This window comes from Pollutimonas subterranea, assembly GCF_002849655.1.
Lineage (GTDB): Bacteria > Pseudomonadota > Gammaproteobacteria > Burkholderiales > Burkholderiaceae_B > Pollutimonas > Pollutimonas subterranea.
On the sequence record NZ_PDNW01000003.1, the window covers coordinates 112,346 to 227,688 of the forward strand.

The window sequence follows — 115,343 nt, forward strand, 5'->3', positions numbered from 1 at the left end:
GATCAATGCGCGCTTCGACCAGATCAGCGCATCGGGGCTGGCTGGGGGGTTGCCGACTCTTATCGTCCTGCGTTCGCGTGGTGGCCAGACCTTGAAAGGTCGCGTGCTGCGGGTGGAACCCAAGGCCGACGCGGTAACCGAGGAAACGCTTGCCAAGGTGACATTCGATAACAAACCAGAACCTTTGCCACCGGTGGGTGAACTGGCCGAAGTCACGGTTGACTTGCCGGCGCTCCCGGCCGCTCCACTGATCCCCAACGCTGCCGTCCAGCGTGAGGGCGACAAAGTTGGTGTCTGGCAAATCGTGGATGGTGATCTGCATTTCTCCCCGGTCAAGCTCGGCACTTCCGACCTCAATGGTTACGTGCAGGTGCGCGAAGGGCTCAAGAATGGGGACCAGGTTGTGACCTATAGCGAAAAGGCACTGACGGCGCGCAGCCGCATCCATGTGGTCGACCATATCCCAGGAGTGTCACGATGATCAGCCTGGCCGGCCGCGACATTCTCCATGCCTGGGGAAAATTCGTCTTCACCGGCATCGGTCTGGGTCTGCTGATCGGCGTCACCCTGGTCATGGCTGGGGTGTACCGAGGCATGGTGGACGACGGCAAGGCGTTGCTCGACAACAGTGGCGCTGACCTTTGGGTGGTGCAAAAGGATACTCTGGGTCCTTATGCGGAGTCGTCCAGCCTCAACGATGACGTGTATCGCGCCATTCTCGCCATGCCGGGAGTCTCACAGGCAGCGAACGTGACCTACCTGACCATGCAGGTACGCAAGGGCGAGAGTGATGTACGCACCATGGTGGTCGGCATCGCGCCCGGTGCGTTGGGGGCTACACCCGGATGGCCTCCTTATCTCGTCGCTGGACGCCAGATCACGCGCGGTCACTACGAGGCGGTAGCCGACATCGCCACCGGCTTCAAACTGGGAGATCGTCTTGCCATTCGCCGAAATCATTACACCGTCGTGGGGCTGACACGGCGCATGGTGTCGTCCAGCGGCGACCCGATGGTATTCATTCCGCTCAAGGATGCCCAAGAGGCTCAGTTCCTCAAGGACAACGACGCCATTTGGCAAAGCCGGCGTCGCACCGAAGCCAACCCGGCCTTCAATCGACCCGGTGTTCCTGGTTTGCTGGATGCCGTGATTGCTTCACAGAGCACCAACGCGTTCGTCAATGCAGTGCTGGTCACTCTGAAACCTGGTCATGCGCCGGACGAGGTTGCCGAATCCATCCGACGCTGGAAGCGTTTGACGGTCTACACACGGGCACAGATGGAAGACATCCTCGTCGGCAAGTTGATCGCCACGTCGGCCAAACAGATAGGCATGTTCTTGGTGATTCTGGCCATCGTTAGCGCGGCCATCGTCGCTTTCATCATCTACTCGCTGACGATGGACAAAATCCGCGAGATCGCGGTATTGAAGCTCATCGGCACACGCAACCGAACTATCGCCGCGATGATCATGCAGCAGGCGCTCGCCTTGGGGGTGATTGGCTTCGTGGTCGGCAAGATCACCGCCACTTTCTCAGCCCCCCTGTTCCCCAAATATGTGCTGCTCACGCCAATGGATTCCGTGACCGGTTTTTTTGCCGTGCTCGTGATTTGCGTGCTGGCCAGCATCGTCGCCATTCGCATGGCACTCAAGGTCGATCCGGCCGAAGCGATAGGGTGACCCCATGATTGGAAAAGGAATCCGCATCGAAGGCCTAAGCAAACGCTTTGGCAAAGGTGACACGGCTGTCTACGCGTTGAAGGACGTGAATATGCAGGTTGCACCAGGTGAGGTGGTCGGATTGGTCGGCCCTTCCGGCTCGGGCAAGAGCACGCTGCTTAAATGCCTGGGTGCGGTGATCGATCCGAGCGACGGCCGCATGACGCTGGGTAATGAAGTGATATACGACGGCGGTTGGCAAGTTCGTGATCTGCGCGCCTTGCGGCGCGACAAAATTGGTTTTGTCTTCCAATCGCCGTACCTGATTCCGTTTCTCGATGTCACCGACAACGTGGCCCTGCTGCCGATGCTTGCAGGCGTCGCGAATGCAGAGGCGCGAGCGAAGGCATTGGAATTGCTTACGGCGCTTGATGTGCAACACCGAGTTCACGCCATGCCATCGCAACTCTCCGGTGGCGAGCAGCAACGGGTTGCCATCGCGCGCGGATTGGTTAACCGCCCACCGGTGATCCTGGCGGATGAACCCACCGCACCTCTCGACAGCGTGCGTGCCATGGCGGTGATTCGCATCCTCAACGACATGGCTCGGAAGTTCGAGACCGCCATCATCGTCGTCACCCATGACGAAAAGATCATCCCCACTTTCAAGCGCATCTACCACATCCGCGACGGTGTGACCCATGAGGAAGCTGGTGAAGGGCGGGAGTTCGAATGAGAGAACGATTGAATTACAGGAGAATTTCATGACCCACCGCAAACACAGCCACGCATTTGGAACTATCACCCTGACCGTTACGGCCTGCCTGCTTTTATGGGGTTTTCAGTTGCCAGCTTGGGCTGGTGACGCTACCCAGGTTGAGCCACTGGCGCTACGCAAGATCATGCAGGAACTCGGGCGCAACATGCAGGCTATTACCGGTGCGATTTCGCAGGAGGAATGGGTTCAGGTCGTTCAGCTCGCCCCAAAAGTTGCTGCACACCCCGAGCCACCGCTTACTGAAAAAATGCGCATCCTTGCTTACCTCGGCGCTGATGCGACCAAGTTCAGAAACTTTGACGCGCAGACTCACGAGGCGGCGCTGGCCATGAAGCTGGCTGCTGCGAGCAGCGACGGCAAGGCGGTGATCCAATCATTCGCCCACGTGCAGGAAAGCTGCTTGGGCTGCCACCAAGCTTTCCGTAAACCTTTCGTGGAGCATTTTTATGGAGCACGCTAAAACATGCCAGCGCCCCATCAGCCTCAAAAGACGGCTTGCGGCAACTTACCTGGTAGCTGGTCTGGTCACCGCCGGTCTGGCCGGCTGCGCCGCCGGCCCTGATTTTCAGCGTCCCACCGCACCCGATGTGGCTCGCTACACTGCAACACCGGTGGCTGATAGAACCGCGTCCGCTCCCACGCAGTTCGGCGAAACACAACGTCTAGTCGAAGGGCTTCCGATCGAAACGCAATGGTGGCAAAGCTTGGGTTCATCCGCACTCGACGGACTGATCAACGAAGCTTTCCATGTCAGCCCGACGCTGGCGAGCATCAGCGCCAATTTGCGACAGGCGCAGGAGCTTCTTGCCGCACAGGCGGGCTCGACGCAATATCCACAGGTAGATGTCGCACTGGGATCTCAGCGCCAGCAAATGAGTCCCAGTAGCCAAGGGTTGAGCGGAGACGCACGTCAATTCAGCCTCTACAACGCCAGCGTTGGCGTGCATTACAACCTCGATCTGGCTGGCGGCAACCGGCGCGCACTCGAAGCCTTGGCTGCTCGCGCCGACTACCGTCGCTTCGAACTGAATGCTGCGCGCCTGGCCCTTGCCGGCAACATGGCAACCGCTGCCATTACCCGAGCACGCCTCGCCGCGCAACTAGAAGCCACTACTGCCATTTTGCGCGTGCAGGATGAGCAACTGCGCCTAGCCCATGAACGCGTGCGTATCGGTCAGGCCTCACCTGATGAAGCGTTGAGCCTACAAGCTCAGGCGGAGCAAACGCGGGCAGAACTGCCTGCGCTGCGTAAACAACTGCAACAAACCGAACATCTACTGGCGGTGCTAGCCGGTCGTGCCCCAGGCACGGGTGGCATCCCGGCCTTCACTCTGGCCGATTTCACTCTGCCCGTCGAGATGCCGCTCGTCGTGCCCTCAGAACTGGTGCGCCGCCGACCGGATATCCAGGCGTCAGAGGCGCTGTTGCATGCGGCCAATGCAGACTATGGTGTGGCTGTCGCCAAGCTCTACCCACAGATCAACCTGAGCGCCAACCTTGGCTCTCAAGCGCTGACCACCGGTGCCCTGTTCGGTGGTGGCTCGGCAGTGTGGGGCCTGGTTGCGCAGCTCACCCAGCCTCTTTTTAATCCAGGGCTACCCGCTGAAAAAAGAGCGGCGCTCGCCGCTTTTGATGCCGCCGCAGCCAATTACCAGAGCGTCGTATTGGAGTCTTTGCGTAACGTCGCCGACACCCTGCGCGCGGTGGAAAGCGATGCACAAACTTTGACTGCCCTCGCTGCCGCTGATATGGCTGCACAGGCCTCCTTGCAGTCGGTCGAGCGGCAATACCGGCTGGGCGCGGCCAGCTACCTGCAACTGCTCATCGCGCAGCAACAGGCACAGTCAATCCGGATCAATATGATTGCGGCCCAGGCACAACGCCTAGTCGATAGTGTTGCTTTATATCAGGCCCTGGGAGGTGGTGTCAGTTAAGGCTATGCCCTAACCTGATGTCAGATGTTGAGCACAAACAACGTCAGAGTAGAGTGTGAATTTATATTTATTGACACATTCAGCCAAGGGTAATAGATTTCATCCTGACATTTTTACCTTTGGAGGCATCTTGCAAGGTCAACGTATCGGCTACGTCCGCGTCAGCAGCTTCGACCAGAATCCTGATCGACAACTGGAACAAATAGAAGTCGGCAAGGTATTCACCGATAAGGCTTCAGGCAAGGACACACAACGTCCCGAACTTGAAAGGCTGCTGGCCTTCGTCCGCGAGGGCGACACCGTGGTGGTGCATAGCATGGACAGGTTGGCACGCAACCTTGATGACCTGCGCCGCATCGTCCAAGGGCTGACACAACGGGGCGTGCGCATGGAGTTCGTCAAAGAAGGGCTGACGTTCACCGGCGAGGACTCACCGATGGCCAATCTGATGCTGTCGGTCATGGGAGCCTTTGCTGAGTTCGAGCGCGCCCTGATCCGCGAACGTCAGCGCGAGGGAATCGTGCTGGCCAAGCAGCGCGGTGCCTACCGGGGACGAAAGAAATCGCTGAACAGCGAACAAATTGCCGAGTTGAAACGGCGAGTTGCGGCAGGCGACCAAAAAACCTTGGTGGCCCGTGACTTCGGCATCAGCCGCGAAACCTTGTACCAGTACCTGCGGGAAGACTGACCATGCCACGCCGCTCAATCCTGTCCGCCACCGAGCGCGAAAGTCTGCTGGCACTGCCAGATGTCAAAGACGAACTGATACGGCACTACACGTTCAACGAAACCGACCTGTCGGTGATCCGTCAGCGTCGCGGCGCCGCGAATCGATTGGGCTTCGCCGTGCAGCTTTGCTACTTGCGATTCCCTGGCATCTTCTTGGGCGTCGATGAACCTCCATTTCCGCCCCTGCTGCGCATGGTGGCCGCACAACTCAAGGTGCCGGTGGAAAGCTGGAACGATTACGGCCAGCGCGAGCAGACACGGCGGGAGCACTTGGTCGAGCTGCAAACGGTGTTTGGATTCAAGCCCTTCACCATGAGTCACTACCGGCAAGCCGTGCATACATTGACCGAACTGGCCTTGCAAACAGACAAAGGCATTGTGCTGGCCAGCACCCTTGTTGAAAACCTGCGGCGGCAGAGCATCATCCTACCCGCCATGAATGCCATCGAGCGCGCAAGCGCCGAGGCCATTACCCGTGCCAACCGGAGCATCCATGCGGCATTGGCCGATTCCTTGATACCTGTCCATCGCCACCGCCTGGACGAACTGCTCAAGCGCAAGGATGGTAGCAAAATGACGTGGCTAGCGTGGCTGCGCCAATCGCCCGCCAAGCCGAACTCGCGCCACATGCTTGAACACATCGAACGCCTCAAAGCCTGGCAGGCGCTTGACCTACCTGCTGGCATCGAACGGCAGGTACACCAAAACCGCTTGCTCAAGATCGCCCGCGAGGGCGGCCAGATGACGCCCGCCGACCTGGCCAAGTTCGAGTCGCAGCGGCGTTACGCCACCTTGGTAGCACTGGCCATCGAGGGCATGGCCACCGTCACTGATGAAATCATCGACCTTCACGACCGCATCATCGGCAAGCTGTTCAATGCGGCCAAGAACAAGCATCAACAGCAGTTCCAGGCTTCCGGCAAGGCGATCAACGACAAGGTGCGGATGTATGGGCGCATCGGTCAGGCGCTGATTGAAGCCAAACAAAGCGGCGGCGATCCGTTCGCCGCCATCGAAGCGGTCATGCCGTGGGACACCTTCGCCGCCAGCGTCACCGAGGCGCAAACGCTGGCGCGGCCTGCCGATTTTGATTTCCTGCACCATATCGGCGAGAGTTACGCCACGCTGCGCCGCTATGCGCCGCAGTTCCTGGACGTGCTCAAACTGCGCGCCGCGCCCACCGCCAAGGGTGTGCTCGATGCCATCGACGTGCTGCGCGGCATGAACAGCGACAGCGCGCGCAAGGTGCCCGCCGATGCGCCAACCGCATTCATCAAGCCGCGCTGGGCAAAGCTGGTTCTGACCGACGAGGGTATTGACCGGCGTTACTACGAGTTATGCGCCCTGTCGGAGCTGAAGAACGCACTGCGCTCTGGTGATGTTTGGGTGCAGGGTTCGCGCCAGTTCAAGGACTTCGACGAATACCTGGTGCCGATCGAGAAGTTCGCCACCCTGAAGCTGGCCAGCGAATTGCCACTGGCCGTGGCCACCGACTGCGACCAATATCTGCATGACCGACTGGAATTATTGGAGGCGCAACTCGCCACAGTCAACCGCATGGCGGCGACCAACGACTTACCGGACGCCATCATCACCACTGCATCGGGCCTGAAGATCACGCCGCTGGACGCAGCGGTGCCAGACGCCGCGCAAGCCTTGATTGACCAGTCGGCGATGTTGCTGCCGCACCTCAAGATCACCGAGTTGCTGATGGAGGTCGATGAATGGACGGGCTTCACGCGCCACTTCACACACCTGAAGACCGGCGACACGGCCAAGGACAAAACCTTGCTGATGACGACGATTCTGGCTGATGGTATCAATCTTGGGCTCACCAAGATGGCCGAATCCTGCCCTGGCACCACCTACGCCAAGCTGTCTTGGCTGCAAGCCTGGCACGTTCGCGACGAAACCTATTCGACGGCGCTGGCCGAGCTGGTGAACGCACAGTTTCGACAACCCTTCGCCGGAAACTGGGGCGACGGCACCACGTCATCGTCGGACGGCCAGAACTTCCGAACCGGCAGCAAGGCAGAGAGCACCGGGCATATCAATCCGAAGTATGGAAGTAGCCCTGGGCGGACGTTCTATACCCATATCTCCGACCAATACGCGCCCTTCAGCGCCAAGGTGGTCAACGTCGGCTTGCGCGACTCGACCTATGTGCTCGATGGCCTGCTGTACCACGAGTCTGACTTGCGTATCGAGGAACACTACACCGACACGGCGGGCTTCACCGATCATGTGTTCGGCCTGATGCACTTTCTGGGATTCCGGTTCGCGCCGCGCATCCGCGACCTGGGCGACACCAAGCTGTTCATTCCCAAGGGCGATACTGCCTACGATGCACTCAAGCCGATGATTAGCAGCGACAGGCTGAACATCAAGGCTATTCGCGCTCATTGGGATGAAATCCTACGGCTGGCCACTTCGATCAAGCAGGGCACGGTGACGGCCTCGCTGATGCTGCGCAAGCTCGGCAGCTATCCGCGCCAAAACGGCTTGGCCGTCGCCCTGCGCGAGCTGGGGCGCATCGAGCGCACGCTGTTCATTCTGGATTGGCTGCAAAGCGTGGAGCTGCGCCGCCGCGTCCATGCGGGGCTGAATAAGGGCGAGGCGCGCAACGCGCTGGCCAGGGCGGTCTTCTTCTACCGATTGGGTGAAATCCGCGACCGCAGTTTTGAGCAGCAGCGCTACCGGGCCAGCGGCCTCAATCTGGTGACGGCGGCCATCGTGTTGTGGAACACGGTCTATCTGGAGCGTGCCACCAGTGCTTTGCGTGCCCACGGCAAGGCGCTGGACGACACGTTGCTGCAATATCTGTCACCGCTGGGGTGGGAGCATATCAACCTGACCGGCGATTACCTATGGCGCAGCAGTGCCAAGGTCGGTGCGGGGAAGTTCAGGCCATTGCGACCGCTGCCACCGGCTTAGCGTGCTTTATTTTCCGTTTTCTGAGACGACCCCTTATTGGCGGTGCTGCGTGGGACGGCGTCAAAGCCGTATGCCAGTCAAGGTATTTGATGGGCATTGCCGCCTACGTTGTGATCCTGGCGATAATGGCCACCTTTCTTTACTTTACGCGATTGCAGATGGTGGCTGCCTTGGGCGATGAGATCGACGCACGCACCACGCTCTTCGCCCAAATCGATCTGATCACGCAAATTGCCACGCTGGTGATCCAGGTCCTTGTATCAGGTCATTTGATGAAGCGGCTGGGTGTGCCTATCACCCTGGCCTTGCTTCCAGTCACGGCGCTGCTGGGTTTTGTCGGGCTTGCGTTGGCAGGTTCGTTGGCAGCGCTGATCGTATTCGAGTCGGCGTTCAGGGCGGTTCAGCGTGGGATCATGCGGCCAGCCAGGGAGACCCTGTTCACCGTAGTGAGCGCAGAGGAAAAGTACAAGGCCAAAGCGTTCATTGACACCTTTGTCTATCGGGCGGGCGACGTGGCGGGCGCTCAACTCGAAGGCGCTCTGGGTCGCCTGGGCATGGGACTGGCTGCTGTGGCCAGCGTTGCAGTGCCCATGGCGATCGTTTGGGCAGCGCTCGCGCTCTGGTTGGGTCGCACCCAGCAAAGGATCGCCGCTTCCGACAGGTCCCGGCACACCAATACAGCTGCGCCTTCCCCTCAAACGATTAACAAAGGATCTCCGACATGATTTCTCGTCGCGACTATTTGAGACTGTGTGTGGCGGTTGGCGCAGGCTCCGTGCTTGCGCCAAGCCGGCTTTGGGCAAATGAAAAATCCACTGCCTTGATCACCCGTCCTATCCCTTCGTCCGGGGAGCCGCTGCCCGTTGTGGGCCTGGGCAGCTCGGCAACTTTTTCCAGCGTCGCGGGGAGTGATGACGTTCAAGCGTTGAAGCAGGTGTTTACCGCGATGGTTGATCGTGGCGGCTCGGTTTTCGATACGGCACCCAGTTACGGTGCGTCGGAAGCTGTGGCGGGAAAAATCGTCAGCGACCTCGGCATCCGCGACAAGGTATTCTGGGCGACCAAGCTCAATGTCGCCGGATACGGGGGAGGGGCAGCGGATGTTGCCCGCGCCAAGGCCCAGATCGAAGCGTCGTTCAAGGCTATCGACAAACCGGTCATCGACCTGATCCAGGTGCATAATCTTGGTGATTTACCCACCCAGCTGCCGCTATTGAAAGCGTTGCGCGACGAAAAGCGCATTCGCTATATGGGCGTCACCACGACGTTTCCACGACAGTACGAATACCTCGAAAAGGTAATGCGTAATGAGCCGCTCGATTTTATCGGTGTTGATTACGCAATCGATAACCGCGTCATGGAAGAACGCATATTGCCGCTGGCGGCAGACCGCGGCATTGCGGTGCTGGTGTATGCGCCGTTCGGCCGCACGCGATTATGGAGCCTGGTCAAAGGACACGACGTGCCCGATTGGGCCGGCGAGTTGGATATCCGTTCGTGGGGCCAGTTTTTCTTGAAGTTTGTGCTTTCCCATCCGGCCGTCACGTGTGCAACCCCGGCCACCAGCCGCCCCAAGAACATGGTGGACAACATGGGCGCTGCCTTTGGCGAGTTGCCGGATGCGGCCATGCGCAAACGCATGGCGGAATACATACAGTCGCTCTGATTCCCCCCACATTACTTGAGCTGTTCCGGCCTGTCGCTCTAGAACATCACGGCGAAAAGTAATGTTATATTGCGAACGATAATAAATCTTGTTCGCAATATTTTGGGGAATCAAAGCAATGTCATCAGTAAGGGTTTTCAAGGCGCATCCACCGGACATGAAGAAAAGCGGCGCATGGCTGTTCGCATCGGTGTGTGCGCTTGGGGTGGGCGGCGCCGTATCGCCTTTGCACGCGCAATCAACAAGCGATGCCTCGGTCAGCACCTTGAATACCGTTGTGGTGACTGCATCGGGTTTCGAGCAGGATATTATCGACGCGCCCGCGTCGATCTCGGTGATTCCGCGCGAAAAACTTGAGAAAGGCGCCTATCGCGACCTGACCGATGCACTTCGGGACGTGCCCGGCGTCATCATGACCCCGTCCGATAACAATACGTCCGACATCAGCTTGCGTGGAATGGGCGCCAACTACACGCTGATCCTGGTTGATGGCAAACGCATGAGTACGCGGGAAACACAGACCAACGGCAGCACGGGTACCGATCAGAGCTGGGTGCCGCCGCTTGAGGCCATAGAGCGCATCGAGGTCGTACGCGGTCCGATGTCTTCACTGTATGGATCGGATGCCATGGGCGGAGTCATCAATATCATCACGCGCAAGGTGCCCAAGGAGTGGGGCGGTTCGATACGCCTGGATTCAACGCTGCAAAGCCATTCGCGCTCGGGCAACCTGTATCAGGGTAACTTCTACCTGGCGGGTCCCATCAAGGAAGACTTGTTGGGATTGAGCCTTTACGGCGTTTACTCTCACCGTGGCGAAGACGAGATCGAGCAGGGCTATAACCGCCATACCAATCGTGGTGTGACAGCACGTCTATCGCTCACGCCGACCCGTGACCATGACATCATCCTTGAAGCGGGTGCTTCCGAACAAAACTACCGCTCCACACCGGGCAAGACCTTGCCCCTGGCCGAGCCCGAGAGCGACCGGGATTTCGAACGCCAGAATTATTCTTTGACGCACAATGGCCGGTGGTCGTTCGGTACATCGGATTCGTATGTGCTGCGGGACGAGACAAAGAACGTAGTGCGCGACATGACGATCGAGAACACGATACTCAGCACCAGCTGGAGCATGCCAGTTCTTGACAGCCATATGGCAACGGTCGGTGCCTACTACAGCAACGAGAGCCTCAACGATACGACGACCAACGCAATGTCGGACCGGTCCGATGTCGAGCGATGGCAGTATGCCTTCTTCGCCGAGGATGAGTGGCAGGTGACTGATTCTTTCGCATTGACAGGCGGCATCCGCATGGATCGCGACAAGACGGCGGGCGATCACTGGAGCCCCCGTCTGTATGGCGTATGGCACATGACAGACCGATGGACATTGAAGGGTGGCGTATCGACGGGGTTCCGCGCTCCGTCCATGCGTCAGACGCTGCCCGATTGGGGCGCGACCAGCCGCGGCGGCAATATGTACGGCAATCCTGATCTGAAGCCCGAGAAGACGCTGACCAAGGAAATCGGCCTTCTATATAGCGGCGATAACGGGATGCTTGCCACGGTAACCCTGTTTGATAACGAGTTCACCGACAAGATCACTCGAGTGCCATGCCCCGAATGCGGCCCGGCCAATTCCTTTGGGCGCTCGGCAACCACCTACACCAACGTGGACGACGCGATTACGCGTGGTGTCGAAGCATCGCTTTCGACGCCATTGACCGACACCCTGGACCTGACGTCGAGCTACACCTTTACCAAGTCCGAGCAAAAGAGCGGCCAGTATGCCGGTCAGCCGCTCAATCAGCTTCCCAAGCACATGTTCAATGTGGGTTTGAACTGGCAGGCGACCTCAAGAATCGATAGCTGGCTGAAGGTTACGTATCGCGGCAAGGAAAGCGACCCGACGCAAGGAATATCGGCCAGCACGACCATGGCGCCATCCTCGACGCTGATAGACTTCGGTGGCTCGTATAACGTCAACAAACAGGTGACCATGTATGCGGGGGTATATAACGTGCTCGACAAACGGGTGACCTACGACGATTATGGCTACGTTGAAGATGGCCGCCGTTACTGGCTGGGCATGAACGTGAAGTTCTAGTTCGGTTCGGCGGGTACAGAAGCCGTCGTGGGGTAGACAAGGGCCGGGAGACGTTTTCGTTTCCCGGCCCTTTGTTCGCTTCCTATGCGATCAACTGCGCTTCATAAAGGTCGATGCTGCCCATGAGGCTGATCTGGAAATCGGCGGTGCCGTCTCCATTGATATCGCCCTCGACCAAGGTCAGGTCGCGCCCGTCGCCGTCGGTTTCCCAACGCATTTGCAGCTGGCCCGCCGATCCGTTGAACGTATCGCCCGCTGACAAAAGCCGGAACGCCTGATTTCCTGCCATGCCGGTGTTGGCGTCGATGGCCCCCAGGTCCAGGGTGTCGCCTGCTTCAAACCCAAGAATCAGATCGCCATCAGCCGCCATGGTGGACTTGAAGACGAACGTATCCGCGCCTTCGCCGCCGTCCATTACGTTGGCAACTTCGCTGGCGATGATGATATCGGCACCCGACCCTGTTCGAACGTTCTCGATGCTGAAAAGCATGTCTGTACCGCTGAGCGCGCTCTTTGCCGACCCGGAGCCGTTGGCGCTAAGCACCACAAGGCTATCGGAACTGATCGCCGACATGTCCAGGGTGTCGGAACCTGCATCGCCAAAATAGAGATCGTCTCCGTCGTTCAGTTCGGCCACGATGGTATCGTTTCCCGAACCGCCGAAGACGTTGTCCCTGCCTTGGCCACCGGAGATCAGATCGTCGCCGGCACCCGCAAGGATATGATCGTTTCCGTCCTCGCCGAAAAGGATGTCATTGCCGCTGCCGCCCAGGATGATGTCATTGCCACTGCCTCCGTGGATGAGATCGTCGCCCGCTCCGCTGTCCAATACATCGTTGCCGCCCATGCCGAACAGGATGTCCTGGCCATCGCCCGTGTCGAATACATCCATGCCGTCGTCACCGACGTGAGTGTCTCCATATACGGGTATTACCGGCGCCTCCGGCTCGTCGGGTGGAGCAAGCACCGTCGCTACTGCGCTATGGGCGACAACGCCTTTTCCATCGCTCACCGAAAAGTCGAAGGTGACTTCCCCGGTCTTGGCTGGATCGGGCGTGAACACCCAGTGATCGCTCGAAACCCGTTCCAGACTGCCCGAAGACGCCGTCAAGCCGAGGACCATAAGTGAATCGCCGTCGCTATCGTGCACGCCCGCAAGCAGGTCGCTGGAGAAGATGGCCAGGGTGGCGCCTGTGGGTACCGTTCGAAGATTGACGGCATTCGGGACGACCGGCAAACGGTTGGTAGGGCCTCCGTGATCTTGCCCGCCATCGTTGCCGCCATCAGGCTGTCCGCCCCCGACGTCCGGCGAGACAAATTGTGGAAGGCCACCGGCTGTCTGGAAAGTAATGGAGTGGCCCTCGGTGGTGATCGTCGATGTGCCGCCTTCGTTCCTGGTCAGAACGTAATCGTCGATCGTCTTGCCTTCGTGCAGCTCCACGACGTCTTGCGAACGCAGGGTGCCGACGATGGTATCGTCTCCGCCATTGGATTTGAAGACGACCCGGTGCGCCGACTGCAATGCCGAAATATCGATCGTGTCGTTGCCGGTGGAGCCGATCACGGTGACGGTACTCATTGAAAGGCTGGTGTTGGTGAAATTGCCTTGCATCGAGAAGCTGTCATTGCCGCCGCGGCCGTCGATGACGATTTCTTCGATATCGTTCAGTTCCGCAATAACGCTGTTATCGCGGATAATCGCGATTTCGGTATCGGCGGCCAGGCCGGTAAAGCCCTGCTGTATGGCTGACGCCCGGTCATAGACGATGAAGTGTTCCGCTACGGCTTCTTCACCGAGCACCTGAGCGGTGTCGACGCCAGCGCCACCATTCATTTTGTCGCGACCGGCCGTTTCCCACACCAATATATCGTTGCCGTTGCCGCCGTCCAGGATGTCGTTGCCGGCGCCTCCGTTCAGCAGGTCGTTTCCACCGCCGCCTCGCAAATCATCGTTTCCGGCGCCACCGAAAAGCATGTCATCGCCGCCGAGCCCCCTGAGCAGATCGTTGCCGCCCAGACCAATGATCACGTCTTCGCCATTGCCGCCGTCCAGTCTTCCCAATGCGCCCGTGTCGTTCCCTTCCGTGCCGGTCACGACATTCACTTCGGTGTCGCCGAAGCGCAGGACTTCGATGTTGCGCAACGTATCAATGTCGTCGGAGTAGCGGTGCATGCCCGTCTCCTCATTGACGGCCGCGTCGTCAAAATTGACATGGTCGACCGTCACCCAGCCATCGCCCTTATAGTTGATTTCATAGTTGTCGCGCGCGTCCCAGAACTCGGCCGTGTCCTCGCCGTCATCGGCATACAGAATCTCCCGAACGATCTTGAGCTGGCCCGGGTTGATCCGGCCATCCAGCATCCAGGCACTGAGCGGCTTGGTAACTTCCTGGCCATTCACAACCATGGTTACGTTTCCGCCCATGCTGTCGACGGTATGGATCTCCTCGCCCGTGCCGTCGCGGTTCTCAACGACGCTGATGCGCGTATTGAGATAGGCATCGCCATCAATTACATCGTTGCCGCCCCGGCCTGCAATGGTGTCGCTGCCGCCTCCGCCCAGAAGGATGTTCCCGCCGACGAAGACATTCTTCAGGTCGCCCGAACCGTCGGCCCAGTACTCCCTTTCCTTCAACATGTCTTCAGTGATGATCTCACCGAGACCGTTGATGCGGGCAATGCCTTCCTCATCCAGCTCGTTGTGCTTGAAGTTGCCTTCGGGTGTCGGATCCGCGACTTCTTCGCCCACTTCGCCATCGGTAGTCCTGTTGTCTCCACGAATCACGTCGTCTCTTGAACCGCCGGAGACCGACTCGACCTGGCTATAGCGATCTCGCAGCACCTCGAGGGGGAGGGTGGGGAACATCTCGACGTTCATGTCGGCGTCGGCACCGACTTCCTGTCCTTGATGAGTGACCCAGTCATGGCCCCACATCCCGATGAACTTCTGGATGCCTTCGGAGGCGAACATGATGTCGTCGCCGGAGTCGGCGTCGTAGTCGGCTTCTCCGGGGCCGCCGTTTATGACATCGTGGCCAATGATGGTGGAATTGAAGAACAGATCTCCGTTGTCGCCAGCAATGTAGTCGAACTTTCCGCCTGCCTCGATCCAGTCGTCACCCTCGTTGCCAAACAGGGTGTCGGCGCCGCTGCCGCCCTGTATGAAGTCGTTCCCCGTTCCGGCGCGCACCTCGGACCCGTCAGGCCCCGTCATGATGAAATCCTGTCCACCACCACCGAAGTTCAGGGCCAGGCCACTGCCGGCGTGGATGACATCGTTGCCCTCATCGCCGTGTATCATGTCCACTTCGCCGATATCAGTCCCGGCATTGGTAATGATGTCGTCGCCTTCGCCGCCGTGGAGCAAATCCACGCCATAACCGCCTTCGATACGATCGTTACCCTTGCCGCCCCAAACGGTATCGTCGCCTTTGCCGGCAATAATGTGGTCGTCTCCGTCCGAACCCATCATGACGATATGGCCGTCGCCGTTATAGCGCAATAGCTCGGCCACACCATCGCCGTCATCGTCGCGGCGCTCCACCATATCGCTGAATGCGGCAAGAATGGGATCATCGTGCGTCGGATCGTCGGCGCCGGTCATGGCCAGCTGCTTGGCGTGATCCACGTACAAGGCGTGATCCGGCGATGAGAAGATATCGGAAGGCATGGCAAAGCCGGTCTCGCCCAGGTCCGTATTGCGCAGGGCCATCTTGGCCAGGGAATTGCTTTCGAGCTCCGTGAGCATGTTCAGGCCCTGGGCTCGGCTCAGGTAATAAAACCGGTCCGCATCTTGCAGGCTCTCGAGCTGCATTTCGAACACGAATGAGAACGTGGACCCAAGCATGCCGCCAAACGACATCTTCTGTTCGGCCAGGCCACCCACCCAGAGATCCACATTCTGCAGGCCGCCGAGCTCGGGATCGCCAGCATACGCGCCTGTCCCATTCAAGAAGTCTGCGCGGTCGGCGGGGGCATCGCTGCCGCCCATGACGAGTTTGAAGGCGGCATCCCGCTTCGCCTCGGCGGTCGTTTCGCCCGTGATGCTGTCATGGGTCCCATAGGCCGCAATAAAGTTGATGATGGAGGCCGGGTTCTTCATGTTAAGGGCGAAATCGGTCCAGCTCTCGTAGGGCTTGAGCTGCGTATCGCCGCCCGCCATTTCCATGAACTGCGCCCGCGCCTGGTTCAGCGTGGGTGTACCGGTGTCGCGAGCGCGAGCGATATTCGTTGCCGCCAGATCGAGTGGTATCCCGAGCAGCTTATTGCGCAGTGTATTGGTGACGAACTCGTCGATTTCGTTGCCCACCTGGCCCGTCATGCCGCGGATGATCGCACCGGACGCCGTGTCGTGGTCGATGGTATCGGATCCGAAGCCCGGTGGATTCAAGAAGGCGTCGAACAGCGCGAGGTCGTTCTTGCTGCCATCGGCATTGGTCTGGGGAACCGTTTCGTTCAACATCGAATGCCCAAATCGGTATACAACGTCGGCGAATTCGGCAAATATAACGGGATTGAGCTCGGCGTCAGGAAAGACCATGAAGGCGTCGATATCGGGCTGTATCTTGCGTGCGAACTCTTCGAATACCAGGTGCTGGTACTCCATTTCGGTAGTGAAACGCGCGGCCTGGAAAACACGTTCGCCGTCCCATTGCAGTGTCTGAGAAAGCGCAGCGAGGTCGGCGCCGGGTGCTTGCACCTGCGCCAATAGCGCGTCAAACTCCGCCTCGCCCAGACCGCCAGTCAGCCATTCGTTCAGGAACGCCCGATCCCCCGATTGCAGAGCGACCTCCTTGACCTGGTCCGCGATGTGATTGTGTTCGGAGTGGAAGATATGGTGAACCGTGGACAGGCCGATGTTTTCATTGCCGCGACCGTCGCCGGTGATGTAATGCGCATCAAGCAGTTCGTTGTCATAGCTTGTGTTTTTTTGGCGGGCATCAAACCCGCCGGAGTAGCCGGGAACCGCATCGTCATCCTGCAAGAGTTCGCCGTCTGCGCCGGTCACGGGCGCCGCCACATGCGCGATGTCGTCCAGGAAAGCATGGCCGGTGCGCGCGGCCGAGACCGTGTCACCTTCCTCAAGTGTGATCGGCGCTGTGGATCCGGCAATGATGGTGCCGGCAGGCAGCGCAATAGCCGAAGGATCGATGGGCGAGGCAAGGCTGCCCTCGACGTAGATGGGGTTGCCCGCAGGATCGAAGGCGGCCAATACCTGTGGCAAGCCATTTTCACCACGTACGAATTCGCCATAGGCATCGACGAGCAAGACGGGAACATTGCCCACGTCCTTGTCGGTCAGCGAGATGCCCAGGAATTCGCGTGCCTGTTCTTTCACATCGGCCCAGGTCGCCAGGCCGCGGCTTCCCTCAAGCAGCTTTCCCGTGGAAACCGGGTTCGCATCCATCACGCCGTCGCCGTCGGTATCCAGCGAGAAAGCATACTCGCGCAGGAACACCTGATGCGATGGATTCGAGGTATAGGTCTGGTTCTGATCCACCCATGGTGTCGTAATATTGCGTGCTTCTTCGCCGACCGTGGCGCGCGTCATCGCCATGAAATTGGTATGGCTGCCTTCGACGTATAGCGGATCGTCGGGCTGTAGCGGCATGTATACCGTTCCGTTTCCGCCTTTGCTGACCAGGTCAAGGCCATGGTCGAAGAATTGGCCGAATGCGGCGAAGAAGGCGTTGTAAGAGGCTGAAATACCATCATCGGGGGCGACGTTGGGCAACTTGATGGTGGGTCCGTCCATTTCGATGCCGTACTCGTTCAGCAAGGCGGAATCGAATACCCCCTTCAGGATGGTTAGGGCATCGTCGCCCAAGCCCAGTTCAGTCCATCCTTTGTATTGTTCGTATTGGGCCTGGACATCGGCAACGGCGGCCGAAATATCGCCGTTGTATCCTGCATGCTGGAGCGCGGTGATGATTGCTGCCGGGTTGTCGGGCGTCTGATCCACGATCAGGTTCGAAATAAGACGTGGTTCGCCGTCCACCACGTCGCCCGGGTTGCCGTACTGGTGATTTTCGGGGTAGCCCGGTGGGAGAGAGCCGCTGCCCTCAACCCAGTGAGGGTCGGTTATCCGTTCGAACGGCTGGCCCGAGGAGCCATATTGTTCACGGTCCAGCATAAAATTGTTGTAGCTGCCGTCAACCGTGCGCAAGCCATAGGGCAGCAGTGAACTGCCGATCGCGGCGGTTGCGGCCTCCGAGCCCTCGGCATACGGATTACCATCTTCATCTTCTGTGTTGCCGTCTGCATCCACCCATATGTCGGTCAACGACTTTGCGCTAGCGCCCGAATGCGCTTTGGAATTCGCCTCCGCGATCTTGGTTTGTTTTAGAATAAATTCGAGATCGTGCTGTGTGAGTTTCATCGTGAAGTCCTTATTCAGCGAAGCCTGCCCCCGGGCAATATCGCGTTGTATTGATTTCCGCGGCAGAGAACGATTGCTCTCCGCCATAGGAGTTTGGACAACCACTTCCAGGCGCCTCAGTAGTCGCTATGAAACAAGACGTAGGGAACGCTTCAAAGTGTGTATTCCTGCAGCGGAATGCTACCTGGGACACTTTCTGTAAATAATCGGGTTTGCGGCCTACGCCAATTGCACAGCTCCGCTAAATAGCCACTGGGCTGTAAGCCGTATGTCGAGAGGGAATGCCTTCACTGCCGTCGGTTTGGGCCGTGAAGAGCCGATGCGCTGTGGGAGTCTTCGATGGGAGCAACACGACCGGCAGCTTGACCGGTCACGGACCTTTCTATTTGCGCATTATGCGTTCGTACAAGCGTACGTAGACGGCAAGATTGCCGACGATAAGCGATGCAGCCAGTAAGCCCTGCACGTGTCGTGTGAGACCCGGCGGGTATATTGCCAGCAGCAGGTAGTGTTCGATAAAGCCGTCGCTGTATCCCTCATTGCCCGCCATGTTCCGCAGTGTATTTTCCAATGGTGTCAGCGGACAGATCCAGCCCATCGCAATAACAAAGGCTCCCCACGCCAGTGCAGGCAAATGCAGGAAGGCCATCCGTGGCCACCGCAATGCCAGCACGCCTCCGAAAACCACGAAGGCGATGAATGCGGCATGCGCCAGCAGAACCAGATTGGCAAGGACTTGGTAAATCATCGCTTGGTAGTTCAGATGACAGGCAGGAATCTCGGTCGTGCGCCACGGGGAAATGCCAGTTCCAGACGTGTGATTTCGTCGCTGGAAAGCGTGATGTCTGCGGCGGCTGCGTTCTGCTCAAGATGCAAAGGCTGGATGGCCTTGGGTATGGCGAACACCGATGACGCTCGGGTCAGGAAGGCCAGGGCGATCTGCTGCGGCGTAGCAGCGTGGGCCTGGGCGACCGCATCCAGTGTCAGGCCGGCCGGTGTTGTGATGTCGGGAAATGCATTGTGTCCCAAGGGGCTGTACGCCACAACGGCGAGACCGTGCGCTTCGCACCAGGGAATGACGGCATGTTCGATGGCACGTTCCCGAAGGTGGTACAGCACTTGATTACAGGCGAGGCGTCCCGGGCCAAGCAGGGTCAGCGCCTCGTCCAGATCATCGACATCAAAATTACTGACGCCGAAGGACAGGATCTTGCCTTCCTGTTGCAGACTTTCGAATGCCGCGAAGGTCTCTTCGAGCGGGTATGAACCCCGCCAATGCAGTAGGTAGCAATCGAGATGGTCAGTGCCCAAACGCTTTAAAGAATTCTCGCACGCGGTACGCGTGCCGCGTCGAGAGGCATTCTGGGGCAACACTTTGGATACCAGGAATGCATCGTCGCGACGCCCTCGGATTGCTTCGCCAACCACGCGTTCCGCCGCACCGGATCCGTACATTTCCGCTGTGTCGATGTGGTGCATGCCGAGATCGAGACCGCGTCTGATTGCGGAAACCGCGACATCGCGCTTCGCACTGTCGATGTACCAGGTTCCCTGGCCGATGACGGAAACCTGGCGGCCCGTGGTGCCGAACAAATGTTGACGCATGGCTGCTGTGGACCTCCTCGTAACACCCGGACATAGGCACTGGCACATCGAAATGCCGGTTCATGTTACTACTGAACGCGGCATTTGCGGGATGCTTCCGCAGCGCCGCTTTGCATTGAACAGGATCGAGGGATGACAAAAAGCAGTTTCAGTACGGGTATGGATACAGCGCGGGTCGGGGCATGTTTCATGGTCATCGTCCTGCATGTGGCCGCGGTTAATTTCAGTGTTTTCGATGATCAATGGTGGGCGTCCAACTTCTACGACTCCCTGACGCGCAGCTGCGTACCGGTATTCCTGATGATTTCGGGCGTTTTGCTATTGAATAAGCAGGAGGACCTTCCGGCGTTCTTCACCAAGCGATTTGCCCGTGTATTGCCGCCGTTGCTGTTCTGGTCCCTGTTTTACATGGCATGGAATACCTGGCAGGGCAGGGGCTACGGCGACTGGCCGCAGTGGATCAAGGCGGTGGCCAGTGGTCCGGTCGTGTTCCACTTATGGTATCTGTACGCAATACTGGGTATTTATCTGTTTGTGCCATTGCTGCGCCGTGTCTGGGCTTCGTCGCAGTCGTCCGACAAGCGGATATTCTTGTTGCTGTGGATGCTTGTTTCCGGATGGCCCATTGTCGGCGCGGGCTTTGGGCTCGACAGCGATTTTTTGTTGTTGTCTTCGGCAACTCCGGTCATAGGACTCATGGGCTACCTGTTCCTGGGCGCCTATGTGTACGAGATATACCAGAACAAGCTTCCCAAGGCCCAGTATTGGTGGGCGAGTGCGGGTCTTTTCGTCGTGTTCAGCGTGCTGACGATGGTGGCGACCTTTGTTTACTCACGGCATGTCAATGCACCTGATGCCTTGTTCTACGATTACCTTTCACCGCTGGTCATGGCCGCATCGGTTTGCATTTTCAATGTCTTGTACGGCCTGGGCAGCAAGCTGCGTCCCTACGCAACGGCATTGAACCGTATATCGGCCTGCACGCTTGGCGTTTACTGCATCCATATTTTCGTGATGGACCGCTTCGAAGCCATGACAGGCCTCTTGAGGTCGGGCCAGTCGTCCTGGTGGTCTATTCCGTTTACGGCGTCCCTGGTATTTGTCGTATCCCTGAGCGTGATTATGGTACTGCGGCGCTTCAGGCCATTTATACATGTGACATGAAGGCCGATCCAGCATGTCGTGATCGCTGATGCAGCACTTGTAGTTCGCCGGTAAAGCTCATAACATGGGACGCGTACCCTTTTCCAAGCAAGGAGTGTAGCGATGACCAACCATGTCTATAAGCAACTCGAACTGACGGGCTCGTCCAGCGTAGGAATCGAAGACGCCATCAGCAATGCAATTGCCAAGGCGCACGAAACCGTACGCAATATTCAGTGGTTCACCGTTACCGAGACACGCGGCCATGTCAGCGATGGAAAAATCGCACATTGGCAGGTGTCCCTGAAGATAGGCTTCACACTGGAATAAGAGGCTCAGCGTACAGGCAGGAAGTTGAAGAAAAGCAGGCCTTGCACATAGTTGATGCCCACTCGCCGGAGATTCTCGTCCAGCAAGTTCGCCACAAGATCGAGACGGCCCACCAGTTGTCCAAATTCGCGCTCGAAGCTGAGGTTTGAGATGTCATTCGATATTTCATTAGCAAGGAGCAAAGGGCGACCGAGGGCATCGCGCCGCGTTGCCAGCAGCCAGGCCGCTATTTCGACGTTTCTTGCCGCATTGTAAACATGCTGTGCGTTCAGCACATCGGTCGCATAAAAGCGTATCTTGCCATTGTGTGCGCGTATGATCATGTCGGATAGGCCGAAGATGATCGTGCCTACCCGATCGCCCTGGTAGGCGGGATCCAGCGCCACCGACAAGATCTCGGTATCGCGCAGCGCGGCCAGGTCGCTTGGTGCTTGCCCGGTCTGGATGGCTTGGCGGCCACGTTGAACCGCCTCTTGCATGGTTCGCGCACCTGTCTTGCGCCACTCGCCAGGATTCCTTCGGTAGAGCTTTTCCAGCAAACGGCTCAGGCTGTCCAGGTTGTCGCGCATGGCGATAGTGACCGTGCGGTTGAAGTCGGTTTGCCCGAGCTGGTCGAAAGACATCGCTTCGTCGCGGGGCTGGGGTGCGCCGCTTGGCACGCCCACGCTCATGCAGCCCGATAAAGCCAGGATTGTTGTCAGAACCGCGCATGCGACGCTACCTTTCTTCATGCCCGTGCTGTCTCCTTGGTGCTCCCGTAATACGTGCCGTCAACGGTGCATTCCCGCCGTCAAGTGCCTTTCCACCCAGCGGCTATACCGCGACATGCCATAGCAGCAGACGAAATACACGAACGCGATGAACAGATAGCCTTCCACGAAAAACGCTTTCCAGTTGGGATCGCCCAAAGCCAGGCGCAGCGCGCCCGTAAGATCATAAAGGCTCACGATGGTGACGAGCGAGGTGTCCATGAAGGTGCTGATGAATGTGTTGACCAAGGGCGCCACGACGATGCGCAGGGCTTGCGGCAAGCTGATCTTGCGCACTGTTTGCCAGTAGGTCAGGCCCATGGCGGCGGCCGCTTCGTACTGTCCGCGTGGAATCGCCTGCAGGCCTCCCCGGATGGTTTCCGCGAGATAGGCAGCGGTAAACAGGATAATGCCTATCTGTACGCGCAGCAAAACGTCGATATTCATTCCCGGAGGAAGGAAAAGCGGAAACAGGAACGAGGCGGTAAACAGGACGGTAATGAGCGGTACGCCGCGTACGATCTCTACATAGAAGACACAGAAGCTGCGTATCGCCTTCAGCTTCGAGCGGCGACCCAGGGCGATCAGTACGGCCAGCGGCAACGCGAGAAACAGGCCGACCACGGTCAGCAGCAGCGATAGCGGAAATCCGCCCCACAGGTTGGTCTCAACGTAGGACAGGCCGAATACACCGCCGCGCATGATGAGCAGGAATACCGTCAACACGACGACCCACAGCAATACCAGCCATTTTCGCCAGAATATGCGCCAGCAGCTGGCGACAAGGGTGGCCATCATGATGGCGGTTCCCACCAGCGGGCGCCATTGCTCCGCGTGGGGATAGCGGCCAAAGAAAATGAGTCTGAATTTTTCGGCAATGACTCCCCAGCAGGCGGCCTGGTGATCCAGATTGCGGCACGCGAGGAAGTCGGGCACAAAGACGGCGTCGGAAATTCCCCAGCGGTAAAGCTTGGGCAGCAGCCAGACAGCCAGCGCTAGTATGGCCAGGGTTACGAGGCTGTTCTTCCAGCCGGCAAACAGATTGGCACGCAGCCACTGGGTGGCGGTGGCGGTGGCGGCCTGGACTGGAGCAGCAAGGGGAGCGCCAGGCTCCAGCAATTGATTTGCGGACATCATTTACCTTATCGTTCTACCAGTGCCATGTGCCGGTTATACCAGTTCATGAACGCGGCGATTATCAGGCTGATGGTGAGATAAACCAGCATGATCACCGAGATGCACTCAAGCGCTTGTCCGTTCTGGTTCAATGAGGTGTTGGCAATGGAGACGATGTCCGGGTATCCCACCGTAACGGCCAGCGACGAGTTCTTGGTCAGGTTCAGGTATTGGCTGGTAAGGGGCGGGACTATAACCCGCATGGCCTGGGGCAGTATGACCAATCTTAGGGCCTGTGCGCGGCTCAAGCCCAGCGACGAGCAAGCCTCGGCCTGCCCGTGGGCGACAGCCTGGATGCCCGCGCGGACAATTTCAGCAATATAGCTGGCCGTCGAAATGGTGAGTCCCATCAACAAAGCCAGGAATTCCGGGGTTAGGGCGGCACCGCCGCTGATACTGAAGACGGTTGCTTCGGGTATGTCGAAGCCGGTCGGCGCTCCACCGAGCAGCCAGCCCGCCACAGGCAGGGCGGCGATTATGATCAGGGCCGGATAAAGTACGCGTGGCGCCGCACCAGTAAGGTTCTGCCTGCGCCGTGCCGCTTTATATAAAAGCCAGGCGCAGACAGGTCCGGCGATCAGTCCGGCAATAGACAGGTACCAGCCCAGGGACCAGACCGGTACCGGAAGTTGCAGGCCGCTTTTGCTCAGGTAGACATGCGGCAGGGGCTGGATCGCCTCGTGCGAGGACGGCAAAAGCTGCGTAATCACCAGGTACCACGCGAGCAGCTGTATGAGTAAAGGTATGTTGCGCATGGTCTCGACATAACCATCGCATAGCTTGCGCAGCAGGAAATTCTTGGACAGGCGGCCGATACCGACGAGGGTGCCCAGGATGGTGGCGAGAATGATACCGGCAACGGAAACGCGCAAGGTATTGCCCAGGCCGACGGCAAACGCACGCAAATAAGAGTCGCTTGGGGCAAAGGCGAACAGGCTTTCGCCAATATCAAAGCCCGCGGATTGCGACAGGAAGCCGAAACCCGTGCGTATTTGCATCATTGTCAGGTTTCTACTGGTGTTCGACCACAAGTACCAGGCGACCAAGGCCAGGATCAGCACGGCGATGACTTGATAGTAGAATCCACGTCCACTTTCCGTCGACCACGACAATGAGAATTTCGGTTTCAGCCTGGTTTTCTTCGGGGGCATTAAGGCTCCAAACGCAGAAGGAACAGGAGGGCCTGTTCCTTCTGGGCGACTTCTAAAACGATTTAGCGTACAGGCGGAGCGTACATCAGGCCGCCATTGTTCCACAGGTTGTTGACGCCCCGCGGAAGTTTCAAGGGTGACTTCTCGCCCATGTTGCGGTCGAAGCTTTCGCCGTAGTTGCCGACCTGCTTGACGATACGGTAGGCCCATTCTTTATCCAGGCCGAGCAGCTTGCCCATGTCTTCGCTGGTGCCCAGCAGACGCTGGATATTGGGGTCTTTGCTTTCTGCCTTGATCTTGTCGACGTTGGCCTGCGTCACGCCGAACTCTTCGGCGTTCTGCATTGCGAAGAGCGACCACTTGACGATGGAGAACCATTCGTCGTCGCCGCGGCGCACGGCAGGGCCGAGAGGCTCTTTGGAGATCACGTCCGGCAAGATGGCGTAGTCATCCGCCTTGGTGCTTTGCGTGCGGATGCCTGCAAGTTCGGACATGTCGGTGGAGATGACCTGGCATCGGCCGCCGAAGAAGGCAGTATGGGCTGCTTCGGGAGAATCGAATACGACGGATTTATATGGAATGCCGTGGGCGGCGAAATAGTCGGCCACGTTCTTTTCGCTGGTAGTGCCGGCCTGCAGGCAGATCTCGGCATCCTTAAGCTGTTTGGCGCCGGCAATATTGAATTTCTTGGGCACCATGAAACCTTGCCCGTCGTAATAGTTGATGCCGGTAAAGACGACCCCCAACGATACGTCGCGCGTCAGGGACCACGTGGTGTTGCGCGACAGCACATCGATTTCGCCGGACTGCAGCGCGGTGAAGCGTTGCGGGGGATTCAAAGGCACATATTTCACCTTGTTGGCATCGCCCAGTACGGCTGCAGCGACGGCCCGGCAGAGATCCACGTCCAGGCCATGCCACTGGCCCTTGCTGTCGGCGCCGGAAAAACCTGGCGCAGAGGTGTTGACACCGCACACGAGCTGGTCTTTTTCTTTCACGCTGTCCAGCGTCTTGCCGGCATGAGCGGCGCTGCCGAATGAAGCGATTGCAACGCCGAGCGCGGCAGCGGGAAAGTAACGGTTGAATTGCACGAGATCTCCTTTTGTTATGACGTGTCTATATTCAATTAACCGCGCATTATAGTGAGGCCGGTCATAATGTGTAATGGGTTCTACTACTTACTCAACACATGAAGGAGCGCATGTCGTGCAAACCATAGGGCTGATCGGCGGGATGAGCTGGGAGTCGACGGTTCCCTACTATCGTGTAATCAACATGGTCGTCAAGGAGCGGCTCGAAGGACTGCATTCCGCGCGCATCATTCTTTACAGTGTCGACTTTCACGAGATTGAACGGTTCCAGCATGCCGGTGACTGGGCCGCTGCCAGTCAGGCGCTGTCGGCGGTGGCTCGTTCCCTTGAAGTGGCAGGGGCCGACTTCCTGGTTTTGTGCACCAACACCATGCACAAGGTGGCTGCCGACATCCAGGACTCGGTGAATATCCCGCTACTGCATATCGCCGATCCTACCGCCGAAAGGATAAAGTCGGCCGGCTTGTCCAGAATAGGATTGCTCGGCACCCGCTTCACCATGGAGCAAGACTTCTATAAAGACAGACTGCGTGATCGTCATGGACTGGATGTGCTGATACCGCCCGCCGCTGATCGCGAAACCGTACATCGCATCATTTATGAAGAGCTATGCCTGGGGTCGGTGCGCCCCGAGTCGCGAAACGAGTACCGGCGTATCATCGCTGCGCTGATCGAACAGGGCGCCCAAGCGATTATCCTGGGTTGTACTGAAATTTCGCTTTTGGTCGCGCAGGGCGATGCGGGGGTGCCGTTGTTCGATACCACAGCCATTCACGCCCGCGCGGCTGCCGAGCTTGCCCTTGCGGAAACCAGTGCCCAAGGCCTTCGTCGCGGCTAGGAAGGGCGGGTTGAGCGTTTGCGTATGTGCCGGAACAAGACCAATACCGCCGCGGCGGCAAGAATCCATAGCAGCGCGGCCTCTTCGTAGCGTTTGATATCCGCAAACAGCCACTCCAGCGTATGGCCGAACAGGTAGCCCGCCGCCGTGAACAGGCACGCCCATACCGTGGAGCCAATCAGGTTGAACATGATGAAACGCCAGGCAGGGATATCGCTCATGCCAATTGCAATGGGGCCTGCCACGCGCAAGCCGTACATGAAACGAACGCCGACGATGACGCCGGCCTGGTAGCGGACCAGCCAGTCATTCACCTTATGAACACGAGGACTCCACTCGGGATGGCGGTTCAGTATGGCGGCGCCGTGCCGCCGGCCAAGCAAGAAGAAGAACATGTCTCCGAGCCATCCACCGCATAGTCCGCAGACGACAATGGGGAGGAAAGACAAATAGTTTTGGTGGGCGGCAAAGCCGGCCAGCACCAGTACCGTCTCGCCTTCCAGCACCGAACCGATGAACACCGCCAGGTAACCATGTTCGGCAATGAAGTCGGTGATCATTGCTGTCTATTCTCGGTGAGTGGCGGCAAGCGGCGCTTGACCGGTGTTGTCTTGACGATGGCGGTGTTGGTTTCCGCCAGGTTGGCAAGCTTGTCGAGGATCGCATCCAATTGCTCCATGGAGCGCACATTCAGGCGTGCAATGAAACAATCTTCGCCCGTCACCTTGTCGCATTCGGTGAATTGCGGAATGGCCTGTATTTGGCGCTCGACCGTGTGTAACTGGCCGGGAAGAGGCCGTATCCGGACGATGGCCTGTAGAAGATAACCGAAGGCCTTCGGATCGACCAATACCGTGTAGCCGGTCAGGACACCGCGTTCTTCCAGGCGCCGCAGACGTTCGGCCACGCTGGGCGACGATAGTCCGCTGACGCGCGCCAGCGCCTTGAGCGAGAGCCGGGAGTCTTCCATAAGTGCAGCTATGATGACACGGTCGATTTCGTCATGCATTTTATTTAATAGGAAAGATGTCAATATTGCTGCGCGATAAAAAGGCAGATTGCCTGTTTCACTTAATTTTATCCATGGATGAAGCGCTTGGAAAGCGTCAAACTTTGCATGTCTGAATAAAGGAGTTTGGTGATGGAAAATCAAGTGAAACGCGGCTCTTTGGAGATGGCCGCCGCAATGGTGATATCCGGCACCATCGGCTGGTTTGTATTGATGTCGGGGCAGCCGGTGCTCGACGTCGTATTCTGGCGCTGCCTGTTTGGCGCCCTTACTTTGCTGTTGATTTGCGGATTAATGGGATTCCTTCGTCCAGGTCTGCTGAGCTGGCCGGTCTTTGGCCTTGCCGTCGTGAGCGGCGCGGCTATCGTCGGAAATTGGGTTCTGTTGTTTGCCGCCTATTCCGGGGCCTCTATTGGAATTGCCACGGCGGTCTACAACACACAGCCTTTCATGCTCGTCGCCTTGGGCGCCATGTTCCTGGGTGAGCGCATTACCTTGGACAAAATGATGTGGCTGAGCCTGGCTTTCATTGGCATGCTGGCCATCACGCAATCGCATGGCTCCGCTGGCAGCGGCGGACACGCTTACTTGCTGGGAATTTCACTGGCCTTGGGGGCAGCTTTCCTGTACGCCATCGCGGCCTTGCTGGTCAAGCGGCTGACGGGTACGCCTCCACATTTGATTGCCTTGATCCAGGTATGTACGGGCATCCTGATGCTCGCGCCGTTTGCCGAGGTTTCCGCGCTTCCCGGTCAGACAGCGATGGCCTGGATCACGCTGCTGTCGATGGGCATCGTACACACCGGGTTGATGTATGTATTGCTTTATGGCGCCATCCAAAAATTGCCCACCGCGCTTACGGGCGCTTTGTCCTTTATCTATCCCGTCGTTGCAATTCTGGTTGATTGGGTCGCCTTTGGCCATCGCCTGCAGTGGTTGCAGTGGTTCGGCGTTGCTGCCATTCTTTTTGCGGCTGCGGCAATGCGGCAAGGATGGAGGGTGAGGCGGCGCGGTGCAGCGTCGTGATCCAGCATTCTCGCGTGTATGATTGCAGACTACCGGTTTGATACTCAAGGGAGCAATAATAATGGACAAGACACCAGGTATAGCGTTGGTAACAGGGGCGGGTAGCGGTATCGGTCGCGCCGTGGCGCTGGAGCTTCTCGCTAATGGCTATCAAGTCATACTGGCGGGTCGGCGCGACGATGCGCTGGAGCAGACACGCGAGCTGGCTGCAGAAAATGCTGCGCGTGCTGTATCGATTCCCACCGACGTTACTGATGAACAATCCGTACATGCCCTGTTCGCGCGTATAGAAAGCGACTATGGCCGGCTTGATCTCCTGTTCAATAATGCCGGGCGCGGCGCTCCCGCCGTGCCCATTGAAGATCTGCCGGTCGAAACCTGGCGCGCCGTGGTTGACGTCAATCTGACCGGCATGTTCCTGTGTGCGCAATCGGCCATACGCCTGATGAAGAAACAGCAGCCGCAGGGCGGGCGCATCATCAATAACGGTTCAATTTCTTCTCACGCTCCGCGGCCGTACTCGATCGCGTATACAGCCACCAAGCATGCGGTTTCAGGCCTGACCAAATCGATTTCGCTGGACTGCCGCCCTTATCATATCGCCTGTGGGCAGATCGACATTGGCAACGCCGCTACCGAGATGACAGATCGCATGGCAGCAGGCGTATTGCAGGCCGATGGCAGTACGCGGGCCGAACCTCGCATGGATGTCGGGCATGTCGCCCGCGTGGTGGCGCATATGGCGCAGTTGCCGCTGGACGCCAATGTACAAAACATAACCATCATGGCGACGAATATGCCCTTTGTCGGACGCGGCTGATTAAATAAAGCACATCATGACCCTAAAAGACAGCGATCACCGCATATCCCCGGATGACGTCCTTGCGTTTTGGCGGGCCGCAGGGCCGTCGCGGTGGTTCAAGAAAGACACCGCCTTCGATGTGGAATTCCGTAATCGTTTCATGGAATTGCACCTGGCGGCGGCCCGGCGCGAGCTTGACGACTGGCAGCGCAATGGAGACGGCGGCCTGGCGCTGCTGATCCTGCTGGATCAGTTTCCCAGAAACGCGTTTCGAGACACGGCTCACATGTTCGCCACCGATGAGCTGGCGCGTTATTTTGCAACCGCCATGGTCGGTTCGGGTTTTGACCAGGATATCGAACCCGCGTTGCGTGTCTTCTGCTATCTGCCTTTCGAACACTCGGAATCCCTGGCCGACCAGGAGCGCTCGCTGGCGCTTCAGGTCGACATGGACCCGTCGACACGTGCATTTGCCGAAGAACACCATCGCATCATCGCGCAGTTTGGCCGGTTTCCGCACCGCAACCGTTTGCTCGGACGCATCACGACCGCGCCGGAGCAGGAGTATCTGGACGGAGGCGGATTCGCTGGCTAGCTCATATAGCCAGCGAATGACATCACCATGCCAGTTCTGTCCGCCGTCGCTGTGTTGTTCATCATGCAACTCCTTGGCGAAGCCGCAGTTCGCCTGACCGGCTTGCCTTTACCGGGGCCCTTGGCGGGAATGCTGCTGATGCTCGCCGCGCTGATTTTTCTCGGACGCGTGCCGGCGGGCCTGCGCGACACCTGTCATCACGTGCTGAAACATTTGATGTTGCTGTTCATTCCCCTCGTAGCCGGAATCATGCTGCATTTCGAGCCGCTTGCAGGTGAATGGATACCGTTCCTGTTGGCGTGCATAGTCGGTGTCGCGCTTACTATCGTAGCCACGGCATTGAGCTTTCGCTGGATGCTCAAGCGGGCACGGGCGCCTGGACCATGATCGACGCATTGCAGGCGCTACAGGTTTTGCTGCTCGATTCCACGCTTTTCTGGTTGACGCTGACCTTGCTCGCCTATCTGGCGGCAGCCTCGATCCATCAGCGAAGTGGCGGAAATCCTTTGCTGCTGCCAGTCCTGACCAGCGTGGTTTTCATTGTCCTGGTGCTCACCGCAACAGATACGCCGTATTCCCTGTATGCGGAACACACCAGTTTTCTTCCATTCCTGATCGGCCCCGCGACGGTAGCGTTGGCTGTGCCGCTCTATGCGCAGCTTCCAAGGCTGAAGCGCCTATGGGGACCCATACTGGTCGCCTTGCTGGTTGGATCGGCAACCGCCATCCTTTCGGCGATAGCCATTGCACGGCTTCTGGGTGCGTCGATGCAAACGCAGCTATCGCTGGCCCCCAAGTCGGCGACCATGCCTATTGCCATGGAAGTGGCCGCGCTAAGCGGCGGATCTCCCTCCCTGACGACGGTGGCCGTGGCCATCACCGGAGTCGCCGGCGCCATCATGGCGGGCTGGCTGCTAAAGCTTTTGCGTATGGACGACCCCGAGGCCGGCGGATTCGCGCTGGGCCTGGGCGCTCACGCAATCGGCACGGCACGCGCGTTCCAGACGAGTGACACGGCGGGTGCATTTGCCGCACTCGGCATGGGGTTGAACGGAATAGCGACGGCAATATTGCTGCCCTTGCTGCTAAGTCTTTTGGCACTGTCCTGAGACCCGCCCCGACAGTCGCTTCAGATAGTATTATCCTGATAATGCAGTACACGCAGAATAATTAATGGAGACCAGGATGCCTAGCATTTTTGACCAGGATTTGCCACAAACACCGGCGAATTACGCCTCGATTTCGCCCTTGTCATTTATCGAGCGCTCGGCCAGCGTCTACCCGCAGCGCCTTGCGATCGTGCATGGTACGGGTCCCGATACCCTGCGGCGCACCTGGTCCCAGCTTTACGACCGTTGCCGTCAGCTGGCCAGCGCACTGCAGAAAAGCGGTGTGGCAAAAGGCGACACGGTCGCCGTCATGCTGCCCAATACCCCTGCCATGGTCGAGGCCCATTTCGGCGTACCCATGGCCGGCGCGGTGCTTAACGCCATCAATACACGGCTCGATCCTCAAACGGTCGCGTTCATGCTCGATCACGGCGAAGCCCGGACAGTCATCGTCGATACCGAATTTTCTCCGGTCATGGCCAAGGCCCTGGCCATGCGCAGTTCCACCTCGCCCATACAAGTCATTGATGTAAGCGATGCCTTGTACACCGGCGATGCGAAGGCGATAGGAAGTATTGACTACGAAGCGTTTATTGCCGACGGCGACCCCCACTATGCGTGGCAGCTACCCGAGAACGAGTGGGACGCCATCGCCCTTAACTACACCAGCGGTACCACCGGCAATCCCAAAGGCGTGGTGTATCACCACCGCGGTGCCGCCACCGCCGCCATTTCGAACATCCTCGAGTGGGATATGCCAAAGCATGCCGTCTATCTCTGGACGCTGCCCATGTTTCATTGCAACGGCTGGTGCTTCCCCTGGGCCATTGCCGCGCGCGCCGGCGTCAACGTATGCCTGCGCAAGGTCGAGGCCAAAGCCATATTCGATGCGATCCGCGAGCATGGCGTAACACATTATTGTGGTGCGCCCATTGTGCACAGCTTGCTGGTCAACGCACCCGGCGCCCTGAAAGAGGGAGTGCCGCAAGGGGTGAAAGCCATGGTCGCCGGGGCGGCGCCGCCTGCGTCCATGATCGAAGGCATGGAGCGCCTTGGTTTCGACCTGCTGCATGTCTATGGCCTGACCGAAACCTACGGGCCGGCCACCGTGTGTGCCAAGCACGATGAATGGAACGACCTTGACATAGGCGAACGCGCGCGCCTGAATGCGCGCCAAGGGATCAATTACCACCTGGAACGCGGCATTACCGTCATGGACCCTCAAACCATGCAGCCAGTACCGGCTGACGGCGAAACCATGGGCGAGATCATGTTCCGCGGCAATATTGCCATGAAAGGCTACCTGAAGAACCCCAAGGCTACGCAAGAAGCGTTGTCCGGAGGCTGGTTCCATAGTGGCGATCTGGCTGTCATGGACCCGGACGGCTATGTGAAAATCAAGGATCGCAGCAAGGACATCATTATTTCGGGGGGCGAGAACATATCGTCCATCGAGGTCGAAGACGTGCTTTATCGGCATCCCGATATCCTTGCCGCAGCGGTGGTGGCGCGTTCCGACACGCGCTGGGGCGAAACGCCTTGCGCCTTCGTCGAACTGAAGGAAGGCGCCGAGGCAAGCGCCGACGCCATTATCGAACACTGCAAGAAGCATCTTGCCGGCTTTAAAGTGCCGCGCGCGGTCGTATTCTGCGAGCTCCCCAAGACATCGACGGGCAAGATACAGAAATTCGAGCTGCGCAAGCAGGCGGAATTGCTCGACCCCGCCAAAAGTTGAATCGCGGCGCATGGTTATGCCATGCGCTAGACTCTCATTTTTTCTATTTCACGGAACTCAAGGTATGCCTACATTTGATGTCGTCTCCGAAGTCGACAAGCATGAACTCAGCAACGCTGTCGACCAGGCCAGCCGTGAACTGGCCACCCGTTTTGACTTCAAGGGCAGTGATGCCAAGTTCGAGCTTGATGGCTTCGTGGTTACCCAGTCGGCCTCCAGCGTCTTCCAACTGAATCAAATGCTCGATATTTTGCGTGGGCGCTTGTCGGCGCGCGGTATCGACGTGCGTTGCCTGGATGTCGCGCCGCCCCTGGAAAACCTGGGCGGTGCGCGTCAGAAGGTCACGATCAAGCAAGGTATCGAACAGGCCATATCCAAGAAGCTGATTGCCGCTCTCAAGGCGGACAAGCTGAAAGTCGAAGCCCAGATCAATGGCGAGAAACTGCGTATCAGCGGAAAGAAACGCGACGATCTACAGACGGCGATTGCCTTGCTCAAGAAGACCGACGTCGAGTTGCCGCTGCAATTCGAAAACTTCCGCGATTGACGCGAGGGGCGAACCGACCAGGCCGCCACGCTACGGCGGTCAGTTCTTGAGCCGATACCCCGACTTGAATATCCAGTAGACGACGGCCAGGCAAACGGCCAGGAAGAATACGGTCATGCCCAGGCTTACCAGGACATTCACGTCGGCAATGCTATAGAAGCTCCATCGGAAGCCGCTGATCAGGTACACCACGGGATTGAACAGCGTCACGGTTTGCCAGAAGGGCGGCAGCATATTGATGGAATAAAAGCTGCCGCCCAGAAACGTCAGCGGGGTCACGATCAATAAAGGCACCAACTGCAGCTTTTCGAAGCCGTCGGCCCAGATGCCGATAATGAAGCCGAACAGGCTGAATGTAATCGCCGTCAACACCAGGAACAGCAGCATCCAGAAGGGATGGTCTATTTGCAGCGGCACGAAAAAGCCCGCGGTGGCCAGGATGATGGCGGCGAGGATGATCGACTTGGTCGCCGCCGCCCCGACATAGGCCAGCGTAATCTCCGCGTAAGAAACCGGCGCCGACAGGATCTCATAGATGGTGCCGGAGTACTTCGGAAAATAAATGCCGAATGATGCGTTGGATATACTTTGAGTCAGCAGCGACAGCATGATCAGGCCGGGCACGATGAATGCACCGTAGCTGATGCCGTCCACTTCTGTGATGCGGTGTCCGATGGCAGCGCCGAATACGACAAAATACAAGGATGTGGAAATGACGGGCGCGACAATGCTTTGAAGCAGCGTGCGCCAGGTCCTGGCCATTTCGAATACGTAGATCGCGCGGATGGCATGGATGTTCATGGATTTCGAACCAATTTCACAAAGATTTCTTCAAGAGACGTCTGTTTCGTTTCCAGATCCTTGAATCGTATGCCGGCACTGCTGAGATCCTGGAAGAGCGCGATGATATCGTTGTGCTGGTGCTGGCTGTCATAGGTATAGGTCAGGCTGGTGCCATCGGCGGACAGGTCCAACTGGTAAGCGACTAGCGATTCAGGCATGGCATACAGCGGCTGGGGCAGGTGCAGGGTCAGCAACTTTTTGCCCAGCTTGTGCATCAGTTCGGTCTTGTCTTCGACCAGTATGATCTCGCCATTGTTGATGACGCCGACCCGATCGGCCATCTCCTCGGCTTCTTCTATGTAGTGGGTAGTCAGGATGACGGTAACGCCCGTGTCGCGCAACGACCGCACCACCTGCCACATTTCTTGCCGAAGCGACACATCGACGCCAGCCGTCGGCTCGTCCAGAAACAGGATCTGGGGCTCGTGCGACAGCGCCTTGGCAATCAGCACGCGGCGCTTCATGCCGCCTGAAAGCGTAATGAGTTTGTTGTCTTTCTTGTTCCACAGCGACAGGGCGCGCAGGATCTTCTGTATGTGTTCTGGATTGGGTGGCTTGCCGAACAAGCCGCGGCTGAAGCTCACGGTGTCCCAGACCGACTCGAACGCATCGGTGGTCAGTTCTTGCGGCACCAGGCCGATTTTCGAGCGTGCCAGGCGATAGTCGCGCACGATGTCGTGGCCGTCGGCCAATACCGTGCCAGATGTAGGGTTCACCAGTCCGCAAATAATGCTGATAAGCGTGGTCTTGCCGGCGCCATTGGGCCCCAGCAGCGCAAAGATTTCACCACGACGTATGTCCAGATTGATATTCTTGAGCGCCTGGAAACCGGAAGCGTAGGTCTTGTCCAGATTGGATACCGAAATAACGGGTGACATAATGAATTCCGAATTCGACAAGTGTGCTGTTTGGTTAGTTCGTGCATTTAAATTCGGATGCATGGGCTTGCCAGGCAAGGCGCAAACCGTAGCGATAGCTTTTGCTATCGCGAGGATTTGCAACGCAGTATGGCGAGTCCAGGCGCCGAAGTTGAATATTTGAACTAGCCAAATAGCGCACTAAGGCACAATACCATAATCGGAAACCCTGATCGACTTGATAACCGGGCTGGTATGCCATCCATGTTCGACTGCAAAAAAGCACTGCTTACCCCGGCGCAGATGACGGCCGCGGACAACGCCGCCATCGCCTCGGGCGTCAGCGGCATGGCGCTCATGGAAGCCGCCGGCTCAGCGGTGGCCAACGCAGTCGCTGCGCGCTGGAGTCAAAGACCGGTGCTCGTTCTGGCGGGTCCCGGCAATAACGGCGGCGACGGATTCGTCGCGGCCCGCCATCTGCGCGATGCCGGTTGGCGGGTGCGCGTGGCGTTGCTGGGCACTATGGAACAGCTGTCCGGCGACGCGGCACGGCAGGCGACCTTATGGGCCGAAGAAGTCTCTCCGCTATCCATCGGTCTGCTCGACGGCACCGCACTGGTCATCGACGCGCTGTTCGGGGCTGGCTTATCCCGGCCTGTCTCGGGCATGTCGGCCCAACTACTCGAAACAATCGCATCGCGCGGCATTCCCGTCTGTGCCGTCGACGTCCCCAGCGGCCTGGACGGGGCCAGCGGTCAGCTGCGCGGCGTTGCCGCAATGGCCGACATCACCGTTACCTTCTTCCGCAAGAAACCCGGGCACCTGCTGATGCCAGGCAAGCTTCTTTGTGGCGAGGTCATTCTTGCCGATATCGGGATTCCCGACGCGGTGCTCTCCAGCATCGAGCCAGTCGTATTCGAGAATTCCCCGGCATTGTGGATGAACGATTACCCATGGCCCCGTGCCGATGGGCATAAGTACCAGCGTGGCCATGTGCTGGTGGTAGGCGGAGCGACCATGACCGGTGCGGCAAGGTTATCGGCGCTGGCCAGCGCCCGGATCGGAGCCGGACTGGTCACTGTGGCATCGCCCGGTTCCGCCTGGGCCGTATATGCCGCGACACTGACCAGCATCATGGTGCAGCGCGTCGACGGTGCCGGCATGCTCGATCAGGTCCTTGGCGATGACCGGAAAAATGCCGTCGTCGTAGGCCCTGGGGCCGGCGTATCCGACAGCACGCGCGATTATGTGCTGGCCGTGCTTGCGCACAAACGAGCGACGGTTCTCGATGCCGACGCCATCAGCGTATTCGCTGCCGATCCCCAGTCGCTATTCGATGCCATCAAGGGGCCGTGCGTACTCACACCCCACGAAGGGGAGTTCGGTCGTCTGTTCAGTGCCACGGAAAACAAGCTTGAGCGTGCGCGCCAGGCCGCCAGGCATAGCGGCGCTGTGCTGGTATTGAAGGGTGCAGACACCATCATTGCCGCACCTGACGGACGGGCAATCATCAATTCCAATGCTCCTCCCGACTTGGCTACAGGTGGAACCGGCGACGTTCTTACGGGCTTCATCGCGGGCCTGATGGCACAAGGGATGGACGTCTTCAGCGCCGCCGCAGCGGCCGTATGGCTGCACGGCGAGGCCGCGACACGTTTCGGTCCGGGGCTGATCGCGGAAGATCTTCCGCAGATGCTGCCCCGGGTATTGCGCCGCCTGAAACGCACGATCCGGCACGATGCCGACTGAGCCGCCGTCCCGAACCGTATTCGTCGTCCTCACCGCTTTATCGGCATAATGTCTGTCTTGCAACATTAAGAACCACGAGATCCCTGTATGTCCGACGTTATTGCCTTGATCTTCGACTTTGACGATACCCTGGCCCCCGACAGCACGTCCGGTTTTCTGACCGATATCGGCGTCGACGTTCAACGTTTCTGGAAAGACCAGGTCGACCCCTTGCTATTCGAGCACGACTGGGATCCCGTGCCGGCCTACTTGTACCAGATGATTGAACTCTCCAAAAGCGGCACTCACGGCGTGATCGATCGGGACAGGCTGGCGGACTGGGGCAGGCGGTTGCCTTTGCATGCCGGTGTCGAATCCCTGTTCGGACGGCTCAGGGCCATGGTGAAAGAGCAGCATCCGCAAGTCCAGCTGGAGTTCTATCTGATCTCGAGCGGCGTCGGCGATGTGGTCCGCCACACCTCCATTGCCGACGAATTTACCGACATATGGGCTTCCGAGTTTATCTACGACGCCGACGGCGGCATACACTTCCCGCGCCGGGTCGTCAGCTTTACCGATAAAACGCGCTATCTGTTTCATATCCAGAAAGGAATTATCGGTACGGCGTCACGCAACAAGCCTTTTGAAGTCAACAAAAAAGTAGCACCCGACAAACTGCGTGTTCCCTTTGAGCAGATGATATTCGTCGGCGACGGATATACAGACATCCCATGTTTTTCCTTGATCCGGCGTTCAGGCGGCGTTGCGTTTGGCGTTTGGGACCCGAAACATCGCGACAAACGCAGCCGTGCCTGGGGATTCATCCAGGAAGGGCGGGTGTCCAACCTGAACCAGGCCCGCTACGATGAGCAAGCGGAGCTTTACCAATGGCTCGAAGAGGCGGTGGAAAGCCTGGCCGGCCGCATTGCCTTGAACAACCGGATCTATCGTGGTTGAAACAGGCATGCTTCAGCCCGCATTCAGTGCCGACGATGAAATAGCCATGCAGGCGGCCATGCAGCAGGCGGGCCTGGCCTATGCGGCCGGAGAAGTGCCTGTGGGCGCAGTGGTGCTGGACTCGCAGGGGCAGATCATAGGTCGGGGCTTTAATCGCACGATCACCGATCACGACCCCACCGGCCACGCGGAGATCGTGGCGCTGCGCCAAGCCGCCGCGGCCGTGGGCAACTATAGGCTGCCCGGCGCCAGTGTGTTTGTTACGCTGGAACCCTGCGCGATGTGCATGGGCGCCATGTTGCACGCAAGGATCAGCAGGGTGGTGTATGCCGCCACCGATCCCAAGACCGGCGCCTGCGGCAGTGTATTGTGCGTGCACGCTTACCCGCAGCTCAATCACCAGACGTCGGTAGCCGGGGGTTTGCTGGCCACCGAATGTGGCGATCTGCTGCGGCAGTTTTTTCGTGAACGGCGACGCAAGCCCGCGCCATAGCCTGGCCATGAAACCGGCCGCAGTGCATGGATTACTATGTTCTGCTTTTTACACCTTTTCGCTTCAAGACGAGATCAACAATGACGCACGCGGCGCACGACCATGCTCATGAGCATACCCATGACGATCATGAACACCACCATCACGAACATCCGTCGCCTGCGGGCATTTACCTGATTTCCCCCTCCGGGGCGGTGTCGGATCCACTGTCTATCGAGCTTGCACGCCAACGACTGGGTGAACTTGGTTTCAAGACGGCCGTCGACCGTAGCGCACTTGCCGTGCATGAACGCTTTGCCGGCACCGACAAGCAACGCCTGGCCGGCATTGCCCGAGCCCTGAAGCAGAAGCATCCTATTGTCATGGCGACCCGGGGCGGCTATGGCCTTAGCCGCCTGTTGCCCGCCATCGATTGGGCCGCCGTGGCCGACAGCGGGAAAATATTCATAGGTCAAAGCGATTTCACCGTGTTCAGCCTGGCTTTGCTGGCCAAGACCGGTGCAAGCAGTTTCGCGGGCCCGACCGCCGTCTACGACTTCGGCGCCAAGAAAATGGACGACCTCACCGCCGCCCTGTTCGCCGAGAGCATGCGCCGCGAACTCGAGGTATTGAGCTTCGAGTCCCCCGATTCTGATGCGGTCGACGAGCGCGGTATCTTATGGGGAGGCAATCTTGCCATGGTCGCATCACTGGTCGGCACCTCCTACATGCCTGACATCGATGGCGGCATCCTGTTCCTGGAAGATATTGCCGAACATCCCTTCCGTATCGAACGCATGCTTACGCAGTTGTGGCACGCCGGGATCCTCACACGCCAGAAAGCCATCGTGCTCGGCCGCTTTACCGATTACCGCCTTGCGGCGCATGACAACGGTTTCGACCTTCCTTCTGTCATTGCATGGCTGCGTACGACGGTGAAAGTGCCGGTGGTAACCGGCCTGCCTTATGGCCACACCCGGGTCAAGGCCACCTTGCCCATCGGCAAGCAAGTCGGAATTGCGACGGAAGACGGCATGGCTCATTTGCTGCTCGAAGAGCATTCCTAAGCGCAACTTGTTAAACTAACGGGTTGTATTGACTTTTTTACGTGATATCTCTAAGTGATCTCCACTGCAAATCTAACTATCCAGTTCGGCCCCAAGCCCTTATTCGAAAACGTCAGCGTCAAATTCGGGGAGGGCAATCGCTACGGCTTGATTGGCGCCAACGGTTCGGGCAAGTCCACCTTCATGAAGATCATTGGAGGCGACCTCGAATCGACGGCCGGCAACGTGTCGCTGGAGCCCGGCGTGCGCCTGGGCAAGCTGCGCCAGGATCAGTTCGCATTTGAAGACATCCGCGTGCTGGATGTGGTGATGATGGGTCACGAGGAAATGTGGCAGGTGATGTCCGAACGGGACGCCATCTATGCAAATCCCGACGCCACTGAAGACGACTACATGCACGCCGCGAATCTCGAGGCGAAGTTCTCGGAATACGACGGCTATACCGCCGAAGCCCGGGCCGGCGAGCTGCTGTTGGGCCTCGAGATTCCGGTCGAACAGCATAACCAGCCCATGCGCGAGATCGCCCCGGGCTGGAAGTTGCGTGTGCTGCTTGCCCAGGCGCTGTTTTCGAATCCCGACGTACTGCTGCTGGATGAGCCCACCAACAACCTGGATATCAACACCATACGTTGGCTGGAAGACGTGCTCAATGGCTATCAAAGCACGATGATCATTATCAGTCACGATCGCCACTTCCTGAACCAGGTGTGCACGCACATGGCCGACCTGGATTATCGCGAGCTGCGCATCTACCCGGGCAACTACGACGACTACATGCTGGCCTCGACACAAGCCCGCGAGCGTGTTTCCTCATCGAATGCCAAGGCTAAAGAGCGTGTGGCTGAACTGCAGGATTTCGTGCGTCGCTTCGCCGCCAACAAATCCAAGGCACGGCAGGCTACATCCCGCCTCAAGCAAATCGACCGCATCAAGGCTGCCGCCGTCGAAGTAAAGCCGTCGTCGCGCCAAAATCCCTACATACGTTTCGAGCAGACCAAGGTATTGCATCGTCTGGCCGTAACGATCGACAAGATCAGCAAGTCTTACGATAAGCCCGTCATCAAGCCGTTTTCCGCCATGATAGAAGCCGGCGAGAAAATCGCGATCATCGGCGCCAACGGTGTCGGCAAGACAACACTGCTGCGCATGCTGGCCGGCGACCTCCAGCCCGATACCGGTTCCATCAAATGGTCTGAAAGCGCCGATATCGGCTACATGGCGCAAGACGTGTCCGAGCAATTCCAGTCCGATAAGACCTTGTTCGACTGGCTCAGCGAATACCGCCAGGCGGGCGACGATGACCAATCCATGCGCTCAGTGATGGGCCGCATGTTGTTCTCGGGCGATGATATCGGCAAGGAAGTCAGGGTACTGTCGGGCGGAGAAAAAAACCGCATGAGCTTCGGACGCCTGATGCTGGGTCGCCACAACGTGATGCTGCTTGACGAGCCCACCAATCACCTGGACATGGAATCGATCGAATCCCTGCAATTCGCACTCGAAAAGTATGCCGGCACGCTTGTTTTCGTCTCGCATGACCGCGAATTCGTCTCCGGCGTCGCGACACGTATCATGGAAATCATGCCAAATGGCGAAGTCGTCGACTATCTGGGCGGTTACGAAGACTACCTGACTTCACGCGGTATCGAGGCCTGATCGGCGGTAGTCATGCCTTATGCCTTGACGGGGTTGGCAAGCTACCAGGAAGTCATCAAGAAAAGCCGCTTTGTTGTCCTTGCGGGAGCTGTACAGTCTCCTGCCGAGGCCTTGCGGTTTTTTGCCGCGCACAGCATTGCGGACGCCACCCATAATTGCTGGGCGTATCGCATTGGAAACGAATATCGTTTTAACGATGACGGCGAGCCTGGAGGCACGGCCGGACGCCCCATACTGCAAGCGATCGAAGGGCAGCATTGCGACCGCGTTGCGGTGCTGGTGGTGCGCTGGTTTGGTGGCATCAAGCTGGGCCCGGGCGGCCTGATACGGGCGTATGGCGGCACCGCGGCGCAATGCCTGCGACTGGCAGACAAGACTGAAATGATCGACGAGGTGATGGTGGCGTGTCGATGCAACTTCGCCGACATGGCTCTGGTGCAGTCCCGTTTTGCGGCATATCAGGCTCGGATCGTGAGCGAAACGTTCGACGGCAGCGGCGTGCTCTGGCAACTTGCTGTGGCGCGCAGCCAGGAAAAATCCCTGTCGGAACTGTTTGCCAATCTAACTGGCGGACATGGAGAGTGGCTGCCTGGCTGAGTGGCTCTCTATGCGTCGTCGGCGTCGTTCTGGCTTTGTTGCGCGGCTATTTCGGCATGCACTTGATCCATGTCGACCGCCTTGATCTGGGTGATCAGTTCAGCCAGCTGGCTGGCAGACAATGCCCCGGGTTGGGAAAATAGCAAGACCTGCTCGCGGAACACCATAAGCGTAGGAATGGACCGTATGCCCATGCCGGTAGCCAGTTCCTGCTGGTCTTCGGTATTGACCTTCGCGAAGGTGATGTCATCGTGTTGATCCGAAGCCTGGTCAAAAATGGGAGCAAAATTTCGGCATGGACCGCACCAGGGTGCCCAAAAGTCCACGATCAACGGCTTGCTTTCCTTGATTGCCGCCTGAAATGTGTCTTTGTTCAAATCGATGGTGCCCATAGAAACTCCCCAAGCAAAAAGCGGCTTATAGCCGCTTTGGAATGATTGATATATGAGGGTAGTGTAGCGCGCTTTAAGCCGGCAGCGGTTTCAGCGCGTAACACATTGCCGCTGTCCGGGCCCGTGGAATGGCCGCTACGCCGGGAAGAACGCGTATCTGATTACAAAAAGCACCGCCACAAGCAGGGTCGCCATGTGGACCTCGCGAAATCGTCCCGTGATGGTCTTTAGCACCACGTAGCTGATGAATCCGAAGGCCAGGCCGTCGGCAATCGAGTAGGTAAACGGCATCATGATGGCCGTTAATGCGGCGGGGGTGGCTTCGGTAACGTCGTTCCAGTCGATTTCGGTGATCTCGCGCAACATAAGCCCAGCCACATACAGCAGGGCGGGCGCTGTCGCGTAGGCGGGCACCGAACCGGCCAAAGGCGCCACAAACAAGGCGAGCAGGAAAAGCACCCCAATGGTCAATGCAGTAAGGCCTGTTCGACCGCCGGCCTGTACGCCGGATGCGCTTTCCGCGTAGGCGGTCGTGCTGCTGGTTCCCAGGAATGAGCCTGCCACGATGGCTGTGCTGTCCGCCATCAGCGCACGCCCCAGCCGGTTAGGCTTGCCTTCCGGAACCAGATTGGCTCGTTTGGCCACCCCTATCATGGTTCCCGTGGCGTCGAACACCTCGACCAATACAAGCACCAGGATGACATGCACAAAGCCGGTATGGAGGGCGCCCATGATGTCGAGTTGCATAAAGGTAGGCGCGAGGCTGGGCGGCATGGAAAACACGCCATAGAATTCGCTATGACCGGTGAGCATGGACAGAACCGTAACCACCAGGATGCCGATCAGAATGGCGCCCTTTATTTTCATGGCGTCCAGCGCCGCGATGATGAAAAACCCCAAAATGGCAAACAGCGCCGGCGCAGCGGTGAGGTCGCCCAGGTCGACTTTGGTTGCCGGGCTCGCCACGACAATCCCGGAGCTGCCGAGCGCGATAATGGCCAGGAATAGTCCTATGCCGGCCGCAATCGCGGCACGCAACGATTTCGGAATGCCCGCGACCAGCCATGAGCGTATCCCGGTCAGGGTAAGCAACAGGAAGATGACTCCGGATATGAATACGGCGCCCAATGCCTGCTGCCAGCTATAACCCAGCGCCGCGACGACGGTAAAGGCGAAGAAGGCATTCAAGCCCATCCCGGGCGCCATTCCTATCGGCCAGTTTGCAAGAAATGCCATGATCAGCGTACCGATGGCCGCCGCGAGACAGGTCGCCACAAAGATGGCGCTTTTGTCCATGCCGGTACTCGACAGGATTTCCGGGTTCACGAAAATGATGTACGACATGGTCAGGAAAGTCGTGATGCCGGCCAGTATTTCGGTGCGCACGGTTGTTCCGTGTTCACGCAACTGGAATAATCGTTCGAGCATGGGTAATCCTAGGAAAGGGTACTTGATTGAGCGTGGCGACACCCGCACGCAGTAGGCGGGTGTAACGGTTAAGATATTGAAGCCTGAATTCTAAGGCCGATTCAATACTGGTTGTAAACTGGCGCTCATGATTATTATTGGTTTTGAAAGCTCTTGCGATGAAACAGGTGTGGCACTGGTCTGCACCGAACGCGGCTTGCTGTCGCATTCCCTGCACAGCCAGATCGCCATGCACCAGCAGTATGGCGGCGTCGTGCCGGAATTGGCGTCGCGCGACCATATCCGCAGGGTACTGCCCCTTACGCGCGAAGTGCTTGCGTCGGCCGGCATGTCGGTGGACCAGGTCGATGCCGTCGCCTACACGGCAGGACCAGGCCTGGCCGGTGCGCTGCTGGTTGGCGCAAGCGTCGCGCAATCGTTCGCGTGGGCGCGGAACCTCCCCGCGATTCCCATCCATCATCTTGAAGGGCACTTGCTGTCGCCTTTGCTCGCTGCCCCGCGTCCCGATTTTCCGTTCGTGGCCTTGCTTGTTTCCGGCGGGCATACGCAAATCATGCGTGTCGACGGCGTCGGACGATATGAACTGCTCGGTGAAACACTGGATGATGCGGCCGGCGAAGCGTTCGACAAGACCGCCAAGCTGATGGGGCTCGGTTATCCGGGCGGGCCGGCGCTGTCCAACCTTGCCCAGCAAGGCGATCCAGCGGCGTACGACTTCCCGCGACCCATGCTGCATAGCCGCGATCTCGATTTCAGTTTCAGTGGCCTTAAAACAGCGGTAATGACGCGGGTCCGGGCCTTGGAGAGAGCCGGTGGGCCCTTATCGTCGGAGCAGCGCGCAGACCTGGCTGCGGCCACCGAAGCGGCCATTGTCGATGTCCTTGCCTCCAAATCGATCAAGGCAATGAAACAGACCGGTCTGAAACGCCTGGTGGTGGCCGGCGGGGTGGGCGCCAATCGCCACCTGCGCGCCAAGCTGCTGCAGGCCATGCACAAGCTGGGTGGCCAGGTGTTTTTTCCGCCGCTGGACCTTTGCACCGACAATGGCGCCATGATTGCTTTTGCGGCAGCCATGCGGGTTAATGCCGGCTTGGTGGATCTGTCCGATACGAGCCATGCGTTTACCGTAAGGCCGCGCTGGGACCTGCACGATATATGCCTGGATGCAGGTGCCGCGGCCATCTAGCCTGCGGCTGCCTATTTCTTGCTGCCGATGCGGCTTTCCTTACCGGTCATGAGCCGGCTGATGTTGGCCTGGTGGCGAAACAGCAACACCACGCTGATGATGACTATGGCAAATGCGATGGCCGGATCCAGCGGCCAGGCAACGTTGCCTCCCAGCAGGTAATACAAGGGCGCGAAAATGGCAGCGATGATGGATGCCAGCGAAGAATACCGGCTGACGTAGACGATGATCAGCCAGGTTCCCACGGTAGCCAGCGCAAGCCAGGGGTTCAAGGCCAGCAACACGCCTAGTGCCGTCGCCACGCCTTTTCCACCCTTGAATTTAAGGAACACAGGAAACACGTGGCCCAGAAACACTGCCACCGCACAAGCCGCCACGCAGAACCAAGGCAGATTCCATTGTTCTGCCGCGTAAGCCGCGGCGAACGTCGCCAGCCAACCTTTGGCCGCATCGCCAAGAAGCGTCAGGGCGGCGGCGACCTTGTTGCCGGTGCGTAGAACATTGGTGGCACCCGGGTTCTTTGATCCATAGCTTCGCGGATCCTTCAGTCCCATGGCCCGGCTTACCACCACGGCGAACGATACGGAGCCAAGCAGGTAGGACAAGAAGACGAGGACAAGGGAGATGAGGCTTGCAATAGCGGCGGTCATAAATTCAGATGCTCCAGTGGGTTTGCGGGGATTCTACCCAGTGTCGCCCAAAACACCAATACGAGCAGGTACAATTCGCTACGTTCGGTTGAATTCTATGGAAGGGCAATGCGCATACTGGTGTCCAACGATGATGGCTACACCGCTCCAGGGCTCGAGGCTCTGGTGCACGCCTTGAAAGGGCTGGGCGATTTAACCATTGTGGCCCCCGAGACCAATTGCAGCGGGTCATCCAATTCCCTTACCCTCAACAGGCCGATGTCAGTGCGCCAGGCAGCCAACGGCTTCTATTATGTGAACGGCACGCCGTCCGACTGCGTGCACATCGCCCTGACCGGCCTGCTGGACTTCCGCCCCGACCTGGTGGTTTCCGGCATCAATAATGGGGCCAACATGGGAGACGATACCTTATATTCGGGCACAGTCGCCGCCGCGACCGAGGGCTACCTTTTCGGTATTCCCGCCATTGCATTTTCCCTGGTCCAGAAAGGGTGGGAACACCTCGACAGCGCGGCGCGTATTGCGCGCCGTATTGTCGAGCAGCAAGCGGCGACACCGCTGGCGGGCAATATCCTGCTCAATGTGAATATTCCGTCGGTGCCCTACGAGGCCATACGCGAAGTTCGCGTCACACGCCTCGGCAAGCGCCATCCCTCCGAGCCCGTCGTCAAGAGCAGTACCCCCTATGGCGATCCGGTGTACTGGATAGGCCCAGTCGGCAGGGTGTCCGACTCCGCCACAGATACCGACTTCGGCGCGATCGAGCAAAATGCCGTGTCCGTAACGCCGTTGCGCCTGGATCTCACCCATTACGAACAATTGTCATTAGTCAGGGATTGGGCGGTGCCACTATGCGAAAACCAGTAGTGCCGTTCCCGTTTGCCAACGGCACCACCAACCGTTTCGGGCGCTCCAGCCTGGGCGGAGGCTTGTCCACCGCCAATAGCAATACCCGGGTGTTCGCCCAAGGGCGCACAGCGCCAATCGTGCCGGTTTTACGCCATTCGGCGGTCGGCGCCAATTTGGGTTTGAACTCCGAACGATCGCGTGGCATGATGATTCATCGCCTGCGTAACCAGGGTATCCAGGACGAGCGCGTGCTCGACGCCATGATGTCGGTGCCACGGCATTTGTTTGTTGACGAAGGGTTGGCCAGCCGGGCCTACGAAGACGCAGCCTTGCCCATAGGCCATGGACAAACCATCTCACAACCGTGGGTCGTCGCGCGCATGATTTCCGTGATGTGCGAAAACCGTGTTCCGGTTAAAGTGTTGGAAGTGGGTGCGGGTTGCGGCTATCAGGCTGCGGTCCTGGCACATTTCGTCAAGGAAGTGCATACCATCGAGCGGATTCGCGGCTTGTACGAACTGGCACGGGATCATCTGCGGGCGCTCAAGCTCATTACCCGTGTTCGTCTGGTCTTCGGGGACGGCATGGCAGGATTACCCGGGGTAGCGCCATTCGATGCCATCATCATCGCTGCCGCCGGTATTAAAATTCCCCAGGCACTGTTGGAACAGTTGGCCATTGGGGGCCGATTAATTGCCCCGGAAGGGTCGACAGCGCAACGTTTGATTCTCATAGAGCGCACAGGAGCCGCTACATGGCGCCGTGACGAACTTGAGTCCGTTCGCTTTGTCCCCCTTCGGGCAGGAATACAGTCTTAAGCTTCCAGGAGAGCTATATGCATGCAGGAACGTTTCGTTCTACCGCTCTGACAATTGAGTACCGGAAGCGCACATCTCGTTCTCTGGTCATTGCGGCAGTGGTTGCGACGACCATTCTGGCCGGATGCGCGTCTCGCAGTACCAAGGCGCCCGTCACCGACATGTCCGGTGGTCCTGTCGTGGCCCCGACAACGGGCGGTACCTACGTGGTGCGCCCCGGCGACACGCTTTACAAGATCGCCCAGGCAAATGGTATCGAGGTCGCAACCCTTACGAGCCTGAATAACATCACTGATCCCAGCCAGTTGCGGGTTGGACAGGTGTTGCGCCTGGACAGCACCGGGCCCGCTCCGGCGCCCAGTACCACCATCGCCAAGCCGATACCGGTGACACCCGTTGCACCGGCCGAACCCGTGGCAACGTCCCGGGCCAGCGATGCGGCAGTCATCAATTGGGGATGGCCGGCGTCTGGAAAAATCATCCAGAGTTTCAATGCCAATACAAAGGGCATTGATATCGCCGGAGCGACGGGCGAACCCGTCCATGCGGCCGCCGACGGAAAGGTCATGTATGCCGGCAATGGCGTGCGCGGGCTGGGCAACTTGATTCTGCTGGGGCACTCCGATGGCTTCATCACCGCCTATGCTCACAATCAGTCCTTGCTGGTCAAAACCGGAGAACAAATCAAGAAGGGCGCAAAAATCGCCGCCATCGGCCAGACCGATACTACTTCGCCGCGCCTGCACTTTGAAATCCGCCGTCGCGGCACACCCGTTGACCCCTTGTCCTACTTGCCCGCTCGATGACTCCTTCCCTGGTCTTCGACCTTGAAACCATACCCGACGCGGCCGGCCTGCGCCGCTTGAATCCGCACTGGGACGCAAGCCTTACCGATACGCAGGTCATCGAGATGGCGCTGGCGGCCAGGCGGGAGTCCCACGGCACCGATTTCCTTCCTTTGCACCTGCATAAGGTGGCGGTAATCGGCTGTGTGTTCCGGGACGACCAGGGTTTTCGTGTGAAAACCCTGGGCAAGGCCGACGACACGGAAGGTGTCCTGCTTGCGGGCTTCTTCAAGACGATAGAACGCTATACGCCGCGCTTGATCAGTTGGAACGGTTCGGGCTTCGATCTGCCCGTACTGCATTACCGCAGCCTGATCAATGCGGTGCCGGCCCCCCGCTACTGGGATATGGGCGAAGACGACCGCGACTTCAAGTACAACAACTACATCAGCCGCTACCACAGCCGTCACATCGACTTGATGGACGTGCTGGCCAAATATAATGGCCGCGCCAACGCGCCGCTCGACGACCTGGCCAAGCTCTGCGGATTCCCGGGAAAGCTCGGCATGGACGGCGGCCAGGTCTGGCAGGCATGGGCCGACGGCAAGGCCGATGAAGTGCGCGCCTACTGTGAAACCGATGTGGTCAATACCTGGCTGGTGTATTGCCGGTTCCGATTCCTGAAAGGCGAACTCGATCGCGCATCCTACGATGCCGAAGTGCAGTTGGTGCGCGACACGCTCCAGGCCAGTGACGCAGCTCACTGGAAAGAGTACCTGGCTGCCTGGGGCGACCCGGCCTGAAGTCGATTGAAAAGGTTTCGTTTTCGATGAAACAGATCGGAAACGACTTCGGTTGCACAATGGGTTCTCCTCACAAAACAAAGGAAACCACATCATGCAACGCTCACTATCTTCTGTGTCCATCAAGCTCGCCACCCTGACTGCGGCGTTGGCGCTATGCGGCGCGGCATATGCGGCCCCCGGTGACGCGTCATCGGCGCCCGTCACGGCACAGGCAGCCTCGACAGCGGCATCGCCGGCGGCATCGGAAAAGTCCGGGCACCATTACAAGCACGGCCGCCACCATAAGTCCATGCACGGGCATCATATGCGCGATGCCGCGCTTGTAGTGCCGGGCTACGGACCGCTACGCACCAAGTTCGTTGAATCGCTGGCCTTGACCGATGCGCAGAACAAGTTGGTCAAGGAAGCGCAGGACGAGCAAAAAGAGGCGCGCAAGGCGCGTCGCGAAGCGATAAAGGCCGCAAAAAGCGAACGGATCGAACAAGTCAAAAACGGCAAGCTCGATCCCAAGGCGGCATTGAAACAGGCTGAGAAAGCGCATGAGCGAGCCGGTGAGAATCGCGGCAAGCTTAACGGAAAATGGTTGGCCGTTTGGGACGCGCTGGACGAAACCCAGCAGACAAAGATTGCGGCCCATCTGAATGAACGTGCCGAGAAATTCGCAAAGCATGCTGAGAAACATGCGGAAAAACACGGCCATCGTGGTACCAAGACCGAACCCGCGAAGATCTCTTCATAGCTCGATAGCGGGCTGACAGCCTCGCGGCTCGACTTACTGTCGCGAGGATGTCAAAATTCAGGGCTGTCTCCTTGGATTCCCGCATAATGACGTTAGAAGTATTTGATATAGAGTCTCTGGACCTCGAGGCGCGCGGCGTCGCGCGTCGCGACGGTAAAGTGGTTTTTGTGGAAGGTGCATTACCGGGCGAGAGGATCGTTGCCCGTATCGCCAAGCGCAAGGCATCTTTTGATACCGCCCGGCTCGAGAAGGTAATCAAGCCATCATCGCAGCGCATCACGCCGGGATGTCCGCACTTTGGCATGTGCGGCGGCTGTGCCATGCAGCATCTCGATGCATCGGCCCAGGTGGCCATCAAGCAACGTGTACTGGAAGATACGCTCTGGCACATAGGGCGAGTGCGCCCGGGGGTGGTATTGCCGCCGATGCATGGCCCCACCTGGGGTTATCGCTATCGGGCCCGCCTGTCAGTGCGCGCCGTGCGCAAGAAGAATGCAGTCCTGGTCGGGTTTCGCGAGCGTCGCGGCAGCTATGTGGCCGACATCAACCAATGCCGGGTATTGCCGGTGCATGTGTCGAATATGCTGCTTCCCCTGCGCGCGCTGGTGGGTGCCTTTGCGCAGCCCGATCGCATACCCCAAATTGAAGTGGCCGTCGGCGATACCACTACCGTATTGTTGCTGCGCCACATGGAAACGCTGACTGATAACGATATTGCCTTGTTGCGCGAGTTTGCGCTCAAGCATAACGTGACATGGTGGCTGCAGCCCAAGGGTCCGGAAACCGTGCATCCACTGAATCCCGACGATGCCGACAAACTGGCTTATACCTTGCCTGAATTCGGCCTGCGCATGCCTTATCGTCCTACCGATTTCACACAGGTGAATCACGCAATCAATCGGGTTTTGATTTCCAAGGCCTTAACGCTGCTGGACGTCCAGTCGTCGGATCGCGTCGCCGACCTTTTTTGCGGTCTGGGCAATTTCACCTTGCCGCTGGCAATCCGCGCCCGTAGCGTGGTGGGCATAGAAGGCAGCTCTGCGCTCACGGAAAGGGCTCTCCAGGCGGCGCGGGATCATGGGCTGGAGGATCGCACCGGGTTTACCACCTTGAACTTGTTCGATGTGGATGTGCAGTGGCTGCGCGACCTAGGCCATTTCGACCGCATTCTCATCGACCCGCCCCGGGAAGGCGCCGAAGCCGTGGCGCGGGCGCTTGCCGCCCTGACGTCAGCGGAGCGTCCAAAAAGAATCGTATATGTGTCCTGTAGTCCGGCCACCTTGGCGCGCGATGCCGGAATACTGGTGCATGAAGGCGGCTACACGCTGCAAAGTGCCGGCGTCGTCAACATGTTTCCGCATACCGGCCATGTGGAATCAATTGCCGTTTTCGACGCCAGCTGACGCGCTTACTGGCTGGCGGTGGTTTCAGCCAGTATGCGTTCTGCTTCCTGCCTGACGCGTGCCGGCGCCGTGCCGCCGATATGGTTGCGCGCGGCGACGGAACCTTCCAGGGTCAGGACTCCGTAGATGTCCTGTTCGATCAGGCTGTGGAAGCCCTGGAGGTCGGCCAAGGGCAGGTCGGCCAGGTCGCAACCGCGCTGTTCGCATTCGCGTACCGCATGGGCGACTGTTTCGTGGGCATCGCGAAAAGGCACGCCTTTCTTGACCAGGTAGTCGGCAAGATCGGTGGCCGTGGCGAAGCCCTGTAGCGCGGCGGCGCGCATTGCATCGGCCTTGACACGGATACCGCCGACCATATCGACAAAGATGGTCAACGTGTCACGTATGGTGTCGGCCGAATCGAACAGGCCTTCCTTGTCTTCCTGATTGTCTTTGTTATAGGCCAGCGGCTGGCCTTTCATCAAGGTGAGCAAGGCGATGAGGTGGCCGTTTACGCGGCCGGTCTTGCCGCGGGCAAGCTCGGGGACATCCGGGTTCTTTTTCTGGGGCATGATGGAGCTGCCCGTGCAGAATCGGTCGGCCAAATCGATGAAGCCCACGCGCGGACTCATCCATAGGACAAGTTCTTCGGAGAGTCGTGAGATGTGCGTCATGATAAGCGCCGCGGCCGCGCAGAATTCAATGGCAAAGTCGCGATCGGATACGGCATCGAGGGAATTGCGGCATACGCCTTCAAAGCCCAGTGTGTTGGCAACGCGTTCCCGGTCGATCGGGTAGGAGGTGCCGGCCAGTGCGGCGGCGCCCAGCGGAAGGCGATTCACGCGCTTGCGGCAATCGACCAGCCGTTCCGCATCGCGGCCGAACATCTCGGCATAGGCCAGGAGATGGTGCCCGAAGGTGACGGGCTGTGCGACCTGCAAGTGGGTAAAGCCAGGCAGGATCGTCTCGGTGTGTTCAAGAGCGAGGGTGGCCAGCTTGTGACGCAACTGGTGAAGAAGGTCGATGGCAATGTCGATTTCGTTGCGCACCCAGAGCCGGATGTCGGTCGCCACCTGATCGTTGCGCGAGCGGCCCGTGTGCAGGCGCTTGCCGGCATCGCCGATGAGCTCGACCAGGCGCTTCTCAATATTAAGGTGCACGTCTTCGAGGTCTATGGACCAGGAAAACTGGCCGGCATTGATTTCTTCCAGGATCAGGGCCATGCCGCTCTCGATAGCCGCCTTGTCGTCGGCGCTGATGATGCCGATGGACGCGAGCATGTCGGCATGCGCCAGGGAGCCCTGGATATCGAAATTTGCCATGCGCTGGTCGAAGTTGACCGAAGCGGTATAGCGCTTGACGAGATCGGAGACGGGTTCGGAGAAACGTGCGGACCAGGCCTGGGCCTTGTTGGCAAACTGGTTTTGCTGCGGGGAGGAGTTGTTTTTTGACATAGTGCGTTGATTATAAGGGAAGGGCGTCTACGGTATATTAGTGGCCTTCCAGCTTATCAATGTACGAGGTATGGCGCAGGCGATGCAAGAAAACAATGCCTTGGTTCAGTGGGTGGACAGCAACTGGGTAAGCAGCAACATTCCCGACGCGCTGTGGGCCCAGATTGCGCTGGGCCTGGCGGTGCTGGCCGTCCTCGTCATTGTGACAGGCTGGATCATGAGCCGCGTGCTCGCCACGGTGGCGCGGCGCATGCTGTCCGCCATCGGCCATGATGACTGGTCCAGGGCGCTTGCCCGCCGCCGCGTTTTTCGCCATCTGAGCTATGCCGTGCCTTTGCTGGTCATCATGGGCAATATAGGCGTGCTGCCTGTCGATGAGAAATACGGCGGGATGCTGGCACGCATTTTCCTGTCCGCTGCACTGGTGTTCTTTTTCCTGGCCATCAATGGCGCGCTTACCGCCTGGCAAGATATCTATGCATCCAGCGCCAGGGCGCAAACCCGCTCCATAAAGGGCTATCTGGAGTTGGCCAAGATCGTGTTCTGGGCCTTGTGCGTTATCCTGATCATATCGATACTGGTCAATCGGTCTCCCTTGCTGATGCTGTCAGGCCTGGGCGCGTTGTCGGCAGTATTGCTACTGGTGTTCAAGGACACGCTTTTATCGCTGGTCGCCAGCACCCAGATGACCTCCAACGACATGCTGCGCATCGGCGACTGGATCGAGATGCCGCAAGCGGGCGCGGACGGATTTGTCATCGACATGGCGCTGCATACGGTAAAGGTCCAGAACTGGGACAAAACCGTCACGACCATTCCCACCTACAAACTGTTCTCCGAAAGCTACCGCAACTGGCGGTATATGTTCGAGTCGGGCGGCCGGCGCATCAAGCGCACCTTGCGTATCGACGCCAGTACCGTACGGTTTCTGCGCGAAGACGAAATCATCGCCTTGCGGCGATTTGCCTTGCTGCGCGACTACCTTGACGGCAAGCAGGGCGAGCTCGAGCAAAGCAATCGCGCCCTTGGGCCGTTGGCCGATCTTGAAGTGAACCGGCGCCGGCTGACCAACCTCGGTACGTTCCGTGCCTACGGGCTGGCCTATTTGCGCCAGCAGCCGGAAGTGCGGCAAGACATGATGATGCTGGTGCGCATGATGGAGCCCGAATCCCAGGGTATACCGATAGAAGTCTACTGTTTCGCCAACAATACGGCCTGGGTCGAGTACGAACGCATCCAGGGTAATATCTTTGACCATCTTGTGGCTATACTGCCCGAGATGTCCTTGCGCCTGTACCAGGCCCCTGCAGGCAGCGACTTCGCCAACATGCGATAATTTTTTCTTTAAGCGGAGCCATCCTATGAAATTAGTTGCGGCAATCATCAAGCCGTTCAAACTCGACGAAGTGCGTGAAGCGCTGGCAGATATCGGTGTCAGCGGACTTACGGTCACCGAAGTCAAGGGTTTCGGCCGGCAGAAAGGCCACACCGAGCTGTACCGCGGCGCCGAGTATGTCGTCGACTTCTTGCCCAAGATCCGTGTGGAAGTCGTGTTGCCCGCAGCCATGGTCGAAGCCGCTATCGATGCAATCATCAAGGCGGCATTCACCGGAAAAATTGGCGACGGCAAGATTTTCGTCACCGCCGTCGAGCAAGCCATACGTATTCGTACCGGCGAAAGCGGTATAGACGCCTTGTAGGCGTAAGCCTGAACCCTTTTTTTCTATGCGCTTGGCCAAATGCGGCAGGCGCCGAGGTTAGCAATGAAGCCATTCAATTGGGATAATCCATACCGTACCGAGCGCACGCCGCTTTTTGCCCGCAATGTGGTGTCGACGTCGCACCCGCTGGCGGCCCAGGCAGGGCTGCGCATGATGCTTAAGGGCGGTAATGCCATAGATGCCGCCATCGCCGCGGCCGCGACCATCGTGCTCGTAGAGCCGGTTTCCTGTGGACTGGGTGGCGATTGCTTCGCAATATTGTGGGACGGCAAGCAATTGCAAGGCTTGAATTCGTCCGGCGTGGCGCCGGCGGCCTGGAATGTCGAGTACTTCAAGCGCAAGCACGGCATCAATGCGCAGGGCTTGGCCAACATGCCGATGCGCGGCTGGGATGCCGTCACCGTACCGGGCGTCGTTGCCGGATGGGCCGCCTTGCATGAACGCCATGGCAAATTGCCGTTCGAGTCCCTGTTTGAGCCCGCCATCGAGATCGCGGAGCGCGGCTTTTCAGTGTCTCCGGTCGTTCATCGCAAATGGGTTGCCGCGGCGGCCGAGCTCAAGAACCAGCCGGGATTCGCCGAGACTTTCATGCCCGAGGGCCGGGCGCCACATATAGGCGAGCTTTTTTCCCTTCCCGATGCCGCCCACACGCTCAAGCTGATCGCGCAAAGCAAGGGCAGGGCATTCTACGAGGGCGAGCTGGCCGAGAAAATAGCAGCCTTCAGCAAAGCCTGCGGCGCGGCCATGACGCTCGAGGACTTGCGCGCCTACCAGCCGGAGTGGGTCACGCCCATTGCCAAAGACTATCGCGGCTACACGCTTAACGAAATACCTCCGAACGGACAGGGCATTGCCGCGCAGATGGCCCTGGGCATCCTGCAGAATTTCGACGTGGCCGACCTGCCCGTCGACTCGCTGGAGTCGCAGCATTTGCAGATCGAAGCCATGAAGCTGGCATTTGCCGACCTGTACCGCTATACCTCCGACCCGCGCAGCATGGAAGTCACTCCCGCCCAAATGCTGGATGATGCATACCTGGCCGGCCGGGCGCGCCTCATCGACAGGCAGCGTGCCACGCAATTCGGACCGGGCCGTCCCGCTTCAGGCGGCACCATCTACCTGACCGCTGCGGACGAAAGCGGCATGATGGTTTCCTTCATCCAGTCCAATTACATGGGATTCGGTTCCGGCGTCGTTGTACCCGGAACCGGGATCAGCCTGCAGAACCGGGGCTATGGATTCTCCATGGATCCGGCGTCGCCGAATGTCGTCGAGGGCGGCAAGCGTCCGTTCCACACCATCATTCCCGGCTTCCTGACCAAAGACGGCAAGCCGGTGATGAGTTTTGGCGTCATGGGCGGCGACATGCAGCCGCAGGGCCATCTGCAGACGATAGTCCGCATGCTCGACTATGGCCAGCAGCCCCAGGCGGCATGTTGCGCGCCTCGCTGGAAACTGAACCGCGACTTTACGCTGGACCTTGAAACCGGAATCAGCGAGACCGTGGCGCAAGGCTTGCAAGCCAAGGGCCACGTGCTCAAGGCCGTGGACGACCCCTATATGGATTTCGGCGCCGGCCAATTTATTTGCCGCTTGTCCGACGATCCAGCTCGTGGGTACGTGGCAGCCAGCGACAGCCGCCGCGACGGGCAAGCCGTCGGCTTTTAGTCTATGTATCGGCATGGCCAAGTCCATGCCGATACGCATTTTTTCCCTGACAGTAGCAAAGGCGCTTTATGGCATTGCGTGCCACAATTTTCAAGCTGGAACTGCACGTGGCCGATATGGTGCGCGGCTACTACGATAGCCATACCCTTACCCTGGCGCGCCATCCTTCTGAAACTGAAGAACGCATGATGCTGCGGGTGCTCGCGTATGCCCTGTACGCCAGCGAAGGACTTTCTTTTACCCGGGGGCTCAGCACCACCGACGAGCCTTCTCTATGGGAAAAAGACCTGACCGGCACGATACTGACCTGGATCGAACTCGGCCACCCCGATGAACGCCGCATACTGCAAGCGGGCGGCAAATCAAAAGACGTGGTCGTTTTCTGCTATGGCGGACATGCCAGCCATGTTTGGTGGCAGGGCGTTCAGGCTGGCGTGGCACGGGTGCAGAACCTGCGCATCATTTCGGTGAGCCCGGCGCAAGTCCAGGCTCTTGCCAGCCTCGCCAGACGCACTATGACCTTGCATATCACGATCGAGGAGGGAACCGCCCTGGTTTCGTCCGCCGATGATAGCGTTTCGGTCGATATCGACGTGTGGCGCTGAAGTGCGGGAAAGATACGCCTGAATATCCGGGGAATGGTATGATGCCGGCCTGCCTGGCTGCTTAGCGATTTTTGGCAGCCACGGCCCAAAAGTCCGGCAAGAAGCATTCGGCAACCAATAAAGGCTGTTGCTGGCGCCAGAATACCGAACAACGGGCCAGCATACGGTGCGCCGGCGGGCAATCGTTTCCCAGCATGCGCCGCGCCGAGCGGTACAAGGGATTCTGCTCGCGCAGGCGGCAGGCAAAAAACCGTGATCGTGTAATTTGCGTATCGTGATACAACATATCGGCCAAGGGACGGGTACGAAGCCGCCGCATTCCCTGCCATAGGCCATGTGAAGCATTCAACGGTGTAAAACTGCGTGCGAACACGCTTTTCGTGCCGTCGATGGACATGATGATCTCGCGCAGCCAGATCGGCGAATGCGGTGTGCCTTGAAGCATCCATGCTTCGCCGGGATGCAAGCCCTGTGGCTGTTCGCGTACGACTTGCAGCTGTACCTGACCGATTTCACGTAGGCCCGCAGTCAGGGCGCCGGGTCGAAATAACCAATACTTTTGTTGCTGACTGAACGATGGCGACGGCGAAGCAAGCCAGTCGCTGGTATAAGGCGAGAAGAGTTCCATAAATCATATTATCGCCAAAGTCATAAAATACTGCTCATGGAAAAGACACGAATTTCAAAATTGATGGCCGAACAAGGTCTATGTTCGCGCCGCGAGGCCGATGCCTATATTGAACGCGGCTGGGTGAGGGTCGACGGCGTAGTCGTCTCCGAACTTGGCAGCAAGGCCTGGCCGGATCAAAAGATCACGCTGGACAAACAGGCGCAGCGTCGCCAGACCTCGCGGGTCACCATCCTGCTGAACAAGCCGGTGGGCTATGTATCGGGGCAGGCGGAACAAGGCTATCGTCCCGCCGTGACGTTGATCACCGCGGCGACGCAGTATCGCGCGGACAAGACCGCATTACGTTTCGATCCCGCTCATCTCCGGGGCCTCGCTCCGGCGGGACGGCTGGATATCGACTCCCAGGGCCTGCTGGTGCTGACCCAGGATGGCCGTATCGCTCGCCAGCTCATCAATGATGATTCCGAGATTGAAAAGGAATATCTGGTGCGCGTGCACGGCAAGATCGGCAACAACGGTCTGAAAATGCTTAATCATGGCCTGATGCTCGATGGCCAGCAATTGCGTCCCGCCCATGTCAGCTGGCAGAACGAAGACCAGCTGCGGTTCATACTTCAGGAAGGGAAAAAGCGTCAGATCCGGCGCATGTGCGAACAGGTGGGGCTGAAGGTCGTCGGCCTGAAACGCGTGCGCATGGGACGTATCGTGCTCGGCGACCTGCCTCCTGGGCAATGGCGCTACCTGAAAGACGCCGAACGCTTCCTTTAGGCGCAAGGGCACTGAACGTCAGTTGCCCTGCTGGGTCAGTGTAAAAGCAGCCCGATCATCGAGTGCGAGCTTGTCGCGCAGCCAGGGCAATGTCCTGGCCAACTCAGCATGCAAGGTCCAGGGCGGATTCAAGATGAACATGCCGCTGCCGTGCAGTCCAAAGCCATCGGCGGCGGGCTTGCGTACGGTAAGGCTGGCGTGCACCCATGGCGTTTTCAGGCGTTCCAGTGCACGCGGCATTTCCTGGGCCTCGCGCCGTTGCACGATGGGATACCAGATGACGAAGCAGCCTGTGGCGAATCGCTTCAGGCCTTCGTTGACCGCCTGCAAGGTCTTGCGGTAGTCCTGCTTGTCCTCGTAGGAAGGATCAATGATCACTACACCGCGCCGCGAAGGCGGGGGCAGCTGGGCCTTCAGGCCTTCGAAGCCATCTGCTTCGTAGATGGAAGTCTGGCGCACTGCCGCCCGGCCCTGGCGGGAAAGGTTCTCCTTCAGCACTTCGGCTTCGGACGGGTGCATTTCAAATAGTCGCAGTCGATCACGCTCGCGCAGGGCATGCAGGGCCAGCCACGGTGAGCCGGGATAAAAGTTGGCGACGCCGTCAGGATTGAAAAAGTGAACTTCTTCCAGATACCGCTCTATCATGGGCGGCATTGTCGTTTGCTGAAGCACGCGATCAAGGCCGTCGGTGAACTCGCCGTTGGTCAGCGCCCATTCGCTGCGCAGGTCATAGAGCCCAGCCCCGGCGTGAGTGTCGATGACCGAATACGGCGCTTCTTTCAGGTTGAAGTAATCGAGTATATGAATGAAAACGGCGTGCTTGAGCACATCGGCGTGATTGCCGGCGTGGAACGCGTGTCGGTAACTGAACAAAGATATATTCCTCTAGAGCATGGCTGCCGCTTGCGCAGGCCGGCGGCGTGGCGATTGTTGCATCGATATGGGGGACGCACTCATCAAGGCAGGGTCGCAGGCGTGATGTGGGTGATTTCATCGGTGACGACAGCATTGCAGCCCCATTCCAGAAGCTCCTGTGCCCGAGCCATGTCGTTGACTGTCCAGACGGCCACGGTATAGCCGCGAGTGCGTAGTGCTTGTACCAGCGGCAACGTGGTGTACTTGTGGTTAAGGTTCAGGCCCGCGCATCCCAGTCTTTTTATGCGGTCTTCCCAATCTTCAGGTATTTCGTCCTCGATAAGCAATGCACGAGGAAGAAGGGGGGCTTCTTTCATGGCCGCTGCCAATGCGACTTCCGAAAACGAGGACAAAAGAGGTGGGACATCGGCACCGGTCCATAGCCGTTGCGCCAGCCGCGCTACCTGCTGGCCGGTCTCGGCTTCAGAGCCAGTAGTAGGCTTGATTTCGATGTTGCTGCGTATCCCGTTGGCCCGCGTGTAGGAAGCGATTGACGCAAGGGTGGGGATGGATTCGCCGGCATACTCATTGGCGGACCACGATCCGAAGTCCAGTTCGGCCAGTTCTTTCAGCGTCATGTCGCCCGCGCGCCCGCAGCCGTTGGACGTGCGGTCTACGGTATCGTCATGCAGTAATACGGCGACGCCGTCGCGGCTGAGTTTCACGTCGTACTCCATCATGGTAAAGCCGTGACGAGCGCCCAACCGTATTGCGGCCAGGGTGTTCTCCGGCGCATGAAGGCCGGCACCGCGATGGGCGATAAGCTTGGGATAAGGCCAATTTGGGGGCATGTCGGGCATTGCGGATATCCGGTGGTTGGAAGGAGCGAAACAATGCCGGCATTTTATCGTTACTTGCCAGATTGCTGGGTGGAATTCCCCAAAGGTGGGGTAAACTGCATAAAATTTTTGTATTCTGCTCGGGTTTTGCGTAATCATGGCGATCTCGATCGCCTTTTTTGATGTAACCGTCGCGCATGACCTTCCGGGATGCGTGTCAGTGGGTGATTAATGTTCGATTTTATACGTACGCATCAACGCTTGATGCAACTTGTGCTCCTGGTACTGATCCTGCCGTCTTTCGTCCTGATCGGCGTCAGCGGCTATACCAATTACGTGTCGGGTGATGAAGAGCTCGTTAAGGTGGGAAATTCCTCCATAACGCAGCTGGAATTCGAACAGGCACGCCGCAATCAGCTGGAACAGCTCCAGCAGACCAGCCAGGGCGGATTCGATCCCGCCATGCTCGATAACGTGCCGGCGCGCACTGCCTTGCTCGATTCCATCATAGACCGCCGCGTCATGATCGCGATGGCCGAGAAAGAGCGATTTACCGTTTCCGACACGGCGCTGCGCCAAGCCATAGCGTCCATGCCGCAATTGCAGGTAGATGGACAATTCTCCGCCGAACGCTATAACCAGCTATTGGCCTCTGCCGGCCTGACCACGCGCGAGTTCGAGCAAAGCCAGCGTGCCGAGCTGGCACTCAGCCGCGTCCTGGGGCCGGTGGGCGCCACAGCGGCTGTTCCGGAAGCCGTTGTCGACCGCCTCGAGCGTGCGCTCACGGAAGAGCGCAGCATACGCCTTATTGCCTTTCCGTCCGCCGACTACGAAAAAGATCTTGTGATCAGCGATGAAGACGTCAAGGCCTGGTACGAGAAAAACAAGCAAACGCTCGAGCTTCCAGAGCAAGTACGCGCCCAGTATCTCCTGCTCAACGAAGAAGCGGCCATGCAGAATCTGCCTGCGCCGAAGACGGAAGACCTGCAGCAATACTACGAGCAGAACAAGGCGCGATATGTGCAGCCCGCACGCGTCAATGTCAGTCATATCCAGCTAAATGTTCCCGCCGGGGCAAGCGATGAGCAGCGTGCCGCCGCCAAGGCCAAGGCCGAGGAAATTGCAAAGAAAGTTCAGGCTGACAAAACAACATTCGCAGCGGTCGCAAGCGCCGAGTCGCAAGACGCCGGCACCGCCAAAAACGGCGGAAAACTGGGATGGATCACCAAAGGCACTTGGCCCGAAGCCCTGGAGCAGGCGGTATTTGCGCTGGGCAGTGGCGAGATCTCGGGTGCCGTCGAGGGCCCGGACGGCTACCATATCTTCCTGGCCAATGAAGTACAGCCCGAGAAGGGTGAATCGTTTGACGAAGCCAAGGACAAGGTCGAGCTTGAAGTGCGCCGTCAGCTTGGTGCTGAACGCTTTGCCGACATGGCCACCCGGCTCACCAGCCTCGTCTACGATAACCCGGCAAGCTTGCAACCGGCTGCCGATGCCTTGGGGCTGAAGGTCAAATCGGCGGCGGGCATTGCTCGCGACCGCCTCTTGCCCTCGGACGAAGTAGGCGCCAATGCCGCATCGGCCAGTGAAGACGCGGCAATACTCGACGACCAGCGTGTTCGGCGCGCCTTGTTCGCACCGCAAGCGCTCACGGAAAAACAGAACTCAGGCGTTATTGAAATCTCGCCCGACACCATGGTTACCGTGCGGGTGGAAGAAGTGATACCCGCCCATGTCCCCGAGCTCGAGAAAGTCAAAGCCCAAATCGTCGAGGTCCTGAAAAGGGAGAAAGCCCTGGCCGCTTCGGAAAAAGCCGGTCGTGAAGCGCTGGCTGCATTCCAAAGCCAGCAGGACAAAACAGAAGTACCTGCCGGATTCGGCACGCCGCTTGAGGTCAGCCGTATCGATGCTCAAGGCCTGGGCAAGCCCATCCTGGATGCGGCATTTGCGGCATCCGGCACAGACCTTCCCAAGTACGCAGGCGTAACAGGGCCTCAGGGCTTTGTCGTCCTGCGTATCGAAGGTGCCAAAGATGGCGAGGCCGATGCGCCAATGCTCGCCACGCTGCCGGTCGAACTGGGCCAGGCGTGGGGAAGGGCCGAGGAACAGGCTGTGCTCAAGGCCATGCGTGTTCAGGCTGATGTAAAGGTATTGCCGGAAGCCAGTAAAGTACTTTCCGGCGAAACGTCGCAGGACTAGAACGCGTAGCTTAGTGCGACTTCAATATGGGCGCCAGGTGCGCCCATACGTTTTTTTCCAGTATGGCTTGCGCATTTTCATTCGGATGGATGCCGTCCGACTGGAACATTGTCTTGTCCGTAGCGATGCCTTCCAGGAAAAAAGGGACTAGCGCAACCTCGTGCTTCGAGGCCACCGACGCGAATAAGCCGTGGAAACGTTCTGTGTATTGCCGCCCATAATTAGGCGGTATTTGCATGCCCAGCAGCAATACCGATGCATTTGCCTTTTGCGCCATGGCCACCATTGCCGACAGATTGTCTTCCGTCATTGTCAGCGGCAATCCCCGCAAGGCATCGTTGCTGCCTAGCTCGATAATGACGATTTCGGGCCGGTAATGCGCAAGAGCGTCCGGCAGACGACTTAGCCCGCCGCTTGTAGTGTCGCCGCTAATGCTGGCGTTGTGTATCTGGTATCCTGTTTTCTCTTCGGCCAGGCGCCGTGCAAGTAGTGCGACCCAACCGGAATCCCGCCGCAGGCCATACTCTGCCGACAGGCTGTCGCCCACCACCAGTATTGAAGGGCCGGACATTTCTGTTGCCGTTGCGGCTGTCGCCACGCCGGACCAGGAAAGGCAACAAAGTGCCGCTATTATGAGACGCCAGCGTATCCACATGAATTACATCCACTCCATTGAAGTTAGCCAATTATGCCAAAGGGTCACCGACTCTTCGGGCGAACTTGATATTCTAAACAACGTGAGCTTTACCGTTGCAGACGGCGAGGCTGTTGCCGTTACCGGCAGTTCGGGCTCTGGAAAATCGACTCTGCTTGGACTCCTGGCTGGGCTGGACGTTCCATCGTCCGGCCAGGTGAAGCTGCTGGGACATGATTTATTCGCGCGCGATGAAGAAGCGCGCGCGGCCTTGCGTGCCGCCCATGTGGGTTTCGTGTTCCAGTCTTTCCAGTTGCTGCCGAACCTCACGGCCCTGGAAAACGTCATGTTGCCGCTGGAGCTTGCGGGCAAGCCCGCATTGGAGGCAGCCAGCGATATGCTCGAACGCGTGGGCCTCAAGGATCGGTATCACCATTATCCCAAGACCTTATCCGGTGGAGAGCAGCAGCGGGTTTCGCTTGCCCGCGCCTTCGTGGTGCAGCCGCGGCTATTGTTTGCCGACGAGCCTACCGGCAGCCTGGATTCGCAGAATGGCGCGAAAGTGATCGAGCTTATGTTCGCCCTGCATCGTGAGCATCGCACGACACTGGTCCTGGTTACTCACGATGCCGAGTTGGCCGCGCTTTGCCAGCGTGAACTGAAATTGTCCGCGGGCTGTTTGCTGGATGCCTGATACGTGCACGACTGCCAAAGCCGGATATCCGGGCTTTGGCAGCTTGGGAGCCAGTATCCTGGCAGTCAGGATTTGGAATTGGTTCCGGCTTGCTTGACAAGCTTGGCGCTTAGTTCGACATCGTCCTTGATCAGTTGCTTGAACGCGTCGGACGTTGATCCCGCCGGCATGAACCCCTGGGCATCGAATTTTGTCTTCATATGGGGTAGTTGAATGACGCCGGCTACCGTCTTCTGCAGGAGCTCGGTAATGTTTTTATCCAAGCCGGGCGGTCCAATAAGTCCGATCCATGGAACATACTCGTAGTCTTTGACCCCCGATTCATCAAGCGTAGCAACGTCTGGCAGAAGCTCCAGGCGCTTCGTGGTGGATACCGCCAACGCACGCAAAGTTCCGGCCTTGATTTGTCCGTAGGCGGTCGGTACAGCCAGGAAAGCGGTATCGATCTGTCCCGAAATAAGATCACTGGTCAGAGCGCTGCCGCCCTTATACGGTATGTGCATCATTTTTATGCGGGCTTTCGTTTCCAGCAAGACGCTGGCCAAGTGCAATGCGCTGCCTGCGCCCGAGGAACCGTAGTCAATGGATCCAGGCGCTTGTTCAGCGGCGTCGATGAGATCCTGCACCGTTTTGTAGGGCGAGTTTGCCGGCACGGCAAGCACAACGGGCACATGGCCCAACAGTGTAATGGCCGTCAGTCCATTCACCGAATCGTAAGGCAGGGAGTCGTTGAGGCTGGGGTTCACGGCATGGTTGGACGATACCAATCCCAGCGTATAGCCGTTAGGCGTTGAGGCGAGGATGTCCTTCGTTCCCGGAATACCGGCTGCCCCGGCTTTGTTTTCAACTACGACGGATTGCTTCAGCGCTTTACCCATATCGTCGGAGATGGTGCGGGCGACGGTATCCAGGCCGGAACCCGGGGCGCTTGTCACCACCAGGCGTATCGGTCGCTCCGGGTAGGTACTTTCCGCCAAGGCCGATGACGCGCCGCCCAGTCCGCAAATTGCCAACGAGATCGTTGCCAGTGCGATGTAATGCTTCATTTGGAGTCTCCTCTGCGATAGGCTTTATGCTAAAACCGTTGTGCAACCGGTTTTGCGCGGCCGATTATTGTGAATGGAACGAATAGATCTTCGGTCGATTCTAGACAGCGGCCCTTGGTGCCGCCAGAGTTCTTTGGTGATGGGACCCATCTCGTTTGGCGATGATCGGCGTGCAAAGTTTTTCGCGATAAGGGAGTGGCTTCGTTCCGGGCCACAGAAAAAATAAGGGCTTGAACACTTCATGACACGCCGCATCGATGCTTATAGTCTGCGTTTATTTGTCGCCACGGCAACCGAAGGTTCCATAGCCCGTGCTGCGGCCAAGGAACATATCGCCGCATCGGCGCTAAGCCGGCGCATTTCGGACCTGGAACACGCCTTGGGCGTCGCCTTGTTTGTGCGTTCCCCCAGGGGTATCGAGTTGACCAACGCAGGGCAGGTCGTGTTCGACCGGGGCCTCAAGATCGACCAGGACATACAGCTGCTGAAGCGTGACGTCCAGGCTTCCGACGGCGTAGTCAACGGCACGGTCAGGTTGTCTGCCAATATGTCCTCGATCATTGGATACCTTCCAGAGCGCCTGAAAAGCTATACGGCGACTTTCCCTCAGGTTACGCTGGCCTTGTCGGAGGAAGATACCGAGGTCGTCCTAAGGGCGTGCCTGGACGATGAAGCGGATGTCGGCGTTGGCGTGAAGGTCGATGTGCCGGCCGGCATTGAGTCCTGGTTCTTTGCCTCGGATCCTTTGCTTGTCGTCATGCCTGTTGGTCACGCGCTTGCCGGCGAGCGGTCCATACGGTTTGCCCAAGCCCTGCAACATCCCCTCATAGGGGTGCATCCTGGAGGATCGCTGGATACCTTGCTGCAGGAGCAGGCCAAGGCGATGGGCGGGGTGGCCAGCTTCGCTGTACAGGTAAACAGCTTTGACGCCGCATGCCGGATGGTTGAAGCGGGCCTGGGTATTACCCTTATCCCGCGCAGCGCCGCAAGCGCTTATGCCGGCACGCGCAAGTTCATTCGCAGGCCGTTGGGCGAGACCTGGGCGGCGCGCGAATTATGGATTTATTCCTTGCGCAAGTCGCCACGCTTGCGGTCTGTGCAGGCATTGATCGATGCATTGCAGGACTAGGCTGAGCCACCGTCCAGACTATCGCATTTTTCGATGGCCCCGTTGCCGCTTTAGTGGTTGGTCCTCCGGTGCTACACGGGGCAAAATCGGCCTATGGAAAAACACTATGCGAACGCGATAAGCTTTGGGCGGATCCTGTATCTTTGCGATGATCCCGAGCTGATACAGACTCAGCTGCAGGTAATCACTGCGGGAAATGTCGACATGGAGCATTTGCGGGACGATGTCTCGACGGATGAAATTACCCCTGTCAGCATACTTTCCTACTATGACAAGGAATTGGGTCGCTTTGCCTACACCGGCTTGAAAGTTGCCGGTGCCTTTCCGATTGGAAACCAGGACCTTGCATCCAGCGACGTCGAGGTGGTCGTCGCAGGACAGCGGTACGGCAAAGGGTCCTCACGCGAACACAGTCCCGCCGCCGAGATGTATGCGGGCATACGTCTGGTCATCGCAAAAAGCTTCGAACGCATATACCGGCAGAATGCCGACAACATCGGCCTACTTACCTCGACCGACTTCGGGTTGATAGACCGTATTGAACGCGGGGAAGCCATCAGCCTGGACGAACTGGTGGCGGACCGCGACGAACTGGCCGCGACCATTATAAAAAGCGGTGGGCTGCTGCGATTCGGCCAGCATCATATGCGGAACATGGAGCCGCGCCGTACACCTCCAGCGCACCGTCCTTTGACTCTCTTTGAAAAAATCATCGGGCGGCATCAATTGATAATGAGTCCATGCGATGACGAACCAGGCCCGGGGCAGGGCGCGTTTGTACGCGCAGACTGGCGGTTTATCCACGAGTATTACACCGGCATGTGTGAGCATATGTTGAATACCACTTACGGAAAACCATTGTCGCTGTTCGACCCTGACAGCATATTGATATTCGAAGACCATACGTCCTACATGCATGTCAGCCCGGCGCATGTGCGTGCTGGGCTGATTCCCAACATGGTCGCTATGCGAGATGCCCAACGCACGTTTGCCGGGGCATACGGCTTGCGCATGCATCGCACCCTTACCGACGAAGAAGCCATGCTGGACGATGGCGGCAATGTGGCGGGCATTTCCCATGCAATGATGGCGGAGCATTACGCCTTGCCCGGCCAGGTCGTCGTGGGTACCGATTCCCATACGCCCCATAGCGGGGCGCTGGGCTGCGTGGCATTCGGCGTCGGCACAACGGACATGGCCAATGCATTCATGACCGGTGCGGTTCGCATGACCATGCCGCAATCTTTGCTGATAGACCTTCAGGGCGCAGTGCCCGCCGGCGTAACGGCCAAGGATATCGTCTTGAAGTTATTGGCCCAGCCCTCAATCCGGGGCGGGGCGGGCGTGGGCAAGGCGTTTGAATTTACCGGGCCGGTAGTTGCCGACCTGTCCATCGACGAACGCGCAACGCTGACGAATATGGTTGCCGAGCTTGGGGGATTTAGCGGCATTGTGGCTCCCGATGAAAAAACTGTCGATTTCATCCGGGCTCGACGGGAAGAAGAGTTTTGTATTGAGCCGTGGATGCACAGCGATCCCGGCGCCCATTATGCGGACGCGATCACGATCGATTGCTCCAGGCTTTCGCCGATTGTTGCGCGGCCTGGCGACCCGGGCAACGGCTTGCCGTTGGCAGACTTGAAGACACGGGTGATGATAGACATTGCTTATGGCGGCTCGTGCACGGGTGGCAAGCAGGGCGATTTCGACCTGTACCACGAGGTACTTTACTGGGCGCTTCAACGTAACATGGCCTTGCCCGCGAACGTGAAGCTATACCTTCAGTATGGAACGACGGCCGTGCGGGACTATTGCGTGGCCAAGGGCTACGACAGTACGTTCCGAAAGATGGGAGCAAGCCTGCTGCAGCCCTCCTGCGGCGCCTGCGCCAACTGCGGCCCGGGTGTATCGGTGGATGCCGCCCAGGTAACAGTAAGTTCAATCAATCGGAACTTTCCCGGACGTTCAGGTCCGGGACAGGTGTGGCTAGCTAGTCCTCCTACTGTTGCGGCGAGCGCACTGGCCGGAGAATTGATCTCGTTTGAAGACCTGAAGCGCCGATCGGTATAGGAAATGCACACCCCGTGCACGCCCGCAATGCACAGGGTAACTTGCCTACAAGGTCATATGCTTGGGTAGCCAGGTGGCGATTTCCGGGACCGCATAAACGATAAGCACGCCGAGTATCATGAGTGCGAACATAGGGAAAGCCACCCGGGCAAGATAAGGCAGTTCTTTCTTGGTCAGGCCCGACATCACAAATAGATTGAACCCTACCGGCGGGGTTATCTGTGCCATTTCAATGACAAAGACCAGGAATATTCCAAACCAGATAAGATCGATACCGGCCGCGGTAACAGTCGGCAGCAGCACGCCCATGGTCAATACGACGATTGATATTCCATCAAGGAAACATCCGAGCACCACGAAAAACACCATGAGCGCCATGATGAGACTGAATTGCGAGAGGCCGAGCGAACCAATCCATTCCGCAAGTGCGCGTGGCAAGCCGATATAGCCCATTGATAGCGTCAGGAACTGAGCGCCCGCCAGGATCAAGGCGATCATGCAGTACAACCGGGTCGCACCCATGAGCGAGTCTTTGAAGACTTTCCAGTTCAGCGAACGCTGTACCGCTGACAAGATCAAGGATCCCAGTACACCCACAGCGGCAGCTTCGGTCGCAGTGGCAAATCCGGTATAAATCGAACTGAGCACTAAAGCGATCAGGATAACAACCGGTATAAGGTGACGCGACTCATAAACCTTCTGGGTAAAAGTCATTGGCTCGTCGGCTTGCGGAATCTGGTCCGGGTGCAGCAATGCCCATATGGCGATATATCCCATGAACAGGCCTGCCAGTAATATTCCCGGAAAAATACCTGCAATGAACAGCTTGGCGATGGACACGTCGGCGGCGACACCGTAGACGATCATGATAATGGATGGCGGTATGAGCAGGCCCAGTGTGCCGGCGCCGGCCAGGGTACCGATGATGAGTTTCTCCGGATAACCGCGTTGGGTGAGTTCCGGTATGGTCATTTTTCCGATGGTGACGCAAGTTGCGGCCGAGGAACCCGATACGGCAGCAAAAATGGCGCAGCCCACCACATTGGTATGCAGCAGGCGACCGGGAATTCGATCCAGCCACGGCGCAAGCCCTTTGAACAAATCCTGGGAAAGACGCGAGCGAAAAAGTATTTCGCCCATCCACAGGAATAATGGAAGGGCCGTTAGTGTCCAACTTGAAGACGCTCCCCATATGGTGATGGCCATGGCGTCCCCGGCGGGACGACTGGAGAATAGCTCCATGCCCAACCAGGCCGTTCCTGCCAGCGTCAGGCCGACCCATACTCCGCCGGCCAGGAATCCAAAGATGGAAAGGACGAGCAGGGAAATTACCAGCGCTTCATTCATAGTGTTTTTCTTCGCGATGCGCTGCTTCAGGGATGCCACGCATGCGCCGTATGGTTTCATCGACGACCGCAATGAAAAAGATCAAGGTTCCAACGGCCATGGCAATTTGTGGAATCCACAAAGGGGTGCCGTCGTCGCCGGTAGAAATATCGTTAAAGGAGAGCGAATCAAGCACCAGCTTGCCGCTAAACCAGCACAAGTTCGCGGTGATGGCGCATGCAATCAGCAGAGCCAGGAGGTCCAGCCTGAGTCGTCCCTTAGCGGGCAGGGCCGACAGTAGCAGGGTCACTCGAATATGTTCGCCACTCTTAAACGTATGGGCCAGGGCAAGAAAGCCGGCGGCGGCCATGGAATAGCCGGCATAGGCGTCAAGGCCGCCTATGTGTACGCCCATCTGACGGGTAGCGATGGACATGACCACCGCTACCAGGACGCCGACCATGAAGACGGCCGCCACACCGCCCGACACCAGGTAAAGTTTATCGAGAAAACGGCGCATGCTTACTTATCGGCCCGGTACGTGTCGATCACTTTCTGCCCGTCAGGGCCCGCCTTTTTGATCCACTCGGTCAGCATGGTATCGCCGACTTTGTCCAGCCCTTGCATCAGTTCGGGCGTGGGCTTGACGATTTCCATGCCGTTCTTGGCCAGGTTGTCCAGGTACCATTGTGTCTTTTCTTTGGAAAGCGCCCAGCCGCGTGTTTCGGCGTCTGCGCTTGCCTGCAGCAGTGCCTTCTTGCTTTTCTCGTCGAGCGCATCAAACGCCTTCTTGTTCACGATCACAGCATTCTTCGGCAACCAAGCCTGGGTATCGTAGAACTTCTTGATGTATTCGTAAGTCTTGGTGTCCCAGCCTGTGGACCCTGACGTCATGAAGGCATTGACCACGCCGGTTGCCATGGCCTGGGCCAACTCGGACTGTTGAATCGTCACGGGTTGGGCGCCGACCAGTTCGGCGATGCGGGCGGTGACGGGACTGTAGGCGCGCCACTTGACACCCTTCAGGTCATCGACGCTGTTGATGTCTTTATTGGCGAAGATGCCTTGTGGCGGCCAGGCAACGGTGTAAAGCGCCGTCATGCCTTGTGCCGCCAGTTTCTTGTTCAGCAGTTCTTTCTGGGCTTGGTAGAGCTTCCAGGCGGCATCGTAGCCGGTGGCCAGGAAGGGCAGTCCGTCCAGTGCGTAGACCGGATCTTCGTTGGCATAGTTCGTAAGCAGAATTTCGCCGATCTGGGCCTGGTTGCCTTGCACAGCGCGTTTGATCTCGGGCGCCTTGTACAGCGAGGCGTTATTGTGCAGGACAATTTCGAGCTCGCCGCCGGACAGCTTGCTGACGTCCTTGACGAACTGTTCAAGGTTTTGCGTGTGAAGATTTGAAGCCGGATATGCGCTGGGCAGATCCCACTTTGTCGCGGCGTGGGCGTTCAATGTAAGCGCGGCGGCACCGACTGTAGTCAAAAAAGCGAGTGTTTTTTTCATAAGAAAGTCCTTTGACGAAACAGCACATTCGTGCGATATGCACAGGGGGCCGATTGTAGTGTGGGAACTCTACTGTTCTAACGATTTCGCGCCCGATTCAGGGTAATCACTAGTGAGGCGCGGGCCGGTTTGCACCCAGGCATCGAACTGCGTTCTAATCGTTCCTTTTGCGTTCAAGGCCGGCGAGGAAGCGGCCTTGTCCCGCATAGTCTGGCAATCGGAGCATGCATGAAGAAGTGGCAATTCTGGGTGGATCGTGGCGGCACATTCACGGACATTGTTGCGGTCACCCCCGACCGGAACATTCTGACGTGCAAGTTGTTATCCGAAAACCCGGAGCAGTATCCCGACGCGGCGGTCGCCGGCATAAAACGGCTCCTCAATGTAGAGTCCGGCCAGAAGGTGCCGGTAGAGCAGGTCGAGTGTGTCAAGATGGGCACAACCGTAGCCACCAACGCGTTGTTGGAACGCAAGGGCGAACGCACGGTATTGGTGACGACTCGCGGTTTCCGCGATGCCTTGCGGATTGCCTACCAGAACCGTCCGCGGCTTTTCGATCGCCATATCGTATTGCCCGAACTCCTGTATGAAAGCGTCATCGAGGTCGATGAGCGTCTGGATGCCCAGGGCCACGTACTCAAGGCACTCGATGTGGCGGCGCTTGAATCCCAACTTGCCGCTGTCTATGCCGATGGGGTGCGCACGATCGCCGTGGTTTTGATGCATGCCTGGCTGCGAAGCGACCATGAGGTGATCGTCGCCAAGTTGGCGCGCAATATGGGTTTCACCCAGGTATCGGTATCGCATGAAGTCAGCCCGCTCATCAAGTTTGTGTCGCGCGGCGACACTACCGTGGTCGACGCCTACCTGTCGCCCATACTGCAACGCTATGTCCAGCAGGTTTCATCCGAGTTGCCGGGTGTTCCGCTGCTGTTCATGCAGTCCAGCGGCGGCCTGACGCATGCCGGCAGTTTCCGCGGCAAGGATGCCATCCTTTCCGGTCCGGCCGGCGGTATCGTTGGCATGGCACGCACCAGCGAGCGTGCGGGCTTCGATAAAGTCATTGGTTTCGACATGGGCGGCACGTCGACGGACGTCTCACACTACGCGGGCGAATTCGAGCGCGAGTTCGAGACGCAGGTCGCCGGCGTCCGAATGCGGGCGCCCATGATGAGCATCAACACGGTGGCTGCCGGCGGCGGCTCTATCCTGCATTTCGATGGTGCCCGCTTGCGGGTTGGCCCGGATTCCGCGGGCGCCAACCCTGGACCAGCTTGCTATCGTCGCGGCGGACCATTGGCCGTCACCGACTGCAATGTCATGTTGGGGAAGATCCAGCCCGACTTCTTCCCCCAAGTATTCGGTCCGCGCGCGAACGAGGCCCTTGATGCGGCAACCGTGCGCGAACAGTTTCGAGCAATGGCCGCAGCGGTTGCCGACGCCACGGGACAGGACATAAGCGCCGAGGTGCTGGCCGAAGGTTTCCTTGCCATTGCGGTGGGCAATATGGCTGAAGCCATCAAGCGCATCTCTGTTCAGCAAGGCCATGACGTCACTACCTATGCCTTGACGGTATTTGGTGGCGCCGGCGGCCAGCACGCTTGCCTGGTGGCCGATGCCCTGGGAATGACGCGCATCTTCTCGCACCCGTACGGAGGCGTGTTGTCGGCGTATGGCATGGGCCTGGCCGATCAAATCGAGATTCGCCAGCAGACCGTCGAGCGTGTCCTCGAGCCGGAGCTTCTGCCGGTTCTGCAGGGGTATTGCGAGCAGTTGATCGAACAGGCTACGCAGGGCCTGGGTGAGCAGCATGGCAGCGACTTGTCCCTGCAGAGCACATGCCGTGTACATCTGAAATACGAAGGCACTGACACGGCGCTGGATGTGCGGCTATCCGAGGCGGTGGCTGATATGCAGGCGGAATTCGAGCGTTCGTACCGTAAACGCTATTCATTCCTGATGCCGGGCAGAAGCCTGGTGGTTGAGTCGATATCGGTGGAAGCCAGCCTGGCGGGCGACCAGATCGACGAACCGCCGGCACCGCTGGCGTTGCGCAAAGGGGATGCACAGCCGCGGGCGACACGGCCCATGTTCAGCGGCGGGCAATGGCGGGACACGCCTGTCTATGATCGCGCCGAGCTGCAGGCCGACGACGTCATCGAGGGACCAGCGATCATATCGGAGCCCAACCAGACCCTGGTCATCGAGCCGGAATGGCAGGCGCGCTTAACCAGCCAGAATCACTGGAATCTTGTGAGGCTTCGCCCCTTGACCGGTCAAATGGAGGTGAGCTCGCAAGTCAACCCCATCATGCTCGAAGTGTTCAACAATCTGTTCATGTCCATTGCCGACCAGATGGGGGTGCGCCTGCAAAATACCGCCTATTCCGTCAATATCAAAGAGCGGCTGGATTTTTCATGTGCCATCTTCGACGTACAAGGCAATCTCATCGCCAATGCCCCGCACATGCCCGTCCATCTTGGGTCCATGAGCGAATCGATCAAGACTGTCATGCGGGAAAATGAGGGGCGCATGCAGCCCGGCGATGCCTATGTCGTCAACGACCCCTATCATGGCGGGACCCATCTGCCTGACGTCACGGTGATAACGCCGGTATTTGACCGGGCGGGCGACCGGATATTGTTTTTTGTGGGTTCGCGTGGACACCATGCCGACATTGGAGGCCTCACGCCGGGTTCCATGCCGCCAAACTCCAAGACCGTTGAAGACGAAGGCGTGTTGTTCACCAACTTCCAGCTGGTCGGCAATGGCGTCTTCCGTGAAGCCGAAGCCCGTGCAATATTGGGTTCCGGCAAGTGGCCTGCGCGGAATCCCGATCAGAATCTCGCCGATATGCGGGCGCAGATCGCCGCCAACGAGAAAGGGGTGCGTGAGCTGCTGAACATGTGCGATCAGTTCGGCCTGGACGTGGTGGCCGCCTACATGCAGCACGTGCAGGACAATGCCGAAGAGGCCGTGCGCAAGGTGATTACCCATTTGCGCGATGGGCAATTCGATTACGCGTTGGATAATGGCGCGCATATACGGGTGGCGATCACCGTCAGGCACGAGGACCGCAGCGCCGTGGTCGACTTCACCGGCACATCGGCGCAACTGGACAATAACTTCAATGCGCCGGCATCCATCGCCGTTGCGGCAGTCTTGTATGTATTCCGCACGCTGGTCGATGATGACATTCCCTTGAATGCGGGTTGCCTCAAACCGATCGAGATCATTGTTCCGCAAGGATCCATGTTGCGCCCGAATCCGCCCGCCGCGGTCGTGGCGGGTAACGTGGAAACCTCGATGTGTATCGTCAATGCCTTGTACGGTGCGCTCGGCGTGCTGGCTGCCAGCCAGGGAAGCATGAACAATTTCACCTTCGGCAATCAGCGTCATCAATACTATGAAACCGTGTCGGGCGGCACGGGTGCGGGTCCGGAGCGTATCGGCGTTCCTTTTGAAGATGCGGGCGGCTTTCATGGCACATCGGTGGTACAGGCACACATGACAAATTCCCGGCTGACCGATCCCGAAGTGCTTGAACTGCGCTTTCCTGTCAGGCTCGAATCCTACGAGATACGCCCTGGCTCCGGCGGGGAAGGGCGCTGGAACGGCGGCGATGGCGGCATACGCAGGGTACGCTTTCTTGAACCCATGACTGCGGCCATTCTCTCGAACAACCGCATCTACCCGCCTTTTGGCTTGGCCGGTGGCGCCGTCGGGTCTCTGGGTGCAAACTACATTGACCGCGCCGACGGCACCCGTACCGATCTCGGACCGCAGGATAGTGCCGAGCTGTTACCGGGCGATGTGTTCGTCATTGAGACGCCGGGAGGCGGCGGTTATGGCCCGAAGGAGGCTTCATGACGCGATACACCTTGCTCGTTGCGGCCGCCTTGCTGTTCCCGCTTTCAGCGGGTGCTCAAGGCTATATCAGCCGCATGTTGAATCATCCTGTGCCCGGCGGCGTGGCAGTCGTGCCGCTGGGCGACTCGTCACAGATGCCTCGAGCCTACCACGATGATAATCGGGTGATGGTGCTGCGTGACAGCGACGGCCAGTGGATTGCCGTCGTCGGTATTGACCTGAAAACGACGGCGGGCCGGCAGGTCCTGAAGGTGGATGGTGCGCCAGGCGTGCAACAACCCGCGTTCGTGGTCGGGAGCAAAAGCTACAAGGAACAACATATAAAGTTGAAGAATAAAAGCCAGGTCAATCCTGACCCGGAACAAACCCGCCGGTACGAGCGCGAATACAAAGAGCAGATTGCTGCTTATGCCAGTTTCCGTGAAGTCATTCCCAGCAATGTAATGCTCGATAAACCGGTGGACGGTCGTTTGTCCAGTCCCTTCGGACTACGGCGTTTCTTTAACGGCGAAGAGCGCAATGCCCATTCAGGCCTCGACTTTGCCGTAGGGCTCGGCACGCCAATCAAAGCGCCTGCCGATGGAGTCGTCACCATCGTCGCCGACTATTTTTTCAACGGGAAAACGGTATTCGTCGACCACGGCCAGGGTTTCATCACGATGTATTGTCACTTGTCGTCTTTCCAGGTGAAGGCTGGCGATACGGTGACGCGTGGCCAGTCCATAGGGAAGGTGGGAGCCACCGGCCGCGCCACCGGGCCGCATTTGCACTGGAACGTGAGCCTGAACAATGCGCGGGTCGACCCGGCCATATTCATTAATGCATTCAAGCCTTGATGCCCGATGAAATCCGCGTTTTTTCGAGGTCTGTTCGATAGCCTGTCGATCGCCGCCGGTTATGTCCCGGTGGCGATTTCATTCGGACTGACCGCTGTCTATGCGGATATCGCTCCCTGGATGGCGGTTCTCATCTCTATTCTCGTCTACGCGGGAGCCAGCCAGTTCATCTTGGTGAGCCTGGTGGCCAGCGGCAGCACGGCCCTCAGCATCGTGGGCATTGTATTGTTGATGAATTTGCGGCATTGCTTCTATGGTCCTGTCCTGATGGGCAAATTTCACGACGCTCCCCGGCGGCTGCCCATTCTTCTGATGGCCGCCGGCCTGACTGATGAGGTGTTTGCGACAGCAATAAGCAAGCTGAATCGGCAGCCGGCGCCCGAACGTGAGCATTGGTATGCCGGTTTGCAACTGGGCGCCTATCTGTCCTGGGTCGGGGGGACGGCAATCGGCGCATTCTTCGGCCATGACCTGCTGCAGGGGTCCCCGCTATTGGCGCAAGCAATGGGGTTTGTACTGCCGGCGCTCTTTTTTGCTCTGTTGCTCGAGATCCGGCAACTTGTGCCGTATTACCTGTTGGTCGGTGCTGCGCTGGCGACGGTGGCTGCCTCGTTTGTATTGCCGTCCTACGGCGCGATCATCGCTGGAATGCTGACTGGCGCGCTATTGGGCCTGCGGCATCGCGAAGGCCTGAAATGACCGGATCGACGCTCGTCCTGGTGATTGTGGCCGCCGGCGCAGGCACACTGCTGATCCGGCTGCTGCCTATGTTGTGGCAACAAAAGGGCGCTAAAAAAAGCCGCAGCCGGCCGCTATTGCGCAATGTCCTGGAAGCAATAGGCCCTGCGGCCATTGTTGCCTTGCTGTCGGTATCGCTATGGGGCATGGTGGCTGCGCAACCTTCAACCGAAGGTATCTTGCCTGTCATAATGGGTTTGCTGGGCGTGCTCGTGGGAAAAAAGACGCTGGGCAGTATCGCCTCGGCAACGCTGGGCGGCGTATTGGCCTACGGCACGACCCTGTGGCTGCTTTCCGTCACCCTTTGACGCGTACAATTTTCTGCACTTGAGGGACATGCCGTATGGCACGTATGACCTGCGCCAAGTGCTTGCGGCTATCGACTTGCACCGTCAGATGCAGAATCCCGTTGGCTGCCGCATCGTCCTGCATGGTGAGGTGCAGGATATTCGAGTCGGCTTCGGTGATTTCCGCAGCCATCCTGCCCAGCACACCGCGCTCATTGACCACGGTGACGTCAAGCCGGGTGGTCAGGTGCCTGGCCGTATTGGTATCCCACAAGACAGGAATCCAGCGTTCAGGCTCGCGTGCGCGCTGGCGTTGCGCGACCGCGCACTCTTCCATGTGCACGACGAGACCATGGCCCAGGCGGATGCCCCCGACGATGGCGTCGCCGGGCAGCGGTCCGCAGCAAGGCGCCAGCTGAACAGCCTGACCCTCGTTGCCATGGATAAGTATCGGCGCGTTGGTGGCCGAGGAAAGCTCATCGAAGGCCGCCGCGGTAGTGGCCAGCAGGGCGTTCTCGGGCGCGAAGCGTCGGGCCACTACGGCGGCCAGTCGTTTTCCCAGTCCGATATCGGCGAGGATTTCTTCGCGCGATGCGGCGCCGGAACTTTTCGCCAGTTTCTCCCATTCGGGGTCGTCGTCAGCCGGATGAGGTAAATGCAGTTGATCGAAGGCCTGATTCAATAGACGTTGACCGAAGGCGACCGATTCTTCAAGCTTGACCGTACGCAGGTAATGGCGGATCTCGGACCGGGCGCGCCCGGTGCGTACGTAATTGAGCCATTGTGCGCTGGGCCGCGACGCGGGCGATGTGACGATCTCGACCGCGTCCCCGCTTTTCAGTTCGGTGCGCAGGGGCGCGAATTCGCCATTGATTTTCGAGGCAACAGCCTGGTTGCCGATGTCGGTGTGTATGGTGTAGGCAAAGTCGACCGGGGTAGCGCCCCGGGGCAGGGAAAGAATCTTGCCTTGGGGCGTGAACACGTAGACTGCATCGGGGAAGAGGTCTACCTTTACGTGTTCAAGAAATTCGCCCGAGTCGCCAGTCTGGCTCTGGATGTCAAGAAGCGACTGCAGCCATTGGTGGGTGCGCTTCTGGAGATCGTTCAGCGTAACGTTGTCTTCTTTGTAAAGCCAGTGCGACGCCACGCCTTCTTCGGCCACGTGATCCATGTCGCGCGTGCGGAACTGGAACTCAACCGGTGTGCCGTAGGGGCCCACCAATGTGGTGTGCAGCGACTGATAGCCATTGATCTTGGGTATGGCGATATAGTCTTTGAACTTGCCTGGAACGGGACGGTACAGCTGGTGCAAGGTACCCAGGGCAAGGTAGCATTCGGGCAGTGTATGGACGATGACCCGGAAACCGTAGATGTCGAGCACCTCGGAAAACGACTTCTTCTGCTCGGTCATTTTCGTATAGATGCTGTAGAGCGACTTTTCCCGGCCGCTGACCTCGGCTTCGATGCCGGCCGCCGGCAGCGCCACGCGAACCGCGTCGGAAATCTTTCCGAGCACCTCACGCCGGTTGCCGCGTGCTGACATCATCGCCTTGTGCAGCACCTGGTAGCGATTCGGATAGACAGCCTGGAAACAGAGATCCTGGAGCTCCCGGAACAGGGCGTTGAGTCCGAGACGATGCGCGATGGGCGTGTAGATGTCCAGCGTTTCACGCGCAATGCGGCGGCGCTTTTCGGAACTGACCGCGCCCAGTGTGCGCATGTTGTGCAGGCGGTCGGCCAGCTTGATCAGTATGACCCGTACGTCGCGGGCCATGGCGAGAAGCATTTTGCGAAAGCTTTCTGCCTGCTGTTCGGCCTTGGTGGCGAATTCGAGGCGATCGAGCTTGGACAGGCCGTCCACGATCTCGGACACGTCGGCGCCGAATTTCTCGGCAAGTTCCTGTTTGGGAACGCCCTGGTCTTCGATGACATCATGCAGCAACGCTGCCATGAGCGAGTCGGCGTCGAGCTTCCAGCCCGCACAGATTTCGGTTACGGCAATAGGATGCGAGATGTAGGGTTCGCCGCTGGCGCGGAACTGGCCCAAGTGAGCCTGGTCGGCAAACCGATAGGCCTCTTTCACCCGCTCGACGTCTTTTTGGCTCAGGTAGTGGCTGATAACCTGCGTAAGCGGAGCCAGCGAGGCAATCGTGTTGGGTGCGCTGTCGGTACCCAGCGGCGCTGGCGGTTTTCGAGGCTTGCCGCGCCGCAGGCGTGAACCCTTCTTGAGGACGGCCAGAAGGCCCGATGAAGCACCACGAAGACTGGTAAACGCCATGAACTACACCCGTGGATTAGGTTGGGACTTTGCGCAGCATTTCCACGCCGGTAACGCCGGCAGCAATTTCACGCAAAGCGGTCACCGTGGGCTTGTCTTTGCTATCGATACGGGGCTCGTGGCCCTGTGCCAGTTCACGGGCACGATAGGTGGCGGCCAGAGTCAGGTTAAAGCGGTTGGGGATTTTATCCAGACAGTCTTCGACAGTAATACGGGCCATGGTAAACCTATGAAACGAGGGGGGATTGAGGAGTGTCAGGCAAGGGTCTTGCTAATGCCCAACTGTGAAAAGAGTTCTGCGTTACGGGCAGCCTGCGTGCCATATCGCAGGCGGGTAGCCGCCACAATTTGCCCGAGTTGCAATAATGCAGTGCTAAATTCTTGATTAATAATAACATATTGACACTCTGACGCGTGCGACATCTCGCTTCCCGCAGCCAACAACCGACGCGATATAACATGCGGGACATCCTGCCCGCGATGCGTCAATCTGGACTCCAGCGCCTCAATCGAAGGCGGCAGAATGAAAATGCCTATTGCGTGGGGATAATGCTCACGAACCTGGCGCGCGCCTTGCCAATCGATCTCGAGCAGAACATCTTCGCCCTGGGCAAGCGCCGTGTCGATCCTGTCACGAGGAGTGCCGTAAAAGTTGCCGTGGACTTCAGCCCATTCCAGCAAGGCGCGATCGTCGCGCAAGGCCAGAAAATCGTCAGTACTGACGAATCGATAGTGCTTGTTGGCTTGCTCGCCCGGCCGGGGCGCGCGTGTCGTGCAGGAAATGGACAGGATCAGGCTGGGATCTTCGGCCAATAGGGCGTTGACCAGGCTTGATTTGCCGGCCCCGCTAGGCGCCACGATCATGAATATATTGCCGGAGTAGGAAGGCATGTTTAGCATCAGTAACAATTGCGAGACGCAAGGATAGCAAATCCCGCGAAGGAAGTTGGGCGTCAAGGCGTGTTCCGGGCTATTTCTTTACAAAATAGCCCGGCCGCCGGTCAATTCCGCTGACTGTTCAATCTGCGGGTTCCGCCGCGGCTTGTCCCAATTCTTCGAGTGCAGCGAGGTAAGCGGCTGGGTTGACGCAAAGAAACACAGCGGCATCGCCCGGGTTCATATTGAATGTGATGTCCTGGACCTGTTCGCGAGCGTCCTGCTCTTCGTAGATAGCAGCTACATGTACGTCGCCATCCTGTTCGAACTGTTCCTTGGGAACGAAGTCGGCCACCCGGTCGATGTCCGGTTCGCTGACGACGACGTAGGCGCGAAATTGCAGCTCTTCAATGGTCACGTCCAGCACCAGGCCGTGTTCCAGCACTTCGATAATATGACTGAGGGCATTCATGGGCAGGGAGTGTCAGCTTGGCTGACTGAATGAAAACGTAGTGATGTTGGCCGGTGGCAGATTGGCCCAAACGAACTGGGATGAGGTGTGCCGGGCATTCACAAGGCGGCGCCACTTCGGCAGGCGCAGATTGTACGTGAATTGAATGGCAACGCCACCATCGTGCAGCAACGTACGCCACTGCTCCAATATGGAATGCGTGATCGGCTCAGGCAGCGAGCACAAGGGAAGGCTGGAGACAATGGCGCGTACTTTGGTGTCCTGCGGAATAAGGTCGCATAGGTCGGCGGCATTGCCGTGTATGACTTCAACGTCAGGAAAGCGCTGCCGCAGTCTTTGTACGAACGGGCTGGAGAACTCGATCACCTTAAGCTTTTCCGGTGCTATGCCGGAATCCAGCAAGGCGCGGGTAATCACGCCGGTACCGCCGCCGAGTTCAATGATAATGCCGTCTCCGGAACCCGGGATCTGGCGCGCCATTTGTCGTGCCAGATAACGCGAACTGGGACAGATGGCGCCGATGGCGCCTGGCCGGTTAAGTAGCTCTTGAAGAAATAGACCTGGGGCGATATTTTTGAAGTATTGCAAAACACGCTGGGCGCGGCCCAACTGTAGAACTCGAAGCATCATAAAACCTGTCTTATCCAAGTCGGGCCACGTTAACAGCTGGTACGCCAAACACAATGTCGAAATGTTAATGGCGATTCCGTGCTGAAACAACAAAATAGGTGAAAGCGCGCCAATGTAGCAGTCTTTTATTCTTTTGGGTCAAGAAACCAGGGACGGGGCGGTGCCGAAGTCCAGTGTTGCAATAACGGGTGTATGGTCGGATGGCTGTTCATTCGAACGTGGCGCCTTGTCGATCACGCAAGCAGCGCAATAAGGTTTCAGTTCCTTGGACAGCAAGACGTGATCGATGCGCAGTCCCGCGTTGCGGCGAAAAGCGAAGCGACGATAATCCCACCATGTAAACGACTTCTCATCCTGCTCGAATTCGCGGAAGGCGTCGGTGAATCCGAGATCCAGCAAAGCATTGAACGCGGCCCGTTCCGGCTCCGAAACCAATACGTCTCCGACCCATTTTGAAGGATCATGGACGTCTTCGTCTTTAGGCGCTACGTTGTAGTCTCCCAGAATAGCCAGCCGCGGATAGCGCTTGAGTTCATCCTGCAACCACACGTGCAGCGCCTTGAACCAGGCCAGCTTGTATTCGTACTTGTCGCTGCCCACTGACTGTCCATTCGGACAATATGCGCTGATCACGCGGATATCGCCTATTGCGCTATCCAGCGTGGTCGCGATGATGCGTTGCTGGTGGTCTTCGTAAGCGGGAAGGTTCCGTTGCACGTCTGTGCAAGCCGTACGACTGATGACCGCCACGCCGTTATAGGTTTTCTGTCCTGCCCAATGAGCCTGATAGCCGATCTCGGTAAAGGCATCCAGCGGAAAGTTTTCATTGGAAAGCTTCAGCTCCTGCAGGCATAGCGCCTCGACTGGATTGGCGGCCAGCCAATCCAGCACTTGCGGCAGACGTACTTTAAGGGAGTTCACATTCCAGGTCGCGAGTTTCATGTTTTATGTTGGGCCTTGTTCCATGCGGCTTTGGGGGATGCGTGGCCTCTCACTCGGGCGGTGGAGGCGCGTGCGCACAGGCGACAGGATACCATCGTCCCAGAGGGTACCAATGCCGGTTGGAGCTTTCTTGTCATTCCTTGCGCACGGAACCTCGCGCCCGTGAAATCATTACGTTTTTGCGACAATGACCAGGGTTATCCCTAGGGTTATCCACGGATTGTGTGGATAAGTAGGCCCTCCAGTACGCGGTGCATCAGGGCTTGACGTGCCTGAACAGGGTAGCCGTAAGATGATGCCAGGGGTGGCGTTTCGGTTTCCTGCCGGGAGCGGCGTAGACCGGCCGGCTGACGGGATGATGATGGCGTTTTGCGGTAGCCTGGACGGCGTCGTTGGCAACCCTTGCGTTGCCCGCCATGGCGGTGGATCCGGCGCTGTAGGATCGATAACTGTTGTGCGCATTGTCGGGGTCGACATCCAGAGTTTCGTCGCCGCTGTCGACACTTGGTGAGAGCAGTGTCAGTATGCCGAATACCACGATGACCCAGAATATGAGTGACAGCGTGACGGACAGCAGTCCGTCCAGGCTGTCATAGCCGTTGACCGGCGTAGCCTCTATACGAAACAGGGATGCGACCGGGGGGACATGCCCCATGCCCTCGACAAGTAGATTGCCGGGCAGTCGGTAGACGAGCTTGATGGCTTCCCATAGCTCCCAGACGCTGTAACGGCCATCGTTGTTCAGGTCGACAATGAGATTTAGCGATTGGATGTTCATGGCGGCTCCTTGAAGAGCCGGGCAGGCCGGCCCTAGCTGAAAAGTAAGGAACGTACTTCTTCACCACTACGTAATACTCGCTAACACTATATTCCGAGCAGCCCGCAAATTCAAGCGCCGGACGCCCGTAGTCATGAGGCCATTCGCCTGTCCAAGCCGTTCTTCAGGTAATAGGCGCGCTTGTTCTCATACATTTGCAGATCCGCATCCCGCAGCGCATCCCCCAGCTGTGAGCTCTCGTAGCAGGTGGCCATGCCCATTGAAAAGCTGAGAGGCGGTCCCGGATAGAACTGGTTATTGAGTTTTATGAGTTGCTTAATATGGTCCAGCATGAGTTCACCCGCGCGTTCATCGGTGGACGACAACAGCACGGCGAACTCGTCGCCTCCAATACGAGCAGCCTGCGAGAGGTGGTCTACCGCTTTGGCGAGCACCTCTCCGGTGCGACGCAGCAAGGCATCGCCCCCGGAATGGCCAAGGGTATCGTTGGTCTCTTTCAAATTGTTCAGATCGATGATAATCGCCGTGATCGGAACAGGCCCTCTGCGCGTGAGGCGTTTCAGTTCGTCCACGTAGAACGACCGATTTTTCAGTTTGGTCAAGACATCGTGCGTGCCAAGGTATTCCAGATAGGCTTCGGCCCTCTTGCGTGCCGTGATGTCTGTCAGTGCAAGCAGCACGCGTCCCCAGTCCTGTTCATATCCGGGAAATACGGACAGCTGCAAATGAATGTGTAATGTACTGGCATCCAGTGCGTAGTTGACGACCTCGCGCTGCTGGAAGAGGCGCCCGTCCCAAAGATCCAGCAACTGCGCGCGGAAGTGGGGCATCATTTCGTCACGGAATATTTCAGGCAGGCGGCCCAGCAAGTCGGTTTTATCAGCAGCCTTGAACATTTCGAGCGTATATCGGTTGACGTCCAATACCCGGATCTCGCTCATGCAACGCTCGACAAATTCTGGATGAACGTCGGTGAACGTTCGGAAATCCGTGATCCCCTGATTACGGATATCGGTCAACAAGTCCTTGATAGCGCTGAAATCCTCCACCCAAAGCGAAACAGGCGCTTGCTCAAATACGCCTCTGGCGTATTGTTCACTGGCGCTGGCGCGCCGCCGTGCGTCTTCAAGCTCGGTGATGTCATCGACAACTACCAGCACGCGGTCCCACCGTTTCTCGTGGTCTTGCAAGATCGCGCCTTTCAGCAAGATATCAATACGCCGGCCATCCAGTGAATAGTTGACGCTTTTGCTCTGAAACGCGGATAGTCCCGACCATAATTGCTCGAGCTCTTCGATATAGGCTTCGAACATGTCGTCGCGGAAGACCTCGTCCAGGCGCAGGGAAAGGGCGTCGAATGACTCGGCCGCGTAAAGCGTCAGGGTGTGCTGATTGACGCGCAATATTTTTATGCCGGCCGAACACATGGCGACGCGGCGCGGATCTTCTCTTAAAAAGCCGCCAAGCTCGGTTACGCCTGCGGAGCGCCAGGATTCAAACAGCTCATGGATTCCGCTATAGTCCTCCAGCCACATGGACGACGGCGCCAAATCGAAGAAGTCCGAGATGTGGGCGCCCATGGCGGTAGACGGAATGCCGTGACTGGAACGTGGATGCATGGGGTAGCGAATACCGGTGATTATGCCCACTAAATAGGCTGAAGAAATCACGCGATCATACGTTAAGAGATGCTCTCATTGCAAAAAACAGTGTGTGGACCTGACAAAATATTGCCCGACCACTGCGTGGTGTACGCGCTAAGCCTTTGAGCTAATTGGCTTTATTTGCAAATATGGGTTACCCTATAAGGCTACCGGGGCGCGCTGTGTGGCCCGGTAATGCATAAGGAGAGCTAGCATGGCAGCACAACCCACCCAGAAAAAGCAACCTTTTGTAATCGAACCCCTTAACTGGGTAGCGCCTGAGGTAGATCGTGATGAGTCCGATCACCAGAATCAGGACGGCAAGCAAACAGCTGGCGCCAAGGAATCTCGCAGTTGACATTGATCGGCACGACTTGATCATAAAGCGGCAGGCATAAAACCCTGCCGCTTTTTTTATGCCCGGCGCTTAGACGCGCCATGCATAGGCACGACATGCACGTTACTATTCTAATTCTGGCTGTCGCCGGCTTACTATTTAACAAAGGACTCTCATTATGGAAGACGTTGTTGTCATCGGTGCGTGCCGCACCGCGATTGGTGATTTTGGCGGCGGGCTCAAGGATGTGCCTCCGTGCGATCTGGCTGCCGCGGTCATTCGCGCCGTGCTTGACCGCGGCAACGTGCCGGCTGCCGACGTCGGGCATGTGGTAGTCGGGCATGTCATCAATACCGAGCCACGCGATATGTATTTATCCCGTGTTGCGACCATCAATGCAGGCATAGGGCAATCCACACCCGCGTTCAATGTGAATCGTTTGTGTGGGTCCGGGCTGCAGGCCATTATTTCGGCCGCCCAGGCGCTGAAGCTGGGTGACGCGGAAATCGCCATTGGCGCTGGCGCCGAAAGCATGAGCCGCGCTCCGTATATTGCGCCGGCCCACCGATGGGGCGCAAGAATGGGTGACAGTGTGCTGCTCGACATGATGACCGGCGCGCTGGCGGATCCGTTCGACAAGATTCACATGGGCGTGACGGCGGAAAACGTGGCGCAGAAGTACTCCATTTCGCGAGAAGAGCAAGACGCGCTCGCGCTGTCGTCGCATCAACGGGCCGAGGCCGCCATCGACAAAGGCTATTTCAAGGACCAGATCGTCCCAGTCGTGCAAAAGACACGCAAGGGCGATGTCGTCTTTGATACCGACGAACATGTGCGCCGGGGAGCGACGGCCGCCAATTTTTCCTCGCTGAAGCCCGTTTTTATCAAAGAGAACGGGACGGTCACTGCCGGTAATGCGTCGGGGTTGAACGACGGCGCGGGCGCGGTACTGCTGATGACGGCAACCGCGGCGAAGGCGCGAGGCCTCAAACCCATGGCCAGGCTGGTGTCCTACGGCCATGCCGGCGTTGATCCCAAGTACATGGGCATCGGGCCCGTTCCCGCAACCCGTATTGCGCTTGAAAGGGCCGGCCTCACCATAGACAAGCTTGATGTCATCGAAGCCAACGAGGCTTTTGCTGCCCAGGCATGTGCCGTCAGTAAGGAGCTCGGCTTCGACAGCGCCAAGCTGAATCCGAACGGCAGCGGAATCGGGCTGGGGCACCCCATCGGCGCGACGGGCGCAATCATTACCGTCAAGGCGCTGCACGAGCTTCAACGCATTCAGGGCCGTTATGCGCTGGTCACCATGTGCATAGGCGGCGGACAAGGAATTGCCGCGATATTCGAGCGTGCTTGACGCCCAGCCTTGGCAGGACGACGAGCCCACGCTTTCCGAACTGGGTGGCGTGCGCTATCTTCATTTCGGCACGGAATGGGTGCAGGGCGCCATGCGCGTGGGCAAGCCCAATGAGCTGGTGCTCGCCTATACGCAACAGATGATGGCCTGGCTGCTGTTTCTTGAGCCCTCGAAGCAGGACGAGATCGGCATCATGGGTCTGGGAGCCGGATCCTTGTTGCGATATACGCTCAAAAACACACCCGCCTCGGTGGAAACCGTGGAATGGAACCCTCAGGTCACCGCCATATGCCGCGCTTATTTCCGGCTTCCCGAAACGCAGCGGTCTGCCATCGATCATTGCGACGCGGCGATATGGGTCAAGAAACGCCGTAATATCGGCCGGTTCATGTCGCTGATGGTCGATCTTTACGACGCCCAGGCCCAGGGGCCCGTACGCGATTCGCTGGAGTTTTATCAGGGGTGTTACGCAGCGCTTGCCGATGTCGGGATCATGACCGTCAACCTGTTCGGTGACCACGCCAGCTTCCCGCCCAATATCGAAAACATCCGCAAAGCGTTTGCTGGCAGGGTCCTGGAGCTTCCCGAGATCGACGCCGGCAATCGCATCGTACTGGCGTTCAAGGGACCTTTACTCGATATTTCCACACAGCAGCTGCTGGATCGCGCCGCCGCTGTGGAGTCGCGCTATGGATTGCCGGGCAGCCGCTGGGCAAGGGAACTGCTGGCTCAGCAGGGCGCAGCCAGCAAGGTTGCCGTCTAGTGTGCCGTATGGGGATTTCCCTTCGAGACAATCGCTTCTTGAACGCGTTAGACTTAGCCCGTCCGCGATCTAAGCCAGGTCGCCGCTTATTACCGTTAAGGAGCATCCATGAAGTTCTACAAGTCTGCCAAGCTGGTGTGCGGTGCCATGGCCATGGCCGGCGTACTGGCCCATACCTCGGCAACCGCGCAATCGGTTGCGGTCACTTCCATCGTCGAGCATCCGGCGCTGGACGCAATCAAAGATGGCGTCCTTGAGGCATTGACCAAAGCCGGGTATACCGAACCGAAGGGTTTGAAATGGCAATTCCAGACCGCGCAAGGCAATACCGCCATCGCCGCCCAGATCGCCCGCAAATTCGTCGGCGACCAGCCTGATGTGATCGTGGCGATTGCCACGCCGTCCGCCCAAGCCGTGGTGGCGGCCACCAAGACCATACCAGTCGTCTATTCGGCAGTCACCGATCCTGTCGCCGCCCAGTTGGTAAGCACCATGGAACCATCCGGTACGAACGTCACGGGGGTGTCCGACAGCCTTGCGCTTGAAAAACAAGTAGAGCTGATCAAGAAAGCAGTGCCCAGCGCCAAGCGTGTCGGCATGGTCTATAACCCGGGCGAAGCCAATTCGGTCGTCGTCGTCAAGCAGATGCGCGAACTCTTGCCCAAGGCCGGTCTATCCCTGGTTGAAGCGACTGCAGCCCGTACCGTCGATGTTGGCGCGGCCGCCCGCAGCCTGGTAGGCAAAGTCGACGTCATCTATACCAATACCGACAACAACGTCGTGTCCGCGTACGAAGCGCTGGTCAAGGTGGGCAACGACGCCAAGATTCCGCTCATTGCATCGGACACCGATAGCGTTGCGCGCGGTGCCATTGCCGCCCTTGGCGTCAACTACCACGATCTTGGTCTGCAGACAGGCGCCATGGTCATCAAGATATTGAAGGGGGCTGCCCCCGGTACGCTGGCATCGCAAACTAGCGACAAGCTGGAGTTGCATGTCAATCCGGCTGCTGCCCAGAAACAGGGAGTCACATTGTCCGAGGCCTTCCTGAAATCGGCCACCAAGGTTATCGATTAAAATAACGGCCTCTGGAAAGCAGGCGGGCTGGCCACAGGCAGCCCGCCTGTTTCTTTTTCGTTACCTGGCGAGAACATGTCACTTTATTCTTTATGGGGCGCGCTCGAAATCGGGCTGATCTTCGGATTGGTCGCACTTGGCGTACTCATCTCATTCCGCATGCTGCGTTTTCCCGATCTGACCGTGGACGGCAGCTTTCCGCTGGGCGGCGCCGCCGCTGCCACGCTGATCAGTGCGGGTATGGATCCATACAGTTCAACCATTATCGCTACCTTCGCCGGCGCAGTCGCCGGCATGATCACAGGCTGGTTGAACGTGAAGCTGAAAATCATGGACCTGCTCGCCAGCATCCTGATGATGATCGCCCTGTACTCGATAAACTTGCGCGTCATGGGACGGCCTAACGTGCCATTGATCTCGGAACCGACCGTGTTCACCATGATTCAGCCGGACGGAATAAGCGACTACATCGCACGTCCCCTGATTCTGCTCGTCTTGCTCATCGTGGTGAAATTCACCCTTGACTGGTTCTTCTCGACCAAGACCGGCCTGGCCATGCGGGCCACGGGGTCCAATCCCCGCATGGCCCGATCGCAAGGCGTCGCTACCGGCACCATGCTGGTGGCCGGCATGGCGATTTCGAACGCATTATGCGCGCTTGCGGGCGCTCTTTTTGCGCAGTCCCAGGGCGGCGCCGATATCTCGATGGGCATAGGAACCATTGTCATTGGCCTGGCCGCCGTCATTGTGGGCGAAAGCATCATGCCATCGCGCAAATTGATGATCATCACTCTGGCGGTAATCGTGGGCGCGGTGCTGTATCGTTTCTTTATCGCGCTGGCGCTCAATGCGGACTTCATTGGCTTGAAGGCGCAGGACCTGAATCTGGTTACCGCCTTGCTGGTCACGTTTGCGCTGGTGATCCCGTTGATCAAGAAGCGTCTGCGTTCCATGACGGGAGGGCGATGATATGTTAAGCGCGAAGAACCTGCACATTACCTTTAATCGTGGAACGGTACTCGAGACGAAGGCCTTGCGTGGGCTGTCGCTGGATATCCCGACAGGGCAATTCGTCACGGTGATCGGCTCCAACGGAGCCGGCAAGTCCACCTTGCTTAATGCGGTGTCCGGCGACTTGTCCGTCGACAGCGGGTCTATTTGCATCGACAACAACGATGTCACCAGACAAGCGGTATGGACGCGGGCAAAACAGGTGGCGCGTGTGTTCCAGGATCCCTTGGCCGGTACATGCGAAGACCTGACTATCGAAGAGAACATGGCCTTGGCACATAGTCGCGGCCAACGACGCGGCTTGTCCCTGGCGGTCAGGTCGAACATGCGTGGCGACTTTCGAGAACGGCTTGCCACGCTGGGACTTGGCCTGGAGAATCGACTGGGAGACCGTATAGGCATGTTGTCCGGCGGACAGCGCCAGGCTGTCAGTCTGCTGATGGCGGCCCTACAACCATCCCGGATCTTGCTGCTCGACGAGCACACCGCCGCCCTGGACCCCCGGACGGCGCAATTTGTGCTCGAACTGACCACCCGGATCGTGAAAGAGCACGCATTGACCACCATGATGGTGACGCACAGCATGCGCCAGGCACTTGACGTGGGCGACCGCACCATCATGCTGCACCAAGGAAACGTCGTGCTGGACGTTTCCGGCACGGAACGCCAGGGACTCGACGTTCCCGACCTCTTGGCAATGTTTGAACGGGTGCGGGGAGAAACTCTTTCCGACGACGGCTTGTTATTGGGATAAGGCCGGGCATGGCGCTTGCTGCGGAGTCGTATTATTACTCCGCAGGCGCACATGACCATTGCAGATACACCGACAATACTGAAAGTACTTACCGTAAATACGCATAAAGGATTTACGTTCTTTAATCGTCGATTCATCCTGCACGAACTGCGCGACGCCATCCGCGCCACCCACGCCGATATTGTTTTCTTGCAGGAAGTGCTGGGCTCCCATGAGGCTCACGCATTGCGTTTGGCGCGCTGGCCGGCCGTCAGCCAATATGAGTTCCTGGCCGATTCAATCTGGAACGACTTCGCTTATGGCCGGAACGCCGTCTATCCTCACGGCCATCACGGAAACGCTTTACTGTCAAAGTTCCCGATCACGTCTTACGATAATCTGGATATCTCGATGGGCAAGCATGAAAAAAGAGGGATGCTGCATTGTATTTTGCGTCCACCGCATCTGGCGACAGATGTACATGCGATATGTGTACACCTGGGCTTGCATGAGAAGCATCGATCAGGCCAACTGACCAGCCTTTGTACCCTGCTTAAAGATGAAATTCCTGCCACCGCGCCATTGGTGGTGGCAGGCGACTTCAACGACTGGCGCCTGCGCGGGCAAGAACTCCTGATGCGTTCAAGCGGCCTCAAGGAAGTGTTTGCCGAATGCAACGGCCAGGTGGCACGTACTTTTCCAGCCCGCTTTCCATTTCTGCGCCTTGACCGCATCTATGTTCGAAATGTGGACAAGTTCCGGCCGGTGGCGCTTGCTTCCAGGCCTTGGACCCATCTATCCGATCATGCGCCGCTGGCGGCTGAGGTGACTCTATGACAGTGAAGTGGACGAGCGGCAATTCGCTCGAGCTTCTGGAGAATGGCGAGGACTTTTTTCCTGCTGTATTCGAAGCCATACGGCATGCGGAACGCAGTATCATCCTGGAAACCTTCATCATCTTCGAAGACAAGGTCGGCAACGAGCTGCGGGAAGTGCTCATTGGCGCGGCCGAACGGGGCGTGCGCATTGAAGTGACCGTCGATGGTTACGGGTCAGCGGACCTGACACCGGAATATATCGAAGGGCTCACTGCGGCCGGCGCCGGGTTCCATGTATTCGATCCCCAGCCAAGACGCCTGGGGTTTCGCACCAATTTATTCCGGCGCTTGCATCGCAAGATAGTCGTCGTTGATGGAACACTGGCCTTCGTGGGCGGGATCAACTTCAGCGCAGACCATCTGGCCGATTTTGGGCCCACGGCTAAACAGGACTACGCCATTTCGATCCGGGGTCCGCTCGTCGAAGAAATAGGGCGCTTTGCGCTTGAAGCGCTTTCGCCGGTTCGTGAGCCGTTTTCCTGGCGAACGATGCTGCGCCGACCACCCAGGCAGCAGCCGCATAGCGGCGACACGGTGGCTGCATTGGTCTTGCGTGACAATGATAAGCACACCAAGGATATCGAGCAACATTACCGCATAGGCATCCGTGCGGCCAAGCACGAGATCACGATCGCCAATGCCTATTTTTTTCCGGGGTATCGTTTTCTGCGCGATTTGCGTCAAGCTGCGAAACGCGGCGTAAGGGTACGCCTGATCCTGCAAGGCGAACCCGACATGGCAATAGCGCGCTTCGTTGCGACCATGCTCTACGACTATCTTCTATCGGCCGGAGTCGAAATATATGAGTATTGCGAGCGACCCTTGCACGGCAAGGTCGCGACGGTTGATGATACCTGGGCCACAGTCGGCTCCAGCAATCTCGATCCGCTAAGCCTGGCTTTGAATCTTGAAGCAAATATCATGATCCATGACCGTGCGTTCAGTTCACATTTGCGCGAACGGCTTGATTTTCTTGTCAAGAATCATTGCAAAGTAATGGAACGGCTTACTCGGCCGCGTCGCAAGATACAGCGCGTGTTCGTCGGTGTGTTTGTATTCCATTTCTTGAGGCGCTTTCCCGCATGGGCGGGATGGCTGCCCGCCCGCAAGGCGCAGCTCAAGTCCTTTGAGCCAACTGTGGATTCAATGATCGAGGGAAAGCCATGAATGCGCCTTGGTGGAAGAACGTCAGGAGCTGGTTCATGCAACACTGGAAGACCATACGGAAAGTTCTAAGCATTGCCTTTGCGGCAGCGATATTGATTCTAATATCAATGGCGGTGGTCAAGATCGATTGGAATGAAGTCCTCAGCGCCATACGCGGACTGCCCGCAAGCTCTTTATGGCTGGCTGCCTTGATCACTGCAAGCAGTTATCTGGTCTACAGTACCTACGACCTGTTGGGCAGGTGGTATACGGAACATGACCTGCCTTGGTGGAAATGCATGGCGACAGGGTTTATCAGCTACGCATTCACTATGAATATGGGTGCTCCCGTAGGCGGGCTCGGGCTGCGGTTGCGGCTTTATACCAAGCACGGTCTTGAGCCCGGCGTAATAATGCGCATTGTCGGATTCAGTGTCACCACGAACTGGATAGGCTACACATTGCTGGCGGGCGTGCTTTTCGCATTGGGCGTGGTGGAGCTACCGGCCAGCTGGAAGCTCGATAACGGCCCCCTGCGGATCATTGGCTTGCTCATGGTGGGCGCTGCCATTGCTTATCTCGGCTTATGCAAGTTTTCGCGCACGCGTTCGTCGACGATTTTCGGCCATACCATAGAACTGCCCTCTATCGGCATGGCGTTCATCCAGATAGGCTTGGCCGTACTGAATTGGATGTTGATCGGGGCCGTCATCTATATTCTGCTGCAGCAGAATATTCCGTACTTCATCGTGCTCGCCACATTTCTGCTCAGCGCAATCGCTGGTGCGCTCGCGCATATTCCTGGCGGAATAGGGGTGCTCGAGTCGGTATTCGTCGCCTTGCTGAGTGGTTCAATGGCCCGGCCTGAAATTCTTGGCGGACTGCTGGTTTTTCGCGCCATTTATTATCTCGGACCGCTGATGCTGGCAGGTACGTGGTATCTGGGCACGGAAGCCAAGATGGGCCGGTTCAACCGGCATGCTAATTGCTCGTCCAAGTCGTCACGCAGTGTGCCGTGAAGCTACCAACAAAAGGGGAAATTATGTCGCTGATCGTAGCTGCCCGTTTCGACACATTTGAAGCCGCTGAGAAAGCGGCGGGCGCCCTCATGAACGACGGCGTCGCGCCGAGCGACCTGCATACTTTTTACGTCAACCCTCCGGGCGCCCATGGTCGCTATCCCTTGGGCGGTGACCAGGCGGCGGATCCGGACTCTGAAGGAGCGCCCTATAGCGCCGTTGGCGGAGCCGCGGCGATCGGTCTGGTCGGCGCGCTGGTCGGCGGCATTATCGCGTTCACCTTCACCGACTCCCTCCTGCCTTTGGTGGGCGGAGCCGGTGTGGGAGCCTACATAGGGTCGCTGGCCGGTGCCGTGTATTCGCTTGGCCGCAAGCGCCCGTCGCGATCACGAAGCCAGGTTTTCCAGGCCAAGGTTCATGAAGGGCGCCCATCGGGCGTTGTGTTGGCTGTTCATACATCGCAAGAGCATGAGAAGCATATCGCGGAAGTGCTGCGCAGCCTCGGCGGCATTGAAATTGAACGCGCCCAGGGTCGCTGGGCTAATGGCCGCTGGGAGGACTTCGACCCGCTGGTTAGTCCAACGCTAAAAAAGGATTTTTAAGGGACCTTGATGTCGTAGTCGACTTTTTTCACGCCGGCTACTTGGCGTGCCGCCTGCACGGCGTTACGGGCGGCAACGGTGTTTTCGGCCGTGCCTTGCAGCGTCACGACAGCATCTTTAGTGGATACTTTCACATTATTGGCGTGTATTCCCGGGACGCTTATGACGGCCGCTTGAACACTGTTATTGATCGACGCATCGTCATCGTACTGAGCCGATGCGCGTTGAGTGGCACCCCCGGCGCAGCCGCTCAGTGTAATGGCCGCCGCTGCAATGGCCGCTGATAGGTAAATTCTGTAATTGGACATGGATATCCCTTAAATGGCAGTTCTGGATGGAAACGCGTTCGTCCCCCTAGCAAGTGCCGTGCCCCGTGAAATGGAATGATACTTATGCACGGTTGCAGGGCATTTTCGATTTATACTCACGCTTTACTAAAAATCAGAACGGTAAAGCTGTGGATGCACAGTTCGCCATGCTGTCCAGGAGTTTTTGAATGTCGAACCTTCGCCTGCCTTCCGGGCAGCAAGTCCGCGTTGTCATTTTTTCGTCCTTGCTCCTTTTAGCCGCCTGCGGGGAAAAGCCGCAACAAGCAGGTCCCGGGGAAATGAAAGTGCCGGTTAGCGTGGTCACTGTACAGCCTACACCGACAGAAATCGTTGTTGAACTCCCTGGCCGGGTCGAAGCCATTAAAGACGCGCAGATTCGTGCGCGGGTCAATGGCATCGTTACAGCAATCAACTTTGAACAAGGCAGCGAGGTCAAGGCGGGTCAACTACTGTTTACCATAGATCCTGCACCGTATCGCGCGGTTCGCGCGCAGGCCGCTGCACAGTTGCAACGAGCCGAAGCCGATGCCAAGAGTGCACGTTTGCTGGCAGAGCGGTATTCCAAACTGATCAAGGCCAATGCCGTCAGTCGGCAGGAGTACGACAACGCCATGGCCGCGGCCGGCCAGGCTGAAGCCGCCATTGCGGCCGCCAAGGCTACGCTGCAAACCGCCGACATCGACCTGGGCTATACCAAAGTCGATTCGCCCATCGATGGGCGCATAGGCAAATCGCTGGTCACTGAAGGCGCGCTGGTCAGCGCTACGGCGGCCACGCAACTGGCCACTGTGCAACAGATCCACCGCGTCTATGTCGATCTCACCCGTTCTACCGCCGAGGTGGCTCAGTTGCGTCAAGCCCTGGCCAGCGGCGCGCTTGAACAATCCCCCGATGGCAACGCCAAAGCGCAAGTCGTGCTCGAAGACGGGTCCATCTACGATCAAGCCGGAAAAATATTGTTCTCCGGAATCACCGTGGATCCAACTACCGGTCAAGTCAATTTGCGCGCCGAGTTTCCGAATCCAGACGAGATCCTGCTACCCGGCATGTATGTGCGGGTCCGCTTGCAGCAGGGCGTCGACGAAAAAGCCTTGCTGGTACCGCAACAGGCGCTACAACGTACCGCCGATGGTCTCAGTAGCCTCATGGTGGTCAAGGAAGGCAAGGTCCAGGTTGTCGCCGTCGGGGTCGGCCCCGAAAGTAAGGGCAACTGGATCATCACCAAAGGCCTGAATGCCGGCGATGTCGTAATTGTCGAAGGATTCCAGAAAATTCGCCCAGGGGTGCCAGTACAAGAAATACCGTGGAAGCAGCAAGGGGCACAAGACGGCAACGCACCCGCCCAAGCAGCGCCCGGTACGCCAGGCGCCAAACAAGAAGCGGGCCAGCCGGCGGACAAGGCGCCGGCTTCCGAAGCCGGCTCCAAGGGCTAAGCCCTTTGCTTGTCCCGGCCGTCAGCGTGGCGGCCGACAACGTTTATTGCTTTTAGAGTGAGCACGCATGCCGCAGTTTTTCATAGAAAGGCCTATTTTTGCCTGGGTCGTGGCCCTTGCAATTACGCTGGCTGGTTTGTTAGCCATTCCCAACATGCCGATTTCGCAGTATCCCGAGGTGGCACCTCCGGCGATCACGATCCAGGCCACTTATCCCGGCGCTTCAGCCGAGGATGTCGCCAAGTCGGTATCCAGTGTTATCGAAAATGAACTCAACGGCGCGACGGGATTGCTGTATTACGAGTCGGTCAGCGACTCCTACGGTGGTTCGGAGATTACGGCGACTTTTGCGCCGGGTACTGATCCGGATCTGGCCCAGGTGGACGTGCAGAACCGTATTTCCAATATCACGGCCAAGTTGCCAGGGGCTGTCACGCAGCAAGGACTGAACGTCAGCCAAAGCAATGCCAACTTTCTTATGGTTGCAGCGCTTTCGTCGACCGATGGATCCCTGGATCAGGTTGCACTGGCTGACTACATTACCCGCAACATCCAGAATTCCATTTCGCGCGTCCCAGGAGTCGGAAAGTTCCAACTGTTTGCTGCTCCTCGTGCGATGCGTATCTGGGTCGATCCCGACAAGTTGACAGGCTACAAAATAAGCATGGCGGAGGTCAACGCCGCCGTCGCGAAACAGAATGTATTGATTTCTGCGGGCATTATTGGGTCTCCACCGAATCCGGATGAGCAACGCGTCACTGCGCCTATTGTTGTCAACGGCGAACTTTCAACCGTGGCCGACTTTGAAAAAATCGTGCTGCGTTCGAATGTCGACGGTTCCAGCGTACGAGTGCGCGACGTCGCGCGGGTCGAAATCGGTGCGGACAATTATCAGTTTGGCGCGCGCTTGAACGGCAAGCCTACCGCGGCGTTCGCCATATCGCTGGCGACCAACGCCAACGCCCTGTCCACGGCGGAAGGGGTGAAGGCGCGTATGGAAGAGCTGTCCCAGTTCTTCCCGGCCAACATCACGTACTCAATTCCCTACGACACGACGCCTTACGTTCAGTTGTCGATAGAGCAGGTGGTCCATACCTTGCTTGAAGCGATGGTGCTGGTGTTTATCGTGATGTTCATATTCTTGCAGAACGTACGCTATACGCTAATCCCGGCACTCGTGGTCCCGATCGCCATCATGGGCGCCTTCGCAGTAATGCTGGCGCTCGGGTTCTCGATCAATGTGCTGACGATGTTCGCCATGGTGCTGGCCATCGGCATTTTGGTTGATGATGCCATCGTCGTGGTCGAGAACGTTGAACGTATCATGGTCGAAGAGGGGTTATCGCCTAAGGAAGCGACCAAAAAGGCCATGCCCCAGATCAGCGGCGCGGTACTGGGCATGACGCTGGTTTTGGCCACGGTATTCTTGCCCCTTGCTTTCATGAGTGGTTCGGTTGGCGTCATCTACCGTCAATTTTCTGTTGCGATGGCGGTTTCCATCCTGTTTTCAGGGTTCCTGGCACTTACCTTCACACCGGCGCTGTGCGCGACGATACTCAAGCCCATACCGAAGGGCCATCACGAAACAAAGAAAGGCTTTTTTGGCTGGTTCAATCGCTTTTTCGAACGGGTCACTAATAGATATGAGGGGTGGGTGGGCCGCAGCCTGAAGCGCGGTGGCCGCATGATAATCGTCTATCTGATCCTGCTGCTGGCATTGGGATGGATGTATACGCGCCTGCCAACCTCCTTTCTTCCTGAAGAGGACCAGGGCTATATCATTGTCAATATGGAGTTGCCGTCAGGATCAACCAGCAATCGCACGATAGAGGTCATTGAAAAAGTCGAGGATTTCTTCAGCAAGCAACCAGAGACCGCGAACATCGTCACCGTTCAAGGGTTCAGCTTCAACGGAAACGGGCTTAATTCCGCGATCGCATTTGTGCCTTTGAAGGATTTCTCCGAGCGCAAGGGCAAAGAGCATTCCGCACAGGCGTTAGCCGGCAGGGCAACCCAGAACCTGCTGTTTGGTTTGCCGGATTCTATGGTCTTTGCGATTGTGCCGCCGGCAATCTCGTCGTTGGGAAACGCGTCCGGCTTTGACGTTCGTCTCCAGGACCGCGGCGGCCAAGGACATGATGCGTTGATGGGCGCCACACAGCAACTGCTGCAGATGGCCATGCAAAGCCCTGTCCTGGCTTCCACACGCATCACCGGCCTTGGACCGGGTTCTCAAATGAGCCTCACCATCGACCGCGCCAAGGCGGCCGCATTGGGCGTCGACTTCAGCGAGGTGGCTACCTTGATTTCAACGTCGCTGGGTTCGGCCTATGTCGCGAAGTTCCCCAATATGGGCTGGATGCAGAACGTATGGGTGCAGGCTGAGCAGAGTCACCGGATGAGTGCTGATGACGTCATGAAGCTGAACGCGCGTAATGGCTCTGGCGAGATGGTGCCTCTGTCTTCGTTTGTCAAAGTTGGCTGGGAGCAAGGACCTGTGCAGGTAGTCCGGTACAACAGCTATGAGTCCATTCGGATTGGGGGCTCGGCAGCCCCCGGATACTCGACCGGCGAGGCCATGGCCGAGATCGAACAGCTGATTGCCAAGCTTCCCACTGGTTTCGGCTACGAGTGGACCGGCCTGTCCTATCAGGAAAAGCAAGCCGGAAGTCAGTCCCTCATACTGATGGGCCTGGCCATGCTGGTTATTTTCTTGTTGCTAGCCGCACTGTATGAAAGCTGGGCGATCCCTCTGTCCGTCATGTTGATGGTTCCCTTGGGTATGCTCGGGGCTGTCGGTATGGTCTCGGCGTTGGGAATGTCCAATGACGTGTATTTCCAGGTCGGCATGATTACCGTGATCGGACTGGCGGCAAAGAATGCAATTCTTATTGTCGAGTTTGCCAAAGATACTTATGCGCAGGGCGGCAGCATCGTCGATGCCACCGTTGAAGCGGCGCGCTTGCGCTTCCGCCCGATCCTGATGACGTCGTTCGCGTTTATCCTGGGCGTTGTTCCACTGGCGATCGCAACCGGCGCCAGCTCCGCCAGCCAGAACGCGGTGGGCCTGGGCGTACTGGGCGGCATGCTGGCTGCTACACCGCTGGCCATGGTGTTCGTTCCTACATTTTTCGTGGTGGTATTAACATTGTTCAAGACCAAGCCCAAGCTATTGGGCGCCCACGCAAACATGGCGCCATTGACCAAGGTCCATCATGCGACAGGCACCGATCAAACCGAGCATTCTTCGAAGGACGGGGGACAGGCATGATTTCACGTAATTGCCGGCGCGCCGCGCTGCCGTTCCTGATAACGCTGGCGCTCGCCGGGTGCTCGCTGGCACCGAAGTATCAGCGTCCGGTCGCGCCCGTGCCGGGACAGTATCCCGATCATGACGCCGTGCAGAACACGGGGAGCGGCAGCGCGGCTGCTGTTGCGCCCGACGCGGCATACGGTTCCGATCTTGGCTGGAGCGAATTCTTCACCGATCCCCAACTCAAGGCGCTCATCCGGCTTTCGCTGGCCAATAACCGCGACATGCGCATTGCAGTGCAACGTGTCCAGGAGGCGCAGGCGCAGTACGGCATTGTTGACAGCGACCGCTTGCCAACCATAGGCGTTGGGGGAAATGCGCAATTTACACGTAATCCGGAAAACCTACGGGCTACGAGTGGCGAGTCCGATAGCGTCAGTCGGTACTATCAGGCCGGCGTGGGCATGACGGCCTTTGAGATCGATTTCTTCGGGCGGGTAAAGAACCTTTCTGAAGCTGCCTATCAGCAATACCTGGCCACCGCGCAAGCCACGCGCACCGTACATATCAATCTGGTCGCCTTGGTCGCCGAGGCCTATTTCCGCTTGCGTACCGCGCAGCAGCTCGACGGCTTGATGCAAAAAACCCTGGAGTCGCGCGAGAACACCTATTCGCTGGTCAAGGCGCGCTACGACGCGGGTGTCGCTTCTTCCCTCGACCTCAGCCAAGCGCGCGCCCAGCTGGAAACCGTAAAGGTGGACCGCGAAGGCGTCAAGCGATCACAGGCGCAGGCATACAACGCGTTGCAGCTATTGCTGGGCACAGAGATTCCCCAGAATATGCCGAACTCGACCGCTTTCGGTCGGGACCAGGTGCTGGCCGCTATTCCGGTCGGTTTGCCATCCGACTTGCTCGAGCGGCGCCCTGACATCATGGGGGCCGAGAACGCGCTGCTGGCGGCCAATGCCAATATTGGCGCCGCTCGCGCGGCATTCTTTCCCAACATATCCATTACGGGCTTGCTGGGCTTTGCCAGCCCGCAACTAGGGGGTTTGTTTGGCTCGGGCCAGCGCTTCTGGCAATTTGCGCCGCAATTGCAGATGCCTATCTTCGCAGGCGGTGTCCGCGGAAACCTGGACCTCGCCGAGGCTCGCAATAATATTGCCGTCGCCCAATACGAAAAAGCCATCCAGACCGCGTTCCGCGAAGTGGCCGACGCCTTGGCCGGCGAGGCAACCTACGACCGCCAGCTCGATGCACTGCGCTCACTGGAGGCCGCGGCATCCGAATCGCTGTCGCTGGCGACGCTGCGTTATGAAACCGGTATCGACAGCTTCCTGCAAGTACAGAATGCCGAAGTCGATCTCTACACGACGCAACAGACCTTTTATCAGATAGGCATGGAATCGCTCATGAACCGGGTGGAGCTGTACAAGGCGCTGGGAGGAGGGTGGCTCGAAACGTCGGTGTCGGCGAACCCGGCCACGGGGAACGTTTCAGGCACGGCGCCCGGCAGGGACAGCGGGTCGATAAAAGGCGATAATGGTTCCTGACTCAATGAATGGAACCGACTGGGTGCAAGAGAATGATTGAATTAGGCGTGAATATTGACCATGTAGCCACTTTGCGCCAACAGCGACTCACCTCGTATCCCGATCCGGTTGCGGCGGCCTTGCGGGCAGAAGACGCAGGCGCCGATGTCATTACCTTACACTTGCGCGAAGATCGCCGGCACATACAAGACGCCGACGTAGCGGCGATACGGCCCTTGCTTCGCACGCGCATGAACCTGGAATGCGCGGTTACCCGTGAAATGCTCGATATCGCATGCCATATCAAGCCTCAGGATGTGTGTCTGGTTCCCGAAAAACGCAGCGAACTCACCACCGAAGGCGGCCTCGATGTCGTCGGCCAGCTCGATCTCGTTCGCGACGCTGTGTCGCAGTTGCACGACGCAGGCATCCGGGTGTCGCTTTTTATCGACCCGGAAGCTTCGCAGGTCGAAGCCGCCGTACGGGCAGGCGCCCGGGTCATTGAATTGCACACGGGCGCCTATTCCGAGGCAACCGAATCAGCGGCTATAGATTTCGAACTCATACGGCTGCGTGCTGCCGTCGCGCTGGCGGCGGGCGAGGGGCTGCGCGTCAATGCAGGGCACGGCCTGCATTATGAAAACGTTCAAACCATTGCAGCGATGCCGGGCATTGCCGAGCTTAATATCGGCCACGCGATCGTGGCTCGCGCAGTGTTCGACGGCTGGGAAAAGGCCATACGTGATATGAAGGCGCTCATGCATACTGCCTGAACGCCTTCCTGAAAAGGATTGAAGATGTCAGTTGTTCCGCTTGAATATTTGCTATCCCGACGTTCCACCAAGTTCCTGAAGTCTCCCGGTCCGGACGAGTCGCAATTGGCTCAAATCTTCCAGGCCGCGATGTCGGCACCCGACCACGGCAGGCTGCAACCTTGGCGCTTCGCGCTGATCCGGGGGGAAAGCCTTGGCCGGCTTGCCGATATGGCCATATCGGCGATCAAGGCCGAAGGCTTGCCACTGACCCCTGAGAAGGAAGCCAGCAACCGGCGCTGGCTCGAAGAGCTTCCATTGCTTATTGCGATCGCGTGCAAAATCGACCACAGCAACACCAAGATTCCCGAGCACGAGCGGATGCTGGCCGTTGGTTCGGCGGTCATGAATATGCTTAACGCCGCACATATGCTTGGTTATGGCGCATTCTGGAGCACCGGCCTGGGCTCTTATGTCGACGAAGTCAGCGAGAATCTCGGGTTTGATTCGCTGGATTACCGGTTCATGGGATATCTTGCCATCGGTACGCCTATCAAAGACCTTGGCCCCATCCAACGGCCGGACTTTACGCAGTTCGTCACAGAATGGACAGGAAGCTGATCTGGTCCAAGGATAAAAGCATGAAAAAATTGAAGACGGATGTAGCAATTATTGGGGCCGGAACTGCCGGAATGCTGGCGTATCGTACCGTCAAGGCCGCTGGGGCAAGCGCCGTACTGATCGAAGGCGGCCCCTATGGGACCACATGTGCGCGTGTGGGCTGCATGCCTTCAAAATTGTTGATCGCGGCTGCCGAGGCGGCGCATTCGGCAGCTTCCGCCAGCGCTTTCGGCGTCCATATTGATGGCACCTTGCGCATAGACGGCACCCAAGTCATGGACCGGGTCAAGCGGGAACGAGATCGCTTCGTGGGCTTTGTGCTTGATAGTGTCGACAACATGCCGGATTGCGACAAAGTACGGGGCTACGCGCGCTTTATCTCCGATACGCTGCTACGCGTCGACGATCATACTGAAATCCAGGCGTCCCGGGTCATCATTGCGACCGGGTCGACCCCTGTCGTGCCGGAACCTTACCGCGCGCTCGGCGATCGGGTCATTGTGAATGATGATGTCTTTGCCTGGGACGATTTGCCGCGCCGCGTGATGGTGGCTGGTGCCGGTGTCATCGGCATGGAAATTGGCCAGGCGCTGGCTCGCCTCGGTGTCGAGGTCCGGCTCATCAACCGTAGTGACAGCTTGGGCGGGTTGACCGATCCGATCGTCCGCGCTAGTGCCCTCGCTGCATTTCAGTCGGAACTGGACCTGCACTTGAATTCGCGCATACTGGACGTCCAGCGTATCGGCGACGAGGTGGAAATACGCTATCAAGTCGACGGCCAAGACGCCGTGACAGAGCGCTTTGACTATCTGCTGGTGGCGACCGGACGCCGTCCCAATGTCGATGCGCTGGATCTGCACAATACATCGGCCATACTCGATGACAAGGGGATGCCGCAGTACGATGCGCAAACCTTGCAGTTGGGATCAGCGCCCATATTCATCGCCGGCGACGTTGACGGTGTACTGCCCCTGCTGCACGAGGCCAGCGACGATGGACGCATTGCAGGCCAGAACGCCGCCGCGTACCCTCATATCGTCCCCGGCAAGCGGCGTGCGCCCCTCGCCATTGTCTTTACAGACCCTCAATTGGCTGCCGTAGGCATACGGTTCAAAGACCTGCCCCCGCAAGGAGTGGTGTTTGGCGAGGTCGACTTCGCAGACCAGGGCAGGTCGCGCGTCATGTTGAAGAACTACGGAAAACTGCGCGTCTATGCCAGTCAGGAAAATGGACGGCTGCTGGGCGCCGAAATAGCAGGCCCGGCCGCCGAACATATTGCGCATCTTCTGGCATGGGCCGTGCAGCAGGAAATGACCATCAACGCAATGCTTGATATGCCGTTCTACCATCCTGTCATCGAGGAAGGCCTACGCACCGCATTGCGCCACGCCGCTCAGGAACTGCTAAAGAGCAAGCTTGAGTATGTCCGCGTGGAAGAGCAGTGCGTCAATAACGCTTGAGCGCACTAGCGCATTTTCGGCGCTCTAGCCCTTGGGCAGTAATGACTTGACGCTTTCCGTCAGCGCCTCGACGGATTCAGTGTCGGCGGCCAGCATCCGTGCGCGGCCGTCGGCATCAAACATGTATACCCCGCGGCTGTGCGCCACTTCGTAATCTTCTTTGTCGCTGCCGGAAGGTTTCTCTATCTGATACGCCACGCGATAGCGGCGCGCCACGTCAGCGATCTGTTTTTCCGTGCCGGTCAGGCCGATTGCATTTTCATCGAATGCATCGACATAGGCCTGCAGAATCTCAGGCGTATCGCGATGGGGGTCGACGCTGATGAACAGGATGCGCACCTTGCTGGCATCGTCTTCCAGATTCGACATGACTTGCGAGAGCTGTGCCATTGTCGTCGGGCAGACGTCGGGGCAGCTCGCATAGCCGAAAAACAGCATGACGGTCTTGCCCTTGAAGGATTCCTGCGTCATGGTCTTGCCGCCTGCCGCCTCGAGGGTGAAGCGCAGGTCGGGCAGGAATCCGCGCACGTTGTGCACCGGGTTTTCGGCGGCTAACGCCGAGAAGGCCATGGCGCCGGCGCAAGCCGTTGCCATGATGTAGCGGAATAAAAAGCGCATTGCTGAAGCCTCTCTGTAATTGCATGCGTCGGCGCCCGGCGCCTTAGTCACCGCCTGGTTCAGTCATGCCGCTATGGCGCAACAGGGCGTCGATGGAGGGAGGGCGGCCGCGGAATGCGTGGAAGGATTCCGCCGCCGGCCGCGAGCCGCCGACCGCGAGAATTTCCTTCAGGAAACGTTGGCCGGTGGCTGCATTAAGCGTTTCGCGTGTGTTGTCCGCGGCCATGACGGCACTTTCTTCGAATGCACCGTAAACGTCGGCCGACAGGACCTCTGCCCATTTGTAGCTGTAATAACCGGCACCGTAGCCGCCCGCAAAGAGATGCGAGAAATTATGAGGGAATCGGTGCCATGATGGCGGAAAGAGCACGGCGACTTCTTTGCGGACGTCATTGAGTACATCGAGCACGGCCTGTATGGACATGCCTTGCGCCTGGTGGTGAATGCCCATGTCGAAGAGCGAGAACTCGACCTGCCGCAGGGTCTGCATGCCGCTCTGGAAATTTCGGGCCGCCAACAGTTTATCGTAAAGTTCACGCCCTAGAGGCTTGCCGGTTTCAATGTGGGCCGACAAGCCCTGTACGACCGACCATTCCCAGCAGAAATTTTCCATGAACTGCGAGGGCAATTCGATGGCATCCCATTCAACGCTCGCAAACGCCGCGGCGCCGGGTTCGTCCACCTGTGAAAGCAGCGCGTGCAAGGCATGACCGCTTTCATGAAATAGTGTGATGACGTCGTCGTGCGTAAGCAAGGCCGCCTTGCCGCCCTGAGGCCGTGAGAAGTTGCAGGTCAGGTAGACAACCGGAGTCTGCAAGCTAGTGGCTGATTTGCGGCGGTTGCGCTCGCTGTCCACCCACGCGCCGCTTTGCTTGCCCTGCCGGGCATAGAGATCGATATAGAGCGTGCCCAGTACGGCGCCGGCGCTGTCCGAGACTTCAAATGCCTTGGCGTCGTCGTGCCAGGTCGGGGCATTGCATGGAACCAGGGTCACATTGAACAGCTTATTGATCACCTGGAACAAGCCCTGCAGAACTTGCGGCTCGGTGAAATACTGTTTTATCTCTTCTTCCGAATAGGCATAGCGCTCTTCACGCAGTCGTTCGGACACAAATGCGATATCCCAGGGCTCCAATTCGAGCAAGCCTAGCCTGTCCCGGGCGAACGCGCGCAACTCGGCAAGATCGCGTGTTGCATACGGCTTGGCCTTGCGGGCAAGTTCACGCAGAAACTCCAGAACTTGAGCGGCGCTGTCGGCCATGCGCGTTTCCAATCGCAACGCCGCAAAACTTCCGAATCCCAGGAGCGATGCTTCTTCCGCCCGAAGGGCCAGCAACTGTTCGATCAGCGGCGAATTGTCGAGCGCCGGAGCCCCTTGCTCGGACGCAACAGTCGCATACGCCCGGTAGAGCTCCTGGCGCAAGCTGCGATCCTGAGCGTACTGCATGACGGGAATGTAGCAAGGCATCTTGAGCACCAGCTTCCAGCCTTCCAGGCCATCAGCCTCGGCGGCCGACCTGGCTTCCTGGACCACGTCGGCGGGAAGTCCGGCGAGCCGGGCTTCGTCACGGATGTTCAGGGACCATTGGTCTACGCTGTCCAGTACATTCTCGGAGAACTTCTGCGAGGCCTGCGCCTGCAGGTCGGAAATTTCAGCATAACGCTGGCGCTGGTCGCCGATGAGCTCGACACCACTAAGGCGGAAATCGCGCAAGGCCAGCTCAATGACACGTTGCCGTACCGGTGCGAGTCGCGCAAAAGAGTCGGACGAACTGATGCGCTTGTATTGGGCATACAAGCCGGTATGAAGCCCGACCCAGGTCGAAAATTCCGTAACCAGGGGTAGACATTGGTTATAGGCGGCGCGAAGCTCCGGGGTGTTGACCACGGCATTCAGGTGACCGGCCACCGACCACGCGCGCCACAATTTCTCAGAGGCGTCTTCCAGCGGCTCGACGATGCTGTCCCATGTTGCGTCCAGCTCCGGGTCGGCGGCATGGTCGACGGCGCGCCGCGTCTCGGCGATAAGCGTCGAAATGGCAGGCTCTATGTGCGCGGGCTCGACGCGGGCATAGTCAATGAGCGATGAGATGGGTGTCAACAAGGGATTTTCAGTCATTGCTAGATTCAACATTAAATAGGTATGGCAGCAGCGCCGCGCTCGGCCGGGCCGCGTTCGGCCGCTTCAACGGTATTGACCAGCAGCATGGCTATCGTCATGGGCCCGACACCGCCCGGAACAGGCGTGATGGCCGCGGCCACGGCTTTGGCGGATTCGAAGTCCACATCGCCGACCAGTCGGCCGTCGGCGCTGCGATTGATGCCAACGTCGATGACGACAGCACCCGGCTTGATCATATCCCCGGTCACTATGCCCGGCTTGCCGGTGGCCACGACCAGCACATCGGCCCGTCTTGTCTGGGCACCAAGGTCGCGTGTCTTGGAATTGCATAGGGTTACTGTGGCTCCGGCCGCCAGCAGCAGCATGGCCATGGGCTTGCCGACGATATTGCTGGCGCCGACGATGACCGCTTCGGCGCCGCGCAGCGAGACGTTCTCGGCTTCGAGCATTTTCATGATGCCATAGGGCGTGCAAGGTCGAAACAGCGGCTGGCCCGTCATCAACAAGCCGGCGTTGCTGATGTGGAATCCGTCGACATCCTTGTCGGCGGAAATGGCCTCGATGACCAGGCTGGCGTCCATGTGGGCGGGCAGGGGCAGTTGCACCAGAATGCCGTGGATGGTGGTGTCGGCGTTGAGTTCGTGCACGACGTCCAGCAATTCGCCTTCCGTGGTGTCCGACGCCAGGCGGATGACACGGGAATGCAGCCCCGCCTTATCGCAGGCGGCCGCCTTGTTGCGGACATAGACCTGCGATGCCGGGTCTTCGCCGACCAGGACGACGGCCAAGCCGGGTACGATGCCTTGTTCTTTAAGAGACAGGACGCGCTTCGACACGTCGGATTTCACGGTGTCGGAAAGCGCCTTCCCATCGATAAGACGAGCTGTCATGCGGTTCCTTCTGCTTTGGTGAGGGCGATTTTCATCAGGTCGGCCACGGTGGTGACTTCGAGTTTTTCCATGATGTTGGCGCGGTGAGCTTCAACTGTCTTGATGCTGATGTTCAGATCGCCGGCGATCTGTTTGTTAAGACGGCCTGCCACGATGCGTTCCAGCACCTGCTGTTCGCGCGCGGTGAGCCGGCTGAGGACAGCCTGATGATTCTTGTGGGCCTGTGCCTGGCTGACCCGCTGGGTTGCCTGGTCCAGCATGCGGGCCACGATGGTTCGCAGATCGGTCTCGTTGAATGGCTTTTCGAGAAAGTCGACGGCGCCTTTTTTCATGGTCGACACGGCCATGGGAACATCGCCATGCCCCGTAATGAACACGATGGGCAATGGCGCCTGGCGCGCAATGAGTTCTTCCTGGAGTTCCAGGCCGCTCATGCCCGGCATGCGTACGTCTGCAATCAATACGCCCACCTGGTCCGGCTCGTACGCATTGAGAAACTCTTCCGCTCCGCTAAAGCTGCGTACACGGTAGCCATTTGCTTCGAGCAGCCACCGCAGGGAATCGCGTACCGCTTCGTCATCGTCGACAATGAAGATGGTGCTCGGGGCTTGTGGTGTAGTCATGCATGCAACTCCTGGGTTTCCTCTGCGGTGCTGGGCGCTTGTGGCGATGCACACGGCAGGGTAAAGCGAAAAATGGTGCCGCCGTCCGGATTGGAACTGGCCCAAAGCCGACCGTGATGCGACTCAATGATAGTACGGCAGATGTTCAGCCCCATGCCCAGCCCTTCGGACTTGGTGCTGTAGAAAGGTTCGAAAAGACGTTCGGGGTCGCGCAAGCCGTGGCCGCGGTCAATGACCGCAATCTCCACCAGGGGATGCTGGTCGGTGACGACGACATGAAGCACGCGGTATTCGCTGGACTCCATCGCTTCTACGCCGTTCTTGAGCAAATTCAGCAAGACTTGTTCGATCAGGATGGGGTCGGCCATCACATTTGGCAAGGGGTCGGGCAAGACCTGCTCGATATCGATCTGGCGCTTGCGGGCATCGATCTCGGCGAAGCCTACGGCATTATCAATGATTTGAGCGACGGTGACAGATTGCCGCCGGGGTTCGCTGCGTTTCACGAATTCCCGGATGCGGCTGATGATCTTGCCGGCCCGCTCTGCTTGCTGCGCTGCTTTTTCCAGCGCCTCCAGCAGCCGTTCAGGCTGGGCATTGCCCGCCTTGAGCATCGCGACGGCACCCATGCTGTAGTTGCTGATGGCTGTAAGCGGCTGGTTCAGCTCGTGCGCCAATGAGGAAGCCATTTCGCCCATGGTGGTGAGCCGGCTGGTCAGTTGGATTTTTTCTTGTTGCACTCGCGAATCTTCTTCGTGAGTGCGGCGTTCGGTGATGTCGCGGGCCACTTGCAGGCGCACCCGACGTCCGTCTGTCCAAGCCAGGATGCGATGGTGTACTTCAAACCAGCGTTGCGCCGATTCGGAAAAGATCTCGACCGTTTCGTCGGTGAAGCGCCCAAGCCGGCCACCCAGGAGCTCGCCATGGCCATTGGACTGAGCACCGAAGAAGCGCCGGTAAGTGCGATTCGCAAAGAGAAGCTCGAGGCCTTCGGAGGTGTCGGCGACGACCGATATGGCGTCGTCCAGCCCTTCAAGCACCGTCATGAAGCGCTCGTGGGCCGCGGTAAGGGCCTCGCGTATTCGCTTGGGCTCGGTGATGTCGGTCATGGAGGTCATCCAGCCGATCTGTTCGCCATTGGGGTCGCGCAGGGGAGAAACATACATCCGCGCGGTGAAGCGCGAGCCGTCGCGCCGTTGCGCCTCGACCTCGAGGCCGCTACTGGGCGTACGGCCGGACAGCAGCAGATCCAGTGTTTCCTGATGCTGGGCATGCCGGCCCGGCAACCAATATGGAAACGGTGTGGTGCGACCGATAAGATCGGCTTCATTCCAACCTATCATGCGGCAGAAGGCGGGGTTCACGTAAGCGATGCGCCCGTGCATGTCGAAAACACGCATGCCGGTGGACATGGAGTTTTCCATGGCGCGACGGAATCCGGTCTCGGCAATAAGCGCCGCCTCGGCCGTTGTGCGAAACCGCGTATAGCGCCACAGGGCCAGAAGACTGAGGACGATGACGAACGACAGGGCGGCCACGACCATCATCAGCCGTTGCTGGCGGGTTTCCTGATCGATGGTGACAAACATGACGCTATCGTTGTGCAGCCGCTGGAGCCATATAAACGCGCCCATGACGCAAAGATATAAGACCAGAACGATGACTGGCGTGAGCCAATAGAAACCGCGCCGCGTCGTGCTCGCCTGGTCGTAGAACGTAGTCGGGATCAAGGATTTTTTAGAGTGACTCGCCATGGCTCTTCGGTTGTTGCACGGAATGCTTTCGGCATTTTAAACCGTAAGCGGGATGTTAATATTTCACATTATAAAAAGTCATATCATAAAATGAAATATTGCTTGAACATATTGCCGGTCTTTCCTAGAATTGAGCCCATTGCGGCTGCGGGCTGCTCTACAGGCACGCGTCCGGGATCACCAACTATCGGGTATAACGGGACAACGACTTCGTGTTGTCAGTGTTCGGATTCATAATTTAAACAGGAGACACCTAAATGTCCTCTCTTGACCCAATCAACGCACCGGCGGCTGGCGCCGACGATGCCGCCCTCGAAACGCAGGAATGGCTGGAAGCACTGGAAGCCGTGCTGGACCGGGAAGGCCCCGAACGTGCCCACTACCTGCTTGAGCGCCTGGTTGATCTGGCGCGCCGATCCGGCGCACACATCCCGTTCTCGCCCAACACGGCTTACGTCAACACGATACCTCCAGGACTGGAGCCCGCGCATCCGGGCAATCTGGTGCTTGAAGAGCGCATTCGCTCGTATGTGCGCTGGAACGCCATGGCCATGGTGGTCAAGGCGAACAGCCACAATCCACCCGACGGTGGCGATCTCGGCGGCCATATTGCCTCGTTCGCGTCGCTTGCCACCATGATAGGTTGCGGCCAGAATCACTTCTGGCACGCCGAGACCGACGATCACGGCGGCGATCTGGTGTACTTCCAGGGCCATTCCTCGCCGGGCATATATGGCCGTGCCTATCTAGAGGGACGCCTTACCGAAGACCAGCTGGATAATTTCCGCCAGGAAGTCGACGGCAAAGGCTTGCCGTCTTACCCTCATCCCAAGCTTATGCCGGAATTCTGGCAATTTCCTACGGTGTCCATGGGGCTCGGTCCTCTCATGGCCATCTATCAGGCGCGATTCCTCAAGTATCTGCATGCCCGCGGCTTGGCCGACACCAGCAAGCGCAAGGTATGGGTATTTTGCGGCGATGGCGAGATGGACGAACCCGAGTCGCTGGGCGCCATTAGCCTGGCTTCCCGCGAGAAACTCGATAACCTGATCTTTGTCATCAACTGCAATCTGCAGCGACTGGACGGCCCGGTACGTGGCAATGGCAAGATCATCCAGGAGCTCGAGGGCGACTTCCGCGGCAGCGGATGGAATGTCATCAAGCTTATTTGGGGCGGCTATTGGGACCCTCTGCTGGCGCGCGATAAAGAAGGCATCTTGCGCCGCATCATGGAAGAATCGGTCGACGGCGAGTATCAGGCATACAAGGCCAACGACGGCAAGTTCGTGCGCGAGCATTTCTTCGGCAAGCATCCCAAGCTGCTCGAGATGGTCAGCCGCATGAGCGACGAGGACGTCTGGCGCCTGAATCGCGGCGGTCACGATCCTTATAAGGTGTATGCCGCATTCGAAGCCGCATCCCAGCACAAGGGACAACCTACCGTCATCCTGGCCAAGACCATCAAGGGCTACGGCATGGGCCATGTGGGCCAGGCCAAGAACCCCTCGCACCAGCAGAAGAAGCTGGATGTCGCCGCGGTACGCGAATTCCGCGACCGTTTCAATATTCCGGTACCCGACGACAAGCTCGAAGATCTTCCGTACTTCAAGCCTGCCGACGACTCGCCTGAAATGAAATACCTGCACGAGCGCCGCGAGGCCCTGGGCGGCTACCTGCCACATCGCCGGGCAAAAGCGGACGAGCACCTGACCGCTCCAAAACTGGAAGCGTTCAAGGCAGTGCTCGAACCTACCGCCGAAGGTCGCGAAATATCTACGACCCAGGCATTCGTGCGTATTCTGAACCAGATCCTGCGCGACAAGGACCTGAGTCCGCGCGTCGTGCCGATTCTGGCCGACGAGTCCCGTACATTCGGCATGGAAGGGCTATTCCGCCAGATCGGCATTTATGCCCCGGAAGGGCAAAAATACACGCCGGTCGACAAAGACCAGGTCATGTATTACCGGGAAACGGAGAACGGACAGTTGCTGCAGGAAGGCATCAACGAGGCCGGTGCCTTCAGTTCGTGGATGGCGGCGGCAACGTCGTATTCCACCAATAACCGGATCATGATTCCGTTCTTCATCTATTACTCGATGTTCGGCTTCCAGCGTATCGGCGATCTGGCGTGGGCGGCGGGCGACATGCAGGCGCGCGGTTTCCTGCTTGGCGGGACGGCAGGGCGCACGACGCTCAACGGCGAAGGCTTGCAGCATGAAGACGGCCACAGCCATATCATGTCGTCGCTCATCCCGAACTGCGTGTCGTATGACCCCACCTTCGGCCACGAGCTCGCCGTCATCATCCAGGATGGCCTGCGCCGCATGGTGGAAAATCAGGAAAATGTGTATTACTACATTACCGTGATGAACGAGAACTACCCGCAGCCTGGACTCACTCAAGGCGACGAGCAAGGCATCATCCGCGGTATGTACAAGTTCAAGTCGGTCGGCGACGGCAAGATGCGTGTCCAGCTCATGGGTTCGGGCACCATCCTGCGCGAGGTGCTCGCGGCACAGGACATCCTGGAAAGCGACTGGGGCGTAGGCTCCGACGTCTGGAGCGTCACCAGCTTCACCGAGCTGCGCCGCGACGGCCTGGACTGCGAGCGTCACAATATGCTGCATCCCGAAGATGCTGCGCCGCAGGTGTCGTATGTCAGCCAGCAGTTGCAAGACACAACGGGCCCCATCGTGGTTTCCACTGATTACGTCAAGGCCTATGGCGACCAGATCCGTCCGTTCGTGCCCAAGGGCCGTGATTTCCGCGTATTGGGCACCGATGGCTTCGGGCGTTCCGATTTCCGTTACAAGCTGCGTGAGCATTTCGAGGTAGACCGGCATTTTGTCGTCCTGGCAGCTTTGCGCGGCCTGGCTGATGAAGGTCAGTTGCCCATGGCCAAGGTGGCCGAGGCCATCAAGAAGTACGGCATCAATCCCGAGAAAGCCAATCCGCATCACGCCTGAACGAGGACGACAAAATGAGCAATAGCACCGAAATCAAGGTTCCCGATATTGGCGACGTGAGCGAAGTCGATGTGATCGAAATATTGGTGGCCGAAGGCGACACCATCGCCAAGGACCAAAGCCTGATTACCGTCGAGTCCGACAAGGCCTCCATGGAGATACCGGCGTCCCAGGCCGGCGTGGTCAAGTCCATCAAGGTCAAGACTGGCGACAAGGTCAAAGAGGGATCGGTAATTCTTGAAATCCAGGCCGCCGAATCGGGCGACAAGGCGCAGCAAGCCGCGGCGTCTGCGCCGGACGCAGGTCAGGAAAGTGCCGCCGCGCCGCAAACCGGCGCCCGGCAAGCTGACAGCCAACCGCAAGACGATGCGCAGGCTCCCAAGCAGGACGCCAAGGCATCAGCGGCTTCGGGCGACCAAGGCCCTGTCACCGTGGTGGTACCTGATATCGGCGACACGACCGATGTCGAAGTCATCGAAATCATGGTTGCAGTGGGCGACACAGTCACCGCCGAACAAAGCCTGATCACCGTCGAGTCCGACAAGGCTTCCATGGAAGTGCCATCGTCGCATGCGGGGGTGGTAACCGCCATCAAGGTCAAGCTGGGCGATAAAGTCAACAAAGGATCCGAGGTCCTTGAGCTGCGCAGCGAAGCGCCCGCAGGTGCTGCCAAACAAGCCGAGCCGGCCCCGGCCGACAAGTCCGGCGAAAGCCCTTCGAGCACCGCGGCACCCCGTCAGCAAGCGCAGCCGGCTGCGCAAGACAGCAAAGCGAGCCTGGCTTCCGTACCGCCTGAAAGGCATTCGCCGACGGAAGCCTTTGCCGATGTCGACGTACCTTTGCGCAATCTGCCGCATGCTTCTCCGTCGGTGCGAAAATTCGCACGCGAACTGGGCGTCACTCTGACGAAGGTGCAAGGTTCGGGTGACAAAAACCGCATTACCGCCGACGACGTACGCAATTTCGTCAAACAGGCCTTGGCGTCAGGCGGAGCCGCGACACCGGTGGCTGCAGGAGGTGCTGAAGGCGGGTTCAGCGTACTGCCATGGCCTAAAGTGGATTTCGCCAAGTTCGGCGCCATTGAAGCCAAGCCTTTGTCGCGCATCAAGAAAATTTCGGGCGCCAATCTGCACCGAAACTGGGTGATGATTCCTCATGTCACCAATAACGATCTGGCCGACATCACCGGGCTTGAAGACCTGCGCCAGACGCTGAATCAGGAAAACCAGAAATCGGGCATCAAGGTGACGATGCTGGCCTTCCTCATCAAGGCGGTTGTCGCGGCGCTCAAGAAATTCCCGGAATTCAATGCGTCCATCGACGGTGAAAACCTGGTGCTCAAGCAGTACTACCATATCGGCTTCGCCGCCGATACGCCCAACGGCCTGATGGTGCCCGTGATACGCGATGCCGACAAGAAGGGTATTTTCGATCTTGCCAGCGAAACTTCCGAACTGGCCAAGCTTGCCCGCGACGGCAAGTTGGCGCCTGCGCAAATGCAAGGCGGCTGCTTCTCGATTTCCTCGCTGGGCGGCATAGGCGGCACCTCGTTCACGCCCATTATCAACGCGCCCGAGGTGGCGATCCTGGGCGTATCGCGCTCTTCACATCAGCCCGTTTGGGATGGCAAGGAATTCCAGGCCCGCCTTATGCTGCCCCTGTCGCTTTCCTATGACCACCGCGTCATCGACGGGGCTGCAGCCGCCCGCTTCAACGCGTACCTGGGCAGCTTGCTGGCCGACTTCCGGCGCATTGCGCTATAGGAGCCCGACATGAGCACAACTGAATTGAACGTGCCCGATATCGGCGACGTAGCGGAAGTGGCTGTGATCGAAATCATGGTTGCCGTCGGCGATACCATTCGCAAAGAACAAAGCCTTATCACCGTGGAATCCGACAAAGCTTCCATGGAAATTCCCGCCGACAAGCCGGGAGTGGTGAAGGCCCTGCTGGTCAAGCTGGGTGACAAGGTCACCAAGGGCTCGGCCATACTTCAGCTTGAAGCGTCCGAAGAGGGCGCCGCCGAGGAAGCCAAGCCGGCTGAGTCCAAAGCGGGGTCTGTCGATAAAGCCAGTACAGCAACCACGAACACGCCGGCGCAACCTTCCAATGAGTCTTCCTCCGGCTCATCGGGGAAGTCAGCAACCGGTGGGCAAGCAGGCGCGGCACCCGCGCCTGCCAGCTTTTCGGGTGCGGCAGACGGCGAGTATGACGTTCTGGTACTGGGCGCAGGTCCCGGTGGCTATTCGGCCGCCTTTCGCGCCGCCGACCTGGGACTCAAGGTCGTCCTGGTCGAACGTTACGCCACGCTGGGCGGGGTATGCCTGAACGTGGGGTGCATACCTTCGAAGGCACTGCTCCACACCGCGGCAGTACTCGAAGAAGCCAAGTCTCTATCGTCGCATGGCATCTCGTTTGGCGAGCCCAAGATCGACCTGGACGCTGTACGGGCTTATAAAGATGGCGTTGTATCCAAGCTCACAGGTGGCCTGGCCGGCATGGCGCGCGCGCGAAAGGTAACCGTGGTTACCGGTGTCGGGCAGTTTGTCGACCCTCATCATGTGTCGGTGAATGATGACAAAGGCCAGAGCCAGACAATAAAGTTCGGGTCGGCCATCATTGCTGCGGGAAGCCAGTCCGTCAAGCTGCCGTTCCTGCCCGATGACAGCCGTGTGGTTGACTCCACCGGCGCGCTGCTGCTTTCCAGCATTCCCAAGAAAATGCTGATCGTCGGTGGCGGCATTATCGGCCTGGAAATGGGTACGGTCTATTCCGCGCTGGGTAGCCGGCTGGATGTCGTCGAGATGCAGAGCGGCTTGATGCAGGGCGCCGACCGTGACCTGGTCAAGGTCTGGGACAAGATGAACGCCAAGCGTTTCGACAACATCATGCTGGACACCAAAACGGTGGGCGCCGAGGCCCGCGACGACGGAATCTGGGTTAGCTTCGAAGGCAAGAATGCGCCCAAAGAGGCGCAACGCTACGACCTGGTCCTGCAGGCGGTAGGGCGCGTGCCGAACGGCAAGAAGATTGCCGCCGACAAGGCGGGAGTCTCTGTCACCGAGCGCGGTTTCATCGAGGTCGACAAGCAAATGCGTACCAACGTTGCACATATCTATGCTATCGGCGATATTGTCGGGCAGCCTATGCTGGCGCACAAAGCGGTTCACGAAGGGCATGTCGCGGCGGAAGTCATTGCCGGACAAAAGAGCTTCTTTGACGCCCGTGTAATACCGTCGGTCGCCTACACCGATCCGGAAGTGGCCTGGGTGGGACTTACGGAAGATGAAGCCAAGAGCCAGGACATCGCCGTCGAACGCGGCGTGTTTCCCTGGGCCGCATCGGGGCGCGCCATTGCCAATGGCCGCGACGAAGGTTTCACGAAACTGTTGTTCGACGCGACCACGCACCGGGTGCTGGGCGGTGCCATTGTGGGCACCCATGCCGGCGATCTAATCGGAGAAGTCGCCCTGGCAATTGAAATGGGCGCCGACGCCGTTGATATCGGCAAGACCATCCATCCTCATCCCACGCTTGGCGAATCCATAGGAATGGCAGCCGAGGTGGCAGAGGGCAGTTGCACCGACCTTCCTCCGGCACGGCGCAGCAGGAAGTAAGCCGTCCATCCCGTCTGGCCGCTACAAGCCGTTCATCGCATGCCATCTGGTGCATGGACGGCATGTAGCGACCCGGTACGCCGCTTTATCGCTGTTTGCGAGCGCGCCTGATACGGCACAAATGCTACTATTGGTGCCTGCCGTCAGCACTACTATAAGCATTCATCATGTCTCGTCTCGTACCCAGCGCAACCGCCTCATTGCAGGACTGGTTGGCTTACCTGGAAACTCTCCATCGCCATCCCATCGAACTCGGCCTTGAGCGCATCAGCGCTGTCGCCGCCAAGCTGGAATTGACGTATCCCTACGTCAAGATAACGGTGGGCGGCACTAACGGCAAAGGCTCGACCTGCGCCATGCTCGAAGCCATCCTGCTGGCATCCGGCTACAAAGTAGGCCTTTACACCTCGCCTCATCTGATCGACTTCAACGAGCGCATCCGGGTCAATGGCGAGTTGGCCACCGATCAGCAGATCATCGAGCAATTCCAGCAAATCGAAGCTGGCCGCGGCGATATCACGCTAAGCTATTTCGAATACACCACCCTGGCGGCCTTGATGCTTTTCGACAAGCACGACCTGGATGTTGCCGTGCTTGAGGTCGGCCTTGGGGGCCGCCTGGATGCCATCAATATGGTCGATGCGGACTGCGCCATTATTACCAGTGTCGATCTCGATCACACCGACTACCTGGGTGATACGCGCGAGAAAATCGGCTGGGAGAAAGCACATATATTCAGGCCAGGGCGTCCCGCCATCTGTGCGGACCCCGTCCCGCCCCAATCGCTTATCGACTATGCCGCTGAAATCGGCACCGACCTATGGCTGTTCGGTAAAGACTTCAACTACTCCGGCGACCGCCTGCAATGGGCTTATGGCGGCCGTTCGCAGCGGCGCAGCGGCATGGCATACCCGGCGTTGCGCGGGGCCAATCAGTTATTGAACGCGGCAGCGGCGCTGGCTGCCATAGAGGCCTTGCGTCCCCAGCTCGCGGTACCGCAGCAGGCGGTACGTATCGGATTGGCCCAGGTGTCTTTGCCGGGTCGGCTGCAGATCCTTCCCGGCACCCCGGCCATCGTCCTTGACGTCGCTCACAATCCACACGCGGCGGCTGCGCTGGGCCAGAACCTGGACAGCATGTCCTATTATCCGTCCACACATGCCGTAGTGGGCATGTTGCGCGACAAAGACGTGGCCGGCGTCATCGCCAAGCTCGCCAGCAGAGTCACCCACTGGTATTGTGCAGGGGTTGAAGGTCCGCGCGGCATGTCGGGCGACGACTTGGCAAGCATCGTGCGCGAAGTCATCAGCAGCGCGGCAGGAAAAGAGTCACTCGAAGAAATGAGCCGCGAAGTCATCCGTGATCAAAACTCAGGCAAGACCGACGCCGCGCACAAGCCTGGCGTGCGTCCCGTCGCTGTTGCGCCTTCGGCCGACAGGGAAGTGGTCGTTACAGGCTTTGACACGCCCGTACAGGCGTTTACAGAAGCTCGTAGACAAGCGACCGACAATGATAGAATTCTCGTGTTCGGTTCTTTTTCCACGGTTGGTCCGGTGCTCAGCGAGCTGGGACGAAAAGTCATATAGTTCAACCGGCCGTGTCGCCGGGATTGCTCACCAAAATAGGTTTTTGCTCCATGGGATTGTTCTCT

The 115,343-nt window shown here is 58.4% G+C and carries 104 protein-coding genes (2 of these 104 running past the window's edge); 67 read left to right on the forward strand and 37 right to left on the reverse strand.

Annotated features, from left to right (window positions below):
* From CR159_RS04855 to CR159_RS04900, 10 genes are all read left to right on the forward strand, one after another.
* Window positions 1-481 carry the final stretch of an efflux RND transporter periplasmic adaptor subunit gene (locus tag CR159_RS04855; protein WP_003056109.1) on the forward strand. The gene continues 671 nt to the left of window position 1, outside the view, so 481 of the gene's 1,152 nt are visible here — the last part of the coding sequence; its start codon lies off the left edge, out of view; it ends in the stop codon at window positions 479-481.
* Complete coding sequence (locus CR159_RS04860) at window positions 478-1,680, forward strand: ABC transporter permease (RefSeq protein ID WP_094197185.1); 1,203 nt, start codon at window positions 478-480, stop codon at window positions 1,678-1,680. The genes CR159_RS04855 and CR159_RS04860 overlap by 4 nt, the downstream gene beginning before the upstream one ends.
* A gap of 4 nt (window positions 1,681-1,684) precedes the next feature.
* A complete protein-coding gene (locus tag CR159_RS04865; protein ID WP_048607673.1) occupies window positions 1,685-2,395 on the forward strand; it encodes an ABC transporter ATP-binding protein in 711 nt (236 codons plus the stop codon).
* 28 nt (window positions 2,396-2,423) lie between these two features.
* On the forward strand, window positions 2,424-2,897 hold the full coding sequence (locus CR159_RS04870) for a cytochrome c (RefSeq protein WP_003056106.1): 474 nt from the start codon (window positions 2,424-2,426) through the stop codon (window positions 2,895-2,897).
* The gene (locus CR159_RS04875; protein ID WP_048607676.1) at window positions 2,884-4,371 is read left to right on the forward strand and encodes an efflux transporter outer membrane subunit; all 1,488 of its coding nucleotides are present in this window, start codon (window positions 2,884-2,886) and stop codon (window positions 4,369-4,371) included. Before CR159_RS04870 ends, CR159_RS04875 begins: the two co-directional genes overlap by 14 nt.
* A 130-nt stretch (window positions 4,372-4,501) precedes the next feature.
* Window positions 4,502-5,059, forward strand: coding sequence for a recombinase family protein (locus tag CR159_RS04880; protein ID WP_001162010.1), 558 nt, complete (start codon window positions 4,502-4,504; stop codon window positions 5,057-5,059).
* A gap of 2 nt (window positions 5,060-5,061) precedes the next feature.
* Entirely contained in the window at window positions 5,062-8,034 is a 2,973-nt protein-coding gene (locus CR159_RS04885) for a Tn3 family transposase (RefSeq protein WP_102072886.1), read from the forward strand.
* A gap of 89 nt (window positions 8,035-8,123) precedes the next feature.
* The gene (locus CR159_RS04890; RefSeq protein ID WP_233208175.1) at window positions 8,124-8,759 is read left to right on the forward strand and encodes a hypothetical protein; all 636 of its coding nucleotides are present in this window, start codon (window positions 8,124-8,126) and stop codon (window positions 8,757-8,759) included.
* Window positions 8,756-9,700: an aldo/keto reductase gene (locus tag CR159_RS04895; RefSeq protein WP_102072887.1), complete on the forward strand. Its 945-nt coding sequence runs from the start codon at window positions 8,756-8,758 to the stop codon at window positions 9,698-9,700. The genes CR159_RS04890 and CR159_RS04895 overlap by 4 nt, the downstream gene beginning before the upstream one ends.
* 157 nt (window positions 9,701-9,857) lie before the next feature.
* Window positions 9,858-11,810, forward strand: a complete 1,953-nt coding sequence (locus CR159_RS04900) for a ligand-gated channel protein (protein ID WP_199173247.1) — start codon at window positions 9,858-9,860, stop codon at window positions 11,808-11,810.
* Window positions 11,811-11,892: 82 nt separating this feature from the next.
* Here CR159_RS04900 and CR159_RS04905 read toward each other — a convergent pair whose 3' ends face one another.
* The 3 genes from CR159_RS04905 to CR159_RS04915 form a co-directional block, all read right to left on the reverse strand.
* A complete protein-coding gene (locus CR159_RS04905) occupies window positions 11,893-18,189 on the reverse strand; it encodes a peroxidase family protein (RefSeq protein ID WP_102073066.1) in 6,297 nt (2,098 codons plus the stop codon).
* Window positions 18,190-18,571: 382 nt separating this feature from the next.
* Window positions 18,572-18,937 carry a DUF2784 domain-containing protein gene (locus CR159_RS04910; RefSeq protein ID WP_102072889.1) on the reverse strand — a complete coding sequence of 122 codons (366 nt, stop codon included), beginning with the start codon at window positions 18,935-18,937 and terminating at the stop codon, window positions 18,572-18,574.
* A gap of 11 nt (window positions 18,938-18,948) precedes the next feature.
* Window positions 18,949-19,794, reverse strand: coding sequence for an aldo/keto reductase (locus tag CR159_RS04915; protein ID WP_102072890.1), 846 nt, complete (start codon window positions 19,792-19,794; stop codon window positions 18,949-18,951).
* 132 nt (window positions 19,795-19,926) lie between these two features.
* Here CR159_RS04915 and CR159_RS04920 point away from each other — a divergent pair, with 132 nt between their 5' ends.
* Together CR159_RS04920 and CR159_RS04925 are read left to right on the forward strand one after the other, a co-directional pair.
* On the forward strand, window positions 19,927-20,958 hold the full coding sequence (locus CR159_RS04920) for an acyltransferase (protein WP_102072891.1): 1,032 nt from the start codon (window positions 19,927-19,929) through the stop codon (window positions 20,956-20,958).
* Between the two features lie 102 nt (window positions 20,959-21,060).
* On the forward strand, window positions 21,061-21,267 hold the full coding sequence (locus tag CR159_RS04925) for a dodecin (protein WP_102072892.1): 207 nt from the start codon (window positions 21,061-21,063) through the stop codon (window positions 21,265-21,267).
* Window positions 21,268-21,272: 5 nt separating this feature from the next.
* Here CR159_RS04925 and CR159_RS04930 read toward each other — a convergent pair whose 3' ends face one another.
* The 4 genes from CR159_RS04930 to CR159_RS04945 form a co-directional block, all read right to left on the reverse strand.
* The gene (locus CR159_RS04930; protein WP_102072893.1) at window positions 21,273-21,998 is read right to left on the reverse strand and encodes a hypothetical protein; all 726 of its coding nucleotides are present in this window, start codon (window positions 21,996-21,998) and stop codon (window positions 21,273-21,275) included.
* Window positions 21,999-22,037: 39 nt separating this feature from the next.
* Window positions 22,038-23,153, reverse strand: coding sequence for an amino acid ABC transporter permease (locus CR159_RS04935; protein ID WP_233208176.1), 1,116 nt, complete (start codon window positions 23,151-23,153; stop codon window positions 22,038-22,040).
* Window positions 23,154-23,158: 5 nt separating this feature from the next.
* Window positions 23,159-24,343 (reverse strand): amino acid ABC transporter permease, encoded by a 1,185-nt coding sequence (locus CR159_RS04940; RefSeq protein WP_102072894.1) that lies wholly within the window; start codon window positions 24,341-24,343, stop codon window positions 23,159-23,161.
* 62 nt (window positions 24,344-24,405) lie between these two features.
* Window positions 24,406-25,434, reverse strand: a complete 1,029-nt coding sequence (locus CR159_RS04945; RefSeq protein WP_102072895.1) for an amino acid ABC transporter substrate-binding protein — start codon at window positions 25,432-25,434, stop codon at window positions 24,406-24,408.
* A gap of 115 nt (window positions 25,435-25,549) precedes the next feature.
* Here CR159_RS04945 and CR159_RS04950 point away from each other — a divergent pair, with 115 nt between their 5' ends.
* Entirely contained in the window at window positions 25,550-26,272 is a 723-nt protein-coding gene (locus CR159_RS04950; protein ID WP_102072896.1) for an aspartate/glutamate racemase family protein, read from the forward strand.
* Here the strand turns inward: CR159_RS04950 and CR159_RS04955 are convergent.
* Together CR159_RS04955 and CR159_RS04960 are read right to left on the reverse strand one after the other, a co-directional pair.
* On the reverse strand, window positions 26,269-26,832 hold the full coding sequence (locus tag CR159_RS04955; protein ID WP_102072897.1) for a DedA family protein: 564 nt from the start codon (window positions 26,830-26,832) through the stop codon (window positions 26,269-26,271). The genes CR159_RS04950 and CR159_RS04955 overlap by 4 nt on opposite strands.
* On the reverse strand, window positions 26,829-27,281 hold the full coding sequence (locus CR159_RS04960; RefSeq protein ID WP_102072898.1) for an Lrp/AsnC family transcriptional regulator: 453 nt from the start codon (window positions 27,279-27,281) through the stop codon (window positions 26,829-26,831). Before CR159_RS04960 ends, CR159_RS04955 begins: the two co-directional genes overlap by 4 nt.
* 132 nt (window positions 27,282-27,413) lie before the next feature.
* Here CR159_RS04960 and CR159_RS04965 point away from each other — a divergent pair, with 132 nt between their 5' ends.
* The 7 genes from CR159_RS04965 to CR159_RS04995 all read left to right on the forward strand — a co-directional run bounded on the left by CR159_RS04965 (window position 27,414) and on the right by CR159_RS04995 (window position 33,095).
* Window positions 27,414-28,307 (forward strand): DMT family transporter, encoded by an 894-nt coding sequence (locus tag CR159_RS04965; protein ID WP_102072899.1) that lies wholly within the window; start codon window positions 27,414-27,416, stop codon window positions 28,305-28,307.
* Window positions 28,308-28,368: 61 nt separating this feature from the next.
* Complete coding sequence (locus CR159_RS04970; RefSeq protein WP_102072900.1) at window positions 28,369-29,127, forward strand: SDR family oxidoreductase; 759 nt, start codon at window positions 28,369-28,371, stop codon at window positions 29,125-29,127.
* Window positions 29,128-29,143: 16 nt separating this feature from the next.
* On the forward strand, window positions 29,144-29,704 hold the full coding sequence (locus CR159_RS04975) for a DUF924 family protein (protein WP_102072901.1): 561 nt from the start codon (window positions 29,144-29,146) through the stop codon (window positions 29,702-29,704).
* A 27-nt stretch (window positions 29,705-29,731) separates the two neighbouring features.
* Complete coding sequence (locus CR159_RS04980; RefSeq protein ID WP_102072902.1) at window positions 29,732-30,091, forward strand: CidA/LrgA family protein; 360 nt, start codon at window positions 29,732-29,734, stop codon at window positions 30,089-30,091.
* Entirely contained in the window at window positions 30,088-30,813 is a 726-nt protein-coding gene (locus CR159_RS04985) for an LrgB family protein (RefSeq protein WP_102072903.1), read from the forward strand. Before CR159_RS04980 ends, CR159_RS04985 begins: the two co-directional genes overlap by 4 nt.
* A 76-nt stretch (window positions 30,814-30,889) precedes the next feature.
* Complete coding sequence (locus CR159_RS04990) at window positions 30,890-32,548, forward strand: acyl-CoA synthetase (protein ID WP_102072904.1); 1,659 nt, start codon at window positions 30,890-30,892, stop codon at window positions 32,546-32,548.
* Window positions 32,549-32,612: 64 nt separating this feature from the next.
* Window positions 32,613-33,095: a YajQ family cyclic di-GMP-binding protein gene (locus tag CR159_RS04995; RefSeq protein WP_102072905.1), complete on the forward strand. Its 483-nt coding sequence runs from the start codon at window positions 32,613-32,615 to the stop codon at window positions 33,093-33,095.
* Window positions 33,096-33,134: 39 nt separating this feature from the next.
* Here CR159_RS04995 and CR159_RS05000 read toward each other — a convergent pair whose 3' ends face one another.
* Together CR159_RS05000 and CR159_RS05005 are read right to left on the reverse strand one after the other, a co-directional pair.
* Window positions 33,135-33,896, reverse strand: coding sequence for an ABC transporter permease (locus CR159_RS05000; RefSeq protein WP_102072906.1), 762 nt, complete (start codon window positions 33,894-33,896; stop codon window positions 33,135-33,137).
* The gene (locus CR159_RS05005; RefSeq protein WP_102072907.1) at window positions 33,893-34,816 is read right to left on the reverse strand and encodes an ABC transporter ATP-binding protein; all 924 of its coding nucleotides are present in this window, start codon (window positions 34,814-34,816) and stop codon (window positions 33,893-33,895) included. The genes CR159_RS05000 and CR159_RS05005 overlap by 4 nt, the downstream gene beginning before the upstream one ends.
* A 243-nt stretch (window positions 34,817-35,059) precedes the next feature.
* Here CR159_RS05005 and CR159_RS05010 point away from each other — a divergent pair, with 243 nt between their 5' ends.
* From CR159_RS05010 to CR159_RS05035, 6 genes are all read left to right on the forward strand, one after another.
* A complete protein-coding gene (locus tag CR159_RS05010; RefSeq protein ID WP_102073068.1) occupies window positions 35,060-36,544 on the forward strand; it encodes an NAD(P)H-hydrate dehydratase in 1,485 nt (494 codons plus the stop codon).
* A gap of 87 nt (window positions 36,545-36,631) precedes the next feature.
* Complete coding sequence (locus tag CR159_RS05015; protein ID WP_102072908.1) at window positions 36,632-37,480, forward strand: HAD family hydrolase; 849 nt, start codon at window positions 36,632-36,634, stop codon at window positions 37,478-37,480.
* Between the two features lie 7 nt (window positions 37,481-37,487).
* Window positions 37,488-37,973, forward strand: a complete 486-nt coding sequence (gene tadA / locus CR159_RS05020; protein ID WP_102072909.1) for a tRNA adenosine(34) deaminase TadA — start codon at window positions 37,488-37,490, stop codon at window positions 37,971-37,973.
* A gap of 80 nt (window positions 37,974-38,053) precedes the next feature.
* Window positions 38,054-39,019, forward strand: coding sequence for an LD-carboxypeptidase (locus CR159_RS05025; protein WP_102072910.1), 966 nt, complete (start codon window positions 38,054-38,056; stop codon window positions 39,017-39,019).
* Between the two features lie 54 nt (window positions 39,020-39,073).
* Window positions 39,074-40,675 carry an ABC-F family ATPase gene (locus CR159_RS05030; protein ID WP_102072911.1) on the forward strand — a complete coding sequence of 534 codons (1,602 nt, stop codon included), beginning with the start codon at window positions 39,074-39,076 and terminating at the stop codon, window positions 40,673-40,675.
* A 12-nt stretch (window positions 40,676-40,687) separates the two neighbouring features.
* The gene (locus CR159_RS05035) at window positions 40,688-41,272 is read left to right on the forward strand and encodes an IMPACT family protein (protein ID WP_102072912.1); all 585 of its coding nucleotides are present in this window, start codon (window positions 40,688-40,690) and stop codon (window positions 41,270-41,272) included.
* 8 nt (window positions 41,273-41,280) lie between these two features.
* Here the strand turns inward: CR159_RS05035 and trxA are convergent, their stop codons facing one another.
* Both trxA and CR159_RS05045 read right to left on the reverse strand, forming a co-directional pair.
* Window positions 41,281-41,664 (reverse strand): thioredoxin, encoded by a 384-nt coding sequence (gene trxA / locus CR159_RS05040; protein ID WP_102072913.1) that lies wholly within the window; start codon window positions 41,662-41,664, stop codon window positions 41,281-41,283.
* 135 nt (window positions 41,665-41,799) lie between these two features.
* Window positions 41,800-43,092, reverse strand: a complete 1,293-nt coding sequence (locus tag CR159_RS05045; protein ID WP_102072914.1) for an NCS2 family permease — start codon at window positions 43,090-43,092, stop codon at window positions 41,800-41,802.
* A 127-nt stretch (window positions 43,093-43,219) separates the two neighbouring features.
* Here CR159_RS05045 and tsaD point away from each other — a divergent pair, with 127 nt between their 5' ends.
* Window positions 43,220-44,278 carry a tRNA (adenosine(37)-N6)-threonylcarbamoyltransferase complex transferase subunit TsaD gene (gene tsaD, locus CR159_RS05050; RefSeq protein WP_102072915.1) on the forward strand — a complete coding sequence of 353 codons (1,059 nt, stop codon included), beginning with the start codon at window positions 43,220-43,222 and terminating at the stop codon, window positions 44,276-44,278.
* Between the two features lie 11 nt (window positions 44,279-44,289).
* Here tsaD and plsY read toward each other — a convergent pair whose 3' ends face one another.
* On the reverse strand, window positions 44,290-44,928 hold the full coding sequence (gene plsY, locus CR159_RS05055) for a glycerol-3-phosphate 1-O-acyltransferase PlsY (RefSeq protein WP_102072916.1): 639 nt from the start codon (window positions 44,926-44,928) through the stop codon (window positions 44,290-44,292).
* Window positions 44,929-45,036: 108 nt separating this feature from the next.
* Here plsY and surE point away from each other — a divergent pair, with 108 nt between their 5' ends.
* From surE to rlmD, 6 genes are all read left to right on the forward strand, one after another.
* A complete protein-coding gene (gene surE, locus CR159_RS05060; RefSeq protein ID WP_102072917.1) occupies window positions 45,037-45,795 on the forward strand; it encodes a 5'/3'-nucleotidase SurE in 759 nt (252 codons plus the stop codon).
* The gene (locus tag CR159_RS05065; RefSeq protein ID WP_102072918.1) at window positions 45,780-46,595 is read left to right on the forward strand and encodes a protein-L-isoaspartate(D-aspartate) O-methyltransferase; all 816 of its coding nucleotides are present in this window, start codon (window positions 45,780-45,782) and stop codon (window positions 46,593-46,595) included. Before surE ends, CR159_RS05065 begins: the two co-directional genes overlap by 16 nt.
* Before the next feature lie 17 nt (window positions 46,596-46,612).
* Entirely contained in the window at window positions 46,613-47,401 is a 789-nt protein-coding gene (locus tag CR159_RS05070) for a peptidoglycan DD-metalloendopeptidase family protein (RefSeq protein WP_102072919.1), read from the forward strand.
* Window positions 47,398-48,183 carry a 3'-5' exonuclease gene (locus CR159_RS05075; protein WP_102072920.1) on the forward strand — a complete coding sequence of 262 codons (786 nt, stop codon included), beginning with the start codon at window positions 47,398-47,400 and terminating at the stop codon, window positions 48,181-48,183. The genes CR159_RS05070 and CR159_RS05075 overlap by 4 nt, the downstream gene beginning before the upstream one ends.
* 94 nt (window positions 48,184-48,277) lie before the next feature.
* On the forward strand, window positions 48,278-48,925 hold the full coding sequence (locus tag CR159_RS05080; protein WP_102072921.1) for a hypothetical protein: 648 nt from the start codon (window positions 48,278-48,280) through the stop codon (window positions 48,923-48,925).
* 86 nt (window positions 48,926-49,011) lie between these two features.
* Window positions 49,012-50,328: a 23S rRNA (uracil(1939)-C(5))-methyltransferase RlmD gene (rlmD, locus tag CR159_RS05085; RefSeq protein ID WP_102072922.1), complete on the forward strand. Its 1,317-nt coding sequence runs from the start codon at window positions 49,012-49,014 to the stop codon at window positions 50,326-50,328.
* Window positions 50,329-50,333: 5 nt separating this feature from the next.
* Here the strand turns inward: rlmD and argH are convergent, their stop codons facing one another.
* Window positions 50,334-51,761, reverse strand: a complete 1,428-nt coding sequence (gene argH / locus CR159_RS05090) for an argininosuccinate lyase (RefSeq protein WP_102072923.1) — start codon at window positions 51,759-51,761, stop codon at window positions 50,334-50,336.
* A gap of 82 nt (window positions 51,762-51,843) precedes the next feature.
* On the opposite strand from argH, the gene CR159_RS05095 reads away from it, so the two are divergent.
* From CR159_RS05095 to CR159_RS05110, 4 genes are all read left to right on the forward strand, one after another.
* On the forward strand, window positions 51,844-53,097 hold the full coding sequence (locus tag CR159_RS05095; protein WP_233208177.1) for a mechanosensitive ion channel family protein: 1,254 nt from the start codon (window positions 51,844-51,846) through the stop codon (window positions 53,095-53,097).
* Window positions 53,098-53,122: 25 nt separating this feature from the next.
* Window positions 53,123-53,461, forward strand: a complete 339-nt coding sequence (locus tag CR159_RS05100; protein WP_102069545.1) for a P-II family nitrogen regulator — start codon at window positions 53,123-53,125, stop codon at window positions 53,459-53,461.
* Between the two features lie 63 nt (window positions 53,462-53,524).
* Window positions 53,525-55,150: a gamma-glutamyltransferase gene (ggt, locus tag CR159_RS05105; RefSeq protein ID WP_102072924.1), complete on the forward strand. Its 1,626-nt coding sequence runs from the start codon at window positions 53,525-53,527 to the stop codon at window positions 55,148-55,150.
* Between the two features lie 68 nt (window positions 55,151-55,218).
* Window positions 55,219-55,755 carry a YaeQ family protein gene (locus CR159_RS05110; protein ID WP_102072925.1) on the forward strand — a complete coding sequence of 179 codons (537 nt, stop codon included), beginning with the start codon at window positions 55,219-55,221 and terminating at the stop codon, window positions 55,753-55,755.
* Between the two features lie 61 nt (window positions 55,756-55,816).
* On the opposite strand, the gene CR159_RS05115 is transcribed toward CR159_RS05110, so the two are convergent.
* Window positions 55,817-56,383, reverse strand: a complete 567-nt coding sequence (locus tag CR159_RS05115; protein WP_102072926.1) for a chorismate--pyruvate lyase family protein — start codon at window positions 56,381-56,383, stop codon at window positions 55,817-55,819.
* 36 nt (window positions 56,384-56,419) lie between these two features.
* Between CR159_RS05115 and CR159_RS05120 the strand changes: the two genes are divergently transcribed.
* On the forward strand, window positions 56,420-57,154 hold the full coding sequence (locus tag CR159_RS05120) for a pseudouridine synthase (protein ID WP_102072927.1): 735 nt from the start codon (window positions 56,420-56,422) through the stop codon (window positions 57,152-57,154).
* 18 nt (window positions 57,155-57,172) lie between these two features.
* Here the strand turns inward: CR159_RS05120 and CR159_RS05125 are convergent, their stop codons facing one another.
* Complete coding sequence (locus CR159_RS05125) at window positions 57,173-58,027, reverse strand: 23S rRNA (adenine(2030)-N(6))-methyltransferase RlmJ (RefSeq protein WP_102072928.1); 855 nt, start codon at window positions 58,025-58,027, stop codon at window positions 57,173-57,175.
* 83 nt (window positions 58,028-58,110) lie between these two features.
* Window positions 58,111-58,860, reverse strand: a complete 750-nt coding sequence (gene ugpQ / locus CR159_RS05130) for a glycerophosphodiester phosphodiesterase (protein ID WP_102073070.1) — start codon at window positions 58,858-58,860, stop codon at window positions 58,111-58,113.
* Between the two features lie 219 nt (window positions 58,861-59,079).
* On the opposite strand from ugpQ, the gene CR159_RS05135 reads away from it, so the two are divergent.
* Entirely contained in the window at window positions 59,080-61,047 is a 1,968-nt protein-coding gene (locus CR159_RS05135; RefSeq protein ID WP_102072929.1) for a SurA N-terminal domain-containing protein, read from the forward strand.
* Window positions 61,048-61,057: 10 nt separating this feature from the next.
* On the opposite strand, the gene CR159_RS05140 is transcribed toward CR159_RS05135, so the two are convergent.
* Entirely contained in the window at window positions 61,058-61,702 is a 645-nt protein-coding gene (locus CR159_RS05140) for an arylesterase (RefSeq protein WP_102072930.1), read from the reverse strand.
* Here CR159_RS05140 and CR159_RS05145 point away from each other — a divergent pair.
* Window positions 61,701-62,375 carry an ABC transporter ATP-binding protein gene (locus tag CR159_RS05145; RefSeq protein WP_102072931.1) on the forward strand — a complete coding sequence of 225 codons (675 nt, stop codon included), beginning with the start codon at window positions 61,701-61,703 and terminating at the stop codon, window positions 62,373-62,375. The two genes, CR159_RS05140 and CR159_RS05145, sit on opposite strands and share 2 nt — an antisense overlap.
* 65 nt (window positions 62,376-62,440) lie before the next feature.
* Here the strand turns inward: CR159_RS05145 and CR159_RS05150 are convergent, their stop codons facing one another.
* Window positions 62,441-63,421, reverse strand: coding sequence for a Bug family tripartite tricarboxylate transporter substrate binding protein (locus CR159_RS05150; protein ID WP_102072932.1), 981 nt, complete (start codon window positions 63,419-63,421; stop codon window positions 62,441-62,443).
* Between the two features lie 241 nt (window positions 63,422-63,662).
* Between CR159_RS05150 and CR159_RS05155 the strand changes: the two genes are divergently transcribed.
* Window positions 63,663-64,550, forward strand: a complete 888-nt coding sequence (locus CR159_RS05155) for a LysR family transcriptional regulator (protein WP_102072933.1) — start codon at window positions 63,663-63,665, stop codon at window positions 64,548-64,550.
* Window positions 64,551-64,643: 93 nt separating this feature from the next.
* Complete coding sequence (locus tag CR159_RS05160) at window positions 64,644-66,620, forward strand: aconitase family protein (RefSeq protein ID WP_102072934.1); 1,977 nt, start codon at window positions 64,644-64,646, stop codon at window positions 66,618-66,620.
* Window positions 66,621-66,665: 45 nt separating this feature from the next.
* Here CR159_RS05160 and CR159_RS05165 read toward each other — a convergent pair whose 3' ends face one another.
* From CR159_RS05165 to CR159_RS05175, 3 genes are read right to left on the reverse strand one after another with little or no spacing between them, the layout of a single operon-like run.
* Window positions 66,666-67,967: a TRAP transporter large permease gene (locus CR159_RS05165; RefSeq protein WP_102072935.1), complete on the reverse strand. Its 1,302-nt coding sequence runs from the start codon at window positions 67,965-67,967 to the stop codon at window positions 66,666-66,668.
* On the reverse strand, window positions 67,960-68,466 hold the full coding sequence (locus tag CR159_RS05170) for a TRAP transporter small permease (RefSeq protein WP_102072936.1): 507 nt from the start codon (window positions 68,464-68,466) through the stop codon (window positions 67,960-67,962). Before CR159_RS05170 ends, CR159_RS05165 begins: the two co-directional genes overlap by 8 nt.
* 2 nt (window positions 68,467-68,468) lie before the next feature.
* Complete coding sequence (locus tag CR159_RS05175) at window positions 68,469-69,446, reverse strand: TRAP transporter substrate-binding protein (RefSeq protein ID WP_102072937.1); 978 nt, start codon at window positions 69,444-69,446, stop codon at window positions 68,469-68,471.
* A gap of 228 nt (window positions 69,447-69,674) precedes the next feature.
* On the opposite strand from CR159_RS05175, the gene CR159_RS05180 reads away from it, so the two are divergent.
* From CR159_RS05180 to CR159_RS05195, 4 genes are read left to right on the forward strand one after another with little or no spacing between them, the layout of a single operon-like run.
* The gene (locus CR159_RS05180; protein WP_102072938.1) at window positions 69,675-73,316 is read left to right on the forward strand and encodes a hydantoinase B/oxoprolinase family protein; all 3,642 of its coding nucleotides are present in this window, start codon (window positions 69,675-69,677) and stop codon (window positions 73,314-73,316) included.
* Complete coding sequence (locus CR159_RS05185; RefSeq protein ID WP_102072939.1) at window positions 73,313-74,152, forward strand: M23 family metallopeptidase; 840 nt, start codon at window positions 73,313-73,315, stop codon at window positions 74,150-74,152. Before CR159_RS05180 ends, CR159_RS05185 begins: the two co-directional genes overlap by 4 nt.
* A 6-nt stretch (window positions 74,153-74,158) precedes the next feature.
* Window positions 74,159-74,851: an AzlC family ABC transporter permease gene (locus CR159_RS05190; RefSeq protein WP_102072940.1), complete on the forward strand. Its 693-nt coding sequence runs from the start codon at window positions 74,159-74,161 to the stop codon at window positions 74,849-74,851.
* Window positions 74,848-75,198 (forward strand): AzlD domain-containing protein, encoded by a 351-nt coding sequence (locus tag CR159_RS05195; RefSeq protein WP_102072941.1) that lies wholly within the window; start codon window positions 74,848-74,850, stop codon window positions 75,196-75,198. Before CR159_RS05190 ends, CR159_RS05195 begins: the two co-directional genes overlap by 4 nt.
* Here CR159_RS05195 and CR159_RS05200 read toward each other — a convergent pair.
* The 8 genes from CR159_RS05200 to CR159_RS05235 form a co-directional block, all read right to left on the reverse strand.
* Window positions 75,188-77,455, reverse strand: coding sequence for a RelA/SpoT family protein (locus CR159_RS05200; RefSeq protein ID WP_102072942.1), 2,268 nt, complete (start codon window positions 77,453-77,455; stop codon window positions 75,188-75,190). The genes CR159_RS05195 and CR159_RS05200 overlap by 11 nt on opposite strands.
* A gap of 16 nt (window positions 77,456-77,471) precedes the next feature.
* Window positions 77,472-77,675, reverse strand: coding sequence for a DNA-directed RNA polymerase subunit omega (gene rpoZ / locus CR159_RS05205; RefSeq protein ID WP_102069566.1), 204 nt, complete (start codon window positions 77,673-77,675; stop codon window positions 77,472-77,474).
* Window positions 77,676-77,710: 35 nt separating this feature from the next.
* On the reverse strand, window positions 77,711-78,346 hold the full coding sequence (gene gmk / locus CR159_RS05210) for a guanylate kinase (protein ID WP_102073071.1): 636 nt from the start codon (window positions 78,344-78,346) through the stop codon (window positions 77,711-77,713).
* 127 nt (window positions 78,347-78,473) lie between these two features.
* A complete protein-coding gene (locus tag CR159_RS05215) occupies window positions 78,474-78,803 on the reverse strand; it encodes a hypothetical protein (RefSeq protein ID WP_199173241.1) in 330 nt (109 codons plus the stop codon).
* Between the two features lie 12 nt (window positions 78,804-78,815).
* A complete protein-coding gene (locus CR159_RS05220) occupies window positions 78,816-79,433 on the reverse strand; it encodes a class I SAM-dependent methyltransferase (RefSeq protein WP_102072943.1) in 618 nt (205 codons plus the stop codon).
* 138 nt (window positions 79,434-79,571) lie between these two features.
* On the reverse strand, window positions 79,572-80,375 hold the full coding sequence (xth, locus tag CR159_RS05225; RefSeq protein ID WP_102072944.1) for an exodeoxyribonuclease III: 804 nt from the start codon (window positions 80,373-80,375) through the stop codon (window positions 79,572-79,574).
* 256 nt (window positions 80,376-80,631) lie between these two features.
* Window positions 80,632-81,153: a hypothetical protein gene (locus tag CR159_RS05230; RefSeq protein WP_102072945.1), complete on the reverse strand. Its 522-nt coding sequence runs from the start codon at window positions 81,151-81,153 to the stop codon at window positions 80,632-80,634.
* A 131-nt stretch (window positions 81,154-81,284) separates the two neighbouring features.
* Window positions 81,285-82,772 carry a sensor domain-containing diguanylate cyclase gene (locus CR159_RS05235; protein WP_233208179.1) on the reverse strand — a complete coding sequence of 496 codons (1,488 nt, stop codon included), beginning with the start codon at window positions 82,770-82,772 and terminating at the stop codon, window positions 81,285-81,287.
* A 238-nt stretch (window positions 82,773-83,010) separates the two neighbouring features.
* Here CR159_RS05235 and CR159_RS21540 point away from each other — a divergent pair, with 238 nt between their 5' ends.
* The 10 genes from CR159_RS21540 (at window position 83,011) to CR159_RS05280 (ending at window position 91,722) form a co-directional block, all read left to right on the forward strand.
* Window positions 83,011-83,154: a hypothetical protein gene (locus CR159_RS21540; protein ID WP_158238504.1), complete on the forward strand. Its 144-nt coding sequence runs from the start codon at window positions 83,011-83,013 to the stop codon at window positions 83,152-83,154.
* 157 nt (window positions 83,155-83,311) lie between these two features.
* Window positions 83,312-84,493: an acetyl-CoA C-acyltransferase family protein gene (locus CR159_RS05240; protein ID WP_102072946.1), complete on the forward strand. Its 1,182-nt coding sequence runs from the start codon at window positions 83,312-83,314 to the stop codon at window positions 84,491-84,493.
* The gene (locus tag CR159_RS05245; protein ID WP_233208180.1) at window positions 84,468-85,256 is read left to right on the forward strand and encodes a class I SAM-dependent methyltransferase; all 789 of its coding nucleotides are present in this window, start codon (window positions 84,468-84,470) and stop codon (window positions 85,254-85,256) included. Before CR159_RS05240 ends, CR159_RS05245 begins: the two co-directional genes overlap by 26 nt.
* Before the next feature lie 108 nt (window positions 85,257-85,364).
* On the forward strand, window positions 85,365-86,333 hold the full coding sequence (locus CR159_RS05250; RefSeq protein ID WP_102072948.1) for an ABC transporter substrate-binding protein: 969 nt from the start codon (window positions 85,365-85,367) through the stop codon (window positions 86,331-86,333).
* A 75-nt stretch (window positions 86,334-86,408) separates the two neighbouring features.
* Window positions 86,409-87,302 carry an ABC transporter permease gene (locus CR159_RS05255; protein ID WP_102072949.1) on the forward strand — a complete coding sequence of 298 codons (894 nt, stop codon included), beginning with the start codon at window positions 86,409-86,411 and terminating at the stop codon, window positions 87,300-87,302.
* 1 nt (window position 87,303) lies between these two features.
* Window positions 87,304-88,098 (forward strand): ABC transporter ATP-binding protein, encoded by a 795-nt coding sequence (locus tag CR159_RS05260; protein ID WP_102072950.1) that lies wholly within the window; start codon window positions 87,304-87,306, stop codon window positions 88,096-88,098.
* Between the two features lie 51 nt (window positions 88,099-88,149).
* The gene (locus CR159_RS05265; RefSeq protein ID WP_102072951.1) at window positions 88,150-88,914 is read left to right on the forward strand and encodes an endonuclease/exonuclease/phosphatase family protein; all 765 of its coding nucleotides are present in this window, start codon (window positions 88,150-88,152) and stop codon (window positions 88,912-88,914) included.
* Window positions 88,911-90,122: a cardiolipin synthase ClsB gene (gene clsB, locus CR159_RS05270; protein WP_102072952.1), complete on the forward strand. Its 1,212-nt coding sequence runs from the start codon at window positions 88,911-88,913 to the stop codon at window positions 90,120-90,122. The genes CR159_RS05265 and clsB overlap by 4 nt, the downstream gene beginning before the upstream one ends.
* A 35-nt stretch (window positions 90,123-90,157) precedes the next feature.
* Window positions 90,158-91,120 carry a lysylphosphatidylglycerol synthase transmembrane domain-containing protein gene (locus CR159_RS05275; RefSeq protein WP_158238505.1) on the forward strand — a complete coding sequence of 321 codons (963 nt, stop codon included), beginning with the start codon at window positions 90,158-90,160 and terminating at the stop codon, window positions 91,118-91,120.
* A 23-nt stretch (window positions 91,121-91,143) separates the two neighbouring features.
* Window positions 91,144-91,722, forward strand: a complete 579-nt coding sequence (locus CR159_RS05280; RefSeq protein WP_102072954.1) for a hypothetical protein — start codon at window positions 91,144-91,146, stop codon at window positions 91,720-91,722.
* Here CR159_RS05280 and CR159_RS05285 read toward each other — a convergent pair.
* On the reverse strand, window positions 91,719-92,030 hold the full coding sequence (locus CR159_RS05285) for a BON domain-containing protein (RefSeq protein ID WP_102072955.1): 312 nt from the start codon (window positions 92,028-92,030) through the stop codon (window positions 91,719-91,721). The genes CR159_RS05280 and CR159_RS05285 overlap by 4 nt on opposite strands.
* Window positions 92,031-92,218: 188 nt before the next feature.
* Between CR159_RS05285 and CR159_RS05290 the strand changes: the two genes are divergently transcribed.
* From CR159_RS05290 to CR159_RS05315, 6 genes are all read left to right on the forward strand, one after another.
* A complete protein-coding gene (locus tag CR159_RS05290) occupies window positions 92,219-93,484 on the forward strand; it encodes an efflux RND transporter periplasmic adaptor subunit (RefSeq protein ID WP_102072956.1) in 1,266 nt (421 codons plus the stop codon).
* A gap of 67 nt (window positions 93,485-93,551) precedes the next feature.
* A complete protein-coding gene (locus CR159_RS05295) occupies window positions 93,552-96,755 on the forward strand; it encodes an efflux RND transporter permease subunit (protein ID WP_102072957.1) in 3,204 nt (1,067 codons plus the stop codon).
* Window positions 96,752-98,290, forward strand: coding sequence for an efflux transporter outer membrane subunit (locus tag CR159_RS05300; RefSeq protein WP_102072958.1), 1,539 nt, complete (start codon window positions 96,752-96,754; stop codon window positions 98,288-98,290). Before CR159_RS05295 ends, CR159_RS05300 begins: the two co-directional genes overlap by 4 nt.
* A 32-nt stretch (window positions 98,291-98,322) precedes the next feature.
* Complete coding sequence (pdxJ, locus tag CR159_RS05305; protein ID WP_102072959.1) at window positions 98,323-99,042, forward strand: pyridoxine 5'-phosphate synthase; 720 nt, start codon at window positions 98,323-98,325, stop codon at window positions 99,040-99,042.
* Between the two features lie 24 nt (window positions 99,043-99,066).
* Entirely contained in the window at window positions 99,067-99,642 is a 576-nt protein-coding gene (locus CR159_RS05310) for a nitroreductase family protein (RefSeq protein ID WP_102072960.1), read from the forward strand.
* 20 nt (window positions 99,643-99,662) lie between these two features.
* Window positions 99,663-101,102 (forward strand): dihydrolipoyl dehydrogenase, encoded by a 1,440-nt coding sequence (locus CR159_RS05315; RefSeq protein WP_102073074.1) that lies wholly within the window; start codon window positions 99,663-99,665, stop codon window positions 101,100-101,102.
* A gap of 24 nt (window positions 101,103-101,126) precedes the next feature.
* On the opposite strand, the gene CR159_RS05320 is transcribed toward CR159_RS05315, so the two are convergent.
* From CR159_RS05320 to CR159_RS05340, 5 genes are read right to left on the reverse strand one after another with little or no spacing between them, the layout of a single operon-like run.
* The gene (locus tag CR159_RS05320) at window positions 101,127-101,720 is read right to left on the reverse strand and encodes an SCO family protein (RefSeq protein ID WP_102072961.1); all 594 of its coding nucleotides are present in this window, start codon (window positions 101,718-101,720) and stop codon (window positions 101,127-101,129) included.
* 43 nt (window positions 101,721-101,763) lie between these two features.
* Window positions 101,764-103,839: a M3 family metallopeptidase gene (locus tag CR159_RS05325; RefSeq protein WP_102072962.1), complete on the reverse strand. Its 2,076-nt coding sequence runs from the start codon at window positions 103,837-103,839 to the stop codon at window positions 101,764-101,766.
* 14 nt (window positions 103,840-103,853) lie between these two features.
* Entirely contained in the window at window positions 103,854-104,732 is an 879-nt protein-coding gene (gene folD, locus CR159_RS05330; RefSeq protein WP_102072963.1) for a bifunctional methylenetetrahydrofolate dehydrogenase/methenyltetrahydrofolate cyclohydrolase FolD, read from the reverse strand.
* On the reverse strand, window positions 104,729-105,355 hold the full coding sequence (locus tag CR159_RS05335; RefSeq protein WP_102072964.1) for a response regulator transcription factor: 627 nt from the start codon (window positions 105,353-105,355) through the stop codon (window positions 104,729-104,731). Before CR159_RS05335 ends, folD begins: the two co-directional genes overlap by 4 nt.
* Entirely contained in the window at window positions 105,352-107,109 is a 1,758-nt protein-coding gene (locus tag CR159_RS05340) for a PAS domain-containing sensor histidine kinase (protein ID WP_102072965.1), read from the reverse strand. The genes CR159_RS05335 and CR159_RS05340 overlap by 4 nt, the downstream gene beginning before the upstream one ends.
* 257 nt (window positions 107,110-107,366) lie before the next feature.
* Between CR159_RS05340 and aceE the strand changes: the two genes are divergently transcribed.
* From aceE to CR159_RS05365, 5 genes are all read left to right on the forward strand, one after another.
* Window positions 107,367-110,075, forward strand: a complete 2,709-nt coding sequence (gene aceE, locus CR159_RS05345) for a pyruvate dehydrogenase (acetyl-transferring), homodimeric type (RefSeq protein ID WP_102072966.1) — start codon at window positions 107,367-107,369, stop codon at window positions 110,073-110,075.
* A gap of 14 nt (window positions 110,076-110,089) precedes the next feature.
* Window positions 110,090-111,838: a dihydrolipoyllysine-residue acetyltransferase gene (gene aceF / locus CR159_RS05350; RefSeq protein WP_102072967.1), complete on the forward strand. Its 1,749-nt coding sequence runs from the start codon at window positions 110,090-110,092 to the stop codon at window positions 111,836-111,838.
* A 9-nt stretch (window positions 111,839-111,847) separates the two neighbouring features.
* Window positions 111,848-113,692, forward strand: coding sequence for a dihydrolipoyl dehydrogenase (gene lpdA, locus CR159_RS05355; protein ID WP_102072968.1), 1,845 nt, complete (start codon window positions 111,848-111,850; stop codon window positions 113,690-113,692).
* 167 nt (window positions 113,693-113,859) lie between these two features.
* Window positions 113,860-115,278: a bifunctional tetrahydrofolate synthase/dihydrofolate synthase gene (folC, locus tag CR159_RS05360; RefSeq protein WP_102072969.1), complete on the forward strand. Its 1,419-nt coding sequence runs from the start codon at window positions 113,860-113,862 to the stop codon at window positions 115,276-115,278.
* A 50-nt stretch (window positions 115,279-115,328) separates the two neighbouring features.
* Window positions 115,329-115,343: the 5' end (the start) of an SPOR domain-containing protein gene (locus CR159_RS05365; RefSeq protein WP_102072970.1), read on the forward strand. Its footprint extends 816 nt past the window's final position; the window shows 15 of its 831 coding nt (coding positions 1-15); the start codon lies at window positions 115,329-115,331; its stop codon lies beyond the right edge, outside the window.

Bases quoted from the DNA above. Each gene is read 5' to 3' on its own strand.
- CR159_RS05110 (WP_102072925.1), top strand. From the start codon at position 55,219: ATGGCATTGCGTGCCACAATTTTCAAGCTGGAACTGCACGTGGCCGAT.
- CR159_RS04860 (WP_094197185.1), top strand. From the start codon at position 478: ATGATCAGCCTGGCCGGCCGCGACATTCTCCATGCCTGGGGAAAATTC.
- CR159_RS05025 (WP_102072910.1), top strand. From the start codon at position 38,054: ATGACGCACGCGGCGCACGACCATGCTCATGAGCATACCCATGACGAT.
- CR159_RS04915 (WP_102072890.1), bottom strand. From the start codon at position 19,794: ATGCGTCAACATTTGTTCGGCACCACGGGCCGCCAGGTTTCCGTCATC.
- CR159_RS05150 (WP_102072932.1), bottom strand. From the start codon at position 63,421: ATGAAGCATTACATCGCACTGGCAACGATCTCGTTGGCAATTTGCGGA.
- CR159_RS04885 (WP_102072886.1), top strand. From the start codon at position 5,062: ATGCCACGCCGCTCAATCCTGTCCGCCACCGAGCGCGAAAGTCTGCTG.
- aceF (WP_102072967.1), top strand. From the start codon at position 110,090: ATGAGCAATAGCACCGAAATCAAGGTTCCCGATATTGGCGACGTGAGC.
- CR159_RS05255 (WP_102072949.1), top strand. From the start codon at position 86,409: ATGTCACTTTATTCTTTATGGGGCGCGCTCGAAATCGGGCTGATCTTC.
- CR159_RS05120 (WP_102072927.1), top strand. From the start codon at position 56,420: ATGGAAAAGACACGAATTTCAAAATTGATGGCCGAACAAGGTCTATGT.
- CR159_RS05280 (WP_102072954.1), top strand. From the start codon at position 91,144: ATGTCGCTGATCGTAGCTGCCCGTTTCGACACATTTGAAGCCGCTGAG.
- CR159_RS05045 (WP_102072914.1), bottom strand. From the start codon at position 43,092: ATGCTCGAACGATTATTCCAGTTGCGTGAACACGGAACAACCGTGCGC.
- gmk (WP_102073071.1), bottom strand. From the start codon at position 78,346: ATGCCTTCCTACTCCGGCAATATATTCATGATCGTGGCGCCTAGCGGG.
- CR159_RS04870 (WP_003056106.1), top strand. From the start codon at position 2,424: ATGACCCACCGCAAACACAGCCACGCATTTGGAACTATCACCCTGACC.
- CR159_RS04940 (WP_102072894.1), bottom strand. From the start codon at position 24,343: ATGCCCCCGAAGAAAACCAGGCTGAAACCGAAATTCTCATTGTCGTGG.
- CR159_RS04930 (WP_102072893.1), bottom strand. From the start codon at position 21,998: ATGAAGAAAGGTAGCGTCGCATGCGCGGTTCTGACAACAATCCTGGCT.
- CR159_RS05315 (WP_102073074.1), top strand. From the start codon at position 99,663: ATGAAAAAATTGAAGACGGATGTAGCAATTATTGGGGCCGGAACTGCC.
- CR159_RS05015 (WP_102072908.1), top strand. From the start codon at position 36,632: ATGTCCGACGTTATTGCCTTGATCTTCGACTTTGACGATACCCTGGCC.
- CR159_RS05100 (WP_102069545.1), top strand. From the start codon at position 53,123: ATGAAATTAGTTGCGGCAATCATCAAGCCGTTCAAACTCGACGAAGTG.
- plsY (WP_102072916.1), bottom strand. From the start codon at position 44,928: ATGACCGCCGCTATTGCAAGCCTCATCTCCCTTGTCCTCGTCTTCTTG.
- CR159_RS05065 (WP_102072918.1), top strand. From the start codon at position 45,780: ATGCGAAAACCAGTAGTGCCGTTCCCGTTTGCCAACGGCACCACCAAC.
- xth (WP_102072944.1), bottom strand. From the start codon at position 80,375: ATGAAACTCGCGACCTGGAATGTGAACTCCCTTAAAGTACGTCTGCCG.
- CR159_RS05135 (WP_102072929.1), top strand. From the start codon at position 59,080: ATGTTCGATTTTATACGTACGCATCAACGCTTGATGCAACTTGTGCTC.
- argH (WP_102072923.1), bottom strand. From the start codon at position 51,761: ATGTCAAAAAACAACTCCTCCCCGCAGCAAAACCAGTTTGCCAACAAG.
- CR159_RS21540 (WP_158238504.1), top strand. From the start codon at position 83,011: ATGGCAGCACAACCCACCCAGAAAAAGCAACCTTTTGTAATCGAACCC.
- folC (WP_102072969.1), top strand. From the start codon at position 113,860: ATGTCTCGTCTCGTACCCAGCGCAACCGCCTCATTGCAGGACTGGTTG.
- CR159_RS05115 (WP_102072926.1), bottom strand. From the start codon at position 56,383: ATGGAACTCTTCTCGCCTTATACCAGCGACTGGCTTGCTTCGCCGTCG.
- CR159_RS05190 (WP_102072940.1), top strand. From the start codon at position 74,159: ATGAAATCCGCGTTTTTTCGAGGTCTGTTCGATAGCCTGTCGATCGCC.
- CR159_RS04900 (WP_199173247.1), top strand. From the start codon at position 9,858: ATGAAGAAAAGCGGCGCATGGCTGTTCGCATCGGTGTGTGCGCTTGGG.
- CR159_RS05300 (WP_102072958.1), top strand. From the start codon at position 96,752: ATGATTTCACGTAATTGCCGGCGCGCCGCGCTGCCGTTCCTGATAACG.
- CR159_RS05240 (WP_102072946.1), top strand. From the start codon at position 83,312: ATGGAAGACGTTGTTGTCATCGGTGCGTGCCGCACCGCGATTGGTGAT.
- CR159_RS04960 (WP_102072898.1), bottom strand. From the start codon at position 27,281: ATGCATGACGAAATCGACCGTGTCATCATAGCTGCACTTATGGAAGAC.
- clsB (WP_102072952.1), top strand. From the start codon at position 88,911: ATGACAGTGAAGTGGACGAGCGGCAATTCGCTCGAGCTTCTGGAGAAT.
- CR159_RS04995 (WP_102072905.1), top strand. From the start codon at position 32,613: ATGCCTACATTTGATGTCGTCTCCGAAGTCGACAAGCATGAACTCAGC.
- CR159_RS05265 (WP_102072951.1), top strand. From the start codon at position 88,150: ATGACCATTGCAGATACACCGACAATACTGAAAGTACTTACCGTAAAT.
- CR159_RS05000 (WP_102072906.1), bottom strand. From the start codon at position 33,896: ATGAACATCCATGCCATCCGCGCGATCTACGTATTCGAAATGGCCAGG.
- surE (WP_102072917.1), top strand. From the start codon at position 45,037: ATGCGCATACTGGTGTCCAACGATGATGGCTACACCGCTCCAGGGCTC.
- CR159_RS05195 (WP_102072941.1), top strand. From the start codon at position 74,848: ATGACCGGATCGACGCTCGTCCTGGTGATTGTGGCCGCCGGCGCAGGC.
- CR159_RS05180 (WP_102072938.1), top strand. From the start codon at position 69,675: ATGAAGAAGTGGCAATTCTGGGTGGATCGTGGCGGCACATTCACGGAC.
- CR159_RS05285 (WP_102072955.1), bottom strand. From the start codon at position 92,030: ATGTCCAATTACAGAATTTACCTATCAGCGGCCATTGCAGCGGCGGCC.
- CR159_RS05145 (WP_102072931.1), top strand. From the start codon at position 61,701: ATGAATTACATCCACTCCATTGAAGTTAGCCAATTATGCCAAAGGGTC.
- CR159_RS05215 (WP_199173241.1), bottom strand. From the start codon at position 78,803: ATGAATGCCCTCAGTCATATTATCGAAGTGCTGGAACACGGCCTGGTG.
- CR159_RS05185 (WP_102072939.1), top strand. From the start codon at position 73,313: ATGACGCGATACACCTTGCTCGTTGCGGCCGCCTTGCTGTTCCCGCTT.
- CR159_RS05170 (WP_102072936.1), bottom strand. From the start codon at position 68,466: ATGCGCCGTTTTCTCGATAAACTTTACCTGGTGTCGGGCGGTGTGGCG.
- CR159_RS05075 (WP_102072920.1), top strand. From the start codon at position 47,398: ATGACTCCTTCCCTGGTCTTCGACCTTGAAACCATACCCGACGCGGCC.
- CR159_RS05320 (WP_102072961.1), bottom strand. From the start codon at position 101,720: ATGCGCTTTTTATTCCGCTACATCATGGCAACGGCTTGCGCCGGCGCC.
- CR159_RS05235 (WP_233208179.1), bottom strand. From the start codon at position 82,772: ATGCATCCACGTTCCAGTCACGGCATTCCGTCTACCGCCATGGGCGCC.
- CR159_RS05155 (WP_102072933.1), top strand. From the start codon at position 63,663: ATGACACGCCGCATCGATGCTTATAGTCTGCGTTTATTTGTCGCCACG.
- tadA (WP_102072909.1), top strand. From the start codon at position 37,488: ATGCTTCAGCCCGCATTCAGTGCCGACGATGAAATAGCCATGCAGGCG.
- CR159_RS04910 (WP_102072889.1), bottom strand. From the start codon at position 18,937: ATGATTTACCAAGTCCTTGCCAATCTGGTTCTGCTGGCGCATGCCGCA.
- CR159_RS05035 (WP_102072912.1), top strand. From the start codon at position 40,688: ATGCCTTATGCCTTGACGGGGTTGGCAAGCTACCAGGAAGTCATCAAG.
- CR159_RS05140 (WP_102072930.1), bottom strand. From the start codon at position 61,702: ATGTGGATACGCTGGCGTCTCATAATAGCGGCACTTTGTTGCCTTTCC.
- CR159_RS05275 (WP_158238505.1), top strand. From the start codon at position 90,158: ATGCAACACTGGAAGACCATACGGAAAGTTCTAAGCATTGCCTTTGCG.
- CR159_RS05340 (WP_102072965.1), bottom strand. From the start codon at position 107,109: ATGGCGAGTCACTCTAAAAAATCCTTGATCCCGACTACGTTCTACGAC.
- pdxJ (WP_102072959.1), top strand. From the start codon at position 98,323: ATGATTGAATTAGGCGTGAATATTGACCATGTAGCCACTTTGCGCCAA.
- CR159_RS04955 (WP_102072897.1), bottom strand. From the start codon at position 26,832: ATGATCACCGACTTCATTGCCGAACATGGTTACCTGGCGGTGTTCATC.
- CR159_RS05005 (WP_102072907.1), bottom strand. From the start codon at position 34,816: ATGTCACCCGTTATTTCGGTATCCAATCTGGACAAGACCTACGCTTCC.
- CR159_RS04980 (WP_102072902.1), top strand. From the start codon at position 29,732: ATGCCAGTTCTGTCCGCCGTCGCTGTGTTGTTCATCATGCAACTCCTT.
- CR159_RS04970 (WP_102072900.1), top strand. From the start codon at position 28,369: ATGGACAAGACACCAGGTATAGCGTTGGTAACAGGGGCGGGTAGCGGT.
- folD (WP_102072963.1), bottom strand. From the start codon at position 104,732: ATGACAGCTCGTCTTATCGATGGGAAGGCGCTTTCCGACACCGTGAAA.
- CR159_RS05010 (WP_102073068.1), top strand. From the start codon at position 35,060: ATGTTCGACTGCAAAAAAGCACTGCTTACCCCGGCGCAGATGACGGCC.
- CR159_RS04985 (WP_102072903.1), top strand. From the start codon at position 30,088: ATGATCGACGCATTGCAGGCGCTACAGGTTTTGCTGCTCGATTCCACG.
- CR159_RS05175 (WP_102072937.1), bottom strand. From the start codon at position 69,446: ATGAAAAAAACACTCGCTTTTTTGACTACAGTCGGTGCCGCCGCGCTT.
- CR159_RS04905 (WP_102073066.1), bottom strand. From the start codon at position 18,189: ATGAAACTCACACAGCACGATCTCGAATTTATTCTAAAACAAACCAAG.
- CR159_RS05220 (WP_102072943.1), bottom strand. From the start codon at position 79,433: ATGATGCTTCGAGTTCTACAGTTGGGCCGCGCCCAGCGTGTTTTGCAA.
- rpoZ (WP_102069566.1), bottom strand. From the start codon at position 77,675: ATGGCCCGTATTACTGTCGAAGACTGTCTGGATAAAATCCCCAACCGC.
- CR159_RS05325 (WP_102072962.1), bottom strand. From the start codon at position 103,839: ATGACTGAAAATCCCTTGTTGACACCCATCTCATCGCTCATTGACTAT.
- CR159_RS05165 (WP_102072935.1), bottom strand. From the start codon at position 67,967: ATGAATGAAGCGCTGGTAATTTCCCTGCTCGTCCTTTCCATCTTTGGA.
- CR159_RS05070 (WP_102072919.1), top strand. From the start codon at position 46,613: ATGCATGCAGGAACGTTTCGTTCTACCGCTCTGACAATTGAGTACCGG.
- CR159_RS05250 (WP_102072948.1), top strand. From the start codon at position 85,365: ATGAAGTTCTACAAGTCTGCCAAGCTGGTGTGCGGTGCCATGGCCATG.
- CR159_RS04975 (WP_102072901.1), top strand. From the start codon at position 29,144: ATGACCCTAAAAGACAGCGATCACCGCATATCCCCGGATGACGTCCTT.
- ugpQ (WP_102073070.1), bottom strand. From the start codon at position 58,860: ATGCCCCCAAATTGGCCTTATCCCAAGCTTATCGCCCATCGCGGTGCC.
- CR159_RS05080 (WP_102072921.1), top strand. From the start codon at position 48,278: ATGCAACGCTCACTATCTTCTGTGTCCATCAAGCTCGCCACCCTGACT.
- trxA (WP_102072913.1), bottom strand. From the start codon at position 41,664: ATGGGCACCATCGATTTGAACAAAGACACATTTCAGGCGGCAATCAAG.
- CR159_RS04890 (WP_233208175.1), top strand. From the start codon at position 8,124: ATGGGCATTGCCGCCTACGTTGTGATCCTGGCGATAATGGCCACCTTT.
- CR159_RS05310 (WP_102072960.1), top strand. From the start codon at position 99,067: ATGTCAGTTGTTCCGCTTGAATATTTGCTATCCCGACGTTCCACCAAG.
- CR159_RS05335 (WP_102072964.1), bottom strand. From the start codon at position 105,355: ATGACTACACCACAAGCCCCGAGCACCATCTTCATTGTCGACGATGAC.
- aceE (WP_102072966.1), top strand. From the start codon at position 107,367: ATGTCCTCTCTTGACCCAATCAACGCACCGGCGGCTGGCGCCGACGAT.
- tsaD (WP_102072915.1), top strand. From the start codon at position 43,220: ATGATTATTATTGGTTTTGAAAGCTCTTGCGATGAAACAGGTGTGGCA.
- CR159_RS04865 (WP_048607673.1), top strand. From the start codon at position 1,685: ATGATTGGAAAAGGAATCCGCATCGAAGGCCTAAGCAAACGCTTTGGC.
- CR159_RS05260 (WP_102072950.1), top strand. From the start codon at position 87,304: ATGTTAAGCGCGAAGAACCTGCACATTACCTTTAATCGTGGAACGGTA.
- CR159_RS04935 (WP_233208176.1), bottom strand. From the start codon at position 23,153: ATGATGTCCGCAAATCAATTGCTGGAGCCTGGCGCTCCCCTTGCTGCT.
- CR159_RS04920 (WP_102072891.1), top strand. From the start codon at position 19,927: ATGACAAAAAGCAGTTTCAGTACGGGTATGGATACAGCGCGGGTCGGG.
- CR159_RS05295 (WP_102072957.1), top strand. From the start codon at position 93,552: ATGCCGCAGTTTTTCATAGAAAGGCCTATTTTTGCCTGGGTCGTGGCC.
- CR159_RS04895 (WP_102072887.1), top strand. From the start codon at position 8,756: ATGATTTCTCGTCGCGACTATTTGAGACTGTGTGTGGCGGTTGGCGCA.
- lpdA (WP_102072968.1), top strand. From the start codon at position 111,848: ATGAGCACAACTGAATTGAACGTGCCCGATATCGGCGACGTAGCGGAA.
- CR159_RS05230 (WP_102072945.1), bottom strand. From the start codon at position 81,153: ATGAACATCCAATCGCTAAATCTCATTGTCGACCTGAACAACGATGGC.
- CR159_RS05160 (WP_102072934.1), top strand. From the start codon at position 64,644: ATGGAAAAACACTATGCGAACGCGATAAGCTTTGGGCGGATCCTGTAT.
- CR159_RS05290 (WP_102072956.1), top strand. From the start codon at position 92,219: ATGTCGAACCTTCGCCTGCCTTCCGGGCAGCAAGTCCGCGTTGTCATT.
- CR159_RS04875 (WP_048607676.1), top strand. From the start codon at position 2,884: ATGGAGCACGCTAAAACATGCCAGCGCCCCATCAGCCTCAAAAGACGG.
- CR159_RS04965 (WP_102072899.1), top strand. From the start codon at position 27,414: ATGGAAAATCAAGTGAAACGCGGCTCTTTGGAGATGGCCGCCGCAATG.
- CR159_RS04990 (WP_102072904.1), top strand. From the start codon at position 30,890: ATGCCTAGCATTTTTGACCAGGATTTGCCACAAACACCGGCGAATTAC.
- rlmD (WP_102072922.1), top strand. From the start codon at position 49,012: ATGACGTTAGAAGTATTTGATATAGAGTCTCTGGACCTCGAGGCGCGC.
- CR159_RS04925 (WP_102072892.1), top strand. From the start codon at position 21,061: ATGACCAACCATGTCTATAAGCAACTCGAACTGACGGGCTCGTCCAGC.
- CR159_RS05200 (WP_102072942.1), bottom strand. From the start codon at position 77,455: ATGGCGTTTACCAGTCTTCGTGGTGCTTCATCGGGCCTTCTGGCCGTC.
- CR159_RS05095 (WP_233208177.1), top strand. From the start codon at position 51,844: ATGCAAGAAAACAATGCCTTGGTTCAGTGGGTGGACAGCAACTGGGTA.
- ggt (WP_102072924.1), top strand. From the start codon at position 53,525: ATGAAGCCATTCAATTGGGATAATCCATACCGTACCGAGCGCACGCCG.